This window comes from Chryseolinea sp. H1M3-3 (assembly GCF_029360725.1).
Classification (GTDB): Bacteria; Bacteroidota; Bacteroidia; order Cytophagales; family Cyclobacteriaceae; genus Chryseolinea.
On sequence record NZ_JARKMY010000010.1, the window covers coordinates 454,305 to 569,647 of the forward strand.

Annotated in this window: 89 protein-coding genes and 1 tRNA gene; 30 read left to right on the top strand and 60 right to left on the bottom strand. The window is 42.4% G+C overall.

The annotated features are described in order from the left end of the window. A partial coding sequence (locus tag P2W71_RS18800) for a hypothetical protein (RefSeq protein WP_276372859.1) occupies nt 1-2,532 on the bottom strand: 2,532 nt, incomplete at its 3' end. A gap of 580 nt (nt 2,533-3,112) precedes the next feature. Here P2W71_RS18800 and P2W71_RS18805 point away from each other — a divergent pair. Next, entirely contained in the window at nt 3,113-7,444 is a 4,332-nt protein-coding gene (locus P2W71_RS18805) for a hybrid sensor histidine kinase/response regulator (protein ID WP_276372860.1), read from the top strand. Nucleotides 7,445-7,475: 31 nt separating this feature from the next. On the opposite strand, the gene P2W71_RS18810 is transcribed toward P2W71_RS18805, so the two are convergent. From P2W71_RS18810 to P2W71_RS18825, 4 genes are all read right to left on the bottom strand, one after another. Beyond that, nucleotides 7,476-8,234, bottom strand: coding sequence for a hypothetical protein (locus P2W71_RS18810; protein ID WP_276372861.1), 759 nt, complete (start codon nt 8,232-8,234; stop codon nt 7,476-7,478). 178 nt (nt 8,235-8,412) lie between these two features. Beyond that, nucleotides 8,413-9,153 (bottom strand): LytTR family DNA-binding domain-containing protein, encoded by a 741-nt coding sequence (locus tag P2W71_RS18815; protein WP_276372862.1) that lies wholly within the window; start codon nt 9,151-9,153, stop codon nt 8,413-8,415. Further along, entirely contained in the window at nt 9,146-11,290 is a 2,145-nt protein-coding gene (locus P2W71_RS18820) for a histidine kinase (RefSeq protein WP_276372863.1), read from the bottom strand. The genes P2W71_RS18815 and P2W71_RS18820 overlap by 8 nt, the downstream gene beginning before the upstream one ends. A 282-nt stretch (nt 11,291-11,572) precedes the next feature. Continuing rightward, entirely contained in the window at nt 11,573-12,928 is a 1,356-nt protein-coding gene (locus P2W71_RS18825; protein ID WP_276372864.1) for a vanadium-dependent haloperoxidase, read from the bottom strand. Between the two features lie 349 nt (nt 12,929-13,277). Here P2W71_RS18825 and P2W71_RS18830 point away from each other — a divergent pair, with 349 nt between their 5' ends. After that, nucleotides 13,278-14,657, top strand: a complete 1,380-nt coding sequence (locus P2W71_RS18830) for an IPT/TIG domain-containing protein (protein ID WP_276372865.1) — start codon at nt 13,278-13,280, stop codon at nt 14,655-14,657. 122 nt (nt 14,658-14,779) lie between these two features. On the opposite strand, the gene P2W71_RS18835 is transcribed toward P2W71_RS18830, so the two are convergent. The 3 genes from P2W71_RS18835 to P2W71_RS18845 are packed head-to-tail and all read right to left on the bottom strand — an operon-like array spanning nt 14,780 to nt 16,037. Then, complete coding sequence (locus tag P2W71_RS18835) at nt 14,780-15,274, bottom strand: SRPBCC domain-containing protein (RefSeq protein WP_276372866.1); 495 nt, start codon at nt 15,272-15,274, stop codon at nt 14,780-14,782. A 29-nt stretch (nt 15,275-15,303) separates the two neighbouring features. Then, nucleotides 15,304-15,801, bottom strand: a complete 498-nt coding sequence (locus P2W71_RS18840; protein WP_276372867.1) for an isocitrate lyase/phosphoenolpyruvate mutase family protein — start codon at nt 15,799-15,801, stop codon at nt 15,304-15,306. Then, complete coding sequence (locus P2W71_RS18845) at nt 15,768-16,037, bottom strand: isocitrate lyase/phosphoenolpyruvate mutase family protein (protein ID WP_276372868.1); 270 nt, start codon at nt 16,035-16,037, stop codon at nt 15,768-15,770. The genes P2W71_RS18840 and P2W71_RS18845 overlap by 34 nt, the downstream gene beginning before the upstream one ends. Nucleotides 16,038-16,568: 531 nt before the next feature. On the opposite strand from P2W71_RS18845, the gene P2W71_RS18850 reads away from it, so the two are divergent. Together P2W71_RS18850 and P2W71_RS18855 are read left to right on the top strand one after the other, a co-directional pair. After that, a complete protein-coding gene (locus P2W71_RS18850; RefSeq protein ID WP_276372869.1) occupies nt 16,569-16,718 on the top strand; it encodes a hypothetical protein in 150 nt (49 codons plus the stop codon). Between the two features lie 704 nt (nt 16,719-17,422). After that, nucleotides 17,423-17,917 (top strand): DinB family protein, encoded by a 495-nt coding sequence (locus tag P2W71_RS18855; protein ID WP_276372870.1) that lies wholly within the window; start codon nt 17,423-17,425, stop codon nt 17,915-17,917. 44 nt (nt 17,918-17,961) lie between these two features. On the opposite strand, the gene P2W71_RS18860 is transcribed toward P2W71_RS18855, so the two are convergent. The 14 genes from P2W71_RS18860 to P2W71_RS18925 form a co-directional block, all read right to left on the bottom strand. After that, on the bottom strand, nt 17,962-19,287 hold the full coding sequence (locus P2W71_RS18860; protein ID WP_276372871.1) for an ATP-binding protein: 1,326 nt from the start codon (nt 19,285-19,287) through the stop codon (nt 17,962-17,964). Nucleotides 19,288-19,305: 18 nt separating this feature from the next. Then, complete coding sequence (locus P2W71_RS18865; RefSeq protein ID WP_276372872.1) at nt 19,306-19,632, bottom strand: circadian clock KaiB family protein; 327 nt, start codon at nt 19,630-19,632, stop codon at nt 19,306-19,308. A gap of 79 nt (nt 19,633-19,711) precedes the next feature. After that, the gene (gene kaiC / locus P2W71_RS18870) at nt 19,712-21,190 is read right to left on the bottom strand and encodes a circadian clock protein KaiC (protein ID WP_276372873.1); all 1,479 of its coding nucleotides are present in this window, start codon (nt 21,188-21,190) and stop codon (nt 19,712-19,714) included. Nucleotides 21,191-21,220: 30 nt separating this feature from the next. Beyond that, nucleotides 21,221-21,667, bottom strand: coding sequence for a response regulator (locus tag P2W71_RS18875; RefSeq protein WP_276372874.1), 447 nt, complete (start codon nt 21,665-21,667; stop codon nt 21,221-21,223). A 314-nt stretch (nt 21,668-21,981) separates the two neighbouring features. Continuing rightward, nucleotides 21,982-22,377, bottom strand: coding sequence for a response regulator (locus tag P2W71_RS18880; RefSeq protein WP_276372875.1), 396 nt, complete (start codon nt 22,375-22,377; stop codon nt 21,982-21,984). 1 nt (nt 22,378) lies between these two features. Then, nucleotides 22,379-24,022, bottom strand: coding sequence for an ATP-binding protein (locus tag P2W71_RS18885; protein ID WP_276372876.1), 1,644 nt, complete (start codon nt 24,020-24,022; stop codon nt 22,379-22,381). Between the two features lie 4 nt (nt 24,023-24,026). Continuing rightward, a complete protein-coding gene (locus tag P2W71_RS18890) occupies nt 24,027-25,043 on the bottom strand; it encodes an ATP-binding protein (protein WP_276372877.1) in 1,017 nt (338 codons plus the stop codon). Beyond that, nucleotides 25,036-25,464, bottom strand: coding sequence for an anti-sigma regulatory factor (locus P2W71_RS18895; protein WP_276372878.1), 429 nt, complete (start codon nt 25,462-25,464; stop codon nt 25,036-25,038). The genes P2W71_RS18890 and P2W71_RS18895 overlap by 8 nt, the downstream gene beginning before the upstream one ends. Continuing rightward, nucleotides 25,430-25,831: an STAS domain-containing protein gene (locus P2W71_RS18900; protein ID WP_276372879.1), complete on the bottom strand. Its 402-nt coding sequence runs from the start codon at nt 25,829-25,831 to the stop codon at nt 25,430-25,432. Before P2W71_RS18900 ends, P2W71_RS18895 begins: the two co-directional genes overlap by 35 nt. A 9-nt stretch (nt 25,832-25,840) precedes the next feature. Next, nucleotides 25,841-26,701 carry an STAS domain-containing protein gene (locus P2W71_RS18905; protein WP_276372880.1) on the bottom strand — a complete coding sequence of 287 codons (861 nt, stop codon included), beginning with the start codon at nt 26,699-26,701 and terminating at the stop codon, nt 25,841-25,843. Nucleotides 26,702-27,223: 522 nt separating this feature from the next. Further along, a complete protein-coding gene (locus P2W71_RS18910; RefSeq protein WP_276372881.1) occupies nt 27,224-27,691 on the bottom strand; it encodes a hypothetical protein in 468 nt (155 codons plus the stop codon). Further along, nucleotides 27,688-28,641 (bottom strand): glycoside hydrolase family 15 protein, encoded by a 954-nt coding sequence (locus tag P2W71_RS18915; protein ID WP_276372882.1) that lies wholly within the window; start codon nt 28,639-28,641, stop codon nt 27,688-27,690. Before P2W71_RS18915 ends, P2W71_RS18910 begins: the two co-directional genes overlap by 4 nt. Beyond that, complete coding sequence (locus P2W71_RS18920) at nt 28,638-29,546, bottom strand: trehalase-like domain-containing protein (protein WP_276372883.1); 909 nt, start codon at nt 29,544-29,546, stop codon at nt 28,638-28,640. The genes P2W71_RS18915 and P2W71_RS18920 overlap by 4 nt, the downstream gene beginning before the upstream one ends. Nucleotides 29,547-29,595: 49 nt before the next feature. Next, nucleotides 29,596-30,024, bottom strand: coding sequence for a tRNA (5-methylaminomethyl-2-thiouridylate)-methyltransferase (locus P2W71_RS18925; RefSeq protein WP_276372884.1), 429 nt, complete (start codon nt 30,022-30,024; stop codon nt 29,596-29,598). A gap of 317 nt (nt 30,025-30,341) precedes the next feature. Here P2W71_RS18925 and P2W71_RS18930 point away from each other — a divergent pair, with 317 nt between their 5' ends. From P2W71_RS18930 to P2W71_RS18940, 3 genes are all read left to right on the top strand, one after another. Further along, entirely contained in the window at nt 30,342-31,361 is a 1,020-nt protein-coding gene (locus P2W71_RS18930; protein WP_276372885.1) for a hypothetical protein, read from the top strand. Nucleotides 31,362-31,754: 393 nt separating this feature from the next. Continuing rightward, nucleotides 31,755-33,563: an arsenical pump-driving ATPase gene (arsA, locus tag P2W71_RS18935; RefSeq protein ID WP_276372886.1), complete on the top strand. Its 1,809-nt coding sequence runs from the start codon at nt 31,755-31,757 to the stop codon at nt 33,561-33,563. A gap of 195 nt (nt 33,564-33,758) precedes the next feature. Continuing rightward, nucleotides 33,759-34,205: an SRPBCC family protein gene (locus P2W71_RS18940; protein ID WP_276372887.1), complete on the top strand. Its 447-nt coding sequence runs from the start codon at nt 33,759-33,761 to the stop codon at nt 34,203-34,205. Nucleotides 34,206-34,346: 141 nt separating this feature from the next. Here P2W71_RS18940 and P2W71_RS18945 read toward each other — a convergent pair whose 3' ends face one another. Both P2W71_RS18945 and P2W71_RS18950 read right to left on the bottom strand, forming a co-directional pair. Next, on the bottom strand, nt 34,347-35,291 hold the full coding sequence (locus tag P2W71_RS18945; protein ID WP_276372888.1) for a type IX secretion system membrane protein PorP/SprF: 945 nt from the start codon (nt 35,289-35,291) through the stop codon (nt 34,347-34,349). 3 nt (nt 35,292-35,294) lie between these two features. Then, nucleotides 35,295-50,909 carry a gliding motility-associated C-terminal domain-containing protein gene (locus P2W71_RS18950; RefSeq protein ID WP_276372889.1) on the bottom strand — a complete coding sequence of 5,205 codons (15,615 nt, stop codon included), beginning with the start codon at nt 50,907-50,909 and terminating at the stop codon, nt 35,295-35,297. A 222-nt stretch (nt 50,910-51,131) separates the two neighbouring features. Between P2W71_RS18950 and P2W71_RS18955 the strand changes: the two genes are divergently transcribed. Next, nucleotides 51,132-51,968, top strand: coding sequence for a porin family protein (locus tag P2W71_RS18955; protein WP_276372890.1), 837 nt, complete (start codon nt 51,132-51,134; stop codon nt 51,966-51,968). A 623-nt stretch (nt 51,969-52,591) separates the two neighbouring features. Here P2W71_RS18955 and P2W71_RS18960 read toward each other — a convergent pair. The 3 genes from P2W71_RS18960 to P2W71_RS18970 form a co-directional block, all read right to left on the bottom strand. Continuing rightward, nucleotides 52,592-53,197 (bottom strand): class II aldolase/adducin family protein, encoded by a 606-nt coding sequence (locus P2W71_RS18960; RefSeq protein WP_276372891.1) that lies wholly within the window; start codon nt 53,195-53,197, stop codon nt 52,592-52,594. Continuing rightward, nucleotides 53,194-54,321, bottom strand: coding sequence for an S-methyl-5-thioribose-1-phosphate isomerase (gene mtnA / locus P2W71_RS18965; RefSeq protein WP_276372892.1), 1,128 nt, complete (start codon nt 54,319-54,321; stop codon nt 53,194-53,196). Before mtnA ends, P2W71_RS18960 begins: the two co-directional genes overlap by 4 nt. 463 nt (nt 54,322-54,784) lie before the next feature. Then, on the bottom strand, nt 54,785-56,833 hold the full coding sequence (locus P2W71_RS18970; RefSeq protein WP_276372893.1) for a PQQ-binding-like beta-propeller repeat protein: 2,049 nt from the start codon (nt 56,831-56,833) through the stop codon (nt 54,785-54,787). Between the two features lie 452 nt (nt 56,834-57,285). Here P2W71_RS18970 and greB point away from each other — a divergent pair, with 452 nt between their 5' ends. Further along, on the top strand, nt 57,286-57,759 hold the full coding sequence (gene greB, locus P2W71_RS18975) for a transcription elongation factor GreB (protein WP_276372894.1): 474 nt from the start codon (nt 57,286-57,288) through the stop codon (nt 57,757-57,759). 177 nt (nt 57,760-57,936) lie between these two features. Here greB and P2W71_RS18980 read toward each other — a convergent pair whose 3' ends face one another. Continuing rightward, nucleotides 57,937-58,878 (bottom strand): winged helix-turn-helix domain-containing protein, encoded by a 942-nt coding sequence (locus P2W71_RS18980; protein WP_276372895.1) that lies wholly within the window; start codon nt 58,876-58,878, stop codon nt 57,937-57,939. 83 nt (nt 58,879-58,961) lie between these two features. Between P2W71_RS18980 and P2W71_RS18985 the strand changes: the two genes are divergently transcribed. Together P2W71_RS18985 and P2W71_RS18990 are read left to right on the top strand one after the other, a co-directional pair. Continuing rightward, on the top strand, nt 58,962-59,504 hold the full coding sequence (locus tag P2W71_RS18985; protein WP_276372896.1) for a hypothetical protein: 543 nt from the start codon (nt 58,962-58,964) through the stop codon (nt 59,502-59,504). Between the two features lie 388 nt (nt 59,505-59,892). Then, the gene (locus tag P2W71_RS18990) at nt 59,893-61,149 is read left to right on the top strand and encodes a restriction endonuclease PLD domain-containing protein (RefSeq protein WP_276372897.1); all 1,257 of its coding nucleotides are present in this window, start codon (nt 59,893-59,895) and stop codon (nt 61,147-61,149) included. Between the two features lie 598 nt (nt 61,150-61,747). On the opposite strand, the gene P2W71_RS18995 is transcribed toward P2W71_RS18990, so the two are convergent. Next, nucleotides 61,748-62,317, bottom strand: coding sequence for a hypothetical protein (locus P2W71_RS18995; RefSeq protein ID WP_276372898.1), 570 nt, complete (start codon nt 62,315-62,317; stop codon nt 61,748-61,750). 595 nt (nt 62,318-62,912) lie between these two features. Between P2W71_RS18995 and P2W71_RS19000 the strand changes: the two genes are divergently transcribed. From P2W71_RS19000 to P2W71_RS19015, 4 genes are all read left to right on the top strand, one after another. Continuing rightward, the gene (locus tag P2W71_RS19000; RefSeq protein ID WP_276372899.1) at nt 62,913-64,163 is read left to right on the top strand and encodes an RNA polymerase sigma factor; all 1,251 of its coding nucleotides are present in this window, start codon (nt 62,913-62,915) and stop codon (nt 64,161-64,163) included. Nucleotides 64,164-64,265: 102 nt separating this feature from the next. Next, complete coding sequence (locus tag P2W71_RS19005) at nt 64,266-64,841, top strand: dihydrofolate reductase family protein (RefSeq protein ID WP_276372900.1); 576 nt, start codon at nt 64,266-64,268, stop codon at nt 64,839-64,841. A 33-nt stretch (nt 64,842-64,874) separates the two neighbouring features. Beyond that, the gene (locus P2W71_RS19010; RefSeq protein WP_276372901.1) at nt 64,875-65,243 is read left to right on the top strand and encodes a nuclear transport factor 2 family protein; all 369 of its coding nucleotides are present in this window, start codon (nt 64,875-64,877) and stop codon (nt 65,241-65,243) included. Nucleotides 65,244-65,293: 50 nt separating this feature from the next. Continuing rightward, nucleotides 65,294-65,692: a YciI family protein gene (locus tag P2W71_RS19015; protein WP_276372902.1), complete on the top strand. Its 399-nt coding sequence runs from the start codon at nt 65,294-65,296 to the stop codon at nt 65,690-65,692. 213 nt (nt 65,693-65,905) lie between these two features. Here the strand turns inward: P2W71_RS19015 and P2W71_RS19020 are convergent, their stop codons facing one another. The 11 genes from P2W71_RS19020 to P2W71_RS19070 all read right to left on the bottom strand — a co-directional run bounded on the left by P2W71_RS19020 (nt 65,906) and on the right by P2W71_RS19070 (nt 78,150). Further along, on the bottom strand, nt 65,906-67,153 hold the full coding sequence (locus P2W71_RS19020) for an MFS transporter (RefSeq protein WP_276372903.1): 1,248 nt from the start codon (nt 67,151-67,153) through the stop codon (nt 65,906-65,908). Further along, entirely contained in the window at nt 67,150-67,926 is a 777-nt protein-coding gene (locus P2W71_RS19025) for a nucleoside phosphorylase (RefSeq protein WP_276372904.1), read from the bottom strand. The genes P2W71_RS19020 and P2W71_RS19025 overlap by 4 nt, the downstream gene beginning before the upstream one ends. 9 nt (nt 67,927-67,935) lie before the next feature. Further along, nucleotides 67,936-69,045, bottom strand: coding sequence for an MBL fold metallo-hydrolase (locus P2W71_RS19030; protein ID WP_276372905.1), 1,110 nt, complete (start codon nt 69,043-69,045; stop codon nt 67,936-67,938). A gap of 11 nt (nt 69,046-69,056) precedes the next feature. Continuing rightward, nucleotides 69,057-69,719 (bottom strand): metalloregulator ArsR/SmtB family transcription factor, encoded by a 663-nt coding sequence (locus tag P2W71_RS19035; RefSeq protein WP_276372906.1) that lies wholly within the window; start codon nt 69,717-69,719, stop codon nt 69,057-69,059. A 420-nt stretch (nt 69,720-70,139) separates the two neighbouring features. Further along, a complete protein-coding gene (locus P2W71_RS19040) occupies nt 70,140-70,487 on the bottom strand; it encodes a DUF3024 domain-containing protein (protein ID WP_276372907.1) in 348 nt (115 codons plus the stop codon). A 42-nt stretch (nt 70,488-70,529) separates the two neighbouring features. Further along, entirely contained in the window at nt 70,530-71,033 is a 504-nt protein-coding gene (locus tag P2W71_RS19045; protein WP_276372908.1) for a hypothetical protein, read from the bottom strand. Between the two features lie 68 nt (nt 71,034-71,101). Next, nucleotides 71,102-74,254: an FG-GAP-like repeat-containing protein gene (locus P2W71_RS19050; protein ID WP_276372909.1), complete on the bottom strand. Its 3,153-nt coding sequence runs from the start codon at nt 74,252-74,254 to the stop codon at nt 71,102-71,104. Nucleotides 74,255-74,266: 12 nt separating this feature from the next. Then, on the bottom strand, nt 74,267-75,715 hold the full coding sequence (locus tag P2W71_RS19055) for a PorP/SprF family type IX secretion system membrane protein (protein WP_276372910.1): 1,449 nt from the start codon (nt 75,713-75,715) through the stop codon (nt 74,267-74,269). Nucleotides 75,716-76,157: 442 nt separating this feature from the next. Then, complete coding sequence (locus P2W71_RS19060; RefSeq protein WP_276372911.1) at nt 76,158-76,928, bottom strand: hypothetical protein; 771 nt, start codon at nt 76,926-76,928, stop codon at nt 76,158-76,160. 37 nt (nt 76,929-76,965) lie between these two features. Further along, nucleotides 76,966-77,187, bottom strand: a complete 222-nt coding sequence (locus P2W71_RS19065) for a hypothetical protein (RefSeq protein WP_276372912.1) — start codon at nt 77,185-77,187, stop codon at nt 76,966-76,968. A 339-nt stretch (nt 77,188-77,526) separates the two neighbouring features. Then, nucleotides 77,527-78,150, bottom strand: coding sequence for a hypothetical protein (locus P2W71_RS19070; RefSeq protein WP_276372913.1), 624 nt, complete (start codon nt 78,148-78,150; stop codon nt 77,527-77,529). Nucleotides 78,151-78,726: 576 nt separating this feature from the next. Between P2W71_RS19070 and P2W71_RS19075 the strand changes: the two genes are divergently transcribed. Both P2W71_RS19075 and P2W71_RS19080 read left to right on the top strand, forming a co-directional pair. Further along, nucleotides 78,727-79,530 carry a hypothetical protein gene (locus tag P2W71_RS19075; RefSeq protein WP_276372914.1) on the top strand — a complete coding sequence of 268 codons (804 nt, stop codon included), beginning with the start codon at nt 78,727-78,729 and terminating at the stop codon, nt 79,528-79,530. A 427-nt stretch (nt 79,531-79,957) separates the two neighbouring features. After that, nucleotides 79,958-83,863, top strand: coding sequence for a T9SS type A sorting domain-containing protein (locus P2W71_RS19080; RefSeq protein ID WP_276372915.1), 3,906 nt, complete (start codon nt 79,958-79,960; stop codon nt 83,861-83,863). A 274-nt stretch (nt 83,864-84,137) separates the two neighbouring features. Here the strand turns inward: P2W71_RS19080 and P2W71_RS19085 are convergent, their stop codons facing one another. From P2W71_RS19085 to P2W71_RS19120, 8 genes are all read right to left on the bottom strand, one after another. Next, nucleotides 84,138-85,124, bottom strand: coding sequence for a HipA domain-containing protein (locus P2W71_RS19085; protein ID WP_276372916.1), 987 nt, complete (start codon nt 85,122-85,124; stop codon nt 84,138-84,140). After that, nucleotides 85,121-85,450: a HipA N-terminal domain-containing protein gene (locus P2W71_RS19090; RefSeq protein ID WP_276372917.1), complete on the bottom strand. Its 330-nt coding sequence runs from the start codon at nt 85,448-85,450 to the stop codon at nt 85,121-85,123. Before P2W71_RS19090 ends, P2W71_RS19085 begins: the two co-directional genes overlap by 4 nt. Continuing rightward, on the bottom strand, nt 85,450-85,665 hold the full coding sequence (locus tag P2W71_RS19095; protein WP_276372918.1) for a helix-turn-helix domain-containing protein: 216 nt from the start codon (nt 85,663-85,665) through the stop codon (nt 85,450-85,452). The genes P2W71_RS19090 and P2W71_RS19095 overlap by 1 nt, the downstream gene beginning before the upstream one ends. Nucleotides 85,666-86,252: 587 nt before the next feature. Beyond that, nucleotides 86,253-86,429: a hypothetical protein gene (locus tag P2W71_RS19100; protein WP_276372919.1), complete on the bottom strand. Its 177-nt coding sequence runs from the start codon at nt 86,427-86,429 to the stop codon at nt 86,253-86,255. Between the two features lie 266 nt (nt 86,430-86,695). Continuing rightward, a complete protein-coding gene (locus P2W71_RS19105) occupies nt 86,696-87,265 on the bottom strand; it encodes a hypothetical protein (protein ID WP_276372920.1) in 570 nt (189 codons plus the stop codon). Nucleotides 87,266-88,113: 848 nt separating this feature from the next. Further along, a complete protein-coding gene (locus P2W71_RS19110) occupies nt 88,114-88,473 on the bottom strand; it encodes a hypothetical protein (protein ID WP_276372921.1) in 360 nt (119 codons plus the stop codon). A gap of 1 nt (nt 88,474) precedes the next feature. Beyond that, nucleotides 88,475-89,491, bottom strand: coding sequence for a zinc metalloprotease (locus P2W71_RS19115; protein WP_276372922.1), 1,017 nt, complete (start codon nt 89,489-89,491; stop codon nt 88,475-88,477). Between the two features lie 125 nt (nt 89,492-89,616). Next, nucleotides 89,617-91,167 (bottom strand): hypothetical protein, encoded by a 1,551-nt coding sequence (locus P2W71_RS19120; RefSeq protein WP_276372923.1) that lies wholly within the window; start codon nt 91,165-91,167, stop codon nt 89,617-89,619. 279 nt (nt 91,168-91,446) lie between these two features. On the opposite strand from P2W71_RS19120, the gene P2W71_RS19125 reads away from it, so the two are divergent. The 4 genes from P2W71_RS19125 (at nt 91,447) to P2W71_RS19140 (ending at nt 93,944) form a co-directional block, all read left to right on the top strand. Then, on the top strand, nt 91,447-91,875 hold the full coding sequence (locus P2W71_RS19125) for a hypothetical protein (RefSeq protein ID WP_276372924.1): 429 nt from the start codon (nt 91,447-91,449) through the stop codon (nt 91,873-91,875). A 270-nt stretch (nt 91,876-92,145) separates the two neighbouring features. Continuing rightward, on the top strand, nt 92,146-92,511 hold the full coding sequence (locus P2W71_RS19130) for a hypothetical protein (protein WP_276372925.1): 366 nt from the start codon (nt 92,146-92,148) through the stop codon (nt 92,509-92,511). Further along, the gene (locus tag P2W71_RS19135) at nt 92,493-93,275 is read left to right on the top strand and encodes an ATP-binding protein (protein ID WP_276372926.1); all 783 of its coding nucleotides are present in this window, start codon (nt 92,493-92,495) and stop codon (nt 93,273-93,275) included. The genes P2W71_RS19130 and P2W71_RS19135 overlap by 19 nt, the downstream gene beginning before the upstream one ends. Next, the gene (locus tag P2W71_RS19140; protein ID WP_276372927.1) at nt 93,276-93,944 is read left to right on the top strand and encodes a response regulator transcription factor; all 669 of its coding nucleotides are present in this window, start codon (nt 93,276-93,278) and stop codon (nt 93,942-93,944) included. It abuts the gene before it with no gap. A gap of 117 nt (nt 93,945-94,061) precedes the next feature. Here P2W71_RS19140 and P2W71_RS19145 read toward each other — a convergent pair whose 3' ends face one another. Further along, nucleotides 94,062-95,606: a hypothetical protein gene (locus P2W71_RS19145; RefSeq protein WP_276372928.1), complete on the bottom strand. Its 1,545-nt coding sequence runs from the start codon at nt 95,604-95,606 to the stop codon at nt 94,062-94,064. Nucleotides 95,607-96,403: 797 nt separating this feature from the next. On the opposite strand from P2W71_RS19145, the gene P2W71_RS19150 reads away from it, so the two are divergent. From P2W71_RS19150 to P2W71_RS19160, 3 genes are read left to right on the top strand one after another with little or no spacing between them, the layout of a single operon-like run. Next, complete coding sequence (locus P2W71_RS19150; protein WP_276372929.1) at nt 96,404-97,093, top strand: hypothetical protein; 690 nt, start codon at nt 96,404-96,406, stop codon at nt 97,091-97,093. Further along, nucleotides 97,090-97,740, top strand: a complete 651-nt coding sequence (locus tag P2W71_RS19155) for a hypothetical protein (protein WP_276372930.1) — start codon at nt 97,090-97,092, stop codon at nt 97,738-97,740. Before P2W71_RS19150 ends, P2W71_RS19155 begins: the two co-directional genes overlap by 4 nt. Before the next feature lie 5 nt (nt 97,741-97,745). Further along, nucleotides 97,746-99,548: a hypothetical protein gene (locus P2W71_RS19160; protein ID WP_276372931.1), complete on the top strand. Its 1,803-nt coding sequence runs from the start codon at nt 97,746-97,748 to the stop codon at nt 99,546-99,548. A gap of 415 nt (nt 99,549-99,963) precedes the next feature. On the opposite strand, the gene P2W71_RS19165 is transcribed toward P2W71_RS19160, so the two are convergent. From P2W71_RS19165 to P2W71_RS19175, 3 genes are all read right to left on the bottom strand, one after another. Further along, complete coding sequence (locus P2W71_RS19165) at nt 99,964-101,124, bottom strand: relaxase/mobilization nuclease domain-containing protein (protein ID WP_276372932.1); 1,161 nt, start codon at nt 101,122-101,124, stop codon at nt 99,964-99,966. A gap of 890 nt (nt 101,125-102,014) precedes the next feature. After that, nucleotides 102,015-102,368: a hypothetical protein gene (locus tag P2W71_RS19170; protein ID WP_276372933.1), complete on the bottom strand. Its 354-nt coding sequence runs from the start codon at nt 102,366-102,368 to the stop codon at nt 102,015-102,017. Continuing rightward, on the bottom strand, nt 102,361-102,642 hold the full coding sequence (locus P2W71_RS19175) for a helix-turn-helix domain-containing protein (RefSeq protein ID WP_276372934.1): 282 nt from the start codon (nt 102,640-102,642) through the stop codon (nt 102,361-102,363). The genes P2W71_RS19170 and P2W71_RS19175 overlap by 8 nt, the downstream gene beginning before the upstream one ends. A 173-nt stretch (nt 102,643-102,815) precedes the next feature. Here P2W71_RS19175 and P2W71_RS19180 point away from each other — a divergent pair, with 173 nt between their 5' ends. From P2W71_RS19180 to tmk, 3 genes are all read left to right on the top strand, one after another. Beyond that, the gene (locus P2W71_RS19180; RefSeq protein ID WP_276372935.1) at nt 102,816-103,562 is read left to right on the top strand and encodes a metallophosphoesterase; all 747 of its coding nucleotides are present in this window, start codon (nt 102,816-102,818) and stop codon (nt 103,560-103,562) included. Between the two features lie 142 nt (nt 103,563-103,704). Next, nucleotides 103,705-105,507 (top strand): hypothetical protein, encoded by a 1,803-nt coding sequence (locus P2W71_RS19185; RefSeq protein ID WP_276372936.1) that lies wholly within the window; start codon nt 103,705-103,707, stop codon nt 105,505-105,507. A 7-nt stretch (nt 105,508-105,514) separates the two neighbouring features. After that, nucleotides 105,515-106,126: a dTMP kinase gene (gene tmk / locus P2W71_RS19190; protein ID WP_276372937.1), complete on the top strand. Its 612-nt coding sequence runs from the start codon at nt 105,515-105,517 to the stop codon at nt 106,124-106,126. On the opposite strand, the gene P2W71_RS19195 is transcribed toward tmk, so the two are convergent. From P2W71_RS19195 to P2W71_RS19225, 7 genes are all read right to left on the bottom strand, one after another. After that, nucleotides 106,107-106,649 (bottom strand): uracil-DNA glycosylase family protein, encoded by a 543-nt coding sequence (locus P2W71_RS19195; protein ID WP_276372938.1) that lies wholly within the window; start codon nt 106,647-106,649, stop codon nt 106,107-106,109. The genes tmk and P2W71_RS19195 overlap by 20 nt on opposite strands. Before the next feature lie 25 nt (nt 106,650-106,674). Beyond that, nucleotides 106,675-108,054 (bottom strand): radical SAM protein, encoded by a 1,380-nt coding sequence (locus P2W71_RS19200; protein WP_276372939.1) that lies wholly within the window; start codon nt 108,052-108,054, stop codon nt 106,675-106,677. Next, nucleotides 108,051-108,572: a hypothetical protein gene (locus P2W71_RS19205; protein WP_276372940.1), complete on the bottom strand. Its 522-nt coding sequence runs from the start codon at nt 108,570-108,572 to the stop codon at nt 108,051-108,053. The genes P2W71_RS19200 and P2W71_RS19205 overlap by 4 nt, the downstream gene beginning before the upstream one ends. After that, a complete protein-coding gene (locus P2W71_RS19210) occupies nt 108,562-109,638 on the bottom strand; it encodes an XRE family transcriptional regulator (RefSeq protein ID WP_276372941.1) in 1,077 nt (358 codons plus the stop codon). The genes P2W71_RS19205 and P2W71_RS19210 overlap by 11 nt, the downstream gene beginning before the upstream one ends. 89 nt (nt 109,639-109,727) lie before the next feature. Continuing rightward, complete coding sequence (locus P2W71_RS19215; RefSeq protein ID WP_276372942.1) at nt 109,728-110,318, bottom strand: site-specific integrase; 591 nt, start codon at nt 110,316-110,318, stop codon at nt 109,728-109,730. 140 nt (nt 110,319-110,458) lie between these two features. Beyond that, entirely contained in the window at nt 110,459-110,854 is a 396-nt protein-coding gene (locus P2W71_RS19220) for a response regulator transcription factor (RefSeq protein ID WP_276372943.1), read from the bottom strand. A gap of 11 nt (nt 110,855-110,865) precedes the next feature. Further along, nucleotides 110,866-110,985 (bottom strand): response regulator, encoded by a 120-nt coding sequence (locus P2W71_RS19225; RefSeq protein WP_276372944.1) that lies wholly within the window; start codon nt 110,983-110,985, stop codon nt 110,866-110,868. 235 nt (nt 110,986-111,220) lie between these two features. On the opposite strand from P2W71_RS19225, the gene P2W71_RS19230 reads away from it, so the two are divergent. After that, complete coding sequence (locus tag P2W71_RS19230; RefSeq protein ID WP_276372945.1) at nt 111,221-111,703, top strand: hypothetical protein; 483 nt, start codon at nt 111,221-111,223, stop codon at nt 111,701-111,703. A 70-nt stretch (nt 111,704-111,773) separates the two neighbouring features. Then, entirely contained in the window at nt 111,774-113,618 is a 1,845-nt protein-coding gene (locus P2W71_RS19235; RefSeq protein ID WP_276372946.1) for a T9SS type A sorting domain-containing protein, read from the top strand. 342 nt (nt 113,619-113,960) lie between these two features. Here the strand turns inward: P2W71_RS19235 and P2W71_RS19240 are convergent. Continuing rightward, nucleotides 113,961-114,033, bottom strand: a tRNA-Lys gene (locus P2W71_RS19240). 364 nt (nt 114,034-114,397) lie between these two features. On the opposite strand from P2W71_RS19240, the gene P2W71_RS19245 reads away from it, so the two are divergent. Beyond that, entirely contained in the window at nt 114,398-115,132 is a 735-nt protein-coding gene (locus tag P2W71_RS19245) for an SH3 domain-containing protein (protein WP_276372947.1), read from the top strand. Nucleotides 115,133-115,343 lie beyond the last annotated feature (211 nt).

The window sequence follows — 115,343 nt, forward strand, 5'->3', positions numbered from 1 at the left end:
ATTAACTGTGACAGGAATTGTTAGCTGCCCGGAGAAAGTTGCGTTGGGCGTTATAGTAGTTCCACTGAACGTGTAGTTATTTCCACCGAAGACTTTTAAGGTGAATCCCGTGGGATAACTATTATCAGGATCGGTAACCGTTAAATGAGCAAGTTCGATGGACAGACTTCCGCCTTGATTCACGCTCAAGGGCTCTTGGCCAATAATTACTGGAGACTCGTTTTGTTTTTTGATCACATCGACCTTTAGATCAAAGCGATTGCTTTCGTTTTCTCCATCATTTACAGAAACGGGGACGGTTAACAGCCCAGAGAAATTTGCTGAGGGTGTAATCGTCGTTCCATTGAATGTATAGTTATTTCCACCAAAGACTTTTAACGTAAATCCGGTGGGGTAACTATTGTCGGGATCGGTAACGGTTAAGTGAGCAAGTTCAATCGTAAGACTTCCGCCTTGATTCACGCTCAATGGTTGTTGGCCAATGATTACTGGCGGCTCGTTTTGTTTTTTAATCACATCGACTTTCAGGTCGAAGCGATTGCTTTCGTTTTCACCATCATTCACTGAAACGGGAATCGTTAACTCTCCCGAGAAATTTGCATCTGGCGTTATCGTTGTTCCACTGAACGTATAGTTATTTCCTCCAAAGACTTTTAAGGTGAATTCAGTGGGATAACTATTATCAGGATCGGTAACCGTTAGGTGACCAAGTTCGATGGTAAGACTTCCGCCTTGATTTACGCTCAAGGCTTCTTGGCCAATGATTACTGGAGGCTCGTTTTGTTTTTTAATCACATCGACTTTTAGGTCGAAGCGATTGCTTTCGTTTTCACCATCATTCACAGAAACGGGAATCGTTAACTGCCCAGAGAAGTTTGCATCCGGCGTTATAGTAGTTCCGTTGAACGTATAGTTATTTCCACCAAAGATTTTTAATGTAAATCCGGTGGGGTAACTATTGTCGGGATCGGTAACGGTTAAGTGAGCAAGCTCAATCGTAAGACTTCCGCCTTGATTCACGCTCATTGTTTGTTGGCTAGTGATGATGGGAGGTTCATTTTGTTTTTTAATCACATCGACTTTTAGGTCGAAGCGATTGCTTTCGTTTTCACCATCATTCACAGAAACGGGAATCGTTAACTGCCCAGAGAAGTTTGCTGAGGGCGTTATCGTTGTTCCACTGAACGTATAATTATTTCCACCAAAGACTTTTAACGTGAATCCAGTGGGGTAACTATTGTCGGGATCGGTAACGGTTAAGTGAGCAAGCTCAATGGTAAGACTTCCGCCTTGATTCACACTCAACGGTTGTTGGCCAGTGATGAGTGGCGGCTCGTTTTGTTTTTTAATCACATTGACTTTCAGGTCGAAGCGATTGCTTTCGTTTTCTCCATCATTAACTGTGACAGGAATTGTTAGCTGCCCGGAGAAATTTGATGCTGGCGTAACTGTCGTTCCACTGAACGTGTAGTTATTTCCGCCAAAGACTTTTAACGTAAATCCTGTGGGATAACTATTATCAGGGTCGGTAACCGTTAAGTGACCAAGTTCGATGGTAAGGCTTCCGCCTTGATCCACACTCAACGGTTGTTGGCCAGTGATGACGGGAGGCTCGTTTTGTTTTTTAATCACATCGACTTTCAGGTCGAAGCGATTGCTTTCGTTTTCTCCATCATTAACTGTGACAGGAATTGTTAGCTGCCCGGAGAAATTTGATGCTGGCGTAACTGTCGTTCCACTGAACGTGTAGTTATTTCCGCCAAAGACTTTTAACGTAAATCCTGTGGGATAACTATTATCAGGGTCGGTAACCGTTAAGTGACCAAGTTCGATGGTAAGGCTTCCGCCTTGATCCACACTCAATGGTTGTTGGCCACTGATGACGGGAGGCTCGTTTTGTTTTTTAATCACATCGACTTTTAGGTCGAAGCGATTGCTTTCGTTTTCACCATCATTCACAGAAACGGGAATCGTTAACTGCCCAGAGAAATTTCCTGACGGTGTTATTGTCGTTCCACTGACCGTATAGTTATTTCCTCCAAAGACTGTTAATGTAAAATCCGTGGGGTAAGTATTATCAGGATCAGTAACGGTCAAGTGAGCAAGTTCGATGGTAAGGTTTCCGTCTTGTTCGACACTCAGGGATTGTTGGCCCGTGATGACAGGAGCCTGGCTTTGAGCTGCCTCGACGTTGATCTGAAGGTCGAATTTGTCACTTTTATTCTTTCCGTCACTTACCCGCACCGCCACGGAAAGCAGCCCCTCAAACCCTTGATCTGGGGTAACCGTTGTGCCCTGCACCTTATAATCTTTTCCGCCACTAACCTCAAGAGAAAAGCCTTCGGGAAAGACAGGCGTGGGATCTTCGTCAGTGACAATAAGATTGCTTAATTCAATAGTGATGGAACTGCCCGCATTCGAATTCAGCGGTGAAGGTGTCTGTCCAATGATCTCGGGCTTAGAGTTATTCTGACAAAATGAACGATAGCAAACCAGAAGCAAGATGATCATTGCCAAACAAAAGCGGCTCATGGGTAGGAGTTATATTTTCCTTACCTAAAATGTATGCCAACGGAAAAAGCGAATTAGCGAGGCAAATGTCAGGACCGCATGTTCAAAGTGTTCCCACCGCTGAGGACATTCCTCCACATCAAATTTCCTCAAATGATAAATGGTCCGATTTGCTTATGATCACCTTATCGCTTGTTGAGGGTTGATGTCCTCATCATTCGTTCGAGGTTTCAATGATAATCCGAACCAGTACTTAAAATGACAACCCGAAATAGACCGGAGAAAATTCTGCTATAGATGTTGATAGCAAACTGAGGGCAGCAAAAAAACAAATTCCCTGACAGGGTTATCCCTGAGATATCAGGGTGTAACGTGATGTCCCTTATTCAATATCGCGGCCGCCACAAACAATGCATTCTCTTTATCTGCTTGGTGCAGTATTTTTTGGGAGACATTATTTTTTTAATAACAGAATACACATTACATGAGGTATTTATTGGGTGGCAACGAAAATTAAAGTCTGATTCTTCTAATGATCTTTAGAATGCGATAATCGCCTAAAAGTATACATGTCACTCCCAATTCATACGATGGATGTAAAATGAAAGTCTATCGAAAAAATATTAAAAACCTCCTTAGCATAAGTGCAAACGCCGTCGGAGATAACCATAAAGCCGCTCTTGCGGCACACGGCTGCCGACTTCATACCTATGTAAAATTTCTAATTCCGGTACTCTTACAATTCATCGCGCTGTTTTCCAACGCACAACAGAAAAGTTTCTTATTTGATCATTTAACATCAAAGGATGGTCTTTCCCAAGGCAATGTTTTGGATATCGTCGAGGATAAATTCGGTTTTATTTGGATTGGTTCAGAAGATGGTCTTAACCTCTATAACGGCTATAGTTTCACCGTCTTTAGAAATAGTCACAAGGATTCCACGTCCATCAGCAATAACACCGTTTTCTCTATTGTTGAAGATGGAGATGGAAACCTCTGGGTAGGAACACAAAACGGTTTAAATTTCTACAATCGAAAACTAAATACCTTTCAGCATTTCAAACACGATCCGGAAAATGCATTTTCATTAAGCGACAACGTTGTCTACGCCATATTAATTGACGCTCGCGGGAATCTGTGGGTCGGTACCTCGAATGGCTTAAATTATTATGACAAAAGTCAAAAACAGTTTACCCGCTTTTTTCATGATCCATTAAATCCCAACTCGATTGCGAATAACGACATACAAAGCATCATTGAAGACGATAATAAAACGATATGGATCGGGACCAATGGCGGTTTAAGCAAGCTCAGCCCAGACAGGAAAACCTTTAAAAACTATAAACACAATTCGAATGACCCTTCAAGCTTAAGCAGTGATGTTACAAGAACTTTATTCATAGATCGCAATAACACGCTTTGGGTAGGAACTTTCGATCAGGGTCTCAATTGCATGAACGAGGATGGCACATTCACCCATTATCATTCGAACGAGGATGATTCAACGAGCCTTTCCGACCCGTTTGTTCGAAGCATTAGCGAAAGCAAAGATGGTGAACTTTGGGTAGCTACAGACGATGGATTGAATTTGTTTGACAGTAAAACAAAAAAGTTTAGACATATTTCACCAGAGGCGAAGTCACCCATGCATCTTAACAACAATAGTCTTTTTTCAAAAATAATATTTGATAAACACGACCGGTTGTGGGTTGGATCTCGGTATGGTCGAATACATACCTATGACAAAGGAAAAAGTATGTTTAAACTTTTTCAATATGATAAAGAAAATAGAAGCGGAATGAACGGCAATAGTGCGACATCCTTTGCCGAAGATTCCACTGGCTTTTGGGTTGCCGTCGACCGATGTGGCTTAAATTATTATAATAGAAAAACAGAAAAATTCACTTACATCGTCCACGATCGGCTCAATAAAAATTCCCCATCGAGTAACAAAATGCTTGCCCTTGAATCTGATGTGTCAGGAGGGTTATGGATTGGTTATTGGAACACGGGCCTGGACTTTTATGATACCAAAACGAAAAAATTTAAACATTTTACTCATGATCCGAAGGACCCCAGAAGCTTAAGCGACAATAACGTTTTCGATGTACTCCGTGATAGCAAGGGAAATATTTGGGTTGCGACGTTCGGAAATGGCATTAATAAATACAACCGGTCCACGGACGATTTTACTCGCTACACACATGATATAAAGAATCCGAACTCAATTACGGGGAGCGCGATTATTTATTTGCTTGAAGATCATTTAGGAAAAATCTGGATCGCCAGCAGACAACAAGGGCTCGATATGTTTGATCCTGAAACTGGCATATTTACGCATTACAAATCGAGCAACAAACCGGGGGCATTGTCGGAGAATGCGATTTTTTCCTTGTATGAGGATTCAGAAAACAATCTTTGGGTAGGAACGAACGGTGGAGGTCTGAATCTATTCGACCGCAAGACAAAAACGTTTAAGGCATTTCGTGAAAGTGATGGTTTGCCGAATGACGCCATTCAGGGAATTCTGGAGGACAATCAAAAAAACATCTGGGTGAGCACCAACAAGGGATTATGCAGGTTCGATTACAAACGCAATATATTTAAGAGTTACAATGAAGGCAATGGATTGCAGGGAGATCACTTCAATCGATGGGCTTTTCGAAAACTTTCCACGGGTGAACTTTTGTTTGGCGGGAACAATGGTTTTAACCTGTTCGACCCAGCGACTATTGAAAGTAATTCGTTCGTACCTCCGGTATATATTACGGACTTCAAATTATTTAATAAGTCGGTCCGTGTAGGTGCAAACGAGATACTGAAGGAAAACATCCTTCTCTCGAAAGAAATAACATTAAGCCATGAACAAAATTTCTTTTCTATCGAATTTGCCGCGTTGAATTACCGTCAACCGGAACAAAATCAATACAAATACATTTTAGAAGGTCTTCAAAACGAATGGGTCGATGCTGGAAAAGACCGCAAGGCGTACTATACCAACATTCTCCCTGGCGAGTATACGTTTCGCGTTATAGGCTCCAACAACGATGGTCTATGGAATAACGAGGGGGCTGTACTAAAAATAATTGTTACCCCGCCCTTTTGGAATACAGGATGGTTTAAAGGTATTTTTGTCTTGAGTGTCGTTGCCGGAGCCATTTCATTTTACCGTTTACGAATGAATGCAATCAAATCCCAAAAGATTGCACTTGAGCAGCAGGTAAAAGAACGTACATCGGAGGTTGTGAAACAAAAAGAGATTCTGGAAACTCAATCTAAAAGATTACAATCCATTAATAAAGCACTAAAGTCACAGGAGGCAGAGCTGCTGCTTCGTCAAAAAGAGGCTGAAGAATCGAAAAAAGAAGCTGAACAAGCAAACCAGGCAAAAAGTATTTTCCTAGCTACGATGAGTCATGAAATCCGCACACCCATGAACGGTGTAATCGGGATGGCTGAGTTATTATCTGAAACGTCACAGACGAGTGAACAGGAAACATATACAGAAACGATAAAAAGTTGTGGAGAAAGTCTGCTTACCGTCATCAACGATATCCTCGACTTCTCAAAAATTGAATCGGGTAACCTTGAATTAGAGAAAAATGATTTTAATTTAAGGACGTGTGTGGAAGAGGCGCTTGACGTGTTTGGCACCAAGGCTTCCAGAATCGGACTAGACTTGCTCTATGAAATTGATCCTAATGTTCCCACGTGTATCAGTGGAGACGTATTGAGATTACGGCAGGTAATTTTAAATCTTATAAGCAATGCCATAAAATTCACAAACAAGGGAGAAATATTTCTGGGCATACACCTGGTGAAAGGTTCAGAACAAGAGTTAGAGTTGGCTTTCAAAATTCAGGATACGGGAATTGGAATTCCTGCGAATAAAATTGACCGTCTTTTTAAAGCATTCTCGCAGGTGGATTCATCAACCACACGTAAATATGGTGGTACTGGATTAGGACTGGTGATTTGTGAAAAGCTGGTTGGCTTAATGGGCGGCTCTATTGCTGTTGAAAGTACCTTAGGGGTTGGCACCATTTTTACCTTCACAATAAAAACGCAGCCAGGCAAGCAGATCGTCAATGTAAGTCCCAACATTGACGATGTGGCTGGAAAGAAGATATTGATCATTGACGATAATTCAACCAATAGAAGTATTCTTAAAAGTAAACTTGAGCAATGGAATCTCCGGCCCACACTGGCTACGTCGGGCCACGAAGCGCTAGCGATCTTATCTGCGCACGCTGATTTTGATTTAGTTCTTACTGATTTTCAAATGCCTGAAATGGATGGCATGCAGGTGGCCCAACGTATTAAGGCTATACACCCAAATCTTCCCATCATCTTATTAAGTTCAATCGGAGACGAAAAATCAAAATCTCATCCTGAACTTTTTACGTATGTGCTAACGAAACCCGTTAAACATCATATCCTCCAGAAGCATGTTGTCGGTCAACTTACCGGCCAGCAAAATAAAATCGCCCGAGCGGATGTGACGGGAAAAAAATTATCAACCGAGTTTGCCACTTTGCACCCGTTAAATATTTTGGTTGCTGACGACAATGCCGTAAACCAGACACTTGCCGAGCGCACCTTAAATAAATTAGGTTACTCCATTACCAAGGCGATAAATGGGGAGGAGGTTTTGAAAGCAGTATCGCGCACTTCGTTCGATGTTATTTTAATGGATATCCAAATGCCTGTCATGGATGGCTTGGAAGCCACTGTTGCCATTCGTAAACAAAAAAGGGTTCAGCCGGTAATTATAGCGATGACGGCAAATGCCATGCAAGGCGATCGGGATACGTGTCTAGAAGCTGGCATGGACGATTATATCAGCAAGCCTGTGAAGCTTGAGATCCTTGTTGACGTACTAGAAAAATGGTCTCAACACTGTCAAATAAGGAAAACATCACCAGCTGCATAAATTATTCGAATTCGATTCCGCCGGTAGTTTCTCACATTACATATTCCCGACTGTTGTTAACCTTTCTCTTTATCTCCTGCATAACCACAAGCGGAGATTCTAACCGGCTATCACCTTTTCTAAATCTGATATAGTTTAGATAGTCTCTTTTAAATTCCTTTTCAAAGGCTGCTGCATTCCTGCCGCTTAAATCTTCAGTTGAATGCCCCATACGAGTTGGTTCCGTCAACCCAGACGAATACTCCTTTTTGTAATATTCAGTATACGTTTCAAAATTAGGTACTTGATAATTAACGTGACCAAATTCGTGCGATAAGGCAAAGAGTGCCTTACTAAAAAGCCAAACTTTGATGGAGACACTATGTTTACCGTACTCAGAAAAACATGCCTCTTTGTCTTCATCCGATTGTGCCATGTATGTTATACCGGCAGCCATTACTGACGCTTCTTCACGCGGTATGAATTTTACATAGATATCGGTGGGTATCCCGTTAGCATCTTTCATTGAGTCAATACGGTTGTAAAGACCTGGCGAAATAAGTTTAAACTGCGCTAGTAATTCTTCCGTTAACTCATAATACGACTGTTGCGCAATTAAAGTGTTTATCGTTGCTTTTATCCTTCGGCGTTCTGAGGTTGATAAATTATTACTCGTGTTAAGAATTTCATTATAATTTTTCAGCTGTTCGCGCACGTGATGAATATTTTTTTCATATCCGTTTCTCAATTTCGCCCACGCACTATTTAACGTAAGGAAAATTATAATCATTATAACGCTGTACTTTTTCATGACCTTTGGTGTTTTGGAGATTGATCTTGAAAATTGTTTACGCGTGAAAATTCTGCTGGGAGGATGCCGTTGAGCGCTCTACAATCCTGAGATTTAACTGGTGAAGATCACCGAGTGATTGCCGATGGAATGACAACCAAGATTAAAAGGTGTTACGAAAAAGCGTGGTTGAAAGAAATCAAAAGAATTTCAAGAGCGACGTTTTTCTGCTGCGCGATACATCTACCGTGCTGCCGTCGCTCATCATGAGGTAGCCGCCATCACCTCTGATGTATTTCGTTACTTCATTCATATTGACAATGTAGGAGTGATGCACCCGTATAAAGGAGGGGAACGACTCCAGCTGCTCCTCTACTTCTTTGAGTGTTCGACACGCCGTGATCTTTCTTTTGTTTTTGAGATGCAGGTAAGTATAGTTGTTGTCAGCCTCACAAGTTATTATATCATCGGCCTTCACCAATTCAAATCCTTCCACGATTGGCACTGCGATTTTTGTCAGGCCATGTTCTTTGTTCTGTATCTTATCTAACAACATGCGGAACTGTTCACCGGTAGGCAGGTGGTTGCTTGTCTGCACTTTCCGGACGGCTGCCACTAGCTCTTTTGGATCAATGGGTTTGAGTAAATAGTCCAAGGCGCTGAATCGTATTGCCTTGATTGCATATTTGTCGTAAGCGGTGGTGAAAATAACGGAGAATGGAATTTCATTAAACTGTTCAAGAAACTCAAATCCATTCATGGACGGCATTTCAACATCGAGAAAAACCAAGTCTGGCTTATGCTTCATGGTGGCATCAAGTCCCTGTTTTGCCGAAAGACACCGCTGTAGTATTTGCACTTCCGGACAAAACTTATTGAGAAGAATGCTGAGGGAGTCCAGGCAATGCGCCTCATCATCTATCAGAATTGCATTAATCATAGTTAACTGATATTTTGACGATTACTTCGGTACCCAACGCATTTCCTTCAGGAGAAACGAGATCATTGATTGTGACCCCGAGTCCATTACCATTCATCATAGCAATGCGGTCGGCCGTGATTTTGGAGCCTAAGGACTTTTTGCGAATACCGTATGGGTTGCTAATCATCGCTGATTTATTCCGGCCGACACCATCGTCGGTGATTCTAAAAAATAAATAACCATTCTCTTCACACACATTTATTTCTAAATGGCCTTTTTCTTCCTTATGGGTCAATCCATGCCAGATTGCATTTTCAGCGTAAGGTTGAATAATTAAAGGAGGAACCTTCAACGCGAAAACATCCAGGTCGGCCGGCAGCGTAATCTTATACTCGAACCTGTTTTCAAGACGCAACGCTTCCAGTTCGAGATATAACTCCAACGACTCCAATTCGCTCTCCAGTGATATCATCGACACCTGCGCATTCTGCAAAATTAACCGTACCAGTTTGGAAAATTTAATAAGATATTCCGAGGCCTGCTCACTGTTGTTTTGTAAAATGAACCGGTTGATAGAGTTCAATGAATTGAAAATAAAGTGCGGATTCATCTGAGCGCGAAGTGCCTGCATTTCAAGTTCGGCTGCCTTCTGCTGAAATTCCGCCTTTGTTCGTGCATTCTCAAATGTTTGCATTTTTAATTCGTTTTCAGCCAACTCACGCTGGTGTTTTTCAGATCTTCTTTTCAGCAAAATATTCCGGAACACGATCAGTCCCATTCCCAGAAGAAAAATGATGCAAACAATTAGAAAATATTTTTGAAGTGAGTACTGATTCAATTGCATTTCCTGCAATTGCTTTTCTTTCGTTAACCTAACGATACCTGCCTGGGCTTTTTCAGTCTCAATCTCCGATCTGAAGAATGCCAGTTTTTGTTCGGCCTGATCTGCATCAATTGTATCCTTTAAAGCAGTGTATCTTCTCAGATGGTGATAGGCGCTGTCATTTTTTTGTTGCGTATCAAAGAGCTTATAAAGCATAAAATGTGCATCGCGGACATATTGCCTGGCTCCCGTTTCATTCGCAAGACGCAAAAGTTTGTAAGCGCTTTGCAAAGCTGTTGAACTATTTTTCTTTCCCTCGTGGGCCTTTACAAGTCTGAGCAGCGTCCACATTACCTGGTTTCGGTCTGTTACACTTTCAAAATAAATCAGCGCATTGCTCAAATACTGTATGGCTAAATCATATTGTTCCCGCGCAATATATATTTCGGCCATCCGTGAGTTTGGCCAGCTGTTTTGTTTGAATTCTTCCGTCATCCCTGAAACCGATGTCATTTTTTTATTGTGATTGCGCAAAAGTTCGTAGCAGAAAATCGCAGAATCATATTGTTTCAATAAATAAAAGGTTTCACCGATGTAGGTATACATTCGCAATACACCGCCACGGGCTTTAACAATGTTATGCGCCTCCCTGCAGTACTCGAGCGCAGTCTTATGATCACCCGCAGAATTATAAAGAATTGCTATTGCGATAAATCCCCTGGGATCACTACTGGGCTTCCGCCATAACGGGAGTCCTTTCATACAATATTCGATCGAACTTTTATACTGGCCTCTTTCAGTTTCCACAGCACCCATGGCAGCATATAGTAAACCAAGTAAGTTGTTATCGCCAATTTTAAGGGCAAGTTTTTCTGCATTCTTATAACTTGCCAAGGCCTCGTCAAAACTACCCTGCGCCCACTTTGCAAGACCCAGCAGTTCGTACGATTTTGCCAATTGGAATTTCTCCTGATCCCTTATTCCTTCTAGCAAGGCAACAGCCTTAGCGCAGTATTTCTCCATCGCTGGATAAGTCCCTACAATTCGTTCATTCAATCCCAAATTGTAATAAGCCACTGCTTTTCCCTTTGTGAAGTTTATTCTTTCAGCTTCCAAAATTGCTTTGGATGCAAACAGCACGGCGCTGTCGGTGTGGATTTCTATGTATGAACGACAGAGTTCGTTCAGACCATTAACAAGGCTGGTATCTTTTAAGGTAGGCAGAAGTTTTTTTAAACCATCGATCTTTTCACGCTGCCCCAAACACTCAACACAGAGCGGAACCTGAATGATGAACAGGACCAGGTATTTTGCAAGCGTCTTTTTATTCATGGTTCACAAGAATAAGAACAACAATAATTCTCTATCGTCTACCTTAATGCCCAACGTACAGGTTGATGAAGCTTGAATGGATGGCTGGTTTGAGGGACATAAAAGTCTGCAAGGTTTACGGTTTAATACTATGCATTGTTACAGCTCTTTCAGATCACCCAGGTTTTCTTTGTTGCACCCAGGTTTTCTATATTACTAATTAGGCGAAAAAATAACGTTTTTGAAAGGTATGAAGGCCCGTTGTTCCGGGCCTTCTTGGAAACACCTTGTTTTAAATTTCCATTAACGTACCAATTGAAGCGCATTTACTTCCTGCCCAATTTGTTTACCCAAATGTAAACCGGCATCAATTGAAGGCAGATAATGAATACCACCATAGTTTCGGGATATACCACATTCCTCGGCGGCGGCGTTAAAGGAAGCGAATGTTCTTGGGCCTCCATATTTCGATCCATGCGTATTATCGGTGAAGGAAAAGTTTTCTCCGAATAATCCAGTCATGGTTTGCATAAACGACTGGGTGAGAAAAGCGTGTGCTGCCGGATACTCTGGATGAGGAGGAGTTCCTATTAGAGGAGCCCAGTCAGCATTTATGACTTTTTTGATATAGGTAACAGGTCTCAACATATTGTATTTGTATTTGGATCTAAAGCCAACGATGGCTGCGTCATTCAGTGCGATACCTGTTTTTGCATAAGCGATGGCTGTTTTCGCGAGATCACTTTTCTTTTGTTTTAGTATCTGCGTAAGTATGGCAACCGAATGTCCCGGAGGTGTATATCCGACGCCTACACCAACATCGTTCCAATAGAGCGCAATATTTTTTTGTTCCTGTGTGAGGGATTGAGAAAGATCATGCATAGCTTTTTCCATTTTATAAAAATCTGAAGCTGGGTCTTCGGAATAGGCGTATACGAAAGGAGGAACAACTCTTTGTAAATTCTGTACTAAGAATGGACGAGTGTTTCCGAAATACGGCGAAATTCCATTGGCAAATGCAGGTGGTGTCGGCTCCCATGCGCCGGGAAATACGGGCGGTACATACCCGGTATTGCCTAGATTACTATTATCAGTTTTCGACCAGGCTATCACGGCATCTGCAATCGCATGACCAAAAGCCTGTGAACGGACGAATACAGCGGATGCAACGCCTGGCCTAAGCGACTCGTTGTACGCTGCTTCCAGGGAATCAATGTGTTGTTTATTCGAGGTAACAACCGTTTCAGGATAGAAAGCAGCTACCAGCTTTGCCATGGCTGCATTTGCCGTAACCTCCCATGAATAGCCGTTATTATTTTCCTTTTGAGGCATAGGCGGCATTTGATAAAGCCTTTGACTTAAGCTAATGGAATTGTTGATACCTGGTCTTACCGATTCATAAAGACCGATTCCAACGTATCCCCACGCGCGACTTAATAGAATTGGATTGACTGGTGGATTAGCTTTGAGGATCATCTCCAATTGCAGGTCGTACCAGGCAGTGGCTACCGCACCACTGGAACGACTGGCTCCACCGGGCTTGCCTCCTCCCTCACCATAGACATCATCATGATTTTTCTCGCAGCCCCCCATGAAGGCTGAGAAGGTCACCAGTAAGATTATTATGATAACCTGGTGCCAGCGATTTTTCTTTTTCATACAAATTGTTAAGAATAGTTAAAATGTGGTCTTATCAACGGGCAGGTTTCAATGAAAAATTGAGGCACTGTGTAGTTTACGCTCCGGGAGGGTAGTTGGCTAAAATGGTTGAGTCGTTTACATCCGCGTGGGTTCGGAGCAAGTGTTTATACCATGAGATGATCATTTGCCCATGTAAAAGAAGACACTCGACCTTCTAGCTTTTAATGTGTCTCCACGTTAGTCTATAATGCTGTTTCTACCGGGTGTTGATAGCATCGCAATAACAGTGTGTCAGCCATTGACCTAAATGGGTTATATCCATTGAGGAAACAATGAGTTACTCTTGTGAAGTAAAAACATCACTGCTATGAAATTCGCTTCCAGTTTCTATCCTTCGCGCATTGCCGGCGTCGCTATCATAACCGTCCTGATAATTTCATTATCGTGCGGTAGCGATCCGGAACCAAACGTTTTGCCAGTTTTGCCAGAGGTAAACGCTATCGCCCCAACTTCCGGCGAAAACAATACGCCGGTCGTTATTACTGGTACGAATTTCAGTGCAGTTCCTTCTGAAAACAAGGTAACTTTCAATGGAGTGGAGGCTATCGTGACGGCCGCTACAGCGACACAACTAAACACAACGGTGCCACCATCTGCGACGACCGGAGCTGTAGTGGTGAAGGTTCAGAATACTACTGCGGCAAATCAATTTGTATTTACTGTTGAATCGCCTGCACCTCAAGTCAATCAAATAGCGCCGGCTTTTGGCGTACCCAACACCTCGGTTGTTATAACCGGGATTAATTTCAGTACCGTTACCACAGAGAACAACGTAAGCTTCAATGGCAAAGAAGCTGCTGTCACTGCGGCGACGGCTACACAAATTACAGCTGTGGTACCGCTGTTATCTTCCACAGGACCGGTCGTTGTGTCGGTAAAAGGGAAGACTGCAGCGAATCAACCAGTGTTTACTGTCCTCGCTGTACCAGTATTGACAACTTCGGCAGTCACCGACATTGTTCTAACTACAGCTACTTGCGGCGGAAACATTACGAGTGAAGGAGGGTCCGCTGTTACTGCCCGCGGTATTTGCTGGAGCACGGCACCTTTGCCTACCATCGCTAATAGCAAAACGACCAATGGGTCTGGCTTAGGCGCGTTCACAAGTTCAATAACGGGACTAACGTTAGGCATTACCTACTATGTTCGGGCCTATGCGACAAGCAGTATTGGAACGGCGTATGGTGACCAGGTTACGTTTAAATCGCTTCCGATATTAGGGCAAACTTACCAGGGTGGAATTATTGCGTACATCTTTCAACTTGGAGATCCCGGTTACATAGAAGGCGAATCACACGGGCTTATCGTGGCTTCAGACGATCAAGGCAGTGCCTCCTCTTGGAGTGGTAACCCTGTTAACACGATAACTGGCGCAACCGGAACTGCATTAGGTACAGGAAAAACAAATACGCTTTCAATAATGGGAAGTATGGGCGGACCTTATCACGCGGCGAAAGCCTGTTTTGACTTGGTATCTGGAATTTATGAAGACTGGAATCTGCCAAGCAAAGATGAATTGAACAAGCTTTATGCAGGAAGGGCCGTCATCGGTAATATGTCCGCTGGCTATTACTGGAGTTCTACGGAAAGCACAACTACTGCATGGATACAAAACTTTTCTACTGGAGTACAATCGACCTACGCCAAGGGTGGTTCTTTCTATGTTCGCGCAGTGCGTTACTTTTAGTTTGCAAATGTTCTTATCAGTTTTTCGCTTGACTCTTCCCAAGGGAACAATTTTATGCGCAAGCCATGATTTTGGCCAGGATGTGCAAAATGAAGGACCCCAGTGCCATCAGATGCGTGTGTTCAGGAACGATGCTGCGTGGGCCATGGCCTTCCCATGCCGCTTTCACAAAATAATTTCAAGCTTCTCAGGAATTGGCCCCAGGTGTAACTGCATTCGGCGTACATAGAAGTATACGCTTTCCAATCATCATGTTGGAGCATCAAGAGGGTTACGTTATTGCCATTTTGTTGTTGCATCTGGTCTCCAATTTCAGGGTGCAACCTTAACAATGTTCTCTTATCACCAGCCTCAAGTTTGAAAGTCAACGTTGTGCCTATCCATTCGTCGGCTCCTGCAATACAAGTCCATTTAACCAGCTCAGGAGATTTTAGTTCCGTGATTTTCATTTCCTTAAAATAGGCGGGACCAAATCCAAAGCGTGCAATGCTACCGACCTCCGGTTTGGCATTGGTGTCGGGTGTCCACCAAGCAGACAATCCTTCCTGACGCGTAATGGCGCTATAAACTTTTTCAGCCGGTGCGGCGATAATTAACTCTTGACGAATGTTTGGCATTTTTGTGTGATTTTAATTTATGAACTAGCTTAAAGCAAATGCTCCTCAACAAAAACTCCTTTGGCAATTTCTTCCATCTCAGTATAGGTAGCTTTATATAGAAGTCCCGCCATACTGATACGCTTCACACCACAAACAGTTAGGGATGAAATAGAAGTGAACTTCGATATGCCTATCACGTTTACTGGCAAGGAAGTAGCTGTAACTATTTCTTTAACAACATCGGTGCTTTGTATTCCGGTTACGAAAAGCCCATCGGCACCTGCATCTTCATACATTCTTGCCCTTTTTATGGTTGTCTCAAGAGGTGACGGAAGATTTAATAAAAAAGCATCTGTTCTGGCGTTGATAAATAATTTCTGCCGGGTTTTGTCAAGATAGTTTTTTATACAAAACAGTTTGTTAAGATAAACCTCTTCGCCTTCAGTGTCTTCGATGTTTATGCCCACTACACCAAGGTCAATTATTTTTTGTATGTACGCTTTTAACGTTTCTAAATCTTGTGTGTAACCTCTTTCAATATCCACCGATAAGGGGATGTTAATACCGACTTAATCCTCTTGACAACGTATAGAAGTTCTTCAAAAGAAATTTGTTGCCCATCTTTATAGCCAAGAGAATCCGCGATCGCTCCGCTAGAGGTAGCCACTGCGTGATACCCCACCTTCTCGATTATTTGAGCGCTTTTAACATTCCACGAATTAGCAATCAATAATGGTTCAGGTTGGTGATGCAATTCGTAAAAGTTATCGAAGTGGTTCATACCATTATTATTTTAAAGAATCATTCAATCACTTGTGGATCGGTATTCAGCGAAGGTAATTTTGTGTTAGCCGGAAATGCTTTATCGACACAAAAATATTGTCCATATATGACTTCGTGGGGGTGTGGCCTGGACTTTATGAATGGTCATTTTAGACAATCTTTTCCAGAACGTTTGAATTTTTAGCTATACAGTTGCCGTGATCGGTTAACCCACAGCGGCTTAATGGCTAGTGTCACCGTTCCACTTATTTCTAAAACATTGCATATCAAAAAGCGATTACATCAATGTTGGCTCAGCAAACTGAAGCCATACAAAACGAGGATGATACCATACGCCTGCAGGTTGTAAAGGATGGCTACCTAAACTATAGATTACTGCAAATCAGAAAATCTTTATTCCCCCCGGTATCCATCGAGCACGTCGTGGGACGCGTCAAAATCAACAGGCATCATTTCCGAATTTGAATACGAAACAATTGAAGCGTGTGAAGGGGCATATGCGTCGCAACGGATGATAAATGGCAGTACCTTGCCGAAGATTATTGAGGATCTGTTTGCCCTAGATCCATCACAGATAGATCAGAAGCTAGTAAAACTTCGGCTGAAGTTTGTAGAGATGAGTGAGCAGGAGAAGACCTTACAGCAGCTATTAGAAGAAGCAATTAAGAAGACACGATGATATATCAAGTATCTAAATGGACAAATATCACCCTTGGACAACGCACGTTGCTATCTTGGATTGATGTCAAAAAAAGTTACGTGGCGCCGGCAACTATCTTCGGTTAATTCATCAATAATTTTTTCTTGTTTTAATATATGACATTTTTTCAGGTTTTATCAAAGAACCTGACTCTAGCTAAGGGTTGGTTATACGGTGGCTATACTGTCAGTATACTCCAGCCAACTTCACCCTTACCGGGGGCTGCCTATAAGCATGTCAGCACCCTTTATTATGAACGTAGCCAGCCTGGAAATTAATACGTGCACGAATAGATGAGCACCCTCAAAGAAGCTGTTCCAGCAAGTGAATTATTTCAAAGGTGAAGACCTGTGACATCGTAAGGCGACCGAGAGTTATTGTTGCACTAGGTTTTATTTTGACACTCAGGGCTTAGTGTCGTTCGTAGCTTTTTTATAGTACAGGGTCAGAAATAGTGCCTTAATGATAGCGGTTCAGGCCTGCGATGTTCAAGCGTAATTTTTTTATTTAATTGAGTGGATTTCAAGCTCGTTTATCTCGCTGTTTTCCTATCGCTCGGGGATTGTTCACCGGTGCGAGCAAAAACAAAGTACCGAAGGCAAAGAATTGGCATTTAGTTCACTATCGTTATTCTTTGTAAGTACTAAATTGAGTAAACTTGAAATAAAGCACTGAAAGATTTTATGGACCTCCAAAAACTCATCACACGTCTCCTCAAATACAACCTTTGGGCTAACGAACGTCTAACTGCGTGGTTGTTGACACAACACCCAAGCCTCCTTTATGAGAAGACAGGCTCAAGCTTTGGAACAATTGCTCACACGCTGCAACATATTCTATCAGGACAAAACTATTGGCATGGTATTATCGCCAAGGGGCAAATCAAAGAATACAATCAGCCCGTAGGAGAGAATGCCGCAGCGCAAATCATATCTGATCTTATTGTAAGCTCCCAACAATTGATCGACGACTTGTCAACATTAAATGACCAGCAATTAACTGAAAATATTCAGGCTTCTGACAGCAAGCAAAGTCGATACGAATATATTCTGCACGTGGTGAATCATGGTTCTTACCACCGCGGTCAGGTTGTTACCATGTGTCGTGCTTTGTCAATAAAAGAAGAAATTCCTGTAACCGACTATGATGGGTACCTTTGGTGGATAGAGAACATGTGACGACGGAACACTGATTAAGCTGTTACGGTCGTGATAGGAAGCGTTTATAAATGCTTAACGGGGACATAAATATCAAACGTTGCTTCTTCATTCAAAGTGCCAGTTGCCGTGATAATCCCGTGGTGATTTTCAACAATTCGTTTACAGATAGCAAGGCCAATACCGGTGCCGGGATATTCCTCCTGACTATGAAGACGCTGAAACATTTCAAAGATGCGTTCATTGTACTCTGGTTCGAAGCCAATACCGTTGTCGATATAAGTAAGGTGACAGTAGTCCAATTTAGGTGATAGTCTCCCCGCCGGCAAGGTGGGATTTTCGTTAAATAATTTTCTACCTCGAACGACTCTAGACGTTATAATAATGTGAAGTGTCTTTTGGGGGTTTGAGAATTTCAATGAGTTGCTAATCAGGTTATAAAAAAGCTGGTAAAATTGAAACCGGATAATGCTGACTTTGCAAAGTTTAGTAGATTCTAATACAGCTTTCTTCTCCAGTAATTCTTCTTCAAAGTAATTCTGTACTTCATCTAAAACTGTCGTGAGATCTACCGTTTCAAATTTGTGTTTATCGTTCTTTGTGCGTGAGTAAGACAGCAAATCAAGTATTAGCCCCTGCATTCTTTTGGCCGTCTCATGGATTTTTTGCAAGTAGGTTTTACCCTGATAGGACAAGTTTTCGCTTTCTTCTCTGAGCATGAAGTTGACGAAATTCTGAATTTTACGCAGTGGTTCCTGCAAATCGTGACTCGATACATGCGTGAAAGAAGTTAGATCCTTGTTTGCAATCTCAAGTTCAATATTTTTTTGTTGCAATTGTTTTGCCCTGTGTTTTAATTCTTCCTGGTTTTTATTTTGGACAGTTAAATCTGTAAGAATAATACTTAACATAAAAGTATTATCCAACAACAATGGATTTGAAGACATAAGGACTGGTATAGTCTTGTCCGCACTACTGTGCAGGTAGATTTCTTCTTTTATCGGATGCTCACTGCATTGTTGAAACATGGTGTCAAAACGACCCTTCGAATGATCATCAATAAACGTATTGAATTTTGTTCCTATTACCTTTTGTAGTGGTTGATTCACCAGGTTTGCGAAGTAAGAATTGGCGTATAAAATCGTTCCATCTTTATCAAGCGTGATTGCACCTTCATGCATTTTCTCAATTAAAATTCTGTAGATTTTGTCAGCGTTTTTTTCAGTATAGACCTTAAGTCTTTCTTCACCAGCAATTACTAAGGCATCAATATCTTCTTTTTTAATAGCCTCAATGGATTTTATTGCCTCCTTTAGCTTTCGTTTGAGCGCAGTATTTTCCTGAGTTAACTTTTCAATTTCGCCGATAGATTTTTTACCGCGTACACTCATGTATTTAAAGCGAAGTAATTAAACCAGATTAAGACCTGCCAGAACCTTTTCAGTATTCGACAGATCTCCAACAAGCCTACCTTCCGGCCGTGGAAATTTTCTTATCAAGAGCGGTATAGCTATGATGTCTTCTTTGACAGCCAAATATGGTTGTTGGTAAATATCGATTACTTCCAACTCATATCTTCCTTTCAGGTGCTTCTCACAGATTGCTTTTATGTTTATAATTGCCCGTTTGGAGTTGGGTAAAATGCCTGCAACGAACAATTGAAGTATATACTTTTCTCCCTGAGCATCTTTTGCTTTTTTCTTAACCTTTTTGTTTTGGGCTAACTTTTTTAACATGGTGATTAGCTTATTCTGCGCATAAAAGATTCAGTGGTTTAAATTGTATTGTGTTTTTTTTCGGCATGCTACGCCGATTCTATTCTTCAGAAGTTCCTGAAGCCTCACGCTCCTTACCTTGACGTTCAGAAATTTGTTTTAGTGCAATTCCGAAATCTGAAATAATTAAATGCTTTACCATTTTAGAATGTCCCATACCTCTTGACTTCATCACTGTGCAGGTTCGTTTGCGTTCACCATCAGATTCGGCATCCTGAACCATGATCCAGGTGTCAACCATAGATGAAATTCCTTCGTCGCTCGGATTCCTTTCTATTAACTTCTCCGTTATCGCGGCAGTAAAAATGACGGTTATCTGCTCGCCCTTTAAGTAGTCTACAAACCTCGTAAGCATTAGCCTTACACCACTATTTGGTCCCTCAGTCATTAAATTTGTAATCGGGTCAAGAATAACTGCAGCAGGTTTGATTTTTTTTATTTTATTCTTAATAGAAATAAAGTGCAATTCAAGATTTTGTAACGTAGGACGTGAGGAGTAAAAAAGCAATCGACCAGACTTAACCAAAGGTTCTAAATTGATCCCGATGGATCGCATATTTCTGATCACCTGGTTGGGGGCTTCTTCAAAGGCACAATAAAGACATTGCACATTTTCTTTACAAACATCAAATGCAAAAGAGGCTGCAATACTCGTTTTACCTGTGCCCGCCGTGCCTGATATCAGGACGCTGCTTCCTGCATAATAACCTCTCTTACCAAGCATTTCGTTTAAATCTGGAATGCCTGTTGAGATTATTTTTGAACTTATTTTACTCCGAATCGGCTCGGCAATAATCGGAAATACCGTCACCCCTTTTTCATCGATAACAAAAGGATATTCATTGTTGCCATGCTCCGACCCCCTGTATTTAACAACCCGTAGGCGCCGGGTTGTAACCTGGTCCTTTACGCGATTATCCAATACGATGACGCAGTCGGCTACGTATTCCTCCAAACCATGGCGGGTAAGAAACGCATCCCCAATTTCTGCGGTAATTATTGCAGTTACGTTCTTTTCTTTTAACCAGGAAAAAAGTCTTTTAAATTCTGAACGCAGAATCTTGTAATCAAAGGCGTAAAAAAGCGTATCTAACGAATCAAGCACTACGCGCTTAGCTTTTACCTTTTTTATCGCTTGTTCAAGTCTTACAAATAATCCTTCTATATCATACTTACCAGTCTCCACTATCTCATCCCTGCTGAGGCTGACATGCTCCAGGTATATTTTATTTTCCGCAAGATGGGTCTTTAGATTATACCCTAAAGATTTTACGTTCATCTCTAGTTCATCGGTCTTCTCTTCAAATGCCATGAAAACGCCAGGCTCTTTAAACATGGTAATTCCATTCACAATGAATTCCATAGCAAGAATTGTTTTGCCACATCCGGTGTTGCCTAGCAAAAGCGTGGGACGGTTTTTCGGTAGGCCTCCTGTTGTAATATCATCGAGGCCTTCAATGCCCGTTGGTGACTTTGGAAATTTAAATTTTGGTGCTTTTAATTTGTTACCTTTTAGCATAAGGTCAATATATTTTTAGTATTGGTAAAGCTACACTTCCAGCAAAGAAAGAATAAACTTCTTCCTGGCAGGACGGTCAAACTTGTTTTTGATAATGCGTGTAAGGACGAATTGAATTAATTTGGCAAGCTCATCAATTCCTGTTTTTCGAATATAATAGTGTGCACCACTTGCGTACAACATATCGGCCACGTCGTCATGCACATAAGTAGAATACATAATGACCGGAAGTGCTTTTAATTCAGGACTTGATTTTATTTCTGTGAGACATTCAAAACCGTTTTTGCGCGGCATGTTGTAATCAAGGAAGAGAACATCAGGAAGCTTCGCGGAATTTTCAAAAAGATAAGCCATCAATTTGGCCCCATCGTCGACCATCGTCAGTCGAGTTGGAATTGATAAGGATTCAACCGCTTTATCGAAGAAGTACCGGTCGTCCCGGTCGTCATCAGCAAGTAAAATATGGACGGGGATCATTGATAGTGGTGTTTCATAACGTTTAAGCCAATAGGGGGGAGCAACAACAAGCAAAGCGACATTAAATATACAAATTAATCACGGGATCACGGTAAGTTTTGCTCAGACGGGGTGGTTTCTGCTTACGACGAAAGAAAGCCTAACTTTCACTTTTATGATAATAGCACCACTGTACTTCGAACGAAGTTATTTGTACTTCAAGTTGAAGAAGGCTATCCCGCGTACTGGGGCGCTTGAGAAGAGTTGCAATAAACATTCAAAGTTGTCACACGGTTATGAAAGGCGCACCAAAGCATGCCCTTGTCAGCATTCACCTAAACGATGTAAGACAAAAATTTGTGAATGAGTATTTTGCCGTCAGCATAAGTGCTGGGTTTTACGAGATAGTCTATGGCTCCCAAACTGAGGCATTTTCTTTTTTCGCTCTCGTTAGTAGATGTAGAAAAAATAATCACAGGGATATGTTTGAACCGAACGTCTCGTTTAATATGAAGCAATGTTTGCGTTCCGTTTAATAAAGGCATATTGAGGTCCAATACGATTAAATTCGGAAGGGAAATGACATTAAGTAATTCCAGGTAATCAATTAATTCCTTACCATTCAACATAAATTTAACATTCTCTTGCTGTCCCACTTCAGTGAAGTAATCAAGCAGGATCATGTGATCTTCCAGGTCATCATCTACGACCAAAATTTGATACGGCGCCATACTAATCTCGTTGAATATCTTGCGTTAAAGGAAAGGTGATTTTAAAAATCGCATACTCACCTAATATTGATTCTGCATTAATGGATGCATTGTGAAGTTCAGCAATCTTTTTGCAGATTGATAAACCAATACCTGTTCCCGGAAACCTGTCGCGCGTATGCAGTCGTTCAAACAGTCCAAAGATTTTTTCTTTGTACTCGTCTTCAAAACCGATACCATTGTCTTTTACTGTTATTGAAACGTTTTCTGTGTCTGCAACTAAGCTAACTCGAATATGAGGGGGTACATCAGGCTTACGATATTTTAACGAATTAGAAATTAAGTTCACAAATAATTGGCGGAGCCGTAATGGATTTCCCATAACAGTACTCAGTTTATCAATCTCCACGACTCCTTTGCTTTCCTGAATCCTGTAATCCATGTCCTGCAGCACTTCACCCATCAACATATTTAAATCCACCTGCTCGAATAAAAGATGTTGATTTTGGAGCTGAGAATAACTCAATAAATCCGTTATCAACTCCTTCATTCGTTCTGCAGCTTTAACAATATTACTTAATGTCGCGTGTCCCGCGTCTCCAAGGCTTGATGAATACCTTCGATTAAGTGTATCGGAATAGAAAAATAATTTTCTTAATGGTTCCTGAAGATCATGTGAGGCAAGATGTGCAAATTGTTCAAGTTCATAGTTACTGCGGTTTAACGCAATAATTTTCTCCTGGAGTTCCTTTTGATTTTCAAATAACTGCTCTTGTGTCGCTTTGAGTTCACGATTATCTTTTAACGTTACCTCTATAAGTTTCTGAGCATCGACATCCACTATAAAGCCGATCCATTGTGTGATAATTTGCCTTTCATCCTTCAATGGAACAACAGAAATCATATGCCACAGAAATTTGCCAGACGCTTTTTCCCGAAATCTGTATTGGCCATTGAACGAAGTTTGTTGCGCGTATGCATTGTTCAGATTCTTTGCAAACACCGTATAGTCGTGTGGATGAAGGAAGTTTTTCCAACTTAAGCTTGTTAATTGATCCGGCATCTGACCTAAAAAATTCACCAGCCACTGATTGCTATATTTTACAACCCCAGCGTTATTTGCGGAGAACATCATCAATGGAAGCGAATCGGTCAGCACCCTAAAATCATTTTCACTTTTCTGAACTTTTTCGGCCAGATCCTGCAGTAATAAATTTTTTCTCCGTAATTCGTCATACGGTGACAGTGGGGGCTCAAGTTTAAAATATTTAACGAATGAGTCCAGGCTTTTCTCTGTTACAACCCGCGGAAGACTCAATCGCTGCTTTAGAACAACTTGCGCCTGCTTTACCGACACGGTGACTTCGACATCGCCCACCAGGCGTTTTGCATATTGGCATGCTTCAACGCATTCGCGGGTGAAATCTTTTTTATCGCGTATAATTGCGTGTAAAAACTGTTTAGCATTAGCCACATGAATACACAAGACGAGTTCTGCATTTTTTCCATGTTCAATCGCGCAACGAGCGATCTCAGAAACCGCTGTTGCTACGGAAGTCTGAGTTATAAGAGAAAAGCCGATTAGCTCACATAATTTCATTGCCCGTTTATGGGCAAGAATTAAGTCCATTTCGTTTTCAAGTTTTACGCAGACAATCTCCTTCATACTATCATTTTACGCTTAATATCAAGATGGACGAATCGTCATTTCCCCGAGTAAAATCCCGATAGATCGCTGCAGCAAGAATCATTGTATTATACTTCAGTATCGCCGGATATTTGGCAAGGTCCCACCTTGTTTGAAGTCCATCTGAACACATAATCAATCGTTGATTCCGTTCTACAGGAAAGATGGAGGGGCTCATTGAATGAGGTAGGTTGTGTCCAATTGTTCCATTGTATGGCAGATAATTTTTATAATTCAGTGCAGTATACAATCGGGTAAAAATATTTCCGACGCCGCAAATGCTCCACTCACTTGTTTGACGGTTGAAAACAGCAATTGTTCCGACAAGACCCCTGGTCCGTCTCACCTTCTCATGCATCTGCCGGATCATGTCAACAGGATCATCGTCTTCCGAGGCGAAAAAAAAGTCGCCGGCCAGCTCGACTGCTTCTTTCGCATATTTTCCATGACCAAGACCGTCACCAAAGAATACTTTAACGCCAGACAAAGTTTCTTTTATTCTATAACCATCCCCACAAACTTCCTCACGCGGCTTGTTTATAAAAAGGTCACTCCACTCAAAAAGTCTTTTTTTTATGGGCAAGCTTTTGTCACCCTCTGATCTTACGGATGCATATAAGATTGTTCCGGTACCTACCAAGGTATACAACTCTACGTCGTCGCTTAATCGATGAATGGCCCCCAGGCCCTGGCCAAGTGTTTTTGTTGTTGAAACACCATCCTTCATCATGCCGATTTTGTCTACGATGCCCGGCCCTTTATCCAGACTGATGATCTCAAACTTTCGATCATTTTCATTGATATCTGTTACCCTGTACAGCAACTCACCACTTCCCGCATGCTTGACAAGGTTCGAACAAATTTCCGACACAACGATGTCGATTGCTGCGACCTTATTTTCCTTAAAATGTCTTTTTACTACCTGCTGATGAATCTCTCGCTTTATATAGGCAACATAACTTCGTTCCTCAATTTGGTAGCTAGTAAAGGTCTTATCCATTTTTCCATTTGATCACGGTAACTGTTGTACCCTTACCCACTTCTGATTCAATATTAAATTCGCTGACAAGTCTTTTCGTACCGGGGAGGCCAAGTCCAAGGCTTTTTGCTGTGGAGTATCCATCCTTCATAGCCATTGGTATATTAGCTATTCCAGGGCCTTGATCCTTAAATGTCAAGCGAATACCATTTTCCCTACCGGTGCTGATGACTTCCAGCGTGACTTTACCGCCTTTAGCGTACTTCAACATGTTTCGTGCAAGCTCGCTGGCGGCCGTAATTATTTTTGTTTGATTGACGAGACCCATTCCAATCTTCACGGCATGTTCTTTCAGGCGGTTACGGAACGGTATAACATCCACCTCCCTCACAATTGTCATTAATTCTTTATTCAGCACTACCATCATCCGATCCGTCGACATTGCGCTCCATATTGGTCAATTTACTGCGCAACAGCTCCATCCCTTTTTCGACATTAAGTGCGCTGAATACTCCAGACAAGGGTAGTCCTAGCTCTACCAATGTTATTGCCACTGCTGGCTGCATTCCAACAACAACCGTTTCGGCATCTAAAATCTTTGACATCGCCGCAATGTTTCCAATAATCCTCCCCATGAAAGAGTCGATGATGCTGACGGCTGATATATCGATGAGTACACCGCGGGCGCCTGTTTTATTGATCATTTGGACAAGATCTGCTTCAAGAGATTCGGCGAGTCGATCGTATAAATCAACTTGAATGGTAACCAAAAGCAAACGGCCCATCCTTAAAATTGGGATCTTTTCCATTTCACAAAATCAATTAAGATTGGTTACGTTTTTTCTTGTCACCTGTAATTGCAGCATGGTGAAAGCGGTTTTTAAAGCACTCGCCAATGTTGATTTTGTTAAGATGTTACTCAGATCAATGCCTAGATGCACGACGGTCTGCGCAATTTCCGGTCTAATACCGCTGATAATACATTCAGCGCCCATGAGCCGGGTTGCACTCACCGTCTTGATCAAGTGTTGCGCTACAAGGGAGTCTACAGCGGGAACTCCGGATATGTCGAGAATAGCAATGCTGCTTCCCGTTTCCACTATTTTTTGCAAAAGATTTTCCATGACAACCTGGGTCCTTGCGCTATCAAGTGTTCCGATAATAGGCAATGCAAGGATACCATCCCAAACTTGAATTACTGGCGTTGAAATTTCAGTGATCTCATCTGTTTGTCTTAGAATTACATCTTCGCGCCCCCTAAGAAAAGTTTCGAATGTATCAATGCTGAAGCTGTCTATAAGCTTACCGATCTTTATACTTTGCATGTACAATTCTTGTGGATCTTTGATTTCCTGTTGAAGAATTTCGAGCAATGCATTTTTAAGGCTAAAGATATAATTTCCAGTTTCACGAGGGCTGAACCCCTGCTTTGCGCGAGAAATGGATACAGACGCTAAAATATCATTCACCTGCTCAAAGCCCATACTCTTCGCATCCTCGATATTATTATCGTTTAGATTAGAAGTTAACGCACTAAGCAATTCTTCCGATTGTGATCGCAAGTCATCGTTACTCATCAGGTCCTCGCGCAGGCCTTCATCTAAAAGTTGAAATTTCATCCACGATTCAAGAATAGCCTTGTTTTTCTTTTGCAATATCCTGATAGCCTCGTTTTTCATTATTTATGTTCGGGGGGTTTAACTTGATCGACAAATGTATCGTAATTCTCGACAACGCTGCCTAGTTAACTATTAGAAGACTGGATTTGTTCAATCCCATCTTGAATTAGTGAGTTACGTTCTACTGAAGCACGCCCAGCTAATGGGATAAAATGCCTTTTAGAAAAGCTTGATTGATGCCGCTTTATTCAACGAATGAGGTCTTTCGTGTAGCATTTGCTTCACTTACGAATAACCACACATAAAGACGTTAAAGATGAAGAGTTCTTTATAAAACCAGCCATTGGGCCGTCAATGGTATTGGAATTCAACAAGTATAGTACCTGCACCAAGATATTTTAAAGAATCAAAAGAGACCGCGATGGGCATGTTCGTCTCACATTCTGATATTAAAAACTATTGGGACAACGTGATCCTAAATGCCATAGCTACGGCGTTGTATTGTTCAGCACAGAAGGTATATATTTACGTTAGTTCATGCGGACAGAGAATTCTTCGTTTGCACAATTTGGCTTAGGGATGCTACAAGAAAATTCCTAAAACTGTTCCGTAGATCACGTGCGCCAAGCATGTCGCAATCGGTGTACCCTTCCCATAGTTCAATGCAAGGAAACCAGGCGGTTCAAGTTGTCTAGTTGGCGTAGGGCCTTGAAATGGACGAGCCATCCGCGGATGAAAAGAACTTAATATTTGTAACCCAGATGTGAGAACGAAAGCCGTGTGTACAAATCCAATCCCTAAACCAAACCACCATGTGTGCAAATCGGCGATATTAAAGGCAAGACCATAAATAAATGCAAAAATCCACCCCATGATTATATGCGACAGAAATCCAATCCTGACCGCTTTATCCCTGCTACCAGTGAATATTGTTCCGAGCATAAATGGCAAATCGATTCGCGTAAGTCCGAGATATTTCGAACTCACCATGATGGTTGTCAGTATTACCGTGGCAGCGAATCCCCATAGTATCACTTCATTAACATTCATATTACTGAGCTTGGTGCTTTTCCTTTTTCATTTGTGCTTCCCTTTTGAAACGCTTCATTGATGGTAAGCGCAGCATTGATCAACCCAATATGCGTCAAGCCTTGTGGATAATTCCCGAGAAGATTTCCGGACACAGGTTCAATCTCTTCTGAGAACAGACCGGTAGGGCTTGCGTGGCTCAGCATCGTTTCGAACACATTAACCGCCTTTTCTAGCTGCCCCGATTTCGCAAAATTTTCAGCCAGCCAATAACTGCAAACGCCGAATGCCCCTTCCCTGCCATCTACGCCGTCGCTGACATCGCGATATCGATAGATCAGACCATTCTCACACAAATTGCGATAAATCATCTCGGTCGTTGAAATCATCCTCTCACTTGCCGCATCGCAGTAGCCTACTAAAGAAAAAATTAAAACACTTGCGTCCAATGAACTGCCGCTTAACGCTCGCGTATAAGTTTTTAATTCACTATTGTAACCGTAGTGTTCAACAACGTCCCGGATCCGTTCGGATGTTTCTTTGAATTTTTTCAAAGGTGCTTTATTCCATTGATACATATTGCAAAGTTTAAGGAGGCGATCGAGACCCAGCCAGGCCATCACTTTGGAATGTGTATGATGAACACATGTTGACCGGACTTCCCAGATTCCATTATCAGGCTTATCCCAGGTTTCACATATCACTTCACCGAGGCCAATCAGAAACTTTTTTGTTTCCTTGTCAAACCTTTCAACGTATGGCGCATACGTATAAACCGCGTCAAGCACTTCTCCATACACATCAAGCTGGAATTGACTGTCGGCTCCATTGCCGATACGAACAGGCCGGGACGCCGCGTAGCCAGACAACCAGGGAAGGGTGTCTTCCTTGATCGACGCTTGCCCGAAAACCGAGTACACCACCTGCAGCTTTGGACGAGTTAATCCGGTAGCATGCAATATCCAGTTCATGTAGGCATGGGTTTCCTCTTCGAAACCCAAATTGAGTAGACCCGTGTCGTAAATGATGCATCTCGTAGCCAGCAATACCGGTAGTCCCAATTCCTTTCTCCACCTGGTTCTTCAGGTAACGATGTTGTTGGAGCAGCAATGATGGCTCCGGATGGGGCGTACGTCAATAGCTTAAGCGCCAATGCACTTCGCTTTACTTCATCAGCATAAAGACCAGTGTAGTTGCACTTCTGAATCCAAGACTGCCAAAATGCAATGGTAGTTTTCATTCGTTTCAAACCATTAAGCTTGAGTTCAGGCAGGATCGCCGGACACTGGCTTGAATAGCTTAATGAAAAAATAACCCGATGATTGGAGGGCACATAAAATTCAGCGACAACTTTACCGTCCGAATAATTTACCTGAACCGCTTCCGGCTCAAGCGTGCTAAGGAGTGTATGAATATTCTCTTTCCACGAGAACTGAATTCCAAGCCTTTTATGATCCTCCAGAACAGCAATATCTTTTCCGTAAAACTTTCTGGGAACACATTCCAGTTTCATCTTAACGTTTCCCTTTATTCCCTCGACCACCCGGAGAATTTCATGATCAGGAAAAAGGGTATGCGATTTTTCCTCTTCTGACATTGCCGTAAAAGCATCCATCAGACGAACCTCTCCTTCGTCATTTATAAAATGTGTTTCTAAAACATTCGTGTCCCGTATATAATTTTGAGTCGACTGATAAGGCGCAGTGGGCGAGACAGAAAAATGCCCACCTTTTTGCCGGTCTAAAATTGCAGCGAATATACTGGGCGAATCAAATTCCGGCAGACAGCACCAATCAATTGAGCCATGCTTTGAAACTAATGCGGCTGAACGACAGTTCCCAATAAGGGCATAATCCGATATTTTAAGTTCTATCATAAAGCCGTTGTGCCCTCACGTTAAGCTAAGTGCTAAACATCACACTTGTTCATTTCTTAACGTTGTGCGTGTTATTGTCAAGCAGCAGGAAAAGGCAAAACGCGCCAATAGCCATCACGATATCTCTCACTGCAATATCGAAGTACTGCCCTGTCAGCAATAGGCTGATGGCAATGCCCACCAGCCACCCTGCTACAATAAGGCTTCCGAGTCTCGGTTTCACGAAAACGATAATGCCCGCGATGATTTCGATAACGCCCACAATGCTCATGAAGGTTTGCGGCGTAAACGGAAGGATATCCGTGACGATGGGTGCAAGATATTGATTCCAGTCTGTTAAGATATGCATAAACTTATCAGCACCTGCTACGATTGGAACTAGTCCGTACGTCCACTGTAAGATCGATGTTACACGGTCTGTTTTGTTAGCTGTTGCTTCAGATGAAGGTCCAGCATAATTTGTTGTTGCGGTAGCCATAATATTTAATATTAATGTTTAAGATTAGATTGCCACCAATGGCATTCGTTACATTTTCTTAAATAATCGATAATTGAGGCACACGGTGTAGCCAAATAACTAATGACCACTGGAAGTAACTACATCGAGACAAACAGACCGCTAAGTTATTTTTCATGAACAGTCGCCTCGCAAACGCTGCTATATCTTACTTAAGTGCTTTCCCCTGATATCCCAGGCATTACTACAACGGTTCAGCTATTATTTTTGGTTTCCCTTGACCTCGGTCGATGTTCTGAACAGATACACTTTAACCAACTTAATAAATCGCACATTCAATGAAAACAGTTACAAAATTTGGGATCCTGATGTTCGCCATTCTTTTTTCATGCGGCACGGTATCAGCACAAAAAAAGAAAGCAGAGGTAGCGCCGCCAACCGATGCCAGCAGATTCAATTGGGATAAATCGAAGCTCGTCCCGAAACTAAAAAAATTAGCAATCACTGAGCTTACCGTTAATTACAAACTCACAACTACCGCGAAGACTATTACTAAAGAAGATCGCTCCGGAGGAAAGATCGCCGGCGCACGAGTGACCGCATTTCTTGAATTTACCGACAGCGAGCCCACACAAGCCGACTATCAAGGTATTACCGACCATTTCTACCGTTATTTTCAGAAAAAACTGAAAGAAAATGGGATCGACACCGTAGGCTGGAGCGAGATCACTGCATCTGAATTTTACCAAAAAAGCGGTGGTGAAGAAGGTGTTAAAGAAGACTCAGAAAAAGAAGGGGGTGGAAACAAGTGGGTATCGTGCACAGCTAATAAAGGTAAGGTCGTTCACAGCGGTATGACGGGTTTTGCCGGCGGAAAAGGAAAACGTTCCATGGAATTTGCAGACCAATTTGGAACCGCTGCAACGTTTAAAGTAAATGTTGATTTTGCTGACGTAATGGTGAACCTGGATATCAAATCAACCGACAGAAGAGATGTTGGTGGTGGCTGGTATTACCCGGCAACAACCTCTAAGAAATATACGTGGGGCGTACACGCACAGATGATGGTAGGCGACCAGGAAAATAAAGAGTTGACATACATCTGGGCTAACAAAGGATGGCCTGAATTCCTGTATCAGTGGAATGATATACCCGTGGCGGGAGAATATGCAGAGTCAGTAACGGAAGACATTTCAAAAGCGAGAAGCGGTCTTGCGAAAGGATTCGCTTTCCGCAAAGAGCTCGACCCTGTATTGATTCAGACCACTCGCGAGAAATATATTGTAGCCGCGAGAAATGCTGTGGAAAGATGGGCCGACGCTTTTGTTGCCAGAGCGGTGCAAATGCGTAAGGGATAATCGCTGCAATCGTACAACGAAATTTAAAACCTCAGTCACTTCATGGCTGAGGTTTTTTGTTTGGTGTAAACGTTATCAACTCATGACAATTGATATGCGAATGAATCGCAAAAGACGTTTAAACATATGTTAATGTCATTTGCAGGATGGATGATTCAGTAAACCTCAAAGAAAATTTAAAGCAACCCAATCCGACGATACTTTCAGAAAGAACTTCAAAACGGTTCAATATGTCATAGACTCATGCGAACCGCGCTGTCCGTACGAGACATCTGCGGCATGTTCCAACATTGACACATGCTTACATTGTGATTTTTTATTCGTACGGGATCGATGTTACTTTTATTTGTTAATGGCTTAATATTGTCCATCTATAAAACTCCCTTAAGAACAATGAAAGACATATCCTCCAATTTTCTATTCTTTACCGGGAAAGGTGGTGTAGGAAAAACTTCGCTTGCATGTGCAACGGCAGTAAAAATCGCAGAAGAAGGAAAAAAGGTTCTCTTAATCAGCACTGATCCGGCATCGAATTTAGAGGACGTGTTACAAACTCCGGTGAAGAATGAGATAACACCACACAAAACCGTTCGTACGCTTTTCACTATCAATATTAATCCTGAAGTTTCAGCGCAAGAATATCGTGACCGGGCAATCGCTCCATTAAAAGGCGTAGCTCCTCAGGATGAAATAAACAAAGTAGTAGAGCAACTCTCCGGCGCGTGTACAACTGAGATCGCTTCGTTCGATGAATTCTCGCGTTTTATAACAGGCGAGGGTAGCTCACAAAATTTTGATACAGTCATTTTTGATACTGCACCTACAGGCCACACGATTCGTTTGCTAGAATTACCTGCGGCGTGGGACACCTTCCTGGACAACAATCCAAAGGGTGCATCATGTATCGGTCCGTCTACAGCTCTAAAAAGCAGTAAGGAGCGCTATAAAAAAGTTATTGCTAGTTTAAGAGATGCTAAGAAAACTACTTTTTTTCTGGTAACTCGTCCAGAAACTTCCTCTTTAAAGGAAGCTGCCCGAACGAGTGTAGAACTGAAGGAACTAGGAATGTCAAATCAAAAACTATTGATTAATGGTGTATTCAGGGCGTTGGATCGTACGGACGCTGTAGCTTTGGAAATTGAAAAAATGGCTGAAAAGCACTTAACGACATTACCCGCGGAACTGAGCAGCCTTGAAAAATCACAGTATCCAACGTTACCCTATAATGTACTAGGTATCGAAAAATTACGATCATTGTTAGATATCGGGCTTCAACAGAAACTTGTAAGCGAAGAAATTGGCACTAATAGTAGATTGACACATCCGCTTGATGATTTATCAAGACTTGTAGATGACCTGGAAGGAAATTCCAATAGCGGTTTGATTATGACAATGGGTAAAGGTGGTGTAGGTAAAACTATTGTAGCCGCATCTATTGCAACCATGTTGGCAAGGCGGGGACACCAGGTGCTGTTAACCACTACAGATCCTGCAGCCCACATTAAAGATTTCATGAACCAATTAGATCAAAAACCAGACACGCTGGTAATCGAACGAATTGATCCCAAGGTTGAAACAAAAACTTACATTGATAAAGTAGTCGAACAAAAGGGTGCAAGGCTGGATGAGGAGGGTCGGAGATTATTAATTGAAGATCTTCAATCGCCATGCTCAGAAGAAGTGGCGGTTTTTCATGCTTTCTCGAGTGCCATCTTCAAAGCAAAAAAGCAGTTTGTGGTGATGGATACAGCGCCTACTGGACATACGCTGCTTCTCCTTGATACAACAGGCAGCTACCATCGCGAAATATTAAAGACGATGGACTCAAAAAAAATAAAAACGCCTTACATGTTTTTACAAGATGCTGATTTCGCAAAAATACTTTTGGTGGCGCTACCTGAAACAACGCCGATGAGAGAAGCTGAAAGCCTTCAAAATGATTTGAAAAGAGCTGGGATTGTTCCGTATGCCTGGATTGTCAATCAGTGTTTATCTGCTATAACGCACTTAAAAGATCCGATACTCCAAAAGCGAGCGGCATCCGAAATTGGCATTATCGATATCATCAGAGAAAAGTTGTCTAACAGAACATACGGTATTCCATTCTTGCCAGAGGAGAAATTATTGCCTGCAATACTCGAACGATATGATCATACAACGATACGACAAGTGCGCAGCGCAGGCGATTTTAAAGAAAAATAAATGACGCTATTTCACGATATGAAAGTCGCGAACACCCGTTAAGACCGTCGCGTTTCGCCTCCATCTAAATAGAATTTTCTCATCAACTTTGTGCTGTTGAGTTAACACGCTAGTGCAGTGGAGCAGCAACCATTAAAAAAACGGGCGTATCCGAAAAGCCAGACGAGTAGGAGCAAAAAAATAAATATTGAGTTCATGGCTAACAATGTTTCGCTTCATAGAATACTTAAAGCATCTCCTGAAAAAGTATTCCGCGCATTTACACAAGCTTCGGCAATAGCGTCATGGTTGCCCCCGTATGGATTTATTTGCACCGTCCATCAAATGAATGCAGAGAAAGGCGGTACTTTCAGGATGTCATTCGAAAACTTTTCAACCGGTAACAGTCATTCATTCGGTGGCACCTATATAGAGGTAAAGCCTAATGAGTTTCTAAAGTACACTGACACATTTGACGATCCCAATTTGCCAGGAGAAATGATTACTTCTGTATCCCTCCGAAACACTATAGCCGGTACCGAGATAAAAATTTCACAGGAAGGAATTCCTGTGGCAATACCGGCAGAGATGTGCTATTTAGGTTGGCAGGAATCGCTGGAAAAACTTGCTAAACTTGTCGAGCCGGAGATTCCGGATGCTTGATCCAGACAGACTCCTTATTACTCCAAGGTGTCGAGGGCTCGATTTCACATTTACGAAATGCGAAATGATTTGTTTGTTAAGAGCTACTCAACGCATGTAGCATGAAAGGTGATTGAAATGTATTCGTAGCTGATTTACACACTAACGGGTAAATGGCTGGGGACAATATACGTCTTTGTGAATACCACGAATACGAACTCTGTAGTTCAGCATAAATTCGTGGGTTCCGTTAGAAAATTTGCGGATATCCGAAGTTATCCAATCATATGAATAGCCGAAATTAAATTTTTCACTAAGCTTAAAATGGAGGAGGGTGGTAAAACTTTCGCCAGTGCGATAGGAAACGCCGGTACTGATCAGGTTGTGGAAGATTAAAGCAACATTGATATCGGCATTCAAGGGTGTTCCTTCCTGAGCTCTAATCAAGAGGGAAGAATTGAGTTTTACTTTATCAAGTCGATCAAGGGGAAGTATTGAGCCAACGAGCAAATAATAGTGCCGTGCCAACGCGAGTTGTTGCAGACCGCCGTTAAAAAATTTAGCATGTTTTAAAATTACAGGAACAGAAAAACCACCGAAAAACTTCTTGTTACTATAAAATACACCGCCACCGAAATTCGGTTTCAATTCGCTTAATGTACCGTTGAATGTGGGGTCTTGGCCGGCTTTCAAATTAAGTTCACTAAAGTCAGCGCGAAAGTTGTGAAAGCCACCTTGAAGGCCCATCGAAAATACGCCTCCCCGCTGATCTTGTATCCGGTATGCATAAGCTGCATAAACACCTGTGTTCGTATAGCTGCCAACCTTATCGCTGGTGACGAGCAACCCCACCCCTACCTTACTATTATTTACGGTAGAGTGAACCCCCAGCGTTGCTGTCTGAGGAGCACCTTCGAAATTAACCCATTGATTTCTGTAGCTGACTGTAGCACTGAGTTGAACATGACTTCCCGCGTATGCCGGATTGATCAACAATCCATTATAAATATATTGTGAATACACAATGGTTTGTTGCGCTGCCGAACGGAAGCAAATCCCCAGTAGCAGCAGTCCAAACACAAACACTATTTTCTTTAAGGCACTCATATCTTAACGCAGTAATTCCAAGTATCCGGTCTTTTGTTCGGAACCATCTCCCTTATTGATGATATAGAAGTACGTTCCATCGGGTAGCTCATTGCCCAGGATATTTATTCCACGGTTTGAAATACCATCGAAATAAACATCTTCATTATCATATCCGCTTGCCTCAAAGACAAGTGTACCAGCACGGTTAAAAATCTTAACGGAATTGTTTGGATATTCAGAGATGCAACCTACCTCGAAGAAATCATTCAGGCCATCATTGTTTCTCGATACGCCATTATAGATGGAAAGATCCGTTTTGATTTCAAAGGTTTTAGGTGTTTTACAATTCTTGAAAGATATTGCCGTAACCGTAAAAACTCCTGAAGGCAGCGCCGAAGCCTGGGGTCCTATTTCAATCGCTCCCTGGATATCCCATTCGATCGCCTTTACTTCGACGTCCCCGGATAATTTGATTGATGCGCTACCAATATTTTCATTACAGTTCGTATTAACTGTTACGATGTCAAAGTCAGGGTACTGTGCAATGGAAATCACTTCTTTCTGCACAGGCATGGATGTACAACCAGATGTGCGATCAATGGCCGTAACGGTATATATACCCGCATCGAGCGCTTCATATATTTCACCGGATGCATCTGCCTGGCTTTTGATACCCGGTCCGTTATACCAATTGAATATATAGTCTTTCGTTACTCCGTTTACGTCAGCACTCAGTGCACCGTCATGGATCTCACAATCCGTACGGTTGGAGATTACGTTAATTTGCGGCATCGGTGTAGTGAGCGGATCACTTCCAATCGTGATGGTGGTGGTACCCGCACAACCTGAAATCACATCAGTAGCTTTGACCACGTAAGTTGTGGCCTTTAGAATACCAGCTTCACTTCCTGTATATATCGAGTTCGTTGCGGATCCTTCATACCAATCGAACGTATATCCAATCACACTTCCATTGACTGATGCAACCGCCACACCGTTCGCATTGCCTGGATCACAATATGTAAGCGGAGCCTTCTGCATGGCCGAAACCTCAGGATATGCCCTACCATCACCTACGGTTACAGTATCTGAAATAGACGCACAAAAGTTAAGTGTCGGGTGTTTGGCTATAGCGATATACGTTCCGATGGGAACGACAAGCACTTCGTTTGAAGTAAAGTCAGGGGTTGCATCAACGACTGAGCCGTTATGCCATTCAATTGTGTATAACTGCCCCGAGCCCGTCCTTGTAGCAGCAAACAAACTACCATTGTCTGTCACACAGCTGGTCAACGGAACGGCTGATGCAACAACCTGGATTGCAACTGTGTCTGTTGCGAGCTTATAAGTCTCCAGACTGTAACAATGCGTCGTATTGTTAGTCACCCGGACCGTATACTCCAACACGTTGGTGTAATCGATGTTTCCTAGGAAAGGACTGTTCGGCTCCACCAGCGTTCCGGTTGTGTTATTGCCCTGAAACCATTCGATAGTATAGTCGGAAGAGTTCGTGTTATTACCAGTTGATACAAAGAAACTACCTTTCACCTCAGGCAAAATACAGACGGCAGGATTTTTAAATTCGTCCAATATAATCTGCGGCTTGGCAGTTTGATCATCAATTTCGCCAATGATATAATCCGATGCACATCCCAGGGCATCACTAATCTGAACATAGTAAATACCGTTTCCAAGATCAGGCGAAATATGATTTCCATTTAATACAGGTGTTATCGCAACTAAATTTGCGTCAAACCATTGGAATGAAAATTTATTCCTGTCGATGACATTGTCCATATCAAAGGAAGTGGTTGCCCCATCAAGGAATTGCTGGATCTCGTCCACCGTCAGTTTTCCATCCTGAACAGGTGTACACATGGTTTGTGCATTTGCTGTCAACGATCCATTAAGGACAGGTATCTTACGTTCGATGGTAAGCGTTGCCATATTCGTACAACTTGCAGATGGTGTTGAGGTATCGGTTACGAGAACGGTATAGTCACCTTCGGGCACACCAGATAAAACGGGGCCAGTATGCATTAAATCAGCAGGATTGGTATTGTTTCTACCGGAGAACCATTCAAACGTATATCCCGCAGTAACTCCGCTTGTCGATCCCTCTGAAACGGATGCGCTTAGCTGCCCCGTGTAATTCGTGTTGCAAGCGATATTGTCAAAATCTTTGACAGCAACGACAACCGGTATCACTGTGACATCTTCTATTGTAAACGGTACCAATGGTGAGACACAGTTTGAGGCTACATGTGTTGCTCTGACAAAATAATCATTGGCGATAAGATTTATCCCTACAGTTGACCCAGTGCCTGGATCAACCGGCGTAAGATCGCGTTGCAACCATTCAAATACATATCCTGTAGTATTACCAACAGGTAGGCCGTTAAAAATAACATCTGTGACCGATGCGCTTCCCGTTAGAGATTGGCAGTCGTAATTATCTATGGTGGCGATGTCATTGCTATTAATTCCAACCACGTTTTGAGTTTCTCCCACGCTGAACGTAGCAGTGCTCACACAGGTGTTGCCCGGTGAAAGAATGTCTGTCACTTCTACTGTGTAGTCGCCTGCTGCCAGGTTTGATAATGTCGCTGTCGTCTCTCCTGCTATCGCACTTGACGTGCCTATTCCACTATACCATTGAATCGTATAATCAGTCGCGGCTGGAACCCCGCCATTCACATCGATGGTGATCGATCCATTAGGGGAGGCACCTGAACAATTTGTGTTGTCTGTAATTGTATTCTGTGTGATCACAGGCGTGACGCTTGCATCATCAACCGTGAACACCATCGCAGCTGAGCTGCACAAGGATGTTGTGTTTGTAGCTACCACCCTATAGTTTCCAGCTGCTAACGGAACACCAACAATCGCAGATGCACCAGGACCATCGATCGATACCCCAGCATCATCAAACCATTCGAAGGTAAAACCAGTCGTGCCGCCATTGGATACACCATCGATCATAATATCGGTAACCTCTGCTGAACCATTCGCCACACAATCAGTTTGATCTCCTACTGTGATCGCTGCACTGTTAATTGTAAACACAGGAAGATCATCTACAACGGTGAACGTCGCAGTGCTCACACAAGTGTTGCCCGGTGAAAGAATGTCTGTCACCTCTACTGTGTAGTCGCCTGCAGCCAGGTTTGATAATGTCGCTGTCGTCTCTCCTGCTATCGCACTTGATGTGCCTATTCCATTATACCATTGAATCGTATAATCAGTCGCTGCAGGAACCCCGCCATTCACATCGATGGTGATTGATCCATTAGATGGTGCGCCTGAACAATTTGTGTTGTCTGTAATTGTATTCGATGTGATCGAAGGCGTGACACTTGCATCATCTACCGCGAACACCATCGCAGCTGAGCTGCACAAGGATGTTGTGTTTGTCGCCACCACCCTATAGTTACCCGCTGCTAACGGAACACCAACAATCGCAGATGCACCAGGACCATCGATCGATACACCAGCATCATCAAACCACTCAAAGGTAAAACCAGTCGTGCCTCCATTGGATACACCATCGATCATAATATCGGTAACTTCTGCTGAACCATTCGCCACACAATCAGTTTGGTCTCCTACCGTGATCGCTGTGCTGTTAATTGTAAACACCGGAAGATCATCAACAACGGTGAACGTCGCAGTGCTCACACAGGTGTTGCCCGGTGAAAGAATGTCTGTCACCTCTACGGTGTAGTCTCCTGCTGCCAGGTTTGATAATGTCGCTGTTGTCTCTCCTGCTATCGCACTTGATGTGCCTATTCCACTATACCATTGAATCGTATAATCAGTAGCTGCAGGAACCCCGCCATTCACATCGATGGTGATCGATCCATTAGGGGATGCACCTGAACAATTTGTATTATCTGTAATTGTATTCGATGTGATCACAGGCGTTGAACTCACATCATCAACCGTGAACACCATAGCAGCTGAACTGCACAAGGATGTTGTGTTTGTCGCTACCACCCTATAGTTACCCGCTGCTAACGGAACACCAACAATCGCAGATGCGCCAGGACCATCGATCGATACGCCAGCATCGTCAAACCATTCGAAGGTAAAGCCTGTCGTGCCTCCATTGGATACACCGTCGATCATGATATCGGTAACTTCTGCTGAACCATTCGCCACACAATCGGTTTGATCTCCTACTGTGATCGCTGTGCTGTTGATTGTAAACACCGGAAGATCATCAACAACGCTGAACGTAGCAGTGCTCACACAGGTGTTGCCCGGTGAAAGAATGTCTGTCACCTCTACGGTGTAGTCGCCTGCTGCCAGGTTTGATAATGTCGCTGTTGTCTCTCCTGCTATCGCACTTGATGTGCCTATTCCGTTATACCATTGAATTGTATAGTCAGTCGCGGCTGGAACCCCGCCATTCACATCGATGGTGATCGATCCATTAGGTGATGCACCTGAACAATTTGTGTTATCTGTAATTGTATTCGATGTGATCGAAGGCGTTGAACTCACATCATCAACCGTGAACACCATGGCAGCTGAGCTGCACAAGGATGTTGTGTTTGTCGCTACCACCCTATAGTTACCCGCTGCTAACGGAACACCAACAATCGCAGATGCGCCAGGACCATCGATCGATACCCCAGCATCATCAAACCACTCGAAGGTAAACCCTGTCGTGCCGCCATTGGATACACCATCGATCATAATATCGGTAACCTCTGCTGAACCATTCGCCACACAATCAGTTTGATCTCCGACCGTGATCGCTGTGCTGTTAATTGTAAACACAGGAAGATCATCAACAACGCTGAACGTCGCTGTGCTCACACAGGTGTTGCCCGGTGAAAGAATGTCCGTCACCTCTACGGTGTAGTCGCCTGCTGCCAGGTTTGATAATGTCGCTGTCGTCTCTCCTGCTATCGCACTTGATGTGCCTATTCCGCTATACCATTGAATCGTATAATCAGTCGCTGCAGGAACCCCGCCATTCACATCGATGGTGATTGATCCATTAGGAGAAGCACCTGAACAATTTGTGTTAGCTGTAATTGTATTCGATGTGATCACAGGCACTACACTCACATCCTTTATGGTGAATTGTACCAGCGGTGAAGCGCAATTAGAAGCATTGCTAATTGCCTTGACAAAGTAATCGTTAACACCAATTGGCGTACCGACGTCGTCCGTTGTTGAGCTCAGTGGAATGGGAGTCGTTCCATCATTCAGGAGCCATTGAAAGGTATATCCAGCTACTCCTCCGGAAGAGATGCCATCGACAAATACATCTAGAACCTTCGCAGATCCATTGTCCGGACTACACTCTGTTTGATCAGAAATATCGATGCTCGCCGAAGGGATAGAAATTACATAAGGATCCGCGTTGATGTGCAGCGTTTCTGTTGCTGTACAGTTATTGGCGGCACTAGTAACTTTCACCGTATAAAAACCTTCATCGATATTAACAGCAGTATGACCTGGTGCGAGAACATTGGCAACCGGAAGTAACGGACTTGTGATCAGTTTGCCGTCGTACCAATCGTAAGTATATCCTGCTGCCGGTGTTGGCACGCCATCTACATTAAGGGAGATCGATCCTGTACCAGAAGCTCCGATACAGTTCTTGTTATCCGTAAGAATATTGGCAGCAACGATCGGATAAACTTTATTATCAGCAATGTTAATATCATTAGGAGCTGATGAGCAGCCATTGAGAGCCGGGTTGACCTCCACAGCAAGAACTGTGTAATTTCCCGCAGCCAGACCAGTTACAACAGTTGAAGGGTTTGTACCGGGTCGTGACATAATCAACGCGCCATTTTGAAACACATCGATTCTATACCAGGTTTGATCGATAGTGGGATGCGCTAATAACGTTCCTGCGCTCGGTGTAATTTCCGCATCAAAGCTTCCATCAAGAACGATACAATCTGTTTGAGGAGAAGTCAATATACTTAACAAAGCAGCTTCATCGCTATAAGGAAGATTGATAGTAAGTGAATCCTGGCAGCCTGTATTGTTATCCAATACAATCACTGTATGTAAGCCGCTGTTGATAGGTTCCAAAGATGCAGCATTGGATATTCGGTTAGAATTCAGCGGGAAATTTTGTCCTGATCCTTCTGCCGTCATCCCAATATTTTTATCCCCTTCAAACCAACTGAATGTAAATCCCAATGTGTTCGCCGGCGACGAAGCCTCAACGCCAAGCTGACCCTGTGCGTCATTACAAATGGCGGGGACAATTCGTTCACCTAATAATTCTGAGATAGTAATAACCGTGTTTGGTGCATTGTTCACTGCGACTGTTACAGGCATCTGAACATCACAACCTAAAACATTATTAGTACCAATAACAGTATAGTTACCAGATGGCAGTCCGTTTACTGTTGCACCTGTATAATCCGCTACAGCTTTCAAACTATTTCCCTGATACCAGGAGAATGTATAATCAGCAAGCACACCGATGCTCACAGCCGTCACGGAAACACTTCCATCCGGAGTGGAACATGAGTTCACCAAGGTGGAAGCCGTCATGTCAATGGTAGGTAATACAATGTTATTTACAACGGAAACCTCCGTTGTTCCAGCGCATCCTGTTGCATTGGAGATGGCTTGTACAGTATAAATTCCGGCCTCGAGGTTCGCCGCCGCCGCCGGACCACTCGTTACTTCGTTCGCCGCAAGCGTGTTCTGACCTTTGAAGATATGGAACGTGTAGCCAACCGTTGTTCCTCCTACGTCGGCGAGTATTGAGCCGTTCGATTTCGTCGGGTCACATGCCGTATTCGCGAGTGGCGTTCCACTCGGCGTGGGATAAGATAAATTGTCTGTTATGGTAAAGCTTGCAGTCACTGGACATCCACTGTTGGGCGTTACATTATCAGTCACACGAACGGTATATGTACCTCCACGTAGTCCTTGTGCTACTTCATTGTTAAGTCCTGCTGTGCTTCCCACTGTAGTACCAAGCGGAGTACCAGTTCCATTTCCTTCAAACCATGCTATTGTAAAGTCAGCAACAGGGGCTCCCCCATTGATCTCAATCGTAATGGATCCATTCGGTACTACACCAGAACAATGCGTATTATTAACAGCAGCTGACAAAGCCACAACCGGGTTTACGTGCGTATCATTAATCGTGAACGCGGTGATTACTGACTTACAATTCGTTGCAGAATTCGTGGCCTGCACGAAATAATTTCCGGCTGCTAATGGAACGGCTATGGAAGCTGCAGTTCCTGATCCTGCGATGACCGTAGTTCCATTGCTCTGGAACCATGTGAATGTATAGCCTGTTGTGTTTCCTGCTCCTACTCCATTCACGGTGATCTCATTCACCGTTGCAGCGCCATTTACCGGACTGCAATTTGATTGGTGACCAAGAGTAATATCTGCGTTGTCAATTGTAACAACGGCAGGTGTATTGGTAATGGTAAAAGTTGTTGTAGTGGAACAACCATTGTTCGGGGTTATGAGATCAGTAACACGAACAGTGTAAGTTCCTGCCGAAAGTCCCTGAGCTGTTATATTGCTTACGCCAGTTACACTACCTATCGTTGTTCCCAACGATACTGTCGTGCCGTTTCCTTCGAACCACTCAACATTGAATTGTCCGGCAGCAGGAGCAACACCATTGATATTTATTGTGATCGATCCATTTGGAGTAACGCCTGTACAATTAGTGTTATTAACGGTGGTGGCTGCAGTTACGGCAGGATTGACGTGTGTATCATTAATCGTAAAAGGTGTGACCGGCGATTTACAATTCGTTGCTGTGTTGGTAGCCTGCACGAAATAATTTCCGGCTGCTAATGGAACAGCAATGGTAGCTGCAGTTCCCGAGCCTGCAATAACAGTCGTTCCATTACTCTGGAACCAAGTGAACGTATAGCCGGTTGTGTTTCCGAGCCCAGCTCCATTCACGGTAATCTCATTCACCGTTGCAGCGCCATTTACCGGACTGCAATTTGACTGGTGACCAAGAGTAATATCTGCGTTGTCAATTGTAACAACGGCAGGTGTATTGGTAATGGTAAAAGTTGTTGTAGTGGAACAACCATTGTTCGGTGTTACGAGATCAGTAACTCGAACCGTGTAAGTTCCTGCCGAAAGTCCCTGAGCTGTTATATTGCTTACGCCGGTTACACTACCTATCGTTGTTCCCAACGATACTGTCGTGCCGTTTCCTTCGAACCACTCAACATTGAATTGTCCGGCAGCAGGAGCAACACCATTGATATTTATTGTGATCGATCCATTTGGAGTAACGCCTGTACAATTAGTGTTATTAACTGTGGTAGCTGCAGTTACGGCAGGATTGACGTGCGTATCATTAATCGTAAAAGGTGTGACTGGCGATTTACAATTCGTTGCTGTGTTGGTAGCCTGCACGAAATAATTTCCGGCTGCTAATGGAACAGCAATGGTAGCTGTAGTTCCTGATCCAGCAATGACCGTTGTTCCATTGCTCTGGAACCAAGTAAACGTATAGCCAGTTGTGTTCCCGAGACCAGCTCCATTCACGGTGATTTCGTTAACCGTTGCAGAACCATTCACCGGACTGCAATTTGACTGATGACTAAGTGAAATATCCGCATTGTCAATTGTAACAACTGGAGGGGTGTTGGTAATCGTAAAGGTCGTGGTAGTAGCACAGCCGTTGTTCGGAGTTACGATATCGGTAACACGAACTGTATAAGTTCCAGCCGAAAGTCCTTGAGCTGTTATATTGCTTACTCCGGTGACACTACCTATCGTTGTTCCTAGTGGCGTGGTTGTTCCGTTTCCTTCGAACCACTCCACATTGAACTGTCCAACAACAGGAGCAGCGCCATCGACATTTATGGTGATTGATCCATTTGGAGTAACGCCTGTACAATTAGTGTTATTAACGGTGGTAGCAGCAGTTACAGCTGGATTAACATGGGTATCATTGATGGCGAAAGGCGTGACCGGCGATTTACAATTCGTCGCCGTGTTGGTGGCCTGCAAGAAATAATTTCCAGCTGCTAATGGAACAGCAATAGTAGCTGCAGTTCCTGATCCTGCGATGACCGTTGTTCCATTGCTCTGGAACCAGGTGAATGTATAACCAGTTGTGTTTCCTACTCCTACTCCATTCACAGTGATTTCATTCACCGTTGCTGATCCATTTACCGGACTGCAATTTGACTGATGTGTAAGGATAATATCTGTATTTTCAATAGTAACAACGGCAGGTGTATTGGTAATGGTAAAGGTCGTTGTAGTAGAACATCCGTTGTTCGGGGTTACTAAATCAGTAACACGAACTGTGTAAGTTCCTGCTGAAAGTTCTTGAGCCGTTTGATTGTTCGCACCTGATACACTGCCAACAGTTGTTCCTAACACTGTAGTCGTGCCATTGCCTTCAAACCATTCAATATTGAATTGTCCGGCGACGGGAGCAACACCATCGATATTTATCGTGATCGATCCGTTTGGAGTGACGCCTGTACAATTGGTGTTGTTAACGGTGGCCGCTGCTGTTACTGCAGGATTAATGTGCGTATCATTAATAGTAAAAGGTGTAACTGGAGATTTGCAATTCGTTGCTGTGTTGGTAGTCTGCACAAAATAATTTCCGGCTGCTAATGAAACAGCAATGGTAGCTGAAGTTCCTGATCCTGCGATGACCGTTGTTCCATTGCTCTGGAACCAGGTGAATGTAAAGCCGGTTGTATTTCCGAGACCAGCTCCATCCACGGTGATTTCATTTACCGTTGCTGATCCATTTACCGGACTGCAATTTGACTGATGAGCAAGTGCGATATCCGCATTGTCGATTGTAATAATTGCCGGTGTATTGGTAATCGTAAAGGTCGTTGTGGTGGAACAACCATTGTTCGGGGTTATGAGATCAGTAACACGAACCGTATACGTTCCTGCTGAAAGTCCTTGAGCGGTTTGATTGTTCGCGCCTGCCACGCTGCCAACAGTTGTCCCTAATGCTGTAGTGGTGCTATTTCCTTCGAACCATTCAATATTGAACTGTCCGGCAACAGGAGCAACACCATTGATATTTATTGTGATCGATCCGTTCGGTGTTACACCTGTACAATTGGTGTTGTTAACTGTAGTAGCTGCCGTTACTGCAGGATTAACATGGGTATCATTGATGGTGAAAGGTGTGATTGGCGATTTACAATTCGTCGCCGTGTTTGTGGCCTGCACCAAATAATTCCCGGCAGCCAATGGAACAGCAATAGTAGCTGCAGTTCCTGATCCCGCGATGACCGTTGTTCCATTGCTCTGGAACCATGTGAATGTGTACCCTGTTGTATTTCCTGCTCCTATTCCATTCACGGTGATCTCGTTCACAGACGCAGAGCCATTTCCCGGACTGCAATTTGACTGATGTGTAAGGATAATATCTGTATTTTCAATAGTAACAACGGCAGGTGTATTGGTAATGGTAAAGGTCGTTGTAGTAGAACATCCGGTGTTAGGGGTTACTAAATCAGTAACACGAACCGTGTAGGTCCCGGCAGAAAGTTCCTGAGCTGTTTGACTGTTCGCGCCCGCCACGATACCAACAGTTGTTCCTAAAGTTGTAGTCGTGCCATTGCCTTCAAACCATTCAATATTGAATTGTCCGGCGACGGGAGCAACACCATCGATATTTATCGTGATCGATCCGTTTGGAGTAACGCCTGTACAATTGGTGTTATTAACCGTGGTGGCGGCAGTTACAGCCGGATTAACATGGGTATCATTGATGGTGAAAGGTGTGGCTGGCGATTTACAATTCGTCGCTACGTTTGAGGCCTGCACGAAATAATTTCCAGCTGCTAATGGAACAGCAATAGAAGCTGCATTTCCTGATCCTGCGATGACCGTTGTTCCATTGCTCTGGAACCAGGTGAACGTGTAGCCTGTTGTGTTTCCTGCTCCCACTCCATTCACGGTAATCTCATTCACCGTTGCAGCGCCATTTACCGGACTGCAATTGGACTGGTGGCCAAGTACGATGTCCAGATTATCAATAGTAACAACAGCAGGCGTATTGGTGATGGTAAAAGTTGTTGTGGTGGAACAACCATTGTTCGGTGTTATGAGATCATTAACACGAACAGTATAAGTTCCTGCTGAAAGTCCTTGAGCTGTTATATTGCTTACTCCGGTTACATTACCTATCGTTGTTCCCAGTGGCGTGGTGGTTCCGTTACCTTCGAACCATGCTACATTGAATTGTCCGGCAGCAGGAGCAACACCATTGATATTTATTGTGATCGATCCATTCGGTGTGGCCCCAGTACAATTGGTGTTATTAACCGTGGTAGCTGCAGTTACGGCAGGATTGACGTGCGTATCATTAATCGTAAAAGGTGTGACCGGCGATTTACAATTCGTTGCTGTGTTGGTAGCCTGCACGAAATAATTTCCGGCTGCTAATGGAACAGCAATGGTAGCTGCAGTTCCTGATCCGGCAATGACCGTAGTTCCATTGCTCTGGAACCAAGTAAACGTATAGCCGGTTGTGTTTCCGAGCCCAGCTCCATTCACGGTGATTTCACTAACGGTTGCTGATCCATTTACCGGACTGCAATTTGATTGGTGGCCAAGTGTAATATCCGCATTGTCGATTGTAATAACTGCCGGTGTATTGGTAATCGTAAATGTTGTTGTAGTGGAACAACCATTGTTCGGGGTTATGAGATCATTAACACGAACAGTGTAAGTTCCTGCTGAAAGTCCCTGAGCTGTTATATTGCTTACTCCGGTGACAGTACCTATCGTTGTTCCCAACGATACTGTCGTGCCGTTTCCTTCGAACCATTCAACATTGAATTGTCCGGCAGCAGGAGCAATACCATTAATATTTATTGTGATCGATCCATTTGGAGTAACGCCTGTACAATTCGTGTTATTAACCGTGGTAGCTGCAGTTACGGCAGGATTGACGTGCGTATCATTAATCGTAAAAGGTGTGACCGGCGATTTACAATTCGTTGCTGTGTTGGTAGCCTGCACGAAATAATTTCCGGCTGCTAATGGAACAGCAATGGTAGCTGCAGTTCCTGATCCTGCGATGACCGTTGTTCCATTGCTCTGGAACCAGGTGAATGTATAGCCAGTTGTGTTTCCGAGACCAGCTCCATTCACAGTGATTTCATTAACGGTTGCTGATCCATTTACCGGACTGCAATTTGACTGATGACCCAGTGAAATATCCGCATTGTCAATTGTAACAACGGGAGGTGTGTTGGTAATCGTAAAAGTCGTTGTAGTAGCACAGCCGTTGTTCGGAGTTACGATATCGGTAACACGAACTGTATAAGTTCCAGCCGAAAGTCCTTGAGCTGTTATATTGCTTACTCCAGTTACACTACCTATCGTTGTTCCTAGTGGCGTGGTTGTTCCGTTTCCTTCGAACCATGCTACGTTGAATTGTCCTGCTGCAGGGGCAATTCCATTAATATTTATTGTGATTGATCCGTTAGGCGTGGCCCCAGTACAATTGGTGTTGTTAACAGTAGTGGCGGCAGCTACCACGGGATAGACATACGCATCAATGATGGTCACTACTTCCGTATCAATACAACCATTGGCCGTATTCGTAGCTTGAACGGTGTAAACACCCGCCGCCAGTCCTGTTATAGGAGCCGCATTACCAATCAGATTTGCCGCCAGCGTGTTATTTCCTTTAAACCATTTGAAGGTGTAACCCAAGGTACTTCCTGACACAGAAGCACTGGCTGCGCCAGTTGGCGTAGTACAGGATGTTTGCTGTGATGTAACGGTAGCGGTAACAGGAACAATTTGTTTTGAAACAACGGTTACAACCACCGGTTCTGAACTACACCCAGTGGACTTATCGGTGGCTACCACCGTATAATCGCCAACCGTGATGTTCGAATATGTACTTCCAGCAAAATCGGAAGTAGGTTTAACGCTGCTTCCATTATACCACGCGAAATCGTATCCATTCGTAACATTACCTACCTTAGCCGATGCGCTACCTGAATTTGCCGGATTGCAATTTGCTTCTGTGACCGAAGCCGTAACGACTGGCCTTACTGTGTTGTCTGTTACTTTGGCGGATGTCAGAATTTGACAACCCGTAGCTTTCTCTGTAACCAGAACGGAGTAAACGACATTAGACACGTTTGTAATCACATGACTTTTCGAAAGTATTGGACTTGTACCAAACACATTTCCCTCAAACCACTCATAGGTATAGTTCCCGAAGGGGGCACCACCATTTATGGATACGGTCAGTTTTCCATCCGGATTCTTACAACTGGTGTAGGGCGCGTCTTCCGTGATCTTTGCCGTAAGAGTTTTAGTCTCCTGTCCTACCACCACCTGCGCGGTAGTTGAACTACATTTCGCTCCTTTATGATATGCAATAATTGAGTAAGATCCAGCAGCTAAACCCGTTCTTACCGGGCCTTTGAAAACCGCCTGGGCAGTATCTCCCACCGTAGCGCCATCGAACCAATAAAACGTATAGCCTACTGTTTCCTTGACAGCGCCTACCAACCGATACACTTCCGCCGCTCCGTTGGATTGTCCTGTATTATTTCCACACTTTATATCATTCGATATCAGCGCCGTTTGAATTGTAAATGGCGATGGCGAGACGCCAGCGGAAACAATGTTGTTTGTATAGTTACATTCTGTAAAAGAAGAATTGGGCAATTTAATGGGCGTTGGAACGGTAGAGCCATTGTCGTTAAGCACCACAAATAATGTGAAGTTGGCGCCACTACCTTCAACTGTCATATCCGTGAGCGACACGACATCATTGACATTGAATTTGGTGAGGTTGATGTTTACCGTATTGAGCTTAACTGCACCTGCTAGGGTGGGATTTCCCTGGTAAAAGGTTATTGGAAGAACGCCGGAAAGACCGAGGTCTCCAACATTTTTTATATTCAAGGAAACCAAAAAGTCTTCGTCGGGGCAAGTCGGCGGAGTGATCTTCACTGAGGCAGGATCATAGGTAATATCCGGCGAGGCATACGTTGGGCATCCTTTTGTATCGAGAAAAGGAGATTGGTTTAAGAAAGTATTTAATGCACGATTAGGCCCTGTTGTACATGAGCCTGATGAGAAAACGAGATGATGTTTCTGTTGTATCCTTGGGATACTGAGATCATCATTTACATTCACATTAAAATAACCGTGTTGGTTCCACACTTTACGTGCTGGCACCCATGCAGCCAGATTTGATTTGTAAGTCCTTACCTGGCCGAACGGCGCACGGCTTATGTCATTGATGTTATCCGTATCGTTGGTCGCACAGATCACACATATTTCTGTAGATCCATCACCATCCACATCGGCTACGATAGGGTAATCATTTGCTGTTCTTGAACGACACGTGGCCTGCGTAAAGACACTTCCTGTTTTACCATTTATAATATATATAAACGCTTCATCGCGGTAGACAATTTCTACGGCATTATCATTATTAAAATCAAAAACGGTAGTGCCAGTATACCCAGAGGTACCTTCATTGATATTTATGGAGATCGCAGGCCATAGGGGCGTGAAATCTTCTTTAAGTGCGTACAGGCGATTTCCGGAAACGAACGTAGCATTCGATTTTCCATCTCCATCGATGTCAGCGATGTTGAGCCTTCCTGTGCCGTGTTGCCAATTATTTGGTGGTTTATAGACTTTATACGTGCTATTCTTTACATCCCAGAAAAAAACAGTAGTAGCACCGCCTGTCGAACCTGACGCGCCGCTCATTAATACATCCAAAGATCCATCCTGATTATAGTCGGCTACACTGGTAAGGGAGGTTACCCATCCAAAGGTGGTAAGTTTTGGAAAGTAGCTCGCAGCAGCCGGAATAGTTACAGCTGATGAAAGTGTTCCCGCATCAAGCGTTCGTGCCCCCAGGTTCACGCCATAGATTCTTCCTCCAAGCACAAGTTCTAAGCCCGCACAATCGGTACACGCTGCATCATCTAATATATCTACAGCCACAGGCCCTGCGTCTATTGTAGTCCAGGTCCCACTACCTTTTACCAAACGGAGACCCGTTTCAGCATCAAGTATTTCATTGCGATAATACAGTTCTACTTTTCCATCCTGGTCGAAATCGGCTAGTCCCATTGTAATGGGCTGACCATAAATTGGTACACGCCATTGCAAACCGCCGTTGCAGTCGTATGAGGCTATGTAAAATGTTGTTCCTTCCTTTTCAGCAATGAAAATGTCTCCACAATTGTCGCGCTTGACATTACCGATCGCGTGACCAAAATACTCAGCGGTCCCCTTAATTGTACCACTGTTTTTTAAACTCAGGTCACGACCATCCAGGATATAGACTTTTTTATCATCCTGATGGAGTGTTACTACTTCGGGGATGCCATCATTATTAAGATCACCGACCACCATGGAGCCTGATGTCCAGGTCGAGCGGTTAGGTGATTTGGCACCAACTTTCATCTCGAACTTTGCAGTCCCTGAAGGGGGAACCTGACAGAGTTTATCACGGCCTACATAAAAATCTTTACAGACAACACTATTTGCACAGTTGCTATCAAAACAGTCGATGAATCCATCCCCATCGTTGTCGATCCCATCGCCGCAATTTGATTCCTGCCCTAGCACAGAAAGCGATAGCGCCATCAGCAGAAATACCACCAAAGTCTTTTTCATGGAACCGTTTAGAACGTACTAGCTACGCGCATTTTAAAAAAAATTGAGGAGGGGTCTTCGAATTAAATTGGTATTCCAACTTCCATTCTTTATTGCTAGCAAGTAGGTGTTTTCGAATGATATAGATTTATGATCCTTCGTGGATATATATTCTATGTAAGAATTTACGGATAATGATAAGCTTTAATGTTAAAAATCTGAGGACCTTTTCGCACACAAACAATGGTGGCAAATTTGCCGGCAATAGCGTTGATGAAATATATATACTCGATTACATGTATTGCGGGGCTGCTCGTTTTTATATCTGTTGAAATAACTTCCGCGCAGATTATGCGCATAGGAGTGAAAGCAGGGCCGCAGTTATCCTGGGTTGCTGGCGACGATCCAAAATATAATTCGGTGGCAACGGTACGGCCAACAACAGGTTTTCATGCGGGATTAGTTTTGGCATTCAAAGTGAAGGACCGGTATTTTCTCAATACGGAATTAATTTATTCCCAAAAAGGAAAACGTGTTGAAGGTAAGATAGATCCTAACTTGAGGGATAAAGTTGTCTATAACCACATCGATGTGCCTGTGCTTTTTTCTATGCACTTCAAAGGTAGTCTTACAAAAGAAAGACAATTCAAATGGTACATCAATGCAGGGCCTACGACAAGTTACTGGCTAGGTGGAAAAGGTGTAATTAAGTCAGGTGACTTGATAGAAAACGGTCTTTCAGAATTGAAGTACAAGATTGCTTTTGGCACCAGGCCCGATCACAACAACGCAGACATACTCTATATAAAGGATGCCAAACGTCTCCAATTTTCTATGAGCATCGGAGGTGGCATATTACTAGAACCTGCCAATAGACAGAAGGTAATGATCGATTTCAGGTATGACATCGGACATACACGAATCGGCACGCCGGAGAGTTCACAATTTATGGTTCCTGCTGATTACCAGGACAGCCTGAAAGGTAGAAATAAAGGCATACGAATGTCGTTGATTTATCTTTTTGAATTCAGTTCAGATCGTAAAGAGAGAAATAAGGGTAAAAGCTCGATCAAAAAGTAAAAGCTGACTTTGGGATGACTATCGGCCAAACATATAACGATGTGGCGGGTAGGCTATCCGTAACTTCAAATTCCGCCCTTTCAGGGCTAATGTCGTTGTTGCTTTTTTTGCGCAGGCCTGAAAGGCCTGCGCTAGTGATGACGGCCCTTCAGGCCTGTGATTTCAGGGTGATTTAAATCCGTGCAGGTGGATTCAAGATTTACTAACAACAATTACGGGCGCATGTACTTAATATTTGGCTTGTTATTAAGAGGTGCTTTTCGAGATTCTTTTATGAGCATCAAGGAGACTTTAACATGTTGTCTTTTAGGGGACCTCAACCAAAAGGTTTGTTCTTACTCTGTTTAAAAAAATAGTAGGTTCAATCAATGATCATATCCGGACGATTATAGACCGTCAACACGCAGGTAGGCTTTCCGTGATTTTGAGATTTAGCCCTTTAAGCTAACATTGTTGTTGCTTTTTTTTGCGCAGGCTGGAAAGTCCTGCGCTAGTGATGACGGCCTGTACAGATGATTTTTTAATCCGGAAAGATGGATTCAAGAAGAACGAAGAAAATCCAAAAGGTTAACGAAGAACGCCGTGAAGTAACCAGAAATTATACAGCGTCTTTGGACGATTGGTTAAATCATTATCTTATTAAATTCATTCAATAACAATTCACCGGCCTGAGGTAGATTATTACCAAAACAAACTAGTCCTTCGTAATGGCCGGCCATGGCGAATATTTTATGTTGAGCAAGGTTTTGTTCGTTAAACAATCGTGTTATTTCCTTTGCCATTTCAGGTGTGCCGTATTCAATATTTTGCGCGGTGGCAGGCAAGGTATTCAAGAGTTTCTTCCATAATTTAAAATGATGAACATGCATCACGGCATGGGCATCGTTTGACTGTTCGTAAATCATCGCGTGGGTAAGGGATTCAGATGAAGCTATTGTAGATCCGGTTGAGCAGATTGCGTTCTTTTCTACATCATAATCAGTTACTAATGCATAATGCTCTTCCGTAAGCTTTTCAAATTTCCCGGTTCCAGATCCGGAAATAATAAATTCATTTTTCCTATGCCGAACGCTGATATTGCCATATCCGACACCCTCTTCATTAACACCGATAAGACCCAGGCGGTACAACTTATCCCGCCAAACATTCAGATCTCTTATCCATGCTTCTGCTAATGGTGCAGACTTTGTCCATTGACAATTGAATTTAATGACACCCTCTTCATTCATATCTGCTTGACTTTTTCAGCGTACATTTTAGTAATATCTTCTTCGCTTGCGCGGCAAATCCCTCGTTCTGTGATCAAGCCGCTGATAAGCCTGGCTGGGGTAACATCAAATCCATAATTCCCGGCGGGGCTGTCTAATGGTGTTATCAATACTTTTTTAATCTCGCCATCACATAACCCATACATGTATTTTACTTCATCAGAATTTCTCTCCTCGATATGAATGTCTTTCAAACCATCGTGTATACTCCAATCAAAAGTAGACGACGGCAATGCTACATAAAAAGGAATTCCATTGTCATGCGCTGCCAATGCCTTCAGGTAGGTGCCAATTTTATTGGCAGCATCTCCGGCAACGGTTACTCTATCTGCACCAGTGATTACCATATCCACCAAGGCATGTTGCATCAGGTGGCCGCCAGCATTATCTACAATGACGGTATGAGGGATACCTTGATTCATCAACTCCCATGCTGTTAAGCTTGCACCCTGATTGCGAGGACGCGTCTCATCTACCCAAACGTGAAGATCAATTCCTCTTTCAAATGCTTCATAAATTGGTGCAGTAGCGGAACCGTAATCAACAAAGGCCAGCCATCCAGCATTACAATGAGTCAAAATATTGACCACCTTTCCATTTTTTCGTTTACTGATCTCTTCAATAATTGCCACACCGTGCGTCCCTATTCGTCGGCAATACTCGGCGTCTTCCTGAGCAATATGCTCTGCCATTTTTCGAGCGATTTTAATTTTTTCATTGGCTGTTTTTCCCTGCGCGATAGCATCTAATTGTTTGTTAACGGCCCATTCCAAATTGACAGCTGTCGGTCGCGTGGCCTTCAAGGCATCCGCGGATGCCAATATGTGTTCTAAAGAATTTTTGTGCCTGGATTCTATAGTAGCCAGGTACATACCGTATCCTGCAGCAGCACCGATAAGACCAGCACCTCTCACATGCATGTCTTTTATTGCATGCACCATCTCGCTTACTGTATGTAAGTCTTCCGTGATGAAGCGATGTGGCAAATGACGTTGATCAATGATAGTGATCACTTCTTCATTTTCTTCGTTGATCCAGATCGTGCGATAGTGTTTGCCTAGTACTTTCATATTTGTCGATTGCATGAATTTAAACAAATATAATTTGTGAGGTATTTTTCACCGGTTAGGATCGGCGGGTATGATTCAGTTTTGTTATCTGAAGTAAGTAAGTGACAAAGAATTTGATTCTGGGCAACATTTCATTCCGCCCCTTCAGGGCTTGATGGCGCTTGTTGCTTTTTTTTCCGCAGGCCTAAAGTCCTGCGCTAGTGATGACGGCCTTTCAGGCCTGCGATATACAATGCACGTTTTTTACCAAACTGCCTCAGGCCTGCGATTAATCAACGTGATTTTTTTGTGAACCAAAAAAGTCCTTCGTGCTTGGTACGGCCTTGCATAAGAATTTGGTTCTGGACAACCTTTCATTCCGCCCTTCAAGGGCTTGATGGCGCCTGTTGCTTTTTTTACCGCAGGCCTAAAGGCCTGCGCTATTGATGACGGCCTTTCAGGCCTGTGAAGATACGTCGCCGTCGTTGTTCCGGTAAGACTATTTTAGCTTATAACAAACAAGTTCATTGGGACCTGTACGGTAGTAAACGTAGTTATAAATCTGATCCACTTCGTATTCGGGCTCCTTATCATTTTTAATATCAATTGCATTCACAATCTCACCGTTGCTTTTATTTATCTGGACGAGCTGATTTCCTTTTTTCTCCTGCTTCGTCATCATCATCATAAAAGTTGGCGTTGATAATGACGCTTTATAGCGCGCATTGAATTGCTTCATGGCGTTTGCAGAATATGCAAAGCCTGCGTTGCTCAGCTCGCCAAACCCTCTCGAAAATTCTTGTCCGACAGCTTTGCCGGCTGGGTCATTTGATTGCTGGGATGCCTGGGCAAATGCCGCAGAATAAACGCCTGCCACGCTACCGATATATGCTGCGCGGATGGCTTGTGCGGCAAGCAGCGCCCGCATAAGTGCAGGTTCGCGCGGTGCAGCATAGTATTTGTGGTATTTAACTGAGCCGTCGGATCCAAATTTCATTATGTTCTGCTCAGACATCATGATAATACCATCTGTGACAATGTCGATTGACGAGGGCATTTCCTTACCTTCAAATTCGATTTTTGCTGTTGTAATTTGTCTTGATGTTCCTGCTTGTTTATCTACTTCAAACAAGGACTTCTCCTTTGGGGAATAAACAAACATTTTTCCTGTTCCGTTATCGCCGGTAGGGAAAGGTCGGGGTACGTCGCTGTTAAAAGGATTACCGGCTTCTATTGAATTTGCCCAAAGCAGGCTTCCTGTATTGGTGTCTAAAATGTTTACTTCTTTTGTGGTTGTAAATAATAATCCTTTCGGCGTGAGCTCACTTTTAATCAGGTCGCCTTTGAGTTTTACCGGTTTAGGATACTTCAGCGTGCCGGTATTTGGATCCAGTATATTTAGGAAATATTCTTCAGCCTTATTGTTCCATGCATTGTCGAAGGCGGTTGTAATAAGGATACCTTGTTTTGTTTCAATATAGCTTACTACACTCCCTTCAGCCTTTATACCCTTCCCTTTTTTTCCCCAGGTAGTTTCGCCAGTTTCATAGCTTACGAGATTGATGGTCGGTTTTTGAGACGAGCGGGGACAGATGATCAATCCTTTTTCGTGAGGGATAACCTGGTTTAAGAGGTCGTTCTCTCTCGCAGGTTGCTTCCACACTGGAGCGCCTGTGTTTACATCATAGGCATAATATAGATTGTAGTAAAATTTCTGCGGGCCGCTTTCACTGCTGTTTGTTGTGGTGAACCCGGAACCGGTGTTTGATTCAATGTCGGTGCCTATATAGACAACACCCTTTCGATACGGTGAAAAATGAATTTGTGCATGCTTTGAAGGCTCAATTTTATTTTTCCAAGTAACCTGACCGTTGGATGAATTAATTCTAATTACATAATTCGGATGCGTCAGTAACAAACTATTTTGGTCCAGTTCGTAAGGCTCGCTTGTAAGCGCTTGCAGACTGCTCAGTTCGTCACCCATCTTTTGAAGTTTGCCTAAGATGCCTTTTCCAGCAGCTTCTGCTTTAAACAGATCGTCATTGGCCCACACTTGCTGTCCCGTGGCAATATCGTACATAAAAAGTGAAGCGACGAGATTCTTAGGGCGCATGCCAATCACCAGTAATTTTCCGGCGGAAGGAAGTACATGGCGGCTTAAAACACCAATGCTTTCCTTCTGAGAGTCGAACAAGGTCTTACCATTGGTAACTTCCACAATGGCTTGCATCGGAATCGTCGAACTACTGTTGGCTTTATAAGCAATGGTGACAAATTCCGTTCCCTGAACTTCTTCAAAAGTGGCTGGACTTAATGCTGGAAAGGATTTATTCTCCCAAAGAATTTTGCCATCATTAGGATTGACACCATATAACCCATCGTTAGTACTCACAATAATATAGCCCAATGAATGAACGCGCTGCCAGTTAATGGTTGTTTTAAATTTTGCTGACCATGCCGGCGGGAGTTTTTGCTGCGCGTGCCCTGAAAAAGCCGTTAATATCAATATAGCCAGCAGGTGTTGAGCAAAGGTGATTTTCAGTTTCATACCATTGAAATTTTAAGGTCAAAATTGTGCCCTTTCGTGAAGCTTGTTAGTGCACTATGAACCAATAAGAGCTTACAACTTACGAACTCCTTCGACGAAGTCGTTGGCTTTTTCGACGAGGCGCTTAGCTATTTAAGGCTAAAACTTACATGACATATTTGTATAACGGCTACCAAGATTTCCAACCTTTCCCTGATGGCCAATTTGATTAAGAAGGAGACAATCAAAACTTCGTTTTATCGAATAAAGAAATCATTTTCGTGGCTGAGGCAGCGGCAAAAAATCTTGATCGACCAATTCTATCTCCATGAAGCTGTTTCGCTTTTCTTTATTACGGATTAATGTTTTCTTTGACGAATGGGATAAAATGTATAATTCACGGCATTAAAATTTATGGAACACTGTATAAGCGTAAAAAGTCGGATCATGCATTGCTCCGTGATTAAGCAACTATGAAAACGCCCTTAATTACCCCAGAAGGTTTAGAAAAGTTAAAAGCTGAGTTGGATCATCTGTGGCGTGTTGAACGGCCAGAGACCACACAAAAAGTATCGTGGGCCGCAAGCCTTGGGGATCGCTCTGAAAATGCAGATTATCATTACAATAAAAAGCGTCTGCGTGAAATTGACCGGCGCGTGCTTTATTTACGCAAGTGTATTGATGATTTGAAAGTGGTGAATTATTCACCCTTCCAGGAAGGTAAAGTATTGTTTGGCGCGTGGGTAGAAATTGAAAATGTAAAAGGCGATCACAAACGCTTCCGCATCGTGGGCTATGATGAGATTTTTGATACCAAAGATTACATTTCTATCGATTCCCCAATGGCGCGTGCGCTGATGAAGAAAGAAGTGGGTGATGAAGCAGTGGTGAAAACAGAGGCTGGGGAGTTTGCCTGGCGTGTGACCAAAATTGAGTATCAGAAATAACGATGTTTAGTAAACAATCTGACACTTCTGCAACACTCGTATAATTGATATGTTGATTCCGGACGGATGAGCCTTCCCTAATTGAAACATGTCTGGACTAGCCCAAGGGTTGTCATGCTTGTATATTACCTTTGTATTCGCGCTGGGCAGAACAAATTTTTTTCAACAAAAGTTAGATCACGCTGCACCTGCGTTATCTACGATCTCAAGTTTGTAGCCTTTACCGTGAATATTGGTTATGCGAAGATCAGGATCGGCGCTTAATTTTTTTCTAAGCTTTGAGATGAACATGTCAAGGCTGCGACCAGTGATAACACCGTCATCGGTCCATACTTCCTGGATAAGTTCGTCGCGCAACGTGAGTCGCCCGATATTTCTATTGAGTAATGTCAGTATTCTGCACTCCTTATCTGTCAATGAAATTGCTTCTTCGCCTATTCTCAAACGCTGGTGGGTGGTGTCAAATTCAAATCTTCCTATTGTAAGAACCGGATTGCTTTCATTTTGAATTGAAACATTCTGCTCCGCTGATGGCATTGATTTTTTAGACTGAAGGCTGGTGCTGATCAATACAACGGCCAACACTGATATGATACCACTGATCATCAGCGCAATTTGTGAATTAAGAACCGTGGGGTCAGGAAAATCCGCAAAAGCAATTTCAATGTTATAGCAAGCTTTCGGTTGACTCCTGCCTTGACAAGATTTAATACTGTTATGGGGAGGATTGATTTCAAATCCATAAACAATAGCTGGGTTATGACATTTATAAACGGTAACAGTGTACCTGGATAGTCCTGTTTTGGCAAGAAACTGCTGGACAATTGGCACTAAGATGTCGGGATGAAATACAAATTCGTTTTCAAATTTTAGCAGGAATACACCTTTGGCTTTTTCGATAACCGGAGGAATCACGGATGTTGAGTCACCAGCGCGAAGAAGCAAATCATGCCCGATAGCACGCACCGCTATATTGACTCGCTTGGAATATATCTCGCCCTCTGACCTATCCGTAATGAAAGCGGTCAAAAATAAAATAGCACAAAGCGAGATGACAATTGCAGCGAAAAGCTTAAATCTCGGTGCTCTGAAGACTGTACGGAAAAAATTTACGCGCATTTACAATTCTTTTTACAAACTATTTACAATTGGCCCAACCCTCGATGCGTACGTTTGGGTACACAAACCAAAGTAACTTTTTTATGAAACATTTAAAAAAAACGACTGCCCTATTGATGCTTCTAACGTCAATTATTGGTTCCCGGACACTTGCCCAGGATTTTGTTAATATGAATGCGATACTGAAGTTCAATAACGATATGATAGTCAAGACAGCGTTAGCGGAGGAAATAAAGAAAGAACGCGCAAAGGAAGTGATGCAAGACAATGAATACGTTAGTACTGGGTATGAAAAGGGAATATTTTCAGGCAATCCTCTTATGTTAAACGGCAAGTCTTTAGACTACGGCGAATTCAACCTGCAATCACAAGGCGAACTGACAGTGACTAAAGGAGCAGCTATAACCGGGCAAACAACGCAAATTCCTTTTCATGTGTACTTGAGAAGAAATGGAAATATTGTTCTGATCCCTGGTAAGGAAAGATCGGATCCGCAGCAGACTAAAATTGATATATCGGAGGTTTTAAGATATGCAGCACCCGGAGATCATCTTGTAATTGAGGCGGTCAGGAAAGAAGACGGTCCTGTGAAAAGAATTTTGAAATTACTTGGTGGCGGTTGCTAGCATCGTGCTAACAAAATCTTTAGGCTGGTTCCATTTGAATTGATTCTTCTTCTTTCATTCTCAAGGCAAGCCGATGAGGCACGTGCATGTTAAGATCTATTCTTGGTATTGAACAAAACAGGACAGAGGCCCGAAATTTTTTACCGGATTGAATGTGAAGAACTGTTCCTGTTCTCTGTGAAGTGTGCTCGAGTATTTCGTCCGTAATCTCGGAATAGGGTCAGTGTGTACTTTACTGCTTTTAACGGTACGCCTGGCCCTTCTTCCCCCTGGAGACAATGTGCGGATAGAATTCAAAATCATTCGTTATAAAACTTGAGAAGGACGTTATACGATCCTCGCCGGTTTGTAATTTGCGGCTAGAAAGTCAATTAACGTGCTTTGTTTCATGATCACTAAAAAACTCGCTGTACCCTTCATTAACGAAAAGCTGCTCCAGCAGGTAGAACATTGTTACATTGCTACTGCAGCTATCTCGGAAGCCGGATTCGACTTCATCCGAACCCGAATTCCAACCAAAACAAAAATGGAAATTGTGACAGGACTGGAGATGCCTACTTCGCCTGGTGTACTACAAAGGATCTGGCGCAACTATCAGGGGCGCATTACGCTGAACATTTACACGCGCAACGACTTTCACGCTAATGTGTACATCTTCGACTTGCCGTATCGGAAGTCCGTTGCTTTTGTGGGGTCGGGCCACTTCACCCTAGAAGGTATTAAAGACAGTGAAGAACTTTTTTACAAGATCAGCGACGCAAAAGAAATTGAAAATCTTAAATCATGGTTTATCGGCTATTACGAATTCGCACAGCCTCTTACGGAAACGCTTATTGCAGAATATGAATTGCGTTACCCTGTAATGAAGCAAAGACACCATGCATCACGCCTGGAAAAGAAGCAATTCATCGCGCTCACGACAGCCGGTTTTAGCTGGGATCAAATGAAGTTGAAGCAACAGTACTTCAAAAAAGAAGATTATCTCGCCTTCAGCAGCAGCAAAGCTCACTTTACTACACCTGAACTTTATGCCGAGCGGGTGAGCGTGCAAAACAAATTTAAAGCACTTCATGAGCTGATTAAGAATGACCTGCAGAAATTAGGATTTCATGCGACAGATCCGAACTCCACCGTCAGCAGCTTTGATCCGGCTCATCATGATGATAGCCAACTGCGCAGCATGTGGTTGGCTTATAGCATTAAGACAGCGTTAAAAAATCGTGACGAAGCAACCACATTCGGTGATCAGATGCATGTACAAATCATGCTCAGCCAAATGGATATGGGTATTTACTTTTTGGCTGGAAGTCCCCGGAAAGGACGAGTCGATCGTGAATATTTTAAGCGAAGGATGAACGACGTTGAATACCGGAAACAAACTTTTGCACTCCTTAGTGGTTTAGGTGGCGGTTATTGGATTGAAGTGGCGTGCGAACGGAAAAATATAGACGCTTTTCCGACAGAAGACGCCCTATGGGAATTTACAAAAGCTGATCAGTGGCTATATTATGATTTTATCATAGGCAAAAATTATACTCCGGACGCCGTTGAAATCAGCAGTGAAAATATAGCGGCGACCATTGTGAAGGAATTGGATAAACTATCGTTTTTGTTCAGGCATATGCAGGCGGCTGCTGAAATGTAATTACACGACAATCTTCTAGGCCACCCGCATGGGCTTACCGTTGGCCTTCAATTGATTCGACTGTCCTTTGTTGCTGGTGTTACTTGCTTTGGTTCGGAGGTGTCCAAATAAATGGCGTGTAGACCGGGTCTACCAGATCTGCCATTTCGAAAGTAGGTGGGCGTACGGATTGATTACCTACTAAAACTATAATAAGACATATTCGACATGGGCTTAGCTCAGACGGTGTCAATGCAATACCATTAGGAAGGTAATGGTATCAAAACTTCGGCTATAAAGAAAGGCGTCAGTCATGTTATGCATGCCCGACGCCGTAGTCATATTGACTCATGTTAATGGTGTTAAAATTTCCGAATGTTGCGCTGGCAGCAGTGTGTACTTTACTGCTTTCAACGGTGTGCCTGGTGCATTCTTCCTCGAAGACTCACCGGCTGGTTTTCTTAGTTGTTGTTCATGTCGTTTCTTTTAAGTTAGCGATCACGTTAATAGCTTCATTGCAGGGACAGCGATCCAGTGCGCTTTGATAATGCCTTCAAACTATTTTGTGGAAAGGCTTCGAAGGACTGTTGCTGTTGTCTGTGAAGTGAACCCTCGAGCATTACGCCAGTAATTTCTCGAAGATGGTCTCGTTGCCCGGACGGTCGATCGCCGTAACGACGATCTTCACTCCTGTCAACGATGCAAGCGCTTGCGTGGTGACGTACTTCCATTCGGTGTCACCAGCCTTGAGCGACGCTTCGCCAGACTCGATCAATACACCATCAGCGTTTTGGATGTCGATCTTCATCCTGATGGTCTTTGCATTGTCTGACACCAACACCAGGATCGTGCTTCCAGCCACACCCGTAAATCCAGATACGTTTACGTCAAGCACTTTCGGACGGGTCATGTAGTCACCCAGCGCCGCCGCAAAAGGATTAGCAAAGGCGCCGTTACCGGCCATCTCTTTGTACTCCTGCTTCGCTACGGGATCCTGCATCTTAGCTTTCGCATATTCGGCTGCCCGTTGAAAGCGTACCTGATGCGCTAATTGCTTTTCTGTCTGAACCCTTGGGGCCGTCAACCTTCTTGATGCCAGTGTAACGCCGTGGACTACACGGAACACGATTTTCTTTCCAAACTTGCCGCTCATGCCTTCGGTCAAGTCATTTTCTTTAATAAGAGCCATAAATAAATAAATTTTAAAGGTTAAACATTAATTAAACTACTATCGCCTCTCAGACAACCCGCGGTGTTATCGTTGAATTGATATTTCAAAAGTAGGCGGGCAGACCGCAACCAACTTTCGGTCTGATTTTTATTTAAATATTTTTACTTTTTTTTGATAACTGACAATATTTCAGGTTTCATCGCCGAACCTGACACTGCCTAAACCATGAATAAACCTTGCCTATACTGTCAGTATACTAGCCATAAGTATTACTACCCGAAACTTGGATATTAATTCATCGGCATTCAAATCGATGACGAAAAAACTAGGACAGGGAACGAACACACTTGAATAAAACAGAAGAATTTTTTATTTGACAACCTTGTGAGCTTAAAATTCCTCGTCACATCTAAAGCAAAGCTGGGTCAAATTAGCGGGCAATGAATCGTTATGACATCCTTCCAACCATTTCGACATAAGCCGAAATATGTGCCGATAATCATTCATGAATAAAACTCACAGACAAATCAGTCATTGGTATTTAACTATTTGACATTAGATATTTTGATGTAGATTTTCACCGCGTTTAAAACACAGCATCTAACAGACGACCATGCAAAACTCTCCAGAATATATTCGTCAACTTTTGAGTGACATCTACCAAAAAGAGTCGCGCCCTGTTTTTGCAACCCTGATCCGATTGCTTGGAGACTTCGACAGTGCCGAAGATGCTTTGCATGATGCCTTCAAGGCAGCGCTTGAGCAATGGACCGAAAACGGCATTCCCTCCAGCCCAAGGGCTTGGCTTATTTCCACCGGTCGCTTTAAGGCCATTGACCGTATTCGGCGTCAATCAAAATTTAATCCATTACAGATACAGCAAGTCCGGCAAATGGAGGCTGATACGGCCGATCCTTCGAAACAGATTGATAAAGAGATTGAAGATGACGTGCTTCGGCTGATCTTCACCTGCTGCCACCCGGCACTCGCACTTGATACGCGCACAGCGATGACGTTGCGTGAGGTATGCAATCTGACCACCGAAGAGATCGCCAGCGCGTTTCTTGCCACGTCATCCACTATTGCACAGCGGATTGTTCGTGGAAAGGCGAAAATTCGTGAAACAAAAATTCCTTTCGAAGTCCCGCAACAACATGAGCTGCCAGACCGGCTTGGGACTGTACTCCAGGTAATTTACCTTGTATTTAACGAAGGCTACTATGCCTCGTCAGGCGCAACGGTAACCCGGGTTGACCTTTCAAGCGAAGCGATTCGACTCGGCCGTCTTCTGCATGATTTGCTGCCTAGCCCTGAGGTTACCGGATTATTGGGCCTGATGCTCCTACACGAATCGCGGCGGCCTGCCCGTACCACGGCGGCCGGAGATCTTATTCTTTTGGAAGATCAGGACCGCTCACTTTGGAATCGAGATATGATAGCAGAGGGAACGTCGCTTGTAGAGCAAGCCTTTTTATCCAAACCACCAGGTCTGTACACGCTGCAGGCAGCTATCGCAGCGCTGCACGCCGAAGCAAAGAATGCCGAAGCCACTGACTGGGCTCAGATAGCAGGACTCTATACCTTGTTGCTGCGCATAAATCCTTCACCCGTTATTGAATTAAACCGCGCTGTAGCCATAGCCATGCACAAGGGTCCCGAGGCAGGGTTGCTCCATATCGAGGCGATTCTGGAACGTGGAGAATTAAAAGATTATCCCTTGGCTTACTCGGCACGGGCGGAATTGTGCCGGAGAGCGGGCAGGACTGGCGAAGCACGGATATCATGGGAACGTGCGCTTTCCCTTACCCAACAAGACCCGGAACGTCGGTTTATCGAACGAAAGCTCCAAGAACTGGGGCCGTAATTCGGTGTTAAAAAAAAATTTAAGATTGTTTGTCGATTTTGTCGTCTGCTGTTCGACTACCTGGTGAAGACTGACAATTAAACAAAACTAAAAACAACTGATATGAGAAAACTGATCATGTGGAATGTTACCACGCTGGACGGCTATTTTGAAGGAGAAAAAAACTGGGACTTATCCTTTCACAATACAATCTGGGGACCGGAACTTGAGAAACTTAGTCGTGAGCAGCTACATTCTGCTGACTTTCTAGTGTTCGGCCGGGTAACTTATGAAGGGATGGCTGCATACTGGAAAAACGCGGAAAGTGAAAATGCGGAAATTGCCAAACTAATGAATAGCATTCCTAAACTTGTTTTTTCGAAAACATTGAAAGAAGATGACTTGAGAGCTATCGGGTGGAACAATACGACGCTTATTAATAAGAATGCGTCCGCCGAAATTTCGAGGCTGAAAGCTCAGGGCGGGAGGGATATGTATGTATTTGGAAGCGCGGACCTTTCTACCACATTTATCAACGATGACCTTTTTGATGAATATCGCATTGGAATCGCGCCGGTTATTTTGGGCAGTGGCAGACCGCTGTTCAAACAGGGAATATCTTCAAGGAATTTATCCCTTGTCTCAGCGCAACAGCTTTCAACTGGCGGTGCCGTTCTAACATTCGTAAAAAAATCTTAACGCAAGTATTAATCAAAAGAATCTAAATCAAGCATGACAGAAAATAAAAAAACCGTCGAGAAATATATGGAGGGATTTCGCAAAAGTGATCATCAAATGATCCTTGATTGCCTTACGGATGATGTTGTCTGGAAAATGCCAGGCGTGTATATGCACCGTGGTAAAGAGGCATTTGACAAAGAAATTGAAAATGAAAATTTTGTAGGGAGTCCGACAATTCAAATTAAAAGATTCGTCGAAGAAAACGATATTGTCATTGCGGAAGGCGCTGTTCAAGGAAAGATGAAAAATGGAAACGTCCTTGATGCGGTATTTTGCGATGTCTTTGAAATGACCGGCGGAAAGATCAGGTGTCTTACCTCCTATTTAATGACCTTAAACACTTCAATTAAGTTTGAGTAGTATGGAAAACAGAATCGAAAGTCAATCAAGCAAACAAAAATAAAAAAACTATGAAATACATTTGCCTTGGATATATTAATGAAAAAGCATGGGGATCAGCTAGCGAAGACGAACAAAAAGCCATGATGGATGAGTGCTTCGCTTACGATGACGAACTGAGAAAGAACGGTCACTTTGTAGGCGGTGAAGCGCTGCAAGGCTCTCAAAATGCCACCACAATAAGTTGGCGTAACGGCAACGTCTCCGTGACTGACGGTCCCTTCGCAGAAACCAAAGAACAAATAGGTGGTATCATGATACTGGAAGCCACCGACCTTAATCATGCCATTCGCTTATTGTCGAACCATCCTTCAGTTCGACTCCTGCGCGAGAAGGGCTGTTGGGAAATTCGTCCTGCTGCCGACCTTACCATGATGATTGACGAGAGTGAGCGGCGAAGGAAGTTGTAGCGCGTATTTACTTACAAAGTCAGGGATTGATTTTATTGTACGAGGACGACGTCAGAACATCTATGACGTCGTCAACGTATTAAACCAATTTTGTTCATTATTCAATGATATTGTAGCTAAGCAGAAAGAATTCAGTGCCAGCGAGCGCTGACCTTAAGCGTCAATCCCTATTTTTATTAAACTATTCTAACGTTTGGTCTAATGAGCACAACGTTAAATTGAAAACCCTAGCCTTTTAGATTCAAAAGTTTTCTTTGAGCAACCCATTCTATACTGGACGATGACCGACGAAGCAATCGTCAGTAAACCAATGCTAAGAACAGGAGCTATCAATCCAAATTGATCTGCAATTAATCCGGTAAGGATAGCCCCAATGGCGTAACCGAGATCCCGCCATAAACGGAATATGCCAATACTCTGCGGACGTTGATGAGGATGTGTATAATCTGATACTGCTGCCAAAAAAGTTGGATAAACTATCGCGGTACCAACACCGAGTAAAGCCGATAAAACAATAAAAAAGAGAAAAGAGTTAGCCCAGATCATCGCCACCAATGCAAAACCTTGGAGGAACATTCCCCAAAAGAGTAAAGTCCTTTTACAATACTTATCAGCAAGGGAGCCTGTAAAAAGCTGGCCCATTCCCCAGACCGCAGGATAGGTTGCAACGATGATTCCAATTTCATTCAGATTAAAACCTTTGGATGCTAACAATAACGGGAACAATCCCCAAACCATTCCATCATTCAGGTTATTGACCAACCCTGCCTGAGTAACAGAACCCAGATCTTTGTGCTTCCAGGTGGTCTCCCAAAAAACATTTTTAAGTTTAGGAACAGTCCTGGTGGTAGATTCAAGCAGCACGTGTTTATCCGTATCCTTTACAAAAAATACGCTTAACGTTAATCCGACAATTGCCAATCCAATCCCAACATAAAAAGGATAAGGTCTTAATCCGTATTCATGCGCAATCCACCCAGTAACATACGCAATCACAGCTAATGCAATGTATCCAGCGAACTCATTCAAGCCCATGGCGAAGCCTCTGTTCTTTTCTCCCACCAAATCGATTTTCATCACAACGGTACTGGACCACGCTAATCCCTGGTTGATGCCCAAAAGAATATTGGCAGCAATGATCCAGTTCCAACTGGTCGCTTCCATCAACATGACCGGTACCGGTAAAGCAAATAACCATCCGACAACCAAGAGTCTTTTGCGGCCGAATTTAGTCGCAAGAATACCTGTATAGTAATTTGTAATCGCCTTAGTTATTCCAAACACGACGATGAACGAAAGTATAGCAGTCTTTGCTGCCATACCAAAATCTGCTTCAGCAATTTGAGGAATGATCGTTCTTTCCAACCCGACCATTCCACCCACGAATGCGTTTACAAAAACGAGTATCGAGAATTGTTTCCAATTTTCTTTTAAGCCAAGTTGAATAGAAGGCGTGTTCATCCTGTTATCTTTTTGGCAGTTTGATAAATCAACTCAAGCGATGTTAAGCTTCCATTCTCTAATCCTTTTTCAAAATCACCGTTTTGTTGCGCCATAGAATTCGTCAGGTGCGCATAACAAACAACAGGTTTAGATCTTGCTTTACTAAAGGCGTACAAGGCCGACGCTTCCATTTCGACTGCATCGGCACCAAGAGATTTTGCTTCTGAAATAGCGGATGCGGTTTCACGATATGGGGCATCAGTAGTCCAACTTTTTCCTATTTGTACGGATAACGATTTGTCGGAAAGTAGTGGCTGTAGTTTGGCGAGGAGATGAGGACTTATCACTGACTCTTGTCCTTTCGGTAAATAATGATAGCTCGTTCCTTCGTCCCTCAACGTATTTTTTATAAGAACGTAATCCGATATTACCGCGTCATTTATTTTACCAGCAGATGTCACGCTTATCACCAATTCACAACCTGACACAAATAGTTGTTCAGCAAGTAGCACGGCATAAGAAGCACCAACAGCACAACCAATAATTCCGAACTCAAGATCTTTATACTTTGCATTATAAAGCTCGCTGTGATAACACGCCCAGCAGGTATTCAATTGTGCCAGATGTTTTTTTAGATAACGAACGATATCTCCATCGGGATCAAGAATGCAGACCTTGGGCACATTGCACTCGCTCATATTTTTTTGCCTCCTTGCTTCCCGTAGTAAATTTTCGGGAAGGAATATGGATTCTTCATTATACTGTTTCTCTTCAAATAAATCCGGCTGCATAGTAATGGGTTAAGCAATTGCACAATGATTTCCACCTGCTTCCAGGTCGGATAGTTCATACCCATCATAAGAACCGCTTACATTTAAGCCTGCAATGAGCTGATAGTTTGGAGGTGTCGGTGGAATTTTGGATGAAGCATACTCCACGAATTGTGATTCACTTAACTCAGAAACATGGACAGACTTCTTTACGTTGGCAAGAGGTTCTCCAATAATTCTCCCATCGAACAAAACAGTCTTAGCGGTATGCGCCGGAAGAACAAGAATGGAAGAAGGTAAGGAAAGAAGTTGTTTTAAGGAGTGATAAAGACTTTTAGCTTTTTGCATTGCTTCATGCTGATCAGCTTTTAAATCCGGTCTCCCAATTCCATCGATAAAAAGCGTATCACCTGTAAAAATCGCAAGATCATTTAATTTAAACGTGGTGCTTTCCCACGTATGGCCAGGTGTATGAATGAATTGGAGCGACGCCGTTCCAAACCTAACGATATCCCCAGACGCAGCCGGATTAAATTCAAACTCAGCCTTTGCTTTGTCAATCAATAAGTGAGTTGCGCCGCCTGCCCTTGCAAGCTCACGGGACCTTGACACAAAATCAGCATGAATATGTGTATCTAGGACATACTTGATACTCCATCCATTTTCCTTTGATAGTTTTAAATAAATTTCAGGATTTAGGCAGGCATCGATAACAATTGCTTCGTTAGCTGAGCCCACGATATAAGACAGGACACCTTTTGCAGTTCGTCGCACCTGAATTACTTTTAATCCATCTTGAAAATTAAACTCAGCTGTATTCCATGCGTAGTTCCAGGCCTTCATTCCTCCCTCTAGTGAATAGGCTTGAAAACCCTTTTCCCGAAGTGCTTCGGAAGCAATCAAACTTGTTCGGCCCGCCGCGCAAACCGTGACTACCGTTGAATCTTTGGGAATATCAACTTCATCCAGCACGGTATTATCACCAGCGTTCAATCGCTTGTATGCATCAACATGCGTGCTTTCGCCGATGCGCCATTCATTTCTTTGCTCAACGGGCCTGACATCCAAAATGAATACAGGCTCCTTCCTCTCCAGCTTCTTTTGCAATTCTTCCGTGCTCATGAGTTTATTGTCTTTCATCGCGCATCGGATTAATTTGATTCAACTGGCAATCCCATCACAGCCCAATCGGGAAATCCTTCTTCAAGCCGCTTTGCTTTGTATCCAGCCTTTGCTAGCATGGCAACAGCCTCGTCTGCAAAAACACAAAATGGTCCCCGGCAGTACGCAATTATTTCATTGCGCTTGGGTAGCTCTTTCAATCTCTCAGATAATTCGTCAAATGGAATAGAAATAGCATTGGCGATATGACCCTTGCTATACTCCGTCTCCGGGCGTACATCCAGAATTGTAATTTTTCCGGATTCGATTTTTTGAATCAATTCATCGATGGTGACCGACTCTAACGTGAATTTAGATTTTCGGAAATCTTTCACGAGTTTGTCAATTGAGGCGATTCGCTCGACGCCCAATTCCCTTAAGGCTTTCCATGCTTTGAAAACATTTGGATCGGCAAGTCTGTAATGAATGAAGTTTCCGTTTCGGGCAACGTCGACTAACTGCGCTGTCTTCAATACTTGAAGGTGTTGAGAGGCATTTGCCACGGAAAGGTTTGTTTGAATAGCGATCTGTTCAACGGAATAATCTCCTTGCGCGAGAAGCTCGATGATCTCCAAACGATGCGGATTAGCCATAGCTTTAGTGATCTTGGCCAATTCGTCATACACTTTGTCTTTGAATTCCCGTTTGTTCATACGAATAGTTTGATTGTCATACCAACGGCAAAGGTAAAACAATCGTTTCAACTATTCAATAGATTTATTGAATAGATGGTATAGACTTCTTTTTTAATCTATTTGGAGCTGTTTTTACGAAATGAACGCGCACGATCTTAACACCCTTGCGTTAGAGTGTAATATTGTTCAATAGGATCATTGGTTCTCATCCCGTGCAGTGTTCCTGTTCTTTCTGCGATGTATGAACGATATTATCCATGATTTCCAGGAATCTAAATATTTGTGTTTAAAGCTGCGGGAGAGAAAATTTAAAAACTCCTTTTCTTTTTCAATCTCAACAAACGGAATGATTTCTCCCTCGGGTTTTATTGGAATTGCCTTGAGGTATTTTTGTTGGCCGGGTGTAAGTCTCAGCAATATTGGACTTTCATTCTACGGCTACCCCCCAAAACACCCATGTTTGTCCTCTTCGATGATTTTTACAAACTCTTTAAGTGTCTTAACTGTTGGTTGAGGATCGTATGGGTACCATTTCAAATTCGCCCGAAGCCAAAATACCTTCCAGTGATTTTTGGCTTTCACAAACGTAGCCTTCGCTACTTCAGGATAAATGATCTTTGAAGCATCATTCCAAAGTGGACGAATCTCATGGACGATAATACTTTGGCCTTCTATCTTATATCCAATATCTAGTTTCGGACGAATATGTTCTGGTGGCCGCTTTCTTTCGAGGAAAGCTTCCATTACTTCGATGATGTCTAATACGTGTTGATTATCTACTGCCATGACTATTCATATTTTTATCAAGCCGGCTTAGCCTCGGCGCAGTTAGTCGCCTTGCTGATACCACCTGTATTCCTTTCCCGTCCAATAAACTATGCCGCTTGATGACTCTAATTTAATCGTTAAAATTGCTTCTCCCTTTAAGGTGATCTTCTTTGTTTCGCCAACGCCCATTTCTACCTCTTTGTCTACATAAACTTTCCAGGCGTCCATCCAGTTATAATTGTCTCTTCCCTTTCCATTGCTTAATGGCTTGCCGGCTCCAATGATGTAATGAGTTTTTGTTCCTGCGTGATAAATTAACATCCCCTTCTTCTCTGTCTTTCTTTCAACTATACCTAGGGCGTAGTCTTGTATTTTGTCTCCATCAAAGTCTCCCCTTAAATAAAATGGATTTAAGTCAGTTCGGATCGAATAAATTGATTTGATTTTTTCCTGATTGTAAAGATCTTCAATTTCGGCTGGTAGATTAGACTCAAAGACAAAAATTTTGTCTTGCCCTTTTGCGAATACCGATGCCGAAATTGTCAGTGCTAGTATCAGAAACATTTTCACTATTCTGAGTTTTAATTTGTTTTGTATGCTTCCCAACCTTGACATATTGAAAACGTGAGCCACTACCGTAGCAGCAAGACCTGTCCGTAGGCTTGGCTTCCGATTGTCAATGGACTACCATCATTAAAATGTCCGTGCAACGTCCATGTGTATGTGCCCGTTGGCATGTCCCGGCCGTGATATTTCCCGTTCCACCCTGTTTCTGTAGCCTCGGTGATGTCCGTAGTGCGAAATACCTCATGGCCATCTGCACTGTATAAGCAAAAGCGTACATCGGCTATACCGGTGGCGCGAAGGCGAAATACATCGTTAGCGCCATCACCATTCGGTGAAAAAAGCGTCGGCAGGAAAACAGTTTGCGATGAGGGGTCGGGGTCAGGCTGATTGTCACTTTCCACTATAGATACATTGAACGAGATTGTTGTTTCGTCGTCGCCATCCTGATCGGTACCGCCATCATCCTGGACTACCACGGTGATTGTGACTATTCCCAAGTTGCCGGGGGTTGGCACGATTACGAGGGTAGCGGTGCCATTATCATTTAGCGTAGCCGACGGATTGTCAAGTAATGACGGCGTGCCTGAAGACGGTGTTATCGTCAATTTCTGACTATTTTCTCCCGGGCCGGGATGGAGTCCTGTCAACGTAATTGTGGCTGGAGTATTACCGGCAACAATGGATACATTGTTCAATGGATCGATAAGAGGTGCATCATTAACCGGGTTGATGGTAATGACAAATGTTGCGGCGATGCTTTGATCAACACCGCCATTGGCTGTACCTCCATTATCCTTCAATACAACGGTAACGGTAGCTGTTCCATTGGCATTAGCTGCGGATTGGAAGGTGAGTGTCCCTAAGGCATCAATGGCAGGCTGGCTAATGAATAGTGTATTGTTGTCATTGCTAAGTAGAAAATTCAGTATTTGACCCGACTCGCTGGCGGGACCTGCAGATATGTCTTTGGCCCAAGCTACGAATGTTTGAGCTAATGCGTCTTCGTTCGCTTCAATATCGGAGGTCTTTGTAAATGACGGGGCATCATTGACAGGATTGACGGTAATTACAAAAGTTGTGGCGATGCTTTGATCAACACCACCGTTGGCTGTACCTCCATTATCCTTTAATACAACGGTTACGGTAGCAGTTCCGCTACTGTTCGCCGATGGCTGGAAACTGAGTGTACCTAACGCGTCAATAACGGGTTGGCTAGTGAATAGCGTATTGTTGTCATTGCTAAGTAGAAAATTCAGTATTTGGCCTGACTCACTGGCGGGACCTGCGGATATGTCTTTGGCCCACGCTATCGGCGTTTGAGCCGATGCATCTTCGTTTACTTCGATGTCAGGGCCTTTTGTAAATGACGGAGCAACATTCGCCGCTGGCGATGAAGCAGCGGTGACGATAACCGTAGTGATGTTATTAGTTGCTGCCGGACTGATAGCATCATTAGCGGTAATGGTGAACTGTACTGTTTCATTGTTACCGACAGGCATACGACCTGTCGTGGGAGCAAATACGAGGAGACGAAGTGCTGCCTGAGCAGCTGCTGCGGTACCGGTGAAAGTATACTTTCCAGAGCCCGCGTTTATGAATCCGGAAGCGGTCAAAGAAGCTGCCGTAAAGTTTCCTTTCGCAGCCAGATCGAGCTGAACGCTGATGGCAAGCTTTTGCCCGGCATCGCGATCGCTTACGGTAATAGTTGAAAAAAGAGCGATGGTAGAATAGTCGTTAGTATTCTGATTTGCCACGGCCCCTGCAATGACAGGAGGCATGTTGTTGGGGTACCACGCCACCCTATGATCATTGAGGGACGCTGTCATGATATCCATATCGCCATCGCTATCGACGTCTGCAGCGTAGATCGACATAACACCATCGGCACCAGTTGATACAGCACGCTGTGTAAAAACCTGCGCGCCATTGTTTTCATACCACCAAACCTTTTTTGTGCCAAGTGTGGCTGTGAGCACGTCCATGTCGCCATCGCCATCGATATCCGCAGCATAAACAGATTCGGCATTGGCACCGCTGGCGATGATCTTGCGATTCGTGAATACCTGTGATCCATTGTTTTCGTGCCAGAACATTTCACCACTAGAGCTTGAGACGGAAAGAACATCCATATCACCATCGCGGTCCATATCTGTAGCATAAACCGAATAAGGATACGTTACCGCTGTGCTAATGTTGTGCGTGACGAACCCCGAAGATTGCTGGTTCTCAAACCAGGAGATCTTATTCTCGCTAAAGGTGCTGTTGTTATAGGAGGACGCGACGATATCGATATCATGGTCACCATCCACGTCTGCAGCATACACTGTATTTGGCATCGAAAGGCCTGTTACCACAGTACGCGGTGTAAATACCTGCGCACCATTGTTTTCGTAAACAAGAATTTTATTGAAGCTTTGACAAGCTGCTATTACGTCCATGTCGCCATCGCTGTCTATGTCTGCCATGTGCAGTGATCTGACCTGTTCCCCCGACTCAAGCGTACGAGGTGTGAATTCGGCTGCACCGTTATTTTCAAACCAGACGATCCTGCTGTTTCCATGGGATGCAACTACTACATCCGTGTCACCATCATTATCGAGGTCTCCCGCATGGAGCGATACAGGAATGTCCACCGCCGCGGATGGTGTGATCTTATTGGCGGTGAGCACAGGTGAGCCATCATTTTCGTACCAATTAACCAAGTTAACTTGTGGCGCAGCCGAGAGTATGTCGACATCAGCGTCACCATTCAAATCTGCAGGATAAATGGCATGGGCCGTAGTGGCAGTTGTTGAGAGCGAAGGGATGGTTACAAAAGCCGGCGTGTTGGAAGATGAAGCTACAGTAAATTGCCATGCATAGCCTAACGCTAGGCCTAAGCCTGGCGTGAGCGTTACCGTAACTACTTCCCCCGCTTTGAAATCACCGGTGGGATTGAAGGTAATGGTATTGGTATTTCCTCCTGTCAGTGTACCGAAAATTGCACCGGATTGCGCACCATTGACCTTGAAATTGGCGGTAGTGACAACTGCAGCGGAAATAGCAGCATCAAACGTTACAGTAATGTTGGAAGAAATGGCAACTTGCTGTGCATTGGCACCAGGCGAAGTGCCCGTAACATCTGCTGCCAGGACGATAGCGGGTGCCACGAAAAGAATCGCTAACACGCAAAGACGAAAACCTTGGATAAAATGGTTAATGGCTAATCTCATGTGCATCGCATCTACCATTTAATTCTTAATCCATTCAAAGTCTACTCTGCGATTCTTTTGACGTCCAGCTTTAGTACGGTTGGAGCCCACCGGCTTGCGAACACCCATATCAATGACTTTGAGTTGACCTTCCGATACTTCGTAGTCGATCAATATTTTCGCCACGGCTTTTGCCCGTTTATATGAGATCTGTTTATTGACCGATTGATCCTCCTCTGTACTCCGGTGTCCTGCGATCTTGAGTTTTAATTTCGGATCACGTTTTAGTGCGGATGCAAGATCTTCAAGAAATGGTGTTCGATCGGTTGGTACTTCTGCGCTCACAACATCAAAATAGATAGCGGGTGTATCGGGGAGAGATTCAACTTCTTCTGACTCCACCCTGGAACTATCAGTACTGTTGTAATGTGCAAAAGGTGGAGCATTGCGGGAGACGCGTGTCGGAGATGACTTCGCCGCTTTGGGCTCACGGATGGTTTCTCCACCGACAGCAGTGTTGCGAGGTTTCAATTCCACTTTGCGCTTCATGCGCCATCCCAACCCTATCTCCAATGCATTATTGATGTTGGCATCCCGACCGGAAGCTATCGATAAATCTGTCGAGGCACTTATGATATAGCGCTTGGCATTGTATTGCGCGGAAAACACGAGTCCCCCGGTGGTTTTGTACCATACACCGGTGCTCAGTTCATTATCATTATTAACCCGGTAACTTATACGGCTACCTATATTGGCGATGGACGTTCCTTGCCAGACGTACCGAAACGTAGGGGAAAGTGTAAAACGTCCGCGTGTAACCAAAGCTATCTCCCCGGCTGCAATGTACGTCATATCATCAGCTGGCGAGTTCGCAAACAGATCGAATGCAGGCTTGTTCATGTTGTACGCGCCTATGCCAAACGAAGCTTTTTCCTGGTTGTTGAACCCGGTAAGTACCCAGCGAAGGCCCGCGTTGATAACCGGTCTTGTCACTGAACTTAACTGAAAGGTCTCGCCATTACTAAGCGAGGGGTCATAAGTACCTAAGTTATATTGACTATCGGTGGTGATCCCCGATACATCGATTCTTTTATTGATCACACCAGCCGCAATACCGGCTCCTACATGATGCTTTCTGCTCAGATGGATGACATAGGCAAAGACACCGCTGGCCCCTGTGACTTTATATATTCCACCGGGACCGGCATGTTGACTGATTACATTGACACCAACTCCGCCATATTGCAAGCCATCGGATCTACGATAAAATGGGTGCATGAATGAAACTGAAGGTAAATCATAATTACCAACACGTGATTTGCGATAATGAACTGTGACCTGGGTGTACTTGGTCAATGACGGAAAAGCAGGGTTGGTTAATAGCTGTACGTTGTTGTATTGCGAATAGGGAACGAACTGTCCATAAACAACCTGGCAGAAAAACAGGCTACCAATAATGGCAGCAAAAACAACAGGCGAGGGTTTCAATCTAACACAATTTGATGCGTAATATAATGCGACTTGTGTGACATGGACAACCTCATGTAAGAAATTCAAGCGAACAGAGATTTATCAACGCGCCCTTGAAAAGGGGTTCATCACATGGAATGATCCAGCACCAGCGTTGCCGATTTCTTTTGTTTGTTTTCCAAAAAGGAATTCATCCTGGTGATCAGAGTGCCTCAGCTATCAGCAACGTATAGACAGCCATGGATTGTACAGAAAGCACTTTAAAGAATTCAATTCGGAAGAACCCTTACCTAACTTCGTTCCGTGACGCCATCAAGAATGGGCAACGCTGTTTGATTCAAGTGACAGGTTTTTTCGAATGGCGTTGGCTTGATGAAGCAGGAACGATCCCAGTTCCGTACTATCTCATGGGATGGGGGATATTCAAAATATCACCAGTGGCGTTCCAGAGAACAAAAGGCTATTCACAACTATATGTAATTTGCTCAAAATGCGAAACATCATATAGAATAATATTATGAGGCAGACAACTGGTAATTAAACCGTCTTCATTATAGTCTAACGTATAAGCGACGTCTTGAGGATTCACTTTCGGATAACCTGGAAAATCGTCATGGATAGTTGCTGTGACTAGATTATTTAACCCCGGCAGGTAACCATTCATGTACACATTCAGTGTTTCAAGTTCGGGGACATTACCGTCATATTTTAGTTTGTTGTCGTATGAAATATTTTCTGTGTAGAGAATTTCTTCACTCTCAAAGATCCTAAAGATTTTTATCACATTGCCGTTACCATCATATTCATATCGTTTACCATCTCCGTTGCCTTGAATTTTAACGAGCCGCTGGTTTTCATCATGATAAAAAAAGGTGGTATCTGCCGCGCCGGTCGGAGGATTTTGCACCCAATATGATTTTTGCAGGTTCCCCTTTTTATCATAAATCAATTCGCACTTGAGGTACCACGTGGGAGGAGAATTGAAGTCGAACAATAACAGGCGAACAAGTTTGCCCTTTTCATTATACTCCAATTCGCCGGTCCGGATTCCTGCGTCGGGCACGTCGTACAAAATGCTACCGATCCGATTCGACTCGTCGTACACATACGTCTCGGTATAGGCAGGAAATTTTACAGTCACCGGTCTACAAATAACTTGGTCGCCATCAGAATTACATGAAAAAAAGAAGGAGGTGAGCGCAAGTAGAAGCGGTTGTCGATAAGGATTCATAACGTGTACCAGCCTTGCTTGATAATCTTGAGCGTGGCTAGGTAACCGATTTTTTATGGACGACCGGGATCCCATAAGCGTTTTCAAAATTGTCGGAAAGAAAATCGAAGAAATCGTTTTCTTTTTCGATCTCAGTAAACAAATTGATATCACCAGCAAGCCAAAGGATTTCTCCCTCTGGCTTTATTAGGTTTGACTTGAGGTATTTTTTGTTGACTGGGAATTCCAGATGTAAATCTGGGCAATATTGGATTTTCATATGCAATATCGTTACCTCTGCAAAATCCGGATCAAATCATCGTTTAAATAAAGTACATCAATGCCTTCCTTTTTTGGCGTAAGAATTTTTGCTTGCACCAGTTCATCCACGTATTTGGTCAATGTTGTTCTTAAGTTTTTCCAACGGCAAATAAAATGGATTTAAGTCAGTTCGGATCGAATCAATTGATTTGATTTTTTCCTGATTGTAAAGATCCTCAATTTCGGCTGGTAGATTAGGTTGGTTAACATCGCTGATATGACTCCCACTACGGTGACTGTCCCGTAGCGTTACCAAAGGCAGAATCGTTCGTATTTTGATAACTGTGTTGACTGTTGCTCATTCCGGGATACCCAGAAATGCCATGGCCTCTGTATAGGTCATCGCCTTTACACGCGCTATGGTCTCATTATTATTAACCACTCTGCCGCTGGTTGCAGCCACACCACCAGGAATCACGATGAATCGAAACTGATGACTGTTGCTGATGCTTGTATAAATATTACCGCTGTTTACAAACTCTATCTTTAGATTCCCCACCGTGGCGAAAGCAGACCAGGTGTCGTATACTGTTGTAGGCTGGATGTAGGTCAACGTTATTGGCAACTGGCCAACCTGACCAGCCGGCCATACAGCACCATTATATCCTAGAAGTTTTGCGTAAACAAGCACAACTCCGCTGTCCAACACCTCTTGTGTGAACTCAGACACGGCCACCGTGTTTGTAAAATGTTTTATGCCGAATACAGTGGCAACTTCATACGTTGATGGTGTAAACCACTCGCCATAGATAACGTTAGCGGTACCGGTATTGCCTGTTGCGCCTTTGGGCCCTTCTGCACCAGCGGGTCCTATGGGCCCCGCAGGACCTGCCGGGCCAGCTGGTCCTGCCGGTCCCTCTTCCGAACAACTAAGACCGATGAATGAAATAACCATCAATAGATACGCGATGCTGAGTTTCATAATAATTTTAATTTAACATATAGCGGAAACTAGTTAGTATTTGACCATACGTTAGATTTACGGCCATCTATATGCAAAGTAGATAATTACTTTCTTTGGCGCCATCCCAGTATTCCGACTAATTGTTTCGGATGATAGCACCTGGCTCAGTCAGTTGATATTGATTTGAATCGTTGACAACGCGCTGAACGGCATAGTGAGGGAAAATTTTTCGATTAAGAATTTGATCACTATGTAAGCCGGAACTATGATTCACTTGATTAAAAGATTAAGGGATTAAAGACTGCACGCAAAGAGATGAAACCGCTGTCATCCATTTCCGGCAACGCGCATTTATTGTGCGGTACTTCGCGCGGATTGAGAATTAATGAAGCGCGGATTTTTCACGCATTGATTAAATTGTATCGAAATCTCGGCTATTATTACGAAGTCGATTAAAAACGTGAAGGGTATAGCTTAGGACAAGGAGGCCTTCAGTCGCATGAGAACAAAATCAAAAGCAAGCTGAAGATGACAGCACAATGCCAACTAAGATTTTACAAGTTATTCAGATTATATTTCATTACTCCTAGGTAAATGCTTCCAAAACCTCGTCCGGTCGGCCTCCAAACAATTATTGAGTTAATCAAAAAAAGACACCTGCTATTAAAAATGGGCGCTATCTTTTTTTTGGTTGGTCTTATACTCGGCACAATCTTTTTAATTGTCATCCCAATGGTAGCACATGATGATGTTCCAGAAGTTGATTTCAAAAATGTCAACGATCACGGTGAAGCTACAACTGCAACCATTACCGACATCGAAACACAATATAATCTTACAATTAACAACCAACATCCGTCAATTATCACCTACAGGTACACCGTTGGTGGCAAATCTAACGAGTCAAAATTCAAGACACTCTCTCCTGACAAGGTTAATAAAATGGAGGTAGGCGACTCAATTGCTATCAAGCACTTGAACGGGAAATCGATCATCACCTCACTGGAGCCTTTCAGCTTTCCGTTTGGTATGTTCTTTACTATTCCATTCGTGCTCCTTCTTATTGGACTTCCCTGCGTGCTACTTCTTGTTCACCAAACCCGAAATGAGATGGGCTTGTTGAAGTTCGGGATAATTACAGACGCTGAAGTCGTTTCAATGACACACAAGCCAGGTCTGCCCCTTTCGAAAGTGGGCCAGGGCGTGCAGATTCATTACCAATACAAAACAAGCTATAATAAAATATATTTGGCTAATAGTTTTACTTCAGACTTGTCCATGCTGAATACCATCAAGCAAGGGGGTGTGATCAAAATTTTTGTGTCTCCTGAAGACGAATCAAAATCGACGTTAATTTCAACGCTAGAAGCAGTACGAAATGGTTGGCGTATCGATTGACAAGACATCACCTCTCAATCTCCTTCTCTTCTTTCTCTTCAACCTCAGATGACGATGCGCCATATCAGGTTCGTTAACAGCGCTGGGATCATTCCCACCGCCGGGCTGTCCAGTGGCGTCGCCAAAGGGAGGACCGCTGGTATTTTGATAACTGTGTTGATGACCTGGTCAATCGCTCTTCCCAATTCTCGACCGGCTTGAGCAAGCTTTCACTCACCATTATCGTCAATCTATAATACCCAAAGTCCCTTCTCTTTTCCGTCTCCTGACCAGCTCCACGACTTGACTCGCATAAGCATAAGCCTTTATCCTTTGTTTGTTCAACACCTTCCTAAGTAACCGTAAGAAATACTGTAAATAAGAAGCTAAAATAGGGTTACAACAGCCCCAAAAGAGGTATCCTTGAGAGTGTCGCATAGCCATCATTATGAAAAAATTCGTCAGGGTAATAATGCTCCTCTTTTTTGTATCCTTCAATGGGTTCTCACAACAAGTCCAGGCACCTTTTCTTGACGCTGAGCCTAAGCCAGATAGCTATGTTATTTCGGTAATACACGAAGGCTCATTTGCTTATATGGCGGGTTCTTCATCCAATACGTGTGGAGTCGTCCCATTCATTTCAAAAATTTCATTGGAAACAGGTGAAACCCGTTGGAATACGATCCAGACCCTTGACGAGAGCTATGAATTGCCGCACGCTATTAGTAAAATAGAAGTCATAGGGGATGCCGTTTTTGGAGTGAGCAGGGCTTTTTACCAATTTGACCAACCCGAATTCTGGAAAGTCAATAAAACGACGGGTGCATTGGAATGGAAAATTTATTTACCGGATGCCACTTCCATGTCCTCCATTTCAATTCATGCGTATTCGTCCACTCAGGTTATTTTATATCTTGACTATGCTATTTACTTAGTGAATATAGCCTCCGGGGTCATTGAGAAAAGTCAGGCAGACGGTGGAGGACAATTTATGGGTGTAGGTATTGATCAGGTCATTTATTTCGGATACAAAAAGATTGTAAACTTTGATTTTTTAAATTCGACTTCATCTATTCCTTTCCCCCCTGGGATGAATTGCTTTAGCGGTAAACCTTATCCGGAAGTTTATCAAATAAGCACTACTAAACTCCTTGGCTTTGCGCAAAAGGGTTGCGACGAAAAAGGCGTTTTTCTAATCGACCTTCCTACCAATCAGATTGTCTGGAGCCTCACTAGTTCTTCACAGTATATGAATGAATTTAAGGTCAAAGGAAATTATTTGTATGTAGCCTGGGGTCCGCTTTTTCTTGGGGAATCTTTCGCGTCGGCATCTAAAATCAATATAACAAATGGGAACGTTGAATGGCGTTCCAACAACCTTTACGCTACTGATCATGATACAGAGCACCCTTATTCTCAGCATGTGACATCCGGAAGGGCATTATCCATTGACGTTGATGATTTAGGAGACGTCTATTTAACCGGAAGCGCGAATGGCCAAAGCAATACTGGCGACATGGGCATCATGAAGCTTTCCGGGGCAAACGGTGCAAAGCTTTTTGAAAAAATCATTACAGAAAACGAAAACGACTATGATGATTACAGTTGGGGAGTAAAAGTGATTGTTCAAAACGGAATCCCATACTTCATTGGCAATGTAACAGAAGAAGCATATTACAATTTTCAGACGCCCACGGGGTATGGAATTTCGGGAAATAACATGGTGCTAGTAAAACTTGACCCCAGCACAGGCAACCTTTTAAGTCGCAATAATTACAACGGAGGAAAAGTTGACCCTTCATTAATCAAGCAAATTCTTTCTTATAAAAACGAAGATCTTCTTATTCTGGAAAACAGAGGAAGGCATGCTTTTATCAGCAGGTATGATAAAAACCTTAACGTGATATGGTCAAGGAAACTGAGGTATAAAAACTTTTATGGTCACGAGGCAATGAACATGGCACTCGATAACGCTGGGAACATTGCTATTACAGCAATCGGTTCTTTTCTATCGAATAGATCTGATATCTACAAAGCCTATGAAAAGAGTATTGTTTTTGTGCTGGATGAAAATGGTCAGACCCTACAGGAAGTAAAACTCAGTTATGGGCTTCGGGCCATAAATGATCTGCATTCCGATGGAAATAATTTTTTCGTTTTAAGCGGTGATGACTCGAGGACGATTATATATAAGCTAAATACGACCGGATTGATCGCCGAAAGAGAACTTAACTTTCACCATACTACTGGTAATGCCACAACACGACGGATGTGCAGTAAATCAGGAGATGAACTAATCATCCTTGGAGGATATTCTCTTAAAATGCTTGTTGTAAACAAGACGACCTTGTCATATCAGGAATCACCGGTCGATCTGACAGATGACCCGAATAATCCCAATCCTTATGATATGATTATTCGAAATGACACCTTATATACCGTAAACTTTGATCCGCACGGCGATTCGTTTCGAAATATGACCTGCTATTCATTTGTTAGCAACACCGTTGTGTGGAGCGGCACTCGAATAGGATACAACTACGGCAACCGTTTTCAAAAGATCATCTTTGATGACAAAGGAAACCTCTACGCTTTAGGGACGGGACAATACCAAGGCTTTTTACTTCAGCGCCTCGATAGAAAAACGGGCATCGTACGATGGAGTCAGCTGCGTACCTACTCGCAGGATATTGAAGCATCGAATTTGTTCTATGACAAGATCAGGAATGAAATTGTAGTAACCGGTCATAAAACGGCCGCAGGCGGTAACCAATATACGACCGCCATGTTCAATGCCGATACAGGATCTCCCGTATTGGTGGAGACTCAAGCCACTGCGATTGGCTCGGGGCTGGTTATTGGTCAGGCGGGAAATGGTGATATTATCACCGGTGGAATCCTGACACCTAACGATCAGTGTACGTCGTCCTCCGTGCTCATGCGCCATTTTTCTTCTCTCTTATCAACGGAGAACCTATCTGCTTCTGACGGGCTGGAAAACCAGGTTACAGTCTCATGGACGACCAAAAGCACAAATGCTTTTTTCAAGCTGTATAGAAGTAATACAAACAATGCGGCCACAGCCGTCGCCATTTCCGGATGGATTCAAACAACTACTTTTAGTGACGGTACAGCCCAACCGGCTACAGGTTATTATTATTTTATCAAGGCAGCAAAAGACAACATCGGCACGGCGTCATCCAAGCTAAGTCAAGGTGATTATGGATATCGAAGTGTACCCAGACCGGTATTAAATTCAGTACAAGTTGCAACAGCAAATACCTTGTATGTCACCTGGATGCCTTCGGCGGGAGCATCGTTCTACCGGGTATTCAGGGGAGCCACCATTGACCCCGCACAAGCGGAAGGAATAACATCGTGGTTATCATCAACAACGTATACCGATACGAATGTTATGCCAGGAAGAAACTACTATTATTTTATTCAGGCAGCTTTAAATGGAAGTGGCGATTTCTCATCTTCGCTAAGCGACGGCAAAGACGGTATGATTTCCCTGCCTACGACGGAAGTAGTGACCGCTACTGAAGGAATTGAAAACTTTGTTTCTGTTTCATGGACCACGCTTAGCACAAATGCGTTCTTTAAGGTTTACAGGAATACAGTCAACATCGCATCTTCAGCGCTACCTGTTTCCGAATGGATTAGCACTATGTCATACAATGACCCTACCGCATTAATTGCAACAGGATATTACTACTTTGTGCAGGTTGCTTCCGGTAATACGGGAGCAGGCGCTTCAGAGCTTAGCACCGGCGATTTTGGATACCGTGGCATAGCACGTCCGGTTTTGAATACTGTAAGCACAACGGAGTCAAATTCGTTGACAGTAATGTGGACTCCTTCTGTCGGCGCATCGTTTTATCGTTTATATCGCGGGAGTGACAGCAATGCATCACACGCTGTGGCAATTACTTCCTGGATTAGTTCGAATGATTATACCGATGCTGATGTGTCAGCGGGAACGACATACTTTTATTTTGTTCAGGCTTCGCTGAATAGTGGCGGAGATTTCGCAACACTACTAAGCGACGGTCTGAGTGGTGCAACGAATAATATCCTAGGTACCGAGCCTAAAAGTGCACTTTCTTCTTTTCAGGTTTATCCGAACCCCATGAACGAACGTGTTACGGTTGCTTATAGCTCGGATTATGTCGGATCAATTACCATCAGTCTTGTTGATGCTATCGGTAATCTGATCATGGAGACAACAGAATCCAAGAGCACGTATTATTTTGAAAAGGTGTACGATCTTTCCTCACTGCGTACTGGCTTTATGTTCATGCTTGTGAAAGAACCCAATGTGCAACTCAAGAAGAAGTTGTTAAAGCACTAATATTCTAGGAAAGTCAATTTTACTTCTTGATAATTGAAAAATATAAGGATCATATACTACCTATGTGCTTGGCTATTGCCTTGCCATCACTATACCCATATACGCTCAACAAACTATAACGATCAGTGGATCGGACTAACTGATGCAATGTTGTTTAGCTGCGTCTCAAATGCCCAATCCGTCCATACCAATTACAATACTTACCCGCGTATAACAGCCACAGCCTGGACAAGTGGAAGTCCGACTTATCCCGCTTGTGTAGCAAAGAATGGCCTTACTTGTTGTAGCGAATACTCATGCGGGTCATTTTATCCTTGTAGGTATTTTTATAGATGACTTTTATGTCATCACCTAAAAAAGATGCGTCAACCAATTTGTCAATACTCGCTTCCTTACCATTAAACTCTTCGATTATTTTAACTACTCGAGTTTCTTTTATGCCTAATACCTTACCAAATTCAAGGAAGTCGTCATATGTGTAGAAGCCATGGGCATCAAATGATTCACTGAATCTGTCTTTAAAAAGAGTTAGGGCCATATCGGCTTCACGTGGTGAATGTATTCTTGTACATAATAAATCGTAAGCTGGAGTAAGAACATGATCACCCTCATCCGTTAGCATGGCGGAGAAATTTTTTACGTGTGCATCTCCATTTGAAAAGATGTAGTTGAACAGCACCAATCTGAAAAACTTTTCAAGCTCAATCGCTGATGTGGCAATATGACGCTTGATGAGTAAACCAATTTCCTCGTAGGAAAGGTCATACTTGTAGTTTTTCCCATGGGTTTCTTCTGTTGCCTGTGCGATCTGGGCGAAATCTTCCTGGGGATATTTCGAACCATCGCTCTTTACATCGAATCTCTTTACCAGATACGCGGGACTGTTGTCACTGAAATGAATGATGGCACTTGGTGGTACGGTAATCTTGAAAAGTTGTCCCGCCAGTTGCATTGTTAAATGTTCATTGGCGGGTGCCTGATCAAGGTTCCTAAATTGGCCGACCGGAATTGGCTTAAGAATGTATTGTCCTCCCTTATCTGTAAGAACAAGCTTGTTATCGTCAAGACGCATGGAGTATTTTACCTGCACCCCGGAAATAGATAATTTCTTTGTTCTCTCTTGATAGAGATCCGAATCTTCCTTGTAAGGCGAATTGAAAGGAAGAACATGCTCAACCTTTTTGCCTTCAAATAGATCTTTCAGGCACTTCCGGCAATAGCCAGCGTAATCAACTTGTTTTAAGCAACCTGAACAGTTCATGATGATATTTCTTTCACGGTAATTGATCCTATAGTATCTGATTGGGCTGTTGCAAGTAACAGACTGAAATGGTCGTTCTCATCAATTTTCAACAATCTGCATTGCGTTTGTCTGTTTACTCCTTCGGACAGCAGCCCGTAAAAAAATGGAAACAAAAAGTGTGAGCGATATTCTTGTTGAGTTTTAGGCATCGAAAGACTAATCGCTCTTCGGGCAGGATTAATAAAATAGTCGTCATCATAGCGAAAAATGTATTGCTGACGATCAGTCTTTTCAAGAATGCCTGCAAGCATTCCATTATTATACACTTCGGCCTTCCGTGGCATTACTTAATCACCTCAATTTTGATTTCCATTCCCAGCACATTGCAGATTTTCAAAAGAGTCTCCAATTCAGGATTTGCAATGCCTTTTTCTATGTCCCGAAGTGTTCGTGGAGAAATGCCGGCAATATCTGCTAGCTGCTCTTGCGCTATTTTTCGTGCTTTTCGCCTGGATTGGAGAATGTCTCCGATAGCCACTTTTGCCATGTTTTGATTCATAGGATTAGGCAATTAATTGCCGATTAAGATAATAAATCTTATTTAATGCCCTAATATACGAAGAAATAGGAAATTTAATTCCTATTCGGAATTATAGTTCCTATTCTATTTCATAAGACCGAGAAACAGGATGATAGCCCAAAAATGGGCAACTAATTGCCGATTTTATGTTCAATGTCTAGTTTTTGCAAAAAAATTAGACATAGGTGGATTTCACGTCGAGACGGAGAAATTCCGGTTAACTCTGCAGTCCAATTTGTCATTGACTACATTGGCTTTTAAGACCAATACCACTGCACACCTCTTATCGACAAAGCGAATAAAAAAAGTCTCTCAGAGAGTATTGCTCAGGCGAGCGAACTTCTAAAGGAGAATCTAAAAAGACAAAGAATAAATCAGGAGTTAGTAAGAATGTAAAATATTGATAGGATAACGGAATTTCACCGACTATGCCGTTTGAATCTTACCTTTAACTCTTTAACCCCATCTCTTTTTCCACTGCTGCTCCTCCTTCACCTCACGATCCATCATATCAGGTTCGTTACCAGCTTAGATTATTCCCACGACTGTGGGCGTCGAGTAGTGTATTAAGCGGGGCGACACGTTCGGATAAAGGCGGACAGGTTTTCAGTAGGCTCGGTTGAATCCTTCAATTGCTGGTTCAACGTACAATCATTCCGTTGCGATTCTTCACGTTTGGACGTAAAAGAAAAAAGGCGCCAGGCAAAACGTGCATGCCCGACGCCGTAGTCATATTGACTCATGTTGAATGGTGTTAAGATTTCCGAATGTTACGCTGGCAGCAGTGTGTACTTTACTGCTTTCAACGGTGTGCCTGGTGCATTCTTCCTCGAAGAAATACCGGCTGGTTTTGTTAGTTGCTGTTCATGTCGTTTCTTTTAAGTTATCAATCACGTTAATAGCTTCCTTCAGGGACAGCGATCCAGTGCGCTTTGATAATGCCTTCAAAATATTTTGTGGAAAGGATTCGAAGGACTGTTGCTGTGCCTGTGAAGTGTTACCTCGAGCATTACGCCAGTAATTTCTCGAAGATGGTCTCATTGCCAGGACGGTCGATCGCCGTAACGACGATCTTCACTCCTGTCAACGATGCAAGCGCTTGCGTGGTGACGTACTTCCATTCTGTGTCACCAGCCTTGAGCGACGCTTCGCCAGACTCGATCAATACACCATCAGCGTTTTGGATGTCAATCTTCATCCTGATGGTCTTTGCATTGTCTGACACCAACACCGGGATCATGCTTCCCACCGCACCCGTAAATCCGGATACGTTCACGTCGAGCACTTTTGGACGGGTAATGTAGTCACCCAGCGCCGCTGCAAAAGGATTAGCAAAGGCGCCGTTACCGGCCATCTCTTTGTACTCCTGCTTCGCTACGGGATCCTGCATCTTAGCTTTCGCATATTCAGCCGCCCGTTGAAAGCGTACCTGATGCGCTAATTGCTTTTCTGTCTGAACCCTTGGGGCCGTCGACCTTCTTGATGCCACTGTAACGCCGCGTACTACACGGAACACAATCTTTTTTCCAAACTTGCCGCTCATGCCTTCGGTCAAGTCATTTTCTTTAATAAGAGCCATAAATAAATAAATTTTTAAAGGTTAAACATTAATTAAACTACTATCGCCTCTCGGACAACCCGCGGTGTTATCGTTGAATTGATATTTCAAAAGTAGGCGGGCAGACCGCAACCAACTTTCGGTCTGATTTTTATTTAAAAATATTTTTACTTTTTTTGATAACTGACATTATTTCAGGTTTCATCGCCGAACCTGACACTGCCTAAACCATGAATAAACCTTGCCTATACTGTCAGTATACTAACCCATAGCTATTACTATTCGAGCCGACGCCAATTGTCAAAATGTTGTAATCCGTTAGTACTATTTCATTAATGAAAGGCCTCGTGATCGGAAAAAGTATTACTGAACGCTGTAGGAGTTGATGGAAAAAGTAGTAGGTGAAAGTTTGGGGCGGTTGACATTGTGGGAGGAGTTGGAGATGTTGGAGAGCGTTCGGGTTGTAATGGAGACGTAGGTGGATGGAGATATTTTAAGGCGAGGTTTATTTACTTGTAGGGATTGAATCGATAGGTCATTTTGAGATTTTGAGAGGGTTCTGTTAATATCGCGCGAACGACGAAAGATCGGTGAAAAGTCGTATTCGCTTTCTTCAGAGCTGCGATCCCGCTGGGACGATTATAGGTCGGTTAACAAATTAACGGTGAATGCACTAGGCCGACCGTTATTTTGGACTCTCGAATTGCTCACGCTTGAAATCAGTGCAAAGAACATCAAAGTGAGATAAAGGTAATGATACTTTGGGATTTGGGGAAAGGATCATGAAATATTTTCGTCACAGATTAATTTTTTCGGCTTTCCACTGCGACATAAAGCTGAGAATCGAAACTATGCGGCAACATTTTCATTCAACGTTGTCTTTTTACAACCAATTTGGAATTGTTGATGCCCACAACAGCAAAATGAAAAATAGTATTAGAATTTTCGATAGTTGCTCGAATGGAGCAATCCCTTTCAACTAATTCCCACGTTCCCACACTCTTCCTTCCTTTATCCGTCATGCCGGAATCAAAATAAAAAAAGGTTCCATCGGCACTCAGTAAAAACGCATTTCTTCCTCTTGATATTGGAAAGTTATAGTCCGCAGTTCGGTAGACTTCGCAGTCCTTAATATTTTCTTCATAAGAATATATCCACTTTTTGTCGTACAATTTGGGAGGCAATTCGCATTGATACCAAAATAAAAAAGCGAGTGATATAAAAAACATATTAGTATTCTCTAATCTCTTCTAAAAAGTAAATTTTATTTATACCGGTTTGCGTGTATTTAATTGAGCCTGCCCGACGGAGGGTAGCAATGGTGGACTTAATTCTATCCGCCTGCCCTTTTGAAAACATAAACATTGCAGCGTCATCCACATAATCCATGTAATTCATGAACATATCGCCGTTTGGTTGGTTGTCGCAGCTGATATGAGGAAATGTAGTTTGGCGTCCTACGTTTTGTCTTTCTTGGTTTGGAGTATCTTCAACCTCATCCGTATCCGTACAGGAGGGTAATCCGTCATTACCCCAAATATGAAACAAATTAAACCAATGTCCGACTTCATGGGTCGCGGTCCTGCCCCTATCAAAAGGAGCCGGTGCTCGTCCATTCGCTCCAAAGGCATTAAACCATATAACCACACCGTCTGTAGATTCAGGTCCTCCAGGAAATTGCGCATGGCCAAGCAATTGATCTCCGTTTTCGTCTGGACCAAGATTGCACACCCAAATATTAAGAAATCTATCTCGAGGCCAGGCATCATCTCCACCCTTAGCTGAGAATTTCATATCATGGTCTTCGAGAAATACATCGAGTTCCGTTTGTTTAGAAATAACTCCGGAATGTGGTTTCCCGGCGGGATCCTTATCCGTAAGTTTAAATTTTACACGTGGATTACCGACAAATGCTTTAAAAGTAGCAGGTACATTTTTTACATCGGAATTAGATGCATTGAAATCTTGGTTAAGGACTTCAATTTGAGACAGAACTGTTTCTCGGGAAACTTTTTGCGCGTTTTCCTTCCATAGTACGTGAACGACAACGTTGATGGTTGTTTCTAGCACGACTCTAGAATTTAAATTAATGGCTTCTCGTTCTCTCATCATTAAATTTCGGTTAAAACGAAAATTAGGATCAGTTTCAAGTGCTTTGTTGTAAAGGTTCATTGATGCACATCCTCTTTGCGAAAACGTCGCATTGGATGTTAGGATAAATAGTACTGTAATAAAACGCAATTTCATATTTAGTTGATTTAAAAGTTATGTTTTTCAAAATTTAATGGAGTCCATTAGGGCATTGAGTGTAATCTCAGGGTGACGAGTGAGGTGCGTATCCACCATACAAATCACGCAATAGCTAATAGACACTAATTTGTAAGTCGATAATTAAGGGAAACGTACCAGCTCGCGTCAAATTTGTTGTAATAGGCTTTGGTAATATCTTTTATCACCGATTCATCAGTGAGATTCATGCCCTCGCTGAAGTCGCCGCGAAGCGTTTGGTTAAAAAGCAAAGCTGCACCAGTGGTGATAGAAAATCGGTTAAATTCAGAAAAGCCTGCGCCAATTAAGAATGTTGGGTATTCTTTTCCAGTCGCAACACCCACTTGTGGCAGAATCAAATTAATGTCAAGCTTACGCAAATGCACATAGTAATTGAGAAATAGTGTTGGTAAAACGATTTTAGTTGTTGTTGTATTTGCTATAGTATGTATTCCATTACTCGAATTGACAAAATAATTATTGAAAGTGTACTGATCCGGTAACAAAGCAATTCCAGTCGAAATCTCTAACTGTGGTTTGTTTTTAACAACCGTCAAGTTAATATTCAATGTATCTTTTGGTTTGCTAATAAGATCATTGGAAAGATCCAATGATATAATCGTAACACTAACTCCAATATCCTTTCCACGTTGGAGTTTTTGCGAGCCATACGGCACGTATTCATTCGAAATAAGCCCTGTGTGTTTTTTCTCTATTATAAACTTGCGTGCAGCATCAACAAGTGAACCGAAAGCATTAATTCGGTCACTCATTGTTTTCATATCTTTGTCGGTAAATACGCTGACCCATTTTGCTGTTGCTTGTGCATAACTGTCAATGGTTGCATTAAAGGTCGATAGATCTTTTGCAGTCGGAGGGTTCGTGATCACATGATTTTTAGCATCCTTTAAGGATTGCTGAAGAGCCTCAAGTATCCTTTTTACTTTATTTAAGCAATCGTTAGTTTCAGTTTTTAAATCAATGAGATTTTGGGAGGATATATCAAAATTAGTAAAAGATGTTTCTTTTGATAAGCTCAATACCGCATTTGACATGACTGCCAGAACATTTCCATTTCCACTGCAATCACATACATTAGTGATATCACCGTATAAAAAACTTTCTATCCCACTTACTTTTTCCGCTATGTCTGTATAATAGGCTTTTTTAATATATCGATCGTCGCTGATTGTTAATAAAAAATCTTTTAAAATGACTGAGGGAAATATTTTTGGGGCTGCTTTATTAACTCGAGCTCCGGACTTAAAGGATCCAACCTCTGAAACAGGTCCAAATGTTCCGGTCATCTGTTTGAGAAAAGAATCTAAAGCGCTGGTTGAAGGACTTTCAATTTCGGACAGCTTGACCGTCACGTTATATAATAAAGGATTTAAAAATTGAATCCTTACATTCAAATCTTCATTAACGCTCAGATTAGTCGACAAATAGTCTCCATCATGGAAATCCATAGAACCAACGGCTAGTTTATTACCTTTATGGGTGAAATCAAGGTATCCTCCAGGAGGACCTTTGGGTGAAGCAACCGTAAGAGACTTAAAGCGAACGGAGTTCAACCTTTTCATCGTTTTCTCGCTTTGACCAAAAAGCTCTATAAAAAGTAAAGCAAGAAACACTGCTGCAATAATTTTTTTCATATGGACGTTAAGGATTTTGCAATTATTTACCAAAGGTTCACAATGCTTGCAGTGGGATGTGGTCTTCATTTTTTAGAGTTTAATTAAGTGAAAGATTTTGATTGGTTTTTGATAACCAAATTTTGCAAGGGTAATGGATCGTAGCAACGAGAAAAATCAGGAGATTAATGCAGGATTTCTCCTATAACTTGTCCAGAAAAACATGGTATTTGGGAACCGGTTGTGTCAAACCGAAAAAGTAATCATAGATTCAAATCACGAATCTAAAAAATCAAAACTATGCCACTTAACCAATTCTTTACCGAAGACAAGCTTCAGCAGAATGATCTTTGTCAAACAATCACTCAAGATAATATCGATTGGAGTGATGCCGATGTATTAATCAATGCGTTCAAACAATTCATGCGTGACAAATCGCTGGGCGTTAATCTTGGATATGTCTTGAACCGTAATGACCTTAACGCCCTTTTGAATCAGGACGGCCAGGAATTGCACCTGAAGATCTACCTTGCCTACTCGGCAATCGATAAAACATTCAGACTTGTTCCAATTGCCTGCGAGCTTAATCCAGATACACAGGATTATGATGATTACAGAATTCCGACCACCAAACCTGCAGACACATCAAGTTTGCCGCGCATCGATAATCCTAGACCTTGCCCGCCAAGATGTGGTAGAACAAACTTCCTAAATGAGGAACTAGAGTAAATGATTTTTGATATTATCACCGATACCATACTTCCACTCATTTTACTAGTTATCATACTTCGTAATTTTAGAATGGTACCAAAAGGTTTGAGAATAATCTTTTGGTACCTTTTTACTTCAACTTTGATTTTTATCCTTAGTAACTTACTGGCCGACAGAAAAATCAACAATTTGTTTTTATACCATCTATATACACCTCTTTCGTTTTTTTTCTTCACGTACTTTTTTTATTCTTTGAATCTCAATAGGACATTTAACCACATTTTGGTGGTGGCTTACATTATTTTCGCGTTGTTTGCTTTGATCAACAGCGTCTTCATTCAAAAACTGACTGAGTTTGACACCAACAGCATTTTACTGTCAAGCCTTCTCTCGATCATTTTTTCGATAACATACTATTGCTTGATGCTCATTAAAGACTATCCACTGATAGCAAAAAAAATATATTCGTTCTGGATCGTTTCGGGAATATTTATTTACGCATCCGGAACATTTATCATTTTTTATTTCTTTAAATACAAGGAAGTTTTCTTTACGTCGGTTGCTGACCAGTTTTGGGAGATCCAAAATATTATTTTTATTATGCGAACCTTATTCTTTGCTGTAGCCATTATTATATGTATCCGGAACAGCTAGATTTACCATGGGTTGTAATAGTGGCCACTAGTGTCATTGTGATGATCTCCTTAGGATTAATCATACTTTTTCTGATTTTTCAGAACAAGCGTTATCATCACTTAAAGGATACCCAGACATTAAAAGACAAATTCACACAAACACTGCTTGAGTCACAGCTTGAAATAAAAGAGCAAACACTTCAACACATAGCCTATGAATTACACGACAATCTGGGGCAAGTCGCTAGTTTGATCAAGATTAATCTCAATACGCTTAAGCTGCAAGATCAAGAAGGGGCGATTCGAAAGATTGAGGACACCAAAGAATTGATACGCCAATTAATAAGTGATCTGAAATCCCTCTCCATAAGTTTAAACGGCGATCGTGTTGTTCAACTGGGAATTCTAAAAGTGTTGGAGAATGAAGTAGATCGTCTAAACAAAACGAATCAATTTACTGCGACTATAGTTCAGGACGGTGCTATACCGAAACTTGACGATAACACATTGGTCATTCTATATCGAATGGTCCAGGAAATCCTTAATAATACCGTAAAGCATAGTGGTGCAAATCGTGTTCGAATTTCTTTACAAAGAACTGAAAATTTGTTTATATTAGGATGCGATGATAATGGTGTTGGATATAATTGGAACGATAAAATCCTTAGTGGAGGGTCAGGCTTATTAAACCTACAGCATCGTGCGAAGTCTATTGGCGCTAAACTAGCGGTCAAAAGTTCGCGAGAAACCGGTACATCGATTTTGATTGAATTACCTTTATAGATGTCAGCCGTTGGACAGCTTAAACTCGCGTTAGTTGATGATCATCAACTATTTCGTAAAGGACTTATTAGTCTTATTCAAATGGTTTGTCCTAGCTGCGAGATAGTTTTCGAAGCTAACAATGGAAGTGAACTCCCACAAAAACTAAAACAAAATAACGCTCCAGATATTATTGTCGTGGACGTCAATATGCCAACCATGGATGGCTTTGCAACCGTTCAATGGATTCGGGAAAATTTTCCAGAAGTAAAAGTCCTTATTGTGAGCATGATTGACAAGGAGGAAACTATCGTGAGAATGTTAAAATTAGGAGTTAAAGGATATTTATGCAAAGATGTAGAACCGAAAGAACTTGGTGAGGCACTCATGGCTATTTCTAATAAGGGATTTTATTATACAGATTTCATTACGGGTAAACTTGTGCATTCGCTTCAAAGTAACAGCTCTGACAAAACAAAGGTGAAGGGCATTGACCAAATAAATGAGCAAGAAAGGAAGTTCCTTCAATTCGCATGCAGCGAAATGACTTATTATGAAATTGCAGACAAAATGTTTCTTAGCCCAAAAACCATTGATGGTTATCGTAATTCTCTTTTTGAAAAACTGGAAGTTAAAAGTAGGGTTGGTCTTGCACTATTTGCTGTTAAGCATGGCTTAGTACCGTTATGACGACCTAATTGTATTGATCTATAAGTTGCCTCAGTCTTTACTGATTGAATGATTTTTAAAATTAAAAGGCCGCCATTACGACCTTTTAATTTTGTATTAATACTGAAATACCGCTGGCTACTTATTCGTAGCAATTAGTAACCTCGTGATTGGATCGATTTCCAGGGAAAGCCGGTGATCGTCCATTCTTGATCTAAAACCCTCGACATTCGGGTTTACATCACTAATCTCAACAGTCCTGGTTGAACTACCTTCTTGAACTACTACTGTAATTTTATAAGTGTATCTCACTTCTTGGCTCTCTGAAGGAATATTCTCCAATGGATAATCGAAAGTGAAACTTCTTTGATTTTGGTTAGTGACCTTTACAAAATCTTCAAACACCGGTATTGGCTGGAAAGCATAAGATTTTGCTGGTACAAATAAATTATACCCCCACCAACCACGTCCCCTGCAGAATGTATTGAACGGTCCGCTATATCCACAGCCCTTTATTCTACCTTCGACCACGACAGAGAAATCTCCGGAATTATACGCGCCGCGTCCTATTAGACCAGATCCGCAATTTGGGCCCGATGTATTTTGTAAATTTATACCTTGCGTTAAATCATTTAAAGACCAGGACGGTGGTAACACATAAGTCCTATCTATCCTTCGATCAGCATTACAATTATCATCTATATCATAAAACGAATATGCAAAGGTGTGTCTGGTCGGAACCTTAGCTTGGGGTGCAATGGAGATGGCTATTGTATAGTCGACTTGAGGCTTTAATACAACAGTTAAAGATTTCGATGAACTTCTCCAATACCGGTAACCAAACCACAACAGGCGTTTTCTTCTGTTCCATGGTTCGGCTGTAAGGGCAACGGTCGTCTCCGATTGTATTGTTGATAGAAAGTCATTTGGTAATTTTATAGAAACTTCATTTGAAGCATAGCCCAAGGGAATTAATTCACTTTGATAACCCTGAATTCTAAAATTATAAGGTTTAAAATCGAGGAAATTTCCACGCAATTTTATCACTGGTTCATTTAATCCAATTCTTATCTTGTTGGGCTGTGAATATACAAACCGTGCTTCCTTATTTCTTTTAATAATACTTGTAATATTATAGGCAAGAATATCGGCTTCGCCAGCTGAAACCTTAGCAAGTTCAATAGCTCCAGTTTCTACCTGTCTGATCGTTTGTTGGGCCATTCGGATAAGGGATTCAGTGTCTTCTACAATTCGCCTTTCTGTTTTGTTCAATTCATAGATTGTTCGGTTCAATCTATCAGCGAGTCTGTAATCCCACTGCGCTAGTACCGCATTAGTAGTATTTAATAAATTATTTAGATGGGCAGCAATATCACCGGAAACTGTTCTGATAGTCGCTTCCAAGCTCCCAATAATTCCCTGTAATGCCACATAAGTCACTCCTATTGTAATCGGATCAGTAACCAATGTGGAGTAAGACTCAAATATATTTTCTCGGATTATTTGATCTGAGATTTCTCCAGTCTTGATATTTTTAGAATACAAATCAAACCGTTTTGAGATCTCGTAGTCGGAAATTTCCTGAAGCGAATCTCTGCCAAGACCTGTTAAATGCTGACCGTTAATTGTTGTGCTAAGCAGCAACAGCATCATCACACAACCTAAATAAAATTTTGTTTTCATATGACATGGGATTAAAGTGTTTTACGAACTGTTAGTAGATGGGTAAATTCAATACTTATCGCTTCGTTTTGGCTTGATAAAGTTGAAAATCCTTGAGCAGCGAAACACCAGGAAAATGGTGGAAAAGAAACAGGGATTTTTCCTCAATAGGACATGGGTGATTCTAAGGATATAAAGGAAAACTTACTTGAGTTTACAATTAGTGCAATGTGCCTGTAATGAAGAGAACAAGAGAATTGAAGTAAGCGAAGTCGCGTTGCTTGATTTATGTAGGTCTTTTGCCAGCTGTTCAAATGACTTAGCCTTGCTACTACTTGTCAGTAGCGTTCGGCATTTTTGAACATGAAAAAAATTTGTTCGCTCACGTCATATGGTAAGCCCCATGATCAAGTCCTCACGGTTGAAGAGTTGTGCGTTTATTGCTACTTCCTACTTCCGATCTCCTGCTCATTTGTCCAAAGCAATCTATGAATCATTTTTGAGCGATTGAATGCGAACCGAAGGAGAAACATGCTTTCAACTACAAGTTCAGGAAAAATCCTATTTTTAATTCAGGCTTTTTCACCTTGCCTTCAGCTAGCAGAAATGCAATCTTTGAATAGAAATCAGTCAAGGTACAATTCGTAACAACCGGATCTCAAAAAATTTCGCTATTAATAAATTTCTTGTTGGACGTTAATTGTAAAGGCGATCATTTCTTTTAACTTAGTTTCAAAGATTCCTCGCCCCACCTGATCCGATCTGATCGCTAGCCCACTTGGAGTCGTTGCTAAATTAACGTTAAAGTTCACTGCACCATGGAAGCCAATGTCATCAACAAAATCGATACAAATGATATTCTATACACAATTGGCACGATACTATTTGTGCTAAGCCTTATTAGTGAACGGCTTGCCAATCTCTATAAACTTCATTGGCCGAACCTCAGAACGCGACGACTAAGTCCATCTTTGGAAAAACTTAGAGAGAAAGAGGTAATGTGGCTTGCTCTAGTCTGCGGGTGGATCGTGAGTTTGTTGGCGGGCGCTGATATTTTTTACTTATTGTCAGAAGGCAAGCTTGTGAGTATCTATGATGTCATTGCCTCGTCCAACCTTTTTATAATAGGAAGGTCTTTGATTGGCATATTTCTATCTGGATTATTCATCAGCTTGGGTTCCAAATTCTGGCATGATGTTCTAGACATCATATTGCAGTTTTCCGCGCTAAAACGATTTAAAGCGACAGAGGCATCTCAGCAAGAACCTGTCTTGGCAGCAGCTGCAAAAGAAGAAATTGAGTTAAAAGTTGCCAAGAATATTAGTTCAATTCGTGCCATCAAAGGGTATTTAGGCTACGATTACCTTTCAGATCAAAACGGGGCGGTCTGTGTTGTGCTTCAGTTCAAAGATGCAATCAGTGTAGCGGATGCGAAGACCATCAAGGGTCTATTTCGAAATACGAACGTCAAGATTGAATCGTACACCAGTCCCGCAAACTTACAATGATAGTTCAAGCAGGAATGCGCGTTACCCATGAGAGCTCACCAACAACTTTTTTCGGTACAATTGGTGGAGCAGCTACTTATAAACGGCAGCTGATTTTGGTTACATGCTTTCATTGCGTTTATGATACATCCTTTAAGTCGTGGACGAAGCCTCAACTCGCGGATCACAACAATACGGTAAAGATATTTAATAAAGCGAATGATGCTGAGACTACCGGAATTATTGAAAAAGTACTCAGAGACGATAGAGTAGACTTTGCGCTTATAAAAATTTCCGCAGGTAATGCTATCGATAGTGTGATAGCTGACTGGGGAAATATCAACGGTATCAGAAGTATCGAACCTGGCGAACAAGACGTTTGGGTAAGAATGGTGGGTGGAGTAAACAAGTCATTCGGGAAATATGAAGGTATCAAACCAGAATTCGGTGCCTTCTACGATGACGAGGCTAGTCCACATTTTCTTACTAACCTTATAAAAGTTCGACCAGTAGGACAACTATCTTTTTCTGAGAAAGGAGACTCCGGTTCACTTGTCCTTGATCTGGATAACAATATCGTTGGCGCTGTTGTGATGGGTGACGATCAATTCTCATATATCATGCCAGCGCGCATTCTTGAATCACGGTTGGAGATCAAATTTAAATAGCTTATATGAAAACGTTTATCTTTATTCTAATTATTGTCCTGCCTGTAGCCGTCTTCTCACAAATAGAGGTTGATTTCAAAACGAAGGCAATCAAGGGAAATAAAGTAACCCTTCCAGATTTCGTTTTGAAATTTGCCAACTGTAACGGATTTAAGAACGATGAGATTAACATTGAGATTGTTTATAAACAAGAAGACAAAGGCAATCAAAAATTCAAGTGCACCAGAGATGTTACGGTTAAGCTTAAGGACTTTATTAAGGAAGACATAACCACTGATATTATCATCACGATAATTGGCGAAAGGAGTTCCCCAGAAGAAGAACGTGTACAAATAAAATTTACAATTACTGCACAGGGCAACGTCGTTCCTGTCGCAGACGTAAAACCCCCAGAGTCTAAGTTGGATCCGTCTTCAATAATATTTGTTAATCCTTCATTTTTATTTGCAACTTACAAGCCAAATTCTTTGGAATGCCGGCTCCCACTAATTGAATATGATCCTTGCTGTAATAGATACAAAGTATACAACGAAGAAAACAAGCCAACTGCTTTTCTACGGTACAGAAGCAAACCAACAAAGAATTACGGCGTCGTATTCCTTGTTAAAAATTTTAACACTTTGAAATATGATATCGCCGTCGGAAAGGAGTTTGTCAATTCACACACTGATATGCCTGAATTATTTGCAAGCGTTTCGGGCCTACTTTCAAAACAACTTGGATCGGTCCAAAGCAAGGCTGGCGATCCACCACTTACCATACTCACCCAGAAAATCGCTACTGAACTGTCTAAAATTTTAAAGATGAATACAGACGTATCGGCTTTCATGAAGGCAAAAATGAATGATCTTGACTGCAGTGGTCTAGTTGATTTTGAAATTCAAAAAAAAGAAATAATTACCGTTATAAAAAAACAATTTAAAATCGACGACGCTAAACTTGACTTTAACAAGCGGTATGACAGTCTTAAGAAAGCGTACATAGAGGAAGCTATAAAAAAAGATTCAGAATTCACAGTCCAAAAGTTTAATGATGATTTAAAAAAAGCATTTGGCTTGCCGAAGAGTCCAGATGAGCTAGTAAATGAAACCACTATACTCGTGTCTACGTTGGCAACGACACGCTTTGAATATCAGTACAATGTACCGCAGCTACAAAACGCCGACAAAATTGTATTCACCTTAAACATCAAGCCTAAGGAGAATACCAATGGATCAATTTTCTTGACGGACGAGGTGATTGAAGTGCCAATCAGATATGGCTGGAAAATTGATTTTACGACTGGTTTCTATTATTCCAACCTCAGAAATGAAGAATTTGGTTTAAAGCAAAACATTGTTGGTACCGACACAGTAAAGGAAATTATTCCGGAAGACAAAAAAGGTACAATTGGCGTAACAGCCTTAATGCATCTACACGCACGTGTAGGAGATGTAAGCCCGGCTTTTTCATTTGGTGTTGGTGCGGCTCCCGATTTAAACTATTCATTTTTGCTTGGAGGAAGTCTGCTAATTGGACGTAACAATCGCTTCGCCCTCAGCGGAGGTTTTAATTTCAGTAGCATAAAAGTACTCTCTCAAAGCTACTACGAAAACGGTGTAACAATTGAAGTACCGAATGAAACCACGTCCCTAGACACTTATAATAAACTAACCCGTGGTGGATTTGTTAGTCTGACTTATTCATTTGGATTGGGAAAGAAAAAGCAGGAGGCCTCTGATGGTGGCGACACGGCAAACAAGGAAAAGGAGGATGAAGCAGAGGAAGGTGAAAAGGAAAAGAAGGAGGAAAAGAAAAAAGAAGAGTAACGAGACCAGAAGTCACTACGGAATTTTTGCGCCGTTAACTGCCGTGCGAAGCGAGAGAACATAAGGAAAAGCGAATTTTAAAAGTCTTTCAATGAGGTAATTTTGTTGACTATTACAAATTAATTTGGCGATGTAACACGTCTTTGCTTTGGGCTACACCGACATTGTCGGACGTTGTTCGTGAACTATTTGATTGACAAAAGATTTCCATTCTAATTTTTACTGAAATATCCCAGTAATTTCAAGCTTTCTTCACCAGTATTTCAACTGTTGCGAGGTCGGAATCACGTTTGATCATCATGTCCCGAAAGCCTGTACCATGTGGCTGGCAGGGTAATGATATCATTTTCATTCACCAGAACGGTATAATATAGATATACTTTGCGCCCTGTAATTACATGAAAGAAAGGTTACCTTAGAGCCTCAATCTCCTTCTCTTTTTCTTCTTCGGCTTCTTCTTCACAGATAAATTGCCCAAAGTAGACTGGTTATTATCGACGAAATGATGGCGACCAGGATTGCTGTCCAATAGCGTTGCCAGAGAGATACCTTTTGGGATTTCGAAAACAGCGTTGACGACTCCTTCAGCTGTCCGTTCAGATTGTCCAACTGCTTCTTTAATGACTCTAGCTGTGAATGACGGGCTGAAAATGAAGAGTCCACGAGTTTGTGCCGAATCCGATAACCTTCCATATTTGACATTACCTTGCTGTGCGTTTGCTCTATTTCCTTGAGCATGTTCGTTATCTGCTCGAAGTTGATCGATGGTTGATTTGGATCTAAGATTTGCTTCGTAAATTGTTGTGCGATCTCTTTCTTGTTCATAGCTGATTGTGTTTTTAATGGATGACCATTTGAAATCATTTCCGAGCTTCGCTCCTGTTATTATCATTCCTTGGTAGCTGTACGATATCCCACTGACGTATCCGGTTGATGCCTGGTTAAATAAAACATCAACGCCTTTCGCTTGAAGATTAGAAATGAATTCATTTGTATTCATCTTGTATTTTGATTGCAGTACATTTTTAAGAATGATTTGCATTGCCATTTTTTGTGATGGCATGTTGGTGCGCTTCATCATCTCAAGTTCATTTTTTGTCATTGAGCGTTCTTTTGCTTGTTTGCTTGAAATGACTTGGGTGAGATTGTATTTTTTCTCCAATTCCCTGAGGACTTTTTCGCAACGCGCGTAGTCATTGCTATCGCTCATCACTTGACCATCGTAACCGATGCGATTGACAAGGATATGCAGGTGGGGGTGATCCGCATCGTAATGACGAAACATAATGTATTGATGTTGATTGGAGCCACTTGCTTTTAAATATTCTAAACCAATCTCCTTCATCAACTCATTATTTAAGTTTTCATTGTAAGGAAAATTGATGGAGGTGTGATAAAAATATTTTTTCAGATTAGGCCTTAGCATTTTTACCATTTGTACCTCCTTTAATATCATTTTCTCAGACACTTTTACAAAGGAATGATCAAGAACCTCAGCAACATTTTTATCCACCTTATCCAAATTGTATTTGAGTGCTCCTCGAAAACTTTTACCCTTGATCAGATTTGCTGTCATCAATCATCAGATTTAAAATATGTTCTTTATGTTTTTTTAGGTCTAATAGAATTCTTAGAAAAAAACTTGGCACTTCACCCTCATTAATCTTGTGTATCGCCTGGTTTAGATTCACGCCAATCTTTTTAAGTTCCTGGTAGGCCAATGAATCTATGACGGACAATTTGGGGGAAGGAAACTTTCCGGTAAATATTTTTTTTCTGATCCAGTTGCTGGAGTTAGATCACTGTCTGAGGCGTAACCGACTACTTTTTTATATTCGTCTTCAGTCAACCTTATATTCACCTGCACTACTCTTTTGTCTCTATCATCTACATGTGGTCTTCCCATAAATTAACTTTTAACGAAGTGGTAAGTCTTTAGCAAGCAGTTTGAGCGTAGCGATAACATTGCTTGCTCCGTCAGCCACGGGCATTGGTAATAATTGCTCTTGTGTGGCCTACATTTAATTTGATTTAACATCATTGGACTTAATTGAATATTATTGGTCATCGCTGGACTAATTTGGGCTTCATTGGACTTCCTCTTTCTCTCGTCACACGCATTTACACAAGTCTCTTTTTGAACCTCGCTACTAATGCGGTCAACGGGCTCACTCTGTCTAGAACCTTCTGCTATCCGCGGGCCGCATAAAGTAATTGCCCTCCTGTTTTTTTCTTCACCAGGAAAGTTTAAAGTCTTCCGTCTGGCTTCTTTAACTCTCTTAAAAGTTGAAGACATATTGAATTCCTGTTTAAACAAATCGACTACTCGACGCACACACTGAATTCCTTTTATGACCTTGTTAAGGTGACGACAAGGTCGAGGTCGACCTTGCACAAAAACTTGATGACCTTGACGAGGTGACGACCTGACCTTGACAGAAATTTCGTTGACCTTAAATCAAAAAATTAAAAATGAGCCTGACCTTGTGCAACGTCATCGCTTACCTTGCTGACACCTTGATTCCATTCAAAATCGCCAATAACAAGAGCGACGGAACTGCCATTAACAGGATGATAAGAAGGTGTATACTTCAAGTATCCGAATGCTTGCAAGTCTTTCATGGTTTTGTGATAGGTTGCTCTTGATCGAATACGCGAAGTACCCATCAGCTTACTTCTCGATACCTGAAAAATATTTTGAAAACTACTCCCTACCCATGCATGATACAATGCAAAGCACAGTGAAATATGATTAGGCTTTAAACGGATATCAGAAGCCAGCTTATGAACAAAAGGTATAAGCTCTTGAGGGTTATCCATCACCAACAGATTTTGAATTTTTGTTTGCTTCTAAAAGCGCGATGATGTCGTCGTACTTATAAAACATTAATCCGCCGATCTTTTGGTATGGCAATACATTTTTGATACGAAGGTTTTGTAGTGTGCCGTGAGAGATGCCGAGCATCTTTCTAACTTCAGAACTCTTCAACCATTCCTTTGCATGTTGGGAGGGCTGCATAAAGGCTTTCAGGTCTTCGAGCAACTGCAGGCGAAACTTCTGCAGGTCCTCATTTGTAATCACTTCATATGTCATACTATTATAGATTTGATTTACTACAATAGTCTTTCAATCCATTTAAGGGTTTTCGGTAGTTGTTATAATCTTCTGATGAATATTTTTGGCCTGATTTGAATTCTGCCTTGTCAATTGAATGAAGTTCAATCACAATGAATGTAGTTGATGTAAAATTTTGTTAGATATGCAGAATGAAAATACAGGTCATCAGCGATTTGCATCAGGAGTTCGGCTTTATGGACATTAGCTTTAGCAATGCTGATGTTGTTGTTATTGCCGGCGATGTAAATCTTGGAACCAAGGGTATTCAATGGATCTTATCGACGATCAAAAATATTCCGGTGATTTACGTTTTAGGAAACCATGAATATTACCGCGGCAGCTACCCTAAGACATTAAATAAGATTGCCGAATTATCTAAGGGCACGAATGTTCATGTCTTAGAAAACAAATCAATTGTGGTTGATGACGTTACTTTTCACGGTACAACATTGTGGACTGACTTCGAATTATTGGGAGATCCGAGAATCAACGGAAGCATTTGTCAAAGCCGGATGAATGATTACAAATTAATTCGGAGAGACCCATCCTATTCTAAGCTGCGATCCATTGACACTTACATTATTCATCGGGCAGCAATAAAGTGGCTTGAAACAAGTCTAGAATCTTCCTCAACAAAGAAGAATATTGTTGTAACGCACCATGCGCCAAGCATCAAGTCCATACCGGAAAGACTTAGAAGTGATGTTTTGTGTTCAGCTTATGCTTCGAATCTTGAGGCGACAATTTTGAAATATCAACCTGACTATTGGATACATGGACATATCCATGAGCTCATAAGGTACAACGTTGGCGACACGACCGTTTTGTGTAATCCGCATGGATACATGAACGAACCTTACAATGGTTTTGATTCAAACCTCACCATTCAAATTTAACTGCTTGACAAAAAAGACAATGGAGGATGAAACCAAAATATTGCCGCTTGACCGGAAATTATTTACTTTAGTACTGATTCCCTGACCCACCCGATCCACTCGATCACTTGCCCACGAGGAATCTCATCCAAATTCCTCACACATGATTAAATCATTTGAACTTGAGAACATCAAGGGCATTGGTAATGGTGTTCACAAAAAAGTATTCGAACTTGATATTTTACCGAACAAGCCCAGTCTTTTAATCGCGCCAAATGGTTTTGGTAAAAGTTCCTTTTCAACCGCTTTCAAAGCCTTAAATCGCGATCGAATAAAACTTGACAGTCGTGATTTTTATAAGGAAAATGAAGCGAATAAGCCTAAGCTTGTTCTGAAGTATAAGCCCGCTGACGAGGACATAATTGAATTATTAGCCGACGAGAATTCCAACACTATCTCCAACCATTTCGACTATTTTGTTATAAGCAATCAAGTGCGAGCAAAAGGTGTTGGTCAATCGTTTGGTGGCAGGACCAACGTAAGCGCGTCCCTCAATATCGATCCCATTGTATTGATAGATACAGTCCCACAGAACGTGACTTTACAATATTCTTTTACTGATGAAAAGAATGCGTTTGGTTTGCTTGGGAAAATTCTACCCAACCTAACGGCCATCCTAAGAAAGCAAGGTTTGTTTGTAGCTCTCAAGTCCGATGAGAACTTAGTAAGTCTTAATAGAACTAGTAACGTGGGAGTAAGGACCCGTATTGACGCATTTGTCCATAGAATCGGTTTACTTCCAGCAACTTTGTCTCGAGATGAATTACTCGCACATATTGAAGCGAATGAATTAAATTTTCTATCATCCACGCCATACTTAGAAAACATCAGCATAGTCGTCCTAGGATTTGATCTTGGTCTAGCTCATCACAAGGTTATTGAAAGTTACCTTGTGGCAATCCAGTTGATTAAATTATATAATGCCGATCGAGTAAGATTCAAAAGTTACTGCGAAAGAAAGGAATATGAAGTCGACAAAGAACATTATATTTCACTTTTTGCCGACTTAAACTCGACTTGGATAGAATTCAAGCCAAAGGAAACGCAGGGGTCACTAGTTTTGGAATTTCCAAAAGCGCATTTGATATCCAACGGACAAAGAGATGTTTTGTCTTTCATGGCGCTGCTTGAGAAGGCCCGAAAAAAATTCAAGAAGCAAAAATGCATACTGATTATTGATGAAGTATTCGATTACCTTGACGATGCCAACCTGGTTGCAGTTCAATACTACACTACGCAATTGATAGAAGAGTTTAAAGTAGCGAATAGGCAATTATACCCCTTAATCTTGACGCACTTAGATCCGGCCTATTTTAAAGGATATGTTTTCGGCAGCAAACACAAACTGAAGGTATATCATTTGTCTAAAGTGCAAGCCACCACTAGCCCCCATCTGGTCAAGATTCTGAAAGAGAGAAACAAGGCTACCTCAATTGTAAAAGGCGACATTGAAAAACTTCTTTTACATTATCATCCCACGCAAATTAATAGGCGTGCTGACTTTGAGGGTTTGAATCTTCGCCCAACATGGGGTGAGGAAGCAAATTTCGACAACTTCTTAAACGAGGAGGTTCAGAAATACTGTAACGATGAGAATACATTTGATCCGCTTGCGGTTTGCTGCGCGGTGCGCAAGAACATTGAAAGAAAAATTTATCAGCAAATTGCAGAAGCCGGTCACCGAGAAATATTTCTAAATGAAAAAGTAAGTGGCACAAACGAAAAATTAGAGTATGCTGAAAGTATCGGCGTCCCTGTAAATGAATCTTTCTATTTTTTGGGTCTCATATATAATGAAGCTCTGCATTGGAAGGAAGATCGCGACGATAACTCAAACATTGCGCCCGCTTTTGGAAAGTTGAGGAATCTCACGATCAAAAAGTTAATCAAGTCATGTTTTAATTGATCTGGGCATGAAAGGTCTATTTATTGTTTTTGAGGGGCCCAACGGGGTTGGTAAAACAACAGTTATGGAATCGGTATGCGCGGCAATTGAACATAGGCTGATACCCGTTGTACGCACCAAAGAGCCAACGACGAGTGATCTAGGAAACTTTATTAGAAAGCACCAAGATGTTTATACAACCGAGGTGTTGGCCTGTTTAGTTACTGCAAATCGTTATGAACATCTTGACCGCATCGTTCGACCAAGTATTGACAAGGGTAGAGTAATTGTAAGTGATCGCTATTTCCCTTCATCACTTGTTTATCAAATGATGGACGGGCTTGATTTTTCATTTATTAAGAGCTTGAATGATCGAATCCTGATTCCAGACCTTACAATTTTCTTAACTGCAGATGAAAAAATTCTGTCTGCACGTTTAAAACAAAGAATTCAACTTACAAGATTTGAAAAGGATCAAAAGAAAGAAGTCCAGCGCTACGAAGACGCACAGAGCTATATAGAGAAGATGGGCTGGAATACTCTGTCTTTAAATTCGGGTGAACAGAATGTTCACGAACTCACCGACGCAATAGTAAACGCAATTGTTGCAATCTACAAAGCTACACCGAGGAACGTGTGACGGTTTTTCTTACACACTTCTTTCTAATTAATGACCGGATTTGACTGATATAAACGTCCATAGCTTTTCGTTTGTAAACAAGGACGAAGGACGGATGGTGAATCGGAACATAACAGACTCCATCTATTAAAAAAACTTCGTAGTTGAAATTTTCATCCAGTTCATACTCAGTTAGATTGAGCTTCGAAAGCACAAATGTTGCGACCTGCTTTCCTAGCAAGAAGACAACCTTTGGTTTTAACTGTTTTGTTTCAGCTTCGAGGTTTGGATAACATTTTTCCATCTCATGCTGTGCTGGATATCTAATCTTATCCTTCTTAAGCGGAAGACACTTTACAACATTGGTTTTGTAAAAGGAGAGAGATGAGTGAAAGGGGTTTTCGATTTCGGCGACCAATGCCCCAGAGCGGGTAGAAGGCGATAGTGGAATTTTTTCGTCTTCGTCATTGAATGCAACAGCGGACAGTCCAACCCAAAAAACAGATGCTTTTTTTTGCTGATCGACAGCGGGCAGCTGGTTCAAATATAACCCGCAAGCCTTGCAAAGACTACTCCTTTTCGGGTTGATTGCTAGGTTTGAGTCCGTTAAACAGTCCAGAATCGTTCAAATTAGTTGTGCGGTAAATATAACCATGTAGGGTATCTGAATCAACCGCAGCATAGTTACCGCTATGAAAATTGAACTGTATTCTTCCGACAAGACTCGATAATGCCTGATTTCCTGCAACTTGTTCGACTTGAAGCGCTTTCCCCTGTGACGCTAGGTCATGATAAATTTCCGTTGCATGATAGGGGCGATATTGAAAAACGCTTGTCCTAAACGTTACTCCTTCAGCTGTTGCTATTTCCTTCAAAGTTTTTGCAAGATGATAAGTCATCTCCATTTCCTCTTGGGTTTCGCCTGGGAATCCGAAAATGAAATAGCCCTTAATATTGATTTTTGCTTTCAATACCATCGAAAGATTTTTTATGATGATATCAAGATTGTGAGTTTTATTTATTGACCTCAGCACTCTTGGCGAACCCGACTCGATCCCAATAAACAGCTCTTTGCATCCGCTTTCTTTCAGAGCATTTAGGATCGACTGATCGATATTCTGAAACGTAAGAACATGAGCCATTGATCTCCATTGGAAGTTGAAAGGAGAGAATACATTGATAGCTTTACCAATGGTACGCCCATTTTTCAAGAACAAATCATCGAGCACTCGAATAGAATTGACAGTCGGGAACTTGGATTTTATGTCTTGCAATTCGCGTATTATCGATTCTTCACTTCGTTCACGAATTGGAAATTCTTGGTTCAATGATCGCGCTGCCGCACAGAAGGTACAATTGTAAATGCACCCTCTACTTGCAATAATATTAGCCTCAATAAATCCGAATGGATGACGGATAGGTTCGTTCAAGAAAAAACTGCGATTAAGTTCCTGGCTTGAAATATCATTCACATAATAGCTGGAACTCCCATCAACTTTGAAAACCCTAAAGTTTTCTTTAGCTAAAAGTGGTGGTTGGTGAATTTTTTCATTGATGATATCTAATGATATCAATTCCCCGTCGCCGATCACCACATCTACAAGATTTTTTGTCTTCCATTCTACGATATTATAATAAAGTTCTTTCGTGGCGAGTCCTCCGATTATATAATGGCAACTGAAAGTGAGTGATTCGAAGAGCTCCTTTACTAATTCATAATTTGTGGTAAACACATTTGCCGCAACAAACTCTGGCTTGGCGAAATTCAGATAGGAAATAAGATCACGAAGGGGAATTCTTTCATATACAGCATCAATTAGGTCCACATCGATGCCATTGTTCTGTAGATGCGTAGCGATGTAACCCAGCCCAATAGGCGGCAAGGAGTCCTCGTCATACAGAGGATTCTTGTCCCTGAATAGGGGTGAATTAATCAAAATTACTTTCATCTATTTAACACTTGATTTTGAATCCGATCAACCAAGGCCTTCATTTCAGCTCGTGGAGCTCTATCGTTGATTCGCTGGTAGTGGTTAAGCTTACTAATTGCCTCATCCGAAGAGAGCAAACTCTTCGCATGCAACTCCTCGACTATCCACAAAACTCCTCTAACGGTAAGGCCGTTTCTACTTGTGGCATTTCTAAGTTTTAGGTCGGAGCTCAGCACAGTACCATTCACTCGGATCGCGAGCTCGAGGACTGAACTATCTGCAAAACTGAGGCCGGAATTTTTTATTAAAATTTCCTGAATTTCTGTCAGATTCCCTTTGTCATCGACCTTTAGCCTGCCGTTCTTAACAAGGTTATTTGCTAAACTCACTTGGTCTCCGTCGAGAACCTCTATCATCACTTGGGGCGTCGTCATTACATCGTAATCCAACTCAAAGAATACTGATATCAACCCTAAGTCAATAAGGTCGAATAGGATGCAAGCATCCTGTATCACTATTTCTTTGTTAGTTGACACTGATAAAGCCTTTTCTTAGCTGATTAATATTGGTATTACACAGTGCGGCCGCCTTGCTAATTGATATTGCTCCCTCTGACAACGCTCTCGCTACCAACTGTTCAAAATGTTTCACCTGTTCGTTGCCCCTATATTCACCGGGCTCGCTCTTGGCACCGTAGGTTTTATTCATATATATAACCCACCGCTTGTAGTAGTTCTCGGTGATGATATGCAGTTCCATAAGACGGTGAAGAATAGCTCTAATGGAAATACCAAAGTATTCCTTAATTGAAATCAATTCCTTTATTGCGATATAGTTTCTGTTATTTCCACCAATCATTCGGATTAAGCTTTTTCTTGGTAAGATGAAACAGCTTGAAAAGCAATGACACAGGACTTCAACAAGTTTGTGATTGTCTTTTATCTCTTCATTAAGCATCATTAGAATGTGTGCAAGCTCATGGACTATAGTAAACCGAACGCGTTCGATCGATTTACCTTTAACATTCACAACAACGAGAGGAACACCAGTAGAGGTAATTGTGGCAAATCCATCAATAGATTCTTCATCATCGATGAGTAGCACTTTGATGCCTTGAAGTTCAAGCATTTCAACGAGACTAGGTAAGGGGTCTGTTCCTAGTTCCCATTTTTCGCGCAGCTTATTCGCAGCCATTTCAGCATCTTCTTTACTTTTCACTGAGATAGCTTGAATCGGATTGATGAATTTTTGCTCTTGCCCCAGTATGTTTTCAATTTCTAAATATCGTTCAACATAGTCCCGAGCTTTTTCAATAATCGCCTCTTCATTTTTACGTGACAAGTCGCTCTTCTTTCGAAAAGAAATTTGTCCTAGTTCAACAATGCCTTGACGAATAAAGTAGTCAGGTTTGACTTTAAGGACTTTAGAAAGCTCCCCAAGTATTTCACTAGTTGGCAGCATTGAGCCCATTTCATATTTACTCAGTGCTTGTTTAGTGATCTTATTTTGCAGTGCATCTGCTAAATCTTGCAATGAAAACCCGTTCATTTTCCTGGCAAGCATTAGCCTGTTTCCAAAGATGTTTTTGTCGGGTGAATCCATAAGAATTTTAATTGGTTGACAAATATACAAATATTATACGTTTTGTCAACCAATTAAGTTTTTGCTGATTTTCTCATTAAATCGGCTTTTCAAGAAATTTTTAGCCGGTCTCGTAGTTTTAACATATCCTCACTCACCTTCTGATCCAAAATCTTGGCATACTGCTGTGTTGTCCTCAGTGTCTTATGCCCTAGCATTTTACTTACTGTCTCAATCGGCACACCATTCGTCAAAGTAACTGTAGTGGCGAAAGTATGTCGCGCAGTATGAAACGTCATCTTCTTATTAATCTCACATCGGTCTGCAATCTCTTTCAAGTACTCGTTCATTTTCTGGTTGCTGGATACTGGCAATAGTTTCCCTTCATTCACGCATTGTGGATGATTTTTGTAGGCATCCATGATCTTCAACGCTTGAGGTAAGAGTGGAACGCGTGTGGCAGTTTCTGTTTTCACCCGTTCGGTATGAATCCACTTCTCGCCATCGTGACCGACCACAATATCAACTCTTCGTAATTTCTGAACATCCGCGTAAGCCAGACCGGTATAGCAACAGAACACAAAAATATCGCGCACTTGGGTCAGACGTTCTGCTGTAAATTTCAAAGCTATGATTTTATCAAGTTCGTCTTGAAGTAAGAACGGTCTGTTCGTCTCGCGGACCTTTACTTTGTAATTCATGAATGGATCTTTTTCCATCACATCATTGGCAACGCATTGCGTTACAATCTTTTTTAGCTTCTTAATGCTTGTAAATGCTTATTCTGTATATAAGAATAGGCCTTTTAAGTCATAGGATAGCCGTTTAGATTGGTGCGATATCAATCCATCTTAACGAAACCATTTCTGATGGCGTATATTACTAACCCTACGCGGCTCTTCACATTGAGTTTTTCAAAGAGTGCCTCGCAGTACCCATCGATCGTACGAGGCGCCAGGCACATTCGGTCTGCAATTTCTTTATAGGTAAGTTCGGTGCAAGCGAGTTTTAGAAATTCGGTTTCCCTGTCATTGATACTTATTTTCTTTGGACTTCCTGCGTCATCGGAGTGAAGACTTTGTACCAGTACGCCACTTACAAGATCAGAATAGTAATATCCTTTGCTCACAACATCATCAAAAGCTTTTCTCAATTCGGTGGGCTCAGCATGTTTGAGAACATAACCACGCGCCCTGGCTTCGATCATCCGTATGATCGATTTTTCTTCATCGTACATGGAAAGCGCGATTACTTTGACCCAGGGAAATTCTTGTTAAGCCACATCGCCGTTTCATATCCATCCATTTCGGGCATGTTAATATCCAACAAGACAATATCCGGACTCTCAATGGATTTTATCCTGGTCATAAACTCTTTATCGTGTTTTCTCGGAATGAGGGATACCTAGAGGGATGGCATTTTTCATGGTATATTGTCCCAATTTTCTAACCAACAATCCCGCGTAATCTAAGCATTTTTCCACTTCAACTAATGTCACAAAATCCTTGACCGCCACCCTACTACTAAGTTACCTCATCCTGCAAAAACATATAAACATTAAACTTGCTTCTGGCAGTTAGCAATTAATCATTCAACAGCATTTATGTATTTCCTTAAAGCCTTCGTCATTCTCCGATCGACTGTCGGCGCGCTTCCTCTCGTATTTTCGGCAGGTTCAGGTTATCAATATGTTACCAGCCCAAGGTATGTTTCACTAGATGAAAAGAAGGGTGAAATGATGGCCAATATCTATCCGAGTAGTCTTCAGGTCGGTTATGCTTTCAGTAACAACTTTTCAGTATTTACAACCGGCCACATGCGTTTCTCAACGATCGAAACTGTTAACCCATTAACAGGAAGCGATGGACAAAGTCATCGAAGCGGTGATTCAAAAGAAATCAATGTTGGCGTGAGTCATTTTCGAAAGAAGGATAAGTTTATTTATAAAATATTTCGACTAACTGTAACGTTGTTTGCAAAGGTCCATCGCGTGTACTACCACAATATTAAAAAGGAGGGTGGAAAAAGTTTTGAGGGCTTGCACAAATCTCACGAGTCATCCCTTGCCAAAGAATCTACCAAATAAGAAATTTGAATATGCCAAAAGGGATATTATCCATACACGCAAAGTATTATATTTATGCCATTTCTGTCTTATGAAAAGACTGCTATTATTAATCGCTTTAGTTATTTATCCATATGTAACGTTCTCTCAGGTTCTGGAAAACACGGCACTATCTAGGGCGTCCGAGACTGCCCTGCGTGCCTCCGAGGACCTTGAGTTTGTTGATAGCGAGTGGCTTACTATTGGTCGAGGTGGAAGCATGTCATTGCTTGGTGATTATGACCAGGATGAGGATCTTGATCTTCTTCTTACATACACAACCGGAAGTGAATTGCGCACCAGGCTGTTTCGTTTCACCGACGATTTGTATGAAGATTCGGGTGTCGAATTTTCTAAAATCGCGTTGGATGGACGATGGATCGATTATAACAATGATGGATTCATAGATTTACTTCTTTATAGTGGCTATAATCATGATCCCGTTTTTACACTTTACAAGAATGAAAGTGGCAATGGGTTTTCTGAGCAATCCGACAAACTTTCTTTTCCAAATATTCAAATACAATCTGGTATGTCGCTTGGCGATTATGACAATGATGGTGACGAGGATATGGCCATTCAAACTTTAAGCCCAGACTATACGAAAGCATCAATCCACATTTATGAGAATGATGGTAAAGGTAAATTCACACGTAACAGTCACATTGAGTTAGAAGGGCACCTTAAGAGTGATTATGCATGGGCAGACTATGACAAAGATGGAGATCTTGATCTCTTAGCAAACAGACAATTTCCCTGCGTGGTTACGATCTTTGAAAATAAATCAGACAAAACATTTGTACCAACGCAGTTAGAGCTGGACGGCGTAGAGGCTGATTTTTTGAACTTCGTCGGCGATATGAAGTGGGGCGATTATGATAGCGATGGCTATCCGGATATTCTTGTTTCGGGCCGAAACGCATGTCAAATTGACTACGGCCTTACTCATATTTACCGTAACAACGGTGACAAAACATTTTCGAAGATAGCTGAACTGGTTGATGTTAGAGAGGGTGTAACGGTTGATTGGGGGGATTATGATAACGATGGGGACCTTGACGCGTTTGTTTTCGGAGATCGCTCTACATCGCCTCGTACAAGAATATACAGAAATGAGGCAGGTGCGTTTGAAGAAACATCCATTGATTACTTGTTGGACGGTAGAGATATCGGTACTGCTCTTAGAGGAGATATTGACAACGATGGGGATCTCGACTATGTCATTGTAGGTCAGGTCGACATCCAACATTTCCCCAAAATAATTGTATACAGGAATATGTATTCCGAGAGTTTCGGTATCACAAATCACAAGCCATCAGTTCCAACCGGCCTTGAAAGCATAGTCTCTGATGATGGATTCGTTACTCTGTCTTGGAACAAATCACAAGATAATGAAACGGACCAGGATGGACTTACTTACAACATGTATATCGTTGACGAAGCAGGCTCGTTCGTCGTAAATAGTTATTCGATGGCGAACGGATCAAGGATGATTCCATCACCAGGAAATGTTTCAGGTACTGGTATTAAGCTAAAACTTAAACCAGGATCATACCGATGGTCCGTTCAGTCGGTCGACAATGGCTTCGAAGGTTCTGAATTTTCGGAAGAAGATTCCTTCTTTATTGGAGGAATTACGGGTGTAGAAAGTGCAGAGTCTTCTATTATTCGAATATTTCCGAATCCAGCGAATAATTATCTTAACCTGTCACTGCCTTCCCTTCAATTTCCTCTTGATCTTCGAGTGACCAATTCAATGGGTCAAATCGTTAGTGAGGTTGCCGTTGACACCACGGAGTCAATTCATAATATATCCGCTCTTCCAACTGGTGTTTACTTTATCTCTCTATACCATAACGGTGTTAAAGTTGGCAAGGAAAGACTGTTCAAAAGATAGCTTGATCTTCCGACATAACTGAATGCCTGGCTGCAGTATCTGAAACGAAATGGATTATGTTATGGCGACGGTAGAAAGAACAGAACCATGTTGTGATGATTAAAGCTGTAAAGTTATATTCAAAACGACACTTTGGCTGGTGGAAGTTGAGAATACGCAATACACTCCCTCTGTTAAAAAACTTTGAATCTTCTAAGCAAAGCGTTGGGTTAATATCAAAATGTTCAGGAACCTAAACATGCGGAGAGGATACTTCTTGAGGGTCTCACGCGACCTCACACAAGATCCAAAAAAAAGAGGCCGCAAGGAACTATCTCCTTGCGGCCATTTTAAACTTCTCTGTGATCCCGCTGGGATTCGAACCCAGGACCCCTACATTAAAAGTGTAATGCTCTACCAGCTGAGCTACGGAATCCGCCTTCGCGTGCTTTGAGCTAGTATTACCTGGCTCAAAACTCGTCGGCTATTATTTATTTATTCAAAACTTCTTTATGCTTCGGCGGACACAGTCCGCTAAAACTGCCTACGCGAGCTTTGAATTAGTATTACCTGACTCAAAATTCGTCGGCGATTATTAATTTATACAAGTCTTCTTCAAGCTTCGGCGGACACGGTCCGTTAAAGCTCCCGACGCGCTTTGAAATAGACAATTTGCCATTTTCACACGCATCGGATTTTATTCATTTACTTTGTCTCCGTCAATGCTTCGGCGGACACAGTCTCTAATTTTGGCGCTTTTACCTAAATTGAGGTCGCAAAGGTAGCAGGATATAAAAATTATGCAAAGCTGGATTTTAAAATTTCTTATTACAGGGTATTTTCTTTTGGTTGGCACTGTCATTACGGTTCAGGCGCAGGTGTCGGTACACCGTTTAAAACAAGCGGATTCGCTCTTTCTGGATAAAAAATATACGCAGTCGCTCGAACATTATGAGACGATTTTAAAGCAAAAAGAATATACGCCTGCCATGCTTCTCAAGATGGCGTACATCCAGGAGGGACTGAATCGTGTCGGCCAGGCGCTGTATTATCTCAACCTCTACTATGTTGTTACCAACGATAAATCCGTGCTCGGAAAAATGGAGGAACTCGCTGCGCGATACAACCTGGCCGGATATGAAAATTCTGAGGCGGACCAGGTGTTATCCTTCTACCATGACTATCACCTGCACATCACACTTGCACTCGCTGTTATTGCTGTCTTTCTTTTGTCACTTGCGTTCGCGATCAAGCGAAAAGGTGAACGGCCTGTGGCCTCGGGTATTGTGACGGCGATCGTGCTGTTAGGCTTATTCATTCATGTTAATGTGGGTGAAAAAATTTCTGTGGGTATTGTGGGTGCATCCCATACATTTTTAATGGAAGGACCTTCTCCCGGTGCGCCCGTTGTTGAAATTGTAAATGAAGGTCATCGCGTGGAAATCATCGGTAAAAAAGATGTGTGGCTCCAGGTGCTGTGGAATGGAGAAGTGGCGTATGTGAAAGAAGGAAACTTGTTGCCGGTCAGGTTATAAAACCTTTTAAGCGCAACGCTTAACACACAACGCGCCGATCGTTCGAAAGTGTGTTGATATTTTTTTCGAAGGGTTCGAGAAGTTCCCGTTGATTTATTCGGTCGACATGTGATCGTGATGGTCGCTGCTCTTTAATGAAGGATTCCTCATCGCATTACATTTTGCTTCTCAGCTTTTCCGTTTTCTGCTTCATACATTCCCCGATTTTTAT

Excerpts from the sequence above, each read along its gene's own strand:
- P2W71_RS18805 (WP_276372860.1), top strand. The coding sequence starts at position 3,113 with ATGAAAGTCTATCGAAAAAATATTAAAAACCTCCTTAGCATAAGTGCA.
- P2W71_RS18810 (WP_276372861.1), bottom strand. The coding sequence starts at position 8,234 with ATGAAAAAGTACAGCGTTATAATGATTATAATTTTCCTTACGTTAAAT.
- P2W71_RS18815 (WP_276372862.1), bottom strand. The coding sequence starts at position 9,153 with ATGATTAATGCAATTCTGATAGATGATGAGGCGCATTGCCTGGACTCC.
- P2W71_RS18820 (WP_276372863.1), bottom strand. The coding sequence starts at position 11,290 with ATGAATAAAAAGACGCTTGCAAAATACCTGGTCCTGTTCATCATTCAG.
- P2W71_RS18825 (WP_276372864.1), bottom strand. The coding sequence starts at position 12,928 with ATGAAAAAGAAAAATCGCTGGCACCAGGTTATCATAATAATCTTACTG.
- P2W71_RS18830 (WP_276372865.1), top strand. The coding sequence starts at position 13,278 with ATGAAATTCGCTTCCAGTTTCTATCCTTCGCGCATTGCCGGCGTCGCT.
- P2W71_RS18835 (WP_276372866.1), bottom strand. The coding sequence starts at position 15,274 with ATGCCAAACATTCGTCAAGAGTTAATTATCGCCGCACCGGCTGAAAAA.
- P2W71_RS18845 (WP_276372868.1), bottom strand. The coding sequence starts at position 16,037 with ATGAACCACTTCGATAACTTTTACGAATTGCATCACCAACCTGAACCA.
- P2W71_RS18855 (WP_276372870.1), top strand. The coding sequence starts at position 17,423 with ATGGACCTCCAAAAACTCATCACACGTCTCCTCAAATACAACCTTTGG.
- P2W71_RS18860 (WP_276372871.1), bottom strand. The coding sequence starts at position 19,287 with ATGAGTGTACGCGGTAAAAAATCTATCGGCGAAATTGAAAAGTTAACT.
- P2W71_RS18865 (WP_276372872.1), bottom strand. The coding sequence starts at position 19,632 with ATGTTAAAAAAGTTAGCCCAAAACAAAAAGGTTAAGAAAAAAGCAAAA.
- kaiC (WP_276372873.1), bottom strand. The coding sequence starts at position 21,190 with ATGCTAAAAGGTAACAAATTAAAAGCACCAAAATTTAAATTTCCAAAG.
- P2W71_RS18875 (WP_276372874.1), bottom strand. The coding sequence starts at position 21,667 with ATGATCCCCGTCCATATTTTACTTGCTGATGACGACCGGGACGACCGG.
- P2W71_RS18880 (WP_276372875.1), bottom strand. The coding sequence starts at position 22,377 with ATGGCGCCGTATCAAATTTTGGTCGTAGATGATGACCTGGAAGATCAC.
- P2W71_RS18885 (WP_276372876.1), bottom strand. The coding sequence starts at position 24,022 with ATGAAGGAGATTGTCTGCGTAAAACTTGAAAACGAAATGGACTTAATT.
- P2W71_RS18890 (WP_276372877.1), bottom strand. The coding sequence starts at position 25,043 with ATGGATAAGACCTTTACTAGCTACCAAATTGAGGAACGAAGTTATGTT.
- P2W71_RS18895 (WP_276372878.1), bottom strand. The coding sequence starts at position 25,464 with ATGTCGACGGATCGGATGATGGTAGTGCTGAATAAAGAATTAATGACA.
- P2W71_RS18900 (WP_276372879.1), bottom strand. The coding sequence starts at position 25,831 with ATGGAAAAGATCCCAATTTTAAGGATGGGCCGTTTGCTTTTGGTTACC.
- P2W71_RS18905 (WP_276372880.1), bottom strand. The coding sequence starts at position 26,701 with ATGAAAAACGAGGCTATCAGGATATTGCAAAAGAAAAACAAGGCTATT.
- P2W71_RS18910 (WP_276372881.1), bottom strand. The coding sequence starts at position 27,691 with ATGAATGTTAATGAAGTGATACTATGGGGATTCGCTGCCACGGTAATA.
- P2W71_RS18915 (WP_276372882.1), bottom strand. The coding sequence starts at position 28,641 with ATGAACTGGATATTGCATGCTACCGGATTAACTCGTCCAAAGCTGCAG.
- P2W71_RS18920 (WP_276372883.1), bottom strand. The coding sequence starts at position 29,546 with ATGATAGAACTTAAAATATCGGATTATGCCCTTATTGGGAACTGTCGT.
- P2W71_RS18925 (WP_276372884.1), bottom strand. The coding sequence starts at position 30,024 with ATGGCTACCGCAACAACAAATTATGCTGGACCTTCATCTGAAGCAACA.
- P2W71_RS18930 (WP_276372885.1), top strand. The coding sequence starts at position 30,342 with ATGAAAACAGTTACAAAATTTGGGATCCTGATGTTCGCCATTCTTTTT.
- arsA (WP_276372886.1), top strand. The coding sequence starts at position 31,755 with ATGAAAGACATATCCTCCAATTTTCTATTCTTTACCGGGAAAGGTGGT.
- P2W71_RS18940 (WP_276372887.1), top strand. The coding sequence starts at position 33,759 with ATGGCTAACAATGTTTCGCTTCATAGAATACTTAAAGCATCTCCTGAA.
- P2W71_RS18945 (WP_276372888.1), bottom strand. The coding sequence starts at position 35,291 with ATGAGTGCCTTAAAGAAAATAGTGTTTGTGTTTGGACTGCTGCTACTG.
- P2W71_RS18950 (WP_276372889.1), bottom strand. The coding sequence starts at position 50,909 with ATGAAAAAGACTTTGGTGGTATTTCTGCTGATGGCGCTATCGCTTTCT.
- P2W71_RS18955 (WP_276372890.1), top strand. The coding sequence starts at position 51,132 with ATGGTGGCAAATTTGCCGGCAATAGCGTTGATGAAATATATATACTCG.
- P2W71_RS18960 (WP_276372891.1), bottom strand. The coding sequence starts at position 53,197 with ATGAATGAAGAGGGTGTCATTAAATTCAATTGTCAATGGACAAAGTCT.
- mtnA (WP_276372892.1), bottom strand. The coding sequence starts at position 54,321 with ATGCAATCGACAAATATGAAAGTACTAGGCAAACACTATCGCACGATC.
- P2W71_RS18970 (WP_276372893.1), bottom strand. The coding sequence starts at position 56,833 with ATGAAACTGAAAATCACCTTTGCTCAACACCTGCTGGCTATATTGATA.
- greB (WP_276372894.1), top strand. The coding sequence starts at position 57,286 with ATGAAAACGCCCTTAATTACCCCAGAAGGTTTAGAAAAGTTAAAAGCT.
- P2W71_RS18980 (WP_276372895.1), bottom strand. The coding sequence starts at position 58,878 with ATGCGCGTAAATTTTTTCCGTACAGTCTTCAGAGCACCGAGATTTAAG.
- P2W71_RS18985 (WP_276372896.1), top strand. The coding sequence starts at position 58,962 with ATGAAACATTTAAAAAAAACGACTGCCCTATTGATGCTTCTAACGTCA.
- P2W71_RS18990 (WP_276372897.1), top strand. The coding sequence starts at position 59,893 with ATGATCACTAAAAAACTCGCTGTACCCTTCATTAACGAAAAGCTGCTC.
- P2W71_RS18995 (WP_276372898.1), bottom strand. The coding sequence starts at position 62,317 with ATGGCTCTTATTAAAGAAAATGACTTGACCGAAGGCATGAGCGGCAAG.
- P2W71_RS19000 (WP_276372899.1), top strand. The coding sequence starts at position 62,913 with ATGCAAAACTCTCCAGAATATATTCGTCAACTTTTGAGTGACATCTAC.
- P2W71_RS19005 (WP_276372900.1), top strand. The coding sequence starts at position 64,266 with ATGAGAAAACTGATCATGTGGAATGTTACCACGCTGGACGGCTATTTT.
- P2W71_RS19010 (WP_276372901.1), top strand. The coding sequence starts at position 64,875 with ATGACAGAAAATAAAAAAACCGTCGAGAAATATATGGAGGGATTTCGC.
- P2W71_RS19015 (WP_276372902.1), top strand. The coding sequence starts at position 65,294 with ATGAAATACATTTGCCTTGGATATATTAATGAAAAAGCATGGGGATCA.
- P2W71_RS19020 (WP_276372903.1), bottom strand. The coding sequence starts at position 67,153 with ATGAACACGCCTTCTATTCAACTTGGCTTAAAAGAAAATTGGAAACAA.
- P2W71_RS19025 (WP_276372904.1), bottom strand. The coding sequence starts at position 67,926 with ATGCAGCCGGATTTATTTGAAGAGAAACAGTATAATGAAGAATCCATA.
- P2W71_RS19030 (WP_276372905.1), bottom strand. The coding sequence starts at position 69,045 with ATGAAAGACAATAAACTCATGAGCACGGAAGAATTGCAAAAGAAGCTG.
- P2W71_RS19035 (WP_276372906.1), bottom strand. The coding sequence starts at position 69,719 with ATGAACAAACGGGAATTCAAAGACAAAGTGTATGACGAATTGGCCAAG.
- P2W71_RS19040 (WP_276372907.1), bottom strand. The coding sequence starts at position 70,487 with ATGGCAGTAGATAATCAACACGTATTAGACATCATCGAAGTAATGGAA.
- P2W71_RS19045 (WP_276372908.1), bottom strand. The coding sequence starts at position 71,033 with ATGTTTCTGATACTAGCACTGACAATTTCGGCATCGGTATTCGCAAAA.
- P2W71_RS19050 (WP_276372909.1), bottom strand. The coding sequence starts at position 74,254 with ATGCACATGAGATTAGCCATTAACCATTTTATCCAAGGTTTTCGTCTT.
- P2W71_RS19060 (WP_276372911.1), bottom strand. The coding sequence starts at position 76,928 with ATGAATCCTTATCGACAACCGCTTCTACTTGCGCTCACCTCCTTCTTT.
- P2W71_RS19065 (WP_276372912.1), bottom strand. The coding sequence starts at position 77,187 with ATGAAAATCCAATATTGCCCAGATTTACATCTGGAATTCCCAGTCAAC.
- P2W71_RS19070 (WP_276372913.1), bottom strand. The coding sequence starts at position 78,150 with ATGAAACTCAGCATCGCGTATCTATTGATGGTTATTTCATTCATCGGT.
- P2W71_RS19075 (WP_276372914.1), top strand. The coding sequence starts at position 78,727 with ATGCTTCCAAAACCTCGTCCGGTCGGCCTCCAAACAATTATTGAGTTA.
- P2W71_RS19080 (WP_276372915.1), top strand. The coding sequence starts at position 79,958 with ATGAAAAAATTCGTCAGGGTAATAATGCTCCTCTTTTTTGTATCCTTC.
- P2W71_RS19085 (WP_276372916.1), bottom strand. The coding sequence starts at position 85,124 with ATGAACTGTTCAGGTTGCTTAAAACAAGTTGATTACGCTGGCTATTGC.
- P2W71_RS19090 (WP_276372917.1), bottom strand. The coding sequence starts at position 85,450 with ATGCCACGGAAGGCCGAAGTGTATAATAATGGAATGCTTGCAGGCATT.
- P2W71_RS19095 (WP_276372918.1), bottom strand. The coding sequence starts at position 85,665 with ATGAATCAAAACATGGCAAAAGTGGCTATCGGAGACATTCTCCAATCC.
- P2W71_RS19100 (WP_276372919.1), bottom strand. The coding sequence starts at position 86,429 with ATGAGTCAATATGACTACGGCGTCGGGCATGCACGTTTTGCCTGGCGC.
- P2W71_RS19105 (WP_276372920.1), bottom strand. The coding sequence starts at position 87,265 with ATGGCTCTTATTAAAGAAAATGACTTGACCGAAGGCATGAGCGGCAAG.
- P2W71_RS19110 (WP_276372921.1), bottom strand. The coding sequence starts at position 88,473 with ATGTTTTTTATATCACTCGCTTTTTTATTTTGGTATCAATGCGAATTG.
- P2W71_RS19115 (WP_276372922.1), bottom strand. The coding sequence starts at position 89,491 with ATGAAATTGCGTTTTATTACAGTACTATTTATCCTAACATCCAATGCG.
- P2W71_RS19120 (WP_276372923.1), bottom strand. The coding sequence starts at position 91,167 with ATGAAAAAAATTATTGCAGCAGTGTTTCTTGCTTTACTTTTTATAGAG.
- P2W71_RS19125 (WP_276372924.1), top strand. The coding sequence starts at position 91,447 with ATGCCACTTAACCAATTCTTTACCGAAGACAAGCTTCAGCAGAATGAT.
- P2W71_RS19135 (WP_276372926.1), top strand. The coding sequence starts at position 92,493 with ATGTATCCGGAACAGCTAGATTTACCATGGGTTGTAATAGTGGCCACT.
- P2W71_RS19140 (WP_276372927.1), top strand. The coding sequence starts at position 93,276 with ATGTCAGCCGTTGGACAGCTTAAACTCGCGTTAGTTGATGATCATCAA.
- P2W71_RS19145 (WP_276372928.1), bottom strand. The coding sequence starts at position 95,606 with ATGAAAACAAAATTTTATTTAGGTTGTGTGATGATGCTGTTGCTGCTT.
- P2W71_RS19150 (WP_276372929.1), top strand. The coding sequence starts at position 96,404 with ATGGAAGCCAATGTCATCAACAAAATCGATACAAATGATATTCTATAC.
- P2W71_RS19155 (WP_276372930.1), top strand. The coding sequence starts at position 97,090 with ATGATAGTTCAAGCAGGAATGCGCGTTACCCATGAGAGCTCACCAACA.
- P2W71_RS19160 (WP_276372931.1), top strand. The coding sequence starts at position 97,746 with ATGAAAACGTTTATCTTTATTCTAATTATTGTCCTGCCTGTAGCCGTC.
- P2W71_RS19165 (WP_276372932.1), bottom strand. The coding sequence starts at position 101,124 with ATGACAGCAAATCTGATCAAGGGTAAAAGTTTTCGAGGAGCACTCAAA.
- P2W71_RS19170 (WP_276372933.1), bottom strand. The coding sequence starts at position 102,368 with ATGGATAACCCTCAAGAGCTTATACCTTTTGTTCATAAGCTGGCTTCT.
- P2W71_RS19175 (WP_276372934.1), bottom strand. The coding sequence starts at position 102,642 with ATGACATATGAAGTGATTACAAATGAGGACCTGCAGAAGTTTCGCCTG.
- P2W71_RS19180 (WP_276372935.1), top strand. The coding sequence starts at position 102,816 with ATGAAAATACAGGTCATCAGCGATTTGCATCAGGAGTTCGGCTTTATG.
- P2W71_RS19185 (WP_276372936.1), top strand. The coding sequence starts at position 103,705 with ATGATTAAATCATTTGAACTTGAGAACATCAAGGGCATTGGTAATGGT.
- tmk (WP_276372937.1), top strand. The coding sequence starts at position 105,515 with ATGAAAGGTCTATTTATTGTTTTTGAGGGGCCCAACGGGGTTGGTAAA.
- P2W71_RS19200 (WP_276372939.1), bottom strand. The coding sequence starts at position 108,054 with ATGAAAGTAATTTTGATTAATTCACCCCTATTCAGGGACAAGAATCCT.
- P2W71_RS19210 (WP_276372941.1), bottom strand. The coding sequence starts at position 109,638 with ATGGATTCACCCGACAAAAACATCTTTGGAAACAGGCTAATGCTTGCC.
- P2W71_RS19215 (WP_276372942.1), bottom strand. The coding sequence starts at position 110,318 with ATGAATTACAAAGTAAAGGTCCGCGAGACGAACAGACCGTTCTTACTT.
- P2W71_RS19220 (WP_276372943.1), bottom strand. The coding sequence starts at position 110,854 with ATGTACGATGAAGAAAAATCGATCATACGGATGATCGAAGCCAGGGCG.
- P2W71_RS19225 (WP_276372944.1), bottom strand. The coding sequence starts at position 110,985 with ATGACCAGGATAAAATCCATTGAGAGTCCGGATATTGTCTTGTTGGAT.
- P2W71_RS19230 (WP_276372945.1), top strand. The coding sequence starts at position 111,221 with ATGTATTTCCTTAAAGCCTTCGTCATTCTCCGATCGACTGTCGGCGCG.
- P2W71_RS19235 (WP_276372946.1), top strand. The coding sequence starts at position 111,774 with ATGAAAAGACTGCTATTATTAATCGCTTTAGTTATTTATCCATATGTA.
- P2W71_RS19245 (WP_276372947.1), top strand. The coding sequence starts at position 114,398 with ATGCAAAGCTGGATTTTAAAATTTCTTATTACAGGGTATTTTCTTTTG.